Genomic DNA, 112,861 nt, shown 5'->3' with positions numbered 1-112,861 from the left:
TGATGCCCTTGCCGAACGGAGTGATCTTGATCTTCGCAAGACACATCGTTTGGTACAAGATGCGTTCGCTACAGCGATGGCGTCAGGCAAGCTCATCGCCGTGCCGATGATGCCAAAGCGTGTCGGGGCACAATCGATCGGTTTCGTAGCGGGCAGCCGATCTAATGCAGGGAACTAGGAGTCGTCAACAATGAACCTCCTGATCCTGAGTGACCTCCATCTTGAGTTCTCGTTGCTCAACATCGACACCACTGGTGTCGATGTCATCGTGCTTGCTGGCGATATTCACCTCGGTACCCGGGGCATCCCGTGGATCGAAGCTCAGAGCAAAGGCCTTCCCGTCATCTATGTGCCCGGCAACCATGAGTTCTACAAAGGCGAGCACAGTCGAGTGCTTCGCGACCTGCGTGTGGCATGCGCGGCGACGCCGAACGTTCATCTGCTCGACATGGACAAGATTACGATCGGGGATGTGGAGTTTCTAGGTGCGACACTTTGGACAGATTTCGCGCTGTACCGTGGCACAGAACAGAGCGTACTTTCGGCAGAGGGCTATGCCGCGAGGGGCATGAGTGACTTCACGGGTTCGATCCGCTTTGAGGCGCGTGGCGTGTTCCGAAAGCTCCAGCCGAGGGACACGATTCAGATGCATATCGCTGCGCGACAGTGGTTGAACAATGAACTGATGGCTCCTGCGCAGCGTAAGCGCGTTGTTATCACTCACCACGCGCCATCAAGGCAAAGCGTAGCGCCCCAGTACCAGGATGACCCTCTCACGCCAGCGTACGCCAGTCGTATGGAAAGCGTTGTCCAGCTAGCGAACCTATGGATCCATGGTCATATGCATGACAGTTTTGACTACACCGTGGGGGAATGTCGGGTCGTCTGCAACCCGAGAGGTTATGCCCCCAAAGGAAGGGGTGCTGAAAATCTCGAATTTGATGCGGGGCTTGTTCTGAATTTCTGAGGGGGTGAGTCTGTTCCCATGCCTAGTGGTGCAATGGCTTGCGCGGCGGCGCCCCATCACCACACGCTAGGGCGAGCAGATTCAGGCTATGCTTAACCTCAAAAATCAGTCCTAAAGGGGGGGGCATGTCGAAATCGAACCTGGTTGAGCTTACGTCGAAAAGGGCACCTCGCAACACAGGAGCATTTGATGACCAGAATGCGATAGACAAATCTCGCACCGCCGAGATTGTGATTGCTCTGTGTGGGCCAATGGGTACGCCGCTGCATGAGGTGGCAAAAACATTCGAGAAGCTACTCAAAGGTACGGATTACAACTACGAGCATGTCTCTATCATCCGCCTCAGCGACGAGATCAGAGAACTCGCTGGCCTTGAAAACCAGAACTGCTCAACAAGGCAACTAATCGAAGCAGGGAATGAGTTGCGAAAGAAGCATGGCAATGCATACCTTGCTCGGATCGCAATCAACCAGATCACTATCGCGCGCGAAGGTCTGAACGTAGACCACAGTAAGGAGCAAGCTAGTCTTTTCGACGAAACCGACTCCGATGAGGATCTGAGGCCCATTTTCTCCATCCCGAGTTGCCACATCATCGATTCCATCAAGAACGTTGACGAACTTCGACTTCTGCGATCGGTGTATGGCGACATGCTGCATGTTATTGGTGTCTACACACCTATTGAGATGCGTATCGAGAAGTTGTCGAAACGTACCAACAGGGGGGATCACGTCCACCAATTAATCGATCGTGATTCTGGAGAGGAGGTCGACTATGGGCAGCAAGTGGGAGACACGTTTCCTCAATCCGATTTCTTCCTTCGTGCCGACGCAGGTACAGACTCGCAGTTGCACGCCAGGGTCAAGCGCTTCCTTGATTTAATGCTTGGAACACGTATTGCAACGCCCACACCAAATGAGCGTGCGATGTACGCGGCGTACTCTGCGGCGCGCAACTCAGCATGCCTATCTCGCCAAGTGGGAGCAGCGCTCATCGGCGAGAAAGGAGAAGTCTTGTCTGTGGGTTGGAACGATGTTCCTCGCCCGTTTGGCGGCCTCTACGAAGCCCAAGATGTTGCTGACTCTGTTGATGGAGATCACCGATGCTGGAACATAGACGGAGGTCACTGCTTCAATGATGAGGAGAAGGACCTCATCGCGAGTGCCGTGGTGGATCGCATGGTCGTCGGCGGGATCATCGATGACGCCAAGCGAGAAGACGCCTTCAAAATAATTCGCCGGGACAGCCAACTGCGTGGGCTGATCGAATTTTCGAGGGCGGTCCATGCCGAGATGCACGCATTGCTCAACGCGGGCGCAGTACATGGTTCACAAGTGCGTGGCGGCAAGCTGTTTGTGACCACTTACCCATGCCACTCATGTGCGCGCCATATTGTCGCGGCCGGAATTACAGAGGTGTACTTCCTCGAACCATATCGAAAGAGCTTGGCGACCAAGTTGCATGCCGACGCGATCACGGAGCGTGAAGGCGACAGCACAAAAGTCCGGATCTTGCCCTTCGATGGCGTAGCGCCTTCTCGCTTTCTGAAATTTTTCTCCACGCATGATGGAGGGCGAAAGGACCCAGTTAGCGGAAAGATGAGGGTGCGAGCGGCGTATCCTGTAACCGCCATCACCCTCGAGGCGATTCCAACGCTTGAGGCTTTGGCGGTCCGTAGTCTACAATCCCGCCAGCCACAGGCCACTCCTGCTGTCGGCGCTAGCGCCGGCCAGAATGATGGCTCAGACGAAGATAAGTGAGCACTTGCGGGGTTAACATGGATCGAGATAAGCAACTGCCGCTCAATTTCGGACCACCTCAAGAGCCTGTTACGGTTGGGGCTCTTGGGCAACACTCTGCCGGTCAGCATCTGCCGAACGCCGTAAGGACTGCAGACATTCTGCATTTGCCAAGCGCCGCTGACCGGGAGCGAAAGAGAGCATCGGAGCGAGAGGCGGAATTACTGGAACGTGTGCTACGTCGCGCGTGGCAGTTCTAAGTTCGACGAATCGAGGTCACCAATGGGGTGACCTCGATTGCTTTTGTGCTCCTGAACGTGCGTGACGTGTTGAGATGGGGTAACCGTTCCGGTCGACCAGATATATCCGCTGTTACAACGAAAAGCGGATCAAGATTTCACTGGGCTCTCTGAGCCAGTCGAATACCGCAGGAGCCTGGGAATCTTTGCTTAACCAGTCCAAGATTTCTGCCGCACCCCCCAACAGCAAGGCACGGAGGGGCGGCCGATTGTAAGGGTCACGAGTTCAGGTGACCCCGGCGATTTTCTTTTCTTCGTCGGTCTCGGGCGATTTGAGGAAATGCACGGTCATTGCCTTCGGGGCGCGCACCGTTGGGTTGGCGAAGAACGCAATCTCTATCCGTGTGAAGTCGTCAATCGACATGATGGCGCGGTACTCGTGTACGAACCGTCGATAGTCGGCCTCGATCTGAGCGGAGTAGCACATGCCCCGCTCCCGTCGTTGCTACTTCGTTGATCCGTTCGAAGTTGTGGCGGCCACGATGCCTAACCCAATGTAGATGGCCCCCGTCACGTACTTTCCAGCGCTGCGCGTCCTGCGAGAGTTGGCGACCATCTTTCCAATCTTGCTGGCCGCTGCGGCGTAAAGGATGTCGCTGAGGCCGCCAATCACGATCAGGATGACGCCCAGAGAGAAGATTTGAAGGGGGATGTTTCGAGAGCCCGGATCAACAAACTGGGGCAGGAAAGCGGCGATGAAAAGGGCAGTCTTTGGGTTCAGCAAATTGACGAGGAACCCCTTCTTGATGGATTCGCCCAGGCCGAGAGAGGTTTGACGAACGGCATCGGTATCGGTGACCGTTTTGGTGATCGACTTGACCCCCAAATAGACGAGGTAAGAGGCCCCGAGCAATTTGGTCACGCCTAAGAGGGTTGGTGACGCCATCAGCAGCGCGGTGATGCCTACTGCGGCAAAGGACACATGAACGAGTGTTCCCAGCATGATGCCGAAGCACGACGCAAGACCAAACTTGAAGCCCTGGTTGGCGCTTGCCGTCGACACATAGATGGTATTGGGCCCAGGTATGGCGACAACCAGTGCCACCGTTAGCAAAAAATAAGGCAAGACGGCAAAGTTGATCATTGCAGGGCTCCTATGGCGCGGCCGCGCGTCTTTATAACGCCGGCGTTCAATTGCTGAGTTCTCGGGATTCGTGGGCGCTGTTAGGCATTGAAGCATAGACATGTGCAGTATGGCACCCGGTCTCCGCTCTAGGGAACTGCTATACCGACATCCGAGGCATGAATAGATATGCTTGCGCACTCTGGCGCAGACTTGGCTCAACGGCGCCAAGGTGCAGGACTGAAGGCCTGTTTCGCGGCTTCAAGAAATACGCGTTGACGGATCGTTAGCCCTTGGCGTGTAGGCGTCAGCGCCATAACGGGCGCGGGTTCCAAGTGCCACGCCGGTAGCACCTTGACCAGTTTTCCCTCCGCAATGAGCCGTGCGCAATCCCACTCCGATCGCGCTACGACGCCGAGCCCGTTGACCGCCCAGTCCCTCACTACAGTGCCGTCGTTCGACGACAGCGCGCTGTTCAATCGAACCGTTACCGCTTTGCTTAGGCGTTTGCCAGCCGCGTCGTGTTGAGTGAAACGCAGACGGGTCACGTCTTCGTCGTTCTCCCGCAACGTCAGGTAGTCGTGCCGCGTCAGTTCCGATGGATGCTTGAGCTTCGACAGACTGCGCGCCAGCGCAGGGCTCGCACAAAGAATACGGTCGTTGGGGGCCAGGAAGTGTCCCACCCAGGATGACCCTTTGACGTGCCCGATGGATACGACGGCATCGGCACCGGACGCTGCTGCAAGCGGGCTTTCGACCAGGATCAGGGAGATCGCGAGGTTGGGATGCGAGCGGTGCAAGTCACGGACGAGCGGCCCTATATATTCGCGACCGAATCCGAACGGTGCCACGACGCGCAAATGGCCACTGACGCCGCTGGACTCTCCGGACACGCGTGACGGAATGGATTCGATCCTCTCTAGGATATCGATCGCCTCCTGAACAAGACGCTGGCCTTCATCCGTTAGCGAAATGCCTCTCGCGGCCCGCGTGGCGAGGCGCAATCCCATGCGTTCTTCGATCCGCTGAAGGCGCACTGTGACCGCGGGCGGCGTCAGGTCCAGCAACCTCGCGGCCGCAGCGAGTGACTGTGACACCCCCAATGCGCGAAGCAACTGCATATCTTCCAGCTGCAGCATTAAGTCCTCATTAATGAAGTATTCATTGGATATTAAACACGACAAAAAGAAATTTTTCTATAGTTTGGCGCATGAGCTCGGCAGCAGCGCTCGATATCCAAGGCCCCCGGGGGCGGCTTGGCGGGGGACTGCAATTGGACGGTTCTCAGGCTTGCCGACGCAATTTGGCGACGGTCCCTCTACATCAAGGGTTTCCATGGATCAGCAAGACACTGGCGCTCAAGCGCGTCGGACAGTAAATCCTTCCGGAATGGCATCTCCCGGCGGCCACTACAGCCATGTTTCGATTGCCAATGGGCTGGTGTTCGTGTCGGGCCAACTGCCGATCGACGCAGCGGGTACAAAGCTCACGGACAAGCCGTTTGAGGTCCAGGTTGAGCAGGTGCTGTCAAATTTGGCGGCTGCACTCTCAGGTGCCGGCAGCGATGTAACGAAGCTCGTCCAAGTCCGTGTCTATATCGTCGATATTGGGCAATGGGCGACCTTCAACGAGATCTACGCACGCTGGGCCGGCGATACCAGGCCCGCTCGCGCAGTCGTGCCAGTTCCGGCACTCCACTTCGGTCTGCAAGTAGAGGTCGAAGCCATCGCATTGGCATAGAAATTCTGGCTCGATCCACGCCCCGCGTATAGCGGCTGCGCTGACTGGCGAGGCATAACATGGGTAGGCTCAATGAAACAGGAATGCTTTGTAAGGGCACCTTCTTCCGCGACGACTCTTCGATATCGAGTGTTCGCACGGTCCGATATACCTGCAGCCCATGCGCTTTCAAAGGCGTTCGGCTGGGCACATAGGCCGGAAGATTGGCAATTTTCCGTAGACTGCGCGACGGGCGTCGTCGCGGAAGAAGGTGGTGTTGTCGTTGGTACAGCGTTGTGCTGGAAGTTCGGAACGGACCGCGCGTCTATCGGCAACGTCATCGTGTCCCCAAACCACCATGGCAGAGGCATTGGCCGCAAGTTGGTGGAGATGCTCATCGGAGAGTTGGGATCACGAGAAATTTTTTTGCATGCGACACAGGCGGGCCGACCACTCTACGAAAAGTTGGGTTTCACCGAGTGCGGTTCGCTGGAGCAGTATCAGGGGACCGTCGTCAATGCGACGCCTGTCGTTTTGCCCGACGGTGAGCGGATTCGGCTGGCAACGCCTGAGGACTTCCCCCACCTTGCCGACATGGCTTCACGCGCCTCCGGCCTGGAGCGCCGTGCGATTTTGTGCGCCTTGTTCAAGCTTGGGGACAGCGTAGTACTCGAACGTGGTGGCGAGATTATTGGATTCTCGGTGCTCCGCCGCTTTGGCCGGGGTTACGTCATTGGCCCCGTGGTCGCGCCGCATTCGAATGAAGACGTTCGCGCCATGGCACTGATCAGTCATTGGCTTGCGGGACAAGCCGGGGAATTCATTCGTATCGACGTCCCTTCCGGAGCTACTTTTGGGGGCTGGCTCAGCGAACAAGGATTGCACCGAGTCGATGTTGTTCCAAAGATGGTCCGCAACGCCCCTGCCGATGCAACTAGTGGCCTACCCGATCGGGCTGGCCGGTATTACGCGGTTATCAGTCAAGCTATGTTTTAGGCTGGGTCCAATGAATCGTTGCGGGACACGGCTGCCGGTTATTACGACGAGTTCTTTCCGCTTGCGTGCTCGAGGCTTGTGATGCATCTCCGTTCTTACTGGCTTGATACGTCGGAGTCGTTCGTTAGCCATTCCACTGAGCTACCAAGCGGGAACTGCGATGTGGTTGTGGTCGGTGGCGGTATCACAGGCACGGCGGCCGCACTGGCGCTCAGTAAAAAAGGCGCACGCGTCGTTGTGTGCGAGGCGGGAACCGTAGGACAGGCCGCATCAGGGCGCAATGGTGGCATGTGCAACAACGGCTTCGCGCAGGACTACGCTTCGCTGTCGCAGCGTATTGGCACGGAGCTAGCCAACCGGTTGTATGTGGCGTTCGACGCGGGTGTCGACACGGTCGAGCGTCTGGTCAGGGAGGAGTCGATTGATTGCGATTTCGCCCGCCACGGAAAGATCAAGCTCGCCGCCAAGCCAGAGCACTTCGACAAGCTCGCACGAAGCCAGGCGTTGCTGGCGGCGAGCGTTGACCCCGACACACGCATTGTGACGAAGGCCGAGCTTCGAGATGAGATCGGCTCAGACCGTTATCACGGCGGACTGATTTTCGAGAAGAGTGCCGGAATGCATGTCGGTCGCTACGTGCGAGGTCTTGCCAACGCCGCGCAAGCGCGCGGGGCACACGTTCTCGAGCATACGCCGGTCCTGGCTTTAGAAAAGACGTCAGGCAACGCATACGTGGTGCGCACCCCGCGCGGGCAAATTCGCGCGCAACAGGTATTGCTGGCCAGCGGGGTTTCTCAAGTCGGGCCATTCGGTTGGATTCGACGCCGGATCGTGCCTGTCGGCGCTTTCATCATCGTCACGGAGCCTCTGCCGTATGACCAACTGGCCCGGTTGATGCCGGCCCGGCGCATGGCGACCGACACCAAGAATTTCGTCAACTTCTTTCGTGTCACGCCCGACCATCGGCTGCTGTTTGGTGGCCGCGCGCGGTTCGCAACATCCAATCCGACGTCGGACGAGAAGAGCGGTCTGATCCTGCGCCAGCAGATGGCCACGGTGTTTCCCGAACTGGCCCGTGTGCGCATCGACTACTGCTGGGGCGGCATGGTCGATATGACGGCCAACCGGCTGCCGCGCGCTGGTCAGCGGGAAGGCGTGTACTACTCGATGGGATATAGCGGTCACGGCACCCACATGGCCACGCTGATGGGCACGCTGATGGCTGAAATCATGGAAGGACATGCCGATCTGAATCCATGGAAGGACTTTGAGTGGCCTGCCATCCCTGGCCACTTTGGCAAGCCGTGGTTTTTGCCGTTCGTTGGCACGTGGTACCGACTTATGGACACACTGAGATGAGTTCACCTGTACGTCACCTGGCGCAAGCCGGAAGGTTGGATCGGTTCTTTATTGGCGGCAAATGGGTTGTGCCTCAGGGCAGTGATCGAATTGCTGTCATCTCGCCGTCTACCGAAACGGCGCTCTGCGAGATTCCGCTCGGCAACGCGCATGATGTCGATCGGGCGGTGCACGCCGCCCGCATCGCGTTCCAGACGTGGTCGGCGACCTCGCCGCAGGCGCGCGCAGCGCTACTGAACAACGTTCATGCCTTGCTGCTGGAGCGGGCCGAACTGTTCGCCACAGCGCTCGCAGCGGAAATGGGTGCACCGATCAGCTACGCGCGCGCCGCGCACGTGCCGTTGGCGGCGGAACATATCAGGGTGGCGCGCGACAACCTCGCGAGTTATCCGTTCCGGACCCAGCGCGGAACCACAGCGATCACGCGCGAACCCATTGGCGTGTGCGGACTTATTACGCCCTGGAACTGGCCGATCTATCAGATCACGGCGAAGGTCGGCCCAGCATTGGCCGCCGGCTGTACCGTCGTCCTGAAGCCGAGTGAGCTGTCGCCACTGAGCGCCTTGCTTTTCGCAGAGGTCATCGCGGATGCTGGCATTCCTGCCGGCGTTTTTAACCTCGTGAGTGGCAGCGGCGCGGAAGTCGGCGCATCACTCGCTTCGCACCCTGAAGTCGACATGGTGTCGATCACAGGTTCGACGCGCGCTGGCGTGCTGGTCGCACAGGCCGCCGCGCCGACCGTCAAGCGAGTGGCGCAGGAGTTGGGCGGCAAATCACCCAATATTGTGCTGCCTGATGCCGATCTGCCGCGTGCCGTCTCAATGGGCGTGGCCGGGGCGTTCCGGAACATGGGTCAGTCTTGCAGTGCGCCGACCCGCATGATCGTGCCGCGCGCGGCCTTGCACGAGGTGGAGGCGCTGGCCGTTGCAGCAACGGAGCAGATGGTTGTCGGAGACCCGTTCACCCAAACCACGACGCATGGTCCGCTCGCCAATCGTGCCCAGTTTGACCGGGTGCAGCACATGATCGAAGCGGGCATCGACGAGCAGGCAAAGCTACTCACGGGCGGCCCGGGCAGGCCATCGGGATTCGGCGCGGGCTTCTATGCGCGACCGACGATCTTCTCCGAAGTTCGCACCGATATGACGATCGCCCAGCAGGAGATCTTTGGGCCCGTTCTTGCCATCCTTCCTTACGACACGGTCGAAGAAGCCATCACCATTGCGAACGACACGGTCTACGGACTGGGTGCGCATGTGCAAGGCACGGACAAGGAGGTGATGCGTGCAGTAGCCGCGCGCATCCGGTCGGGGCAGGTGCATCTGAACTATCCGGCGTGGGATCCGCAGGCGCCGTTCGGCGGCTACAAGCAATCGGGCAACGGCCGCGAGTATGGCGTCGAGGGCATGGAAGAGTACATGGAAGTCAAGTCGATCCTCGGCTTCTACGATTAGAACAGCGGCCACGCCTGACGCTGTGACGGCGCAGACGTGAAGCAGCTTGCATGACACAGGTGTTGAGATTGGAAACCCCTACAACCCTTGAGCCGTTACTACGACAGCATCATTCGCACTGGGCGAAACTGCGACGCGACCTGCATGCCCATCCCGAGCTGCGCTTTGAAGAGCACCGAACGGCGGATGTCGTCGCGCGTGAGCTTGAGGATATCGGCTATAAGGTTGTGCGGGGCCTGGGTGGCACGGGCGTGGTAGCGAGCCTGCCGGGCGCTACACCGGAGCGAGGAATCGTCCTGCGGGCAGATCTGGATGCGTTGCCCATTCGCGAGGCCAATGCCTTTGCTCATGCATCCGTCCAGGAAGGTGTCATGCATGCCTGCGGGCATGACGGCCATACCGTGATGTTGCTGGGGGCGGCTCGTATCCTGAAGGAAATGCCACAACTGCCCGGCACGGTTCATTTTGTGTTTCAGCCCGGAGAAGAAGGCGGCGCAGGCGCGCGGAAGATGATCGACGATGGGCTGTTTGAGCGATGCCCGACGGAAGCGGTCTTCGGCATGCACAATTGGCCTGGCTTGCCGGCCGGGCAATTCGGATTGCGCACGGGCCCCATCATGGCCGCTGGCTCGCGATTCAGGATCACCGTCACGGGCAAGGGCGCCCACGCCGCACAGCCGCACCTGGGCCTCGACCCGATACCGCTGGCGTGTTCCATGGTGCTGCAATGTCAGACCATCGCTGCGCGGCAGAAGGATCCTGCAGATCCGGCCGTCATCTCGGTCTGCATGTTCAACGCGGGCGACACGGACAACGTCATACCCAGCCGCGCCGAGTTGCGGGGCACGATCCGCACGCTGTCGTCGGACTTGCTGCAACGGCTGCAAAGTGACATCGAGCAGATGTGCAATGGGCTGGCCGCTGCCTATGGCGCGCAGGTCGAAGTCACATTCTTCCAGTACTACCCCGCCACCATTAATACGCCGGACGAGACGGCGCTTTGCGAGGCGGTCATACGCGAGACGTTTGGCGGGGCACGCCTGCACCGCGACGTGCCGCCCAACATGACGTCCGAAGACTTCGGTTTCATGCTCGAGGAGCGACCGGGCACATACGTGCTGATCGGCAACGCCTCGAGGGGATGCGCTGCGCCGGGCCTACACCACCCGCAATACGACTTCAACGACGACATCATTCCTGCCGGTGTGCTGTATTGGGTTGCTCTGGCGCAGCGTTACTTCGGCACGCCGGGGCACCAAGGACTGCGCGAGGAATAGCGAAGGAAAACGTCCGTTCGCGACTGGACTGCCATGCACTGGAGCCCAGGCGCTCGGTGTCACATTTGCCCGTGAAGGGGCCTGCGTTTCCGGCAGGTCCCAGCGGGGTATTTGCAAAACCAATACACCACATAGGAGGAACAACATGACCAGAGCAATCGTGCTGCACCGTGCCGGAGGCGAGCCTTTTTCCACGTCCTTCAGCAAGGCAGCCTTTGGCGAAAATGACCCTTTCGCGCAGCAGCGCGAAATCGCGTGGAGCGGTGCCGATTCGATGGCCGCTGGCCGTATCAGCTTTGTGGGCGAGCTGGATGTACATAGCTTTCCTCACATTGAAACGATTGTTGTCGTAGAGGGGGAGCTGACGCTTGAAGTGGCTGGTGGTACCTCGCTGGTACTCGGTCCGCAAGGCGGGGCGGTCATCGGCGCAGGTACGGCGCTGCGCGTCAAGGCGCAGTCGCCTGCGCAGTTCGTATTCTGTGCGGCCGCCAGCAAGGGGCCAGCGCTGCCGGGTCTTTTTCCGCTTCGCGTCGATGCGGATTTCAAGCCGTCATCGTCACTACCAGCGGAGGTGCTTCTCGGTCCGGCGCCGCAATGCCGCAGCGACAACGTCTTCACCGATGAGGGTATGGAGTACCGTGCGGGTACGTGGGATTCGACGCCGTACCATCGGATCATTCGTCCACATCGTCAGAACGAGTTCATGCAACTTCTTGCCGGTGGTGTGCGGTTCGCCTCGCCTGACGGCAGCGTTCTGTCGCTGAGCGCTGGCGACGCGCTGTTCGTGCCGCAAGGTGCAGCGATCGGGTGGGAAAGCAGCGATCGCGTGGCCAAGTTCTACGTGACACAGAACGTCCAGGCCTTAATCGAGCGAGCATAATCATGTCCCCTCCGCTGCTCTTCATAGAGTCTTCCCCTACGCTGCCGACAGCCGCAGATGTGGTCGTGATCGGCGGGGGCATCATCGGCGTATTTGCTGCCTACTACATGGCCAAGCGAGGAGTCTCAGTCGCCTTGGTCGAAAAGGGACGCATCGGCGCCGAGCAGTCGAGTCGCAACTGGGGCTGGTGCCGGCAACAAAACCGCGATGCTCGCGAGTTGCCTCTGGCAAGCAAGAGCCTTGATCTGTGGGAACAGTTCTCCATCGAGTCTGGCGAAGACGCCGGGTTTCATCGCTGCGGGCTCCTGTATCTCAGCAACGATGACGAAGAGTTGGCACGTTGGGCGAGTTGGGGTGAGTTTGCAAAGACCGCAGGCGTGACAACATACATGCTCGACGGCCGGCAGGCTGCTGAAAGGGGTCGAGCGACCGGCAAGTCCTGGAAAGGCGGGGTCTTCTCGCCTACCGACGGAACAGCCGACCCGGGGAAGGCTGCGCCCGCTGTGGCAACGGCACTTATGAAGCTCGGCGGCAGCGTCAATCAGCAGTGTGCGGCCCGTGGCATCGAACTGCAGGGCGGGCACGTTAGCGGGGTGGTTACGGAAGCGGGGGTCATCAAGACCAAAACCGTTGTGCTTGCAGGTGGCGCCTGGGCGTCGGCGTTCTGCCGGCAACTCGGTGTCCGTTTCCCTCAGGCATCGATTCGCCAGTCCATCCTGAGCGTATCTCCTGTGGACGATCCCTTGCCGGACGCGCTGTTTACAGCGGGGATATCCGTTACACGCAGGAACGATGGCCGCTATGCCCTCGCCATCAGCGGCCGCGCGCGCGTGGACGTGACGCCGCAGTTTTTGCGGTTTGCACCCCAGTTCGTGCCGATGTTTGCCAAGCGGTGGCGGAGCCTCCTGCCCGGTGGGCTGGAAGGCGTCCGCGGCGGGCATGAGACGCTGAAGCGATGGCGGCTTGATGCGCCGACACCCATGGAGCAGGTGCGGATTCTTGATCCGAAGCCCGATCCGGCCACGATCCGGGAAACGCACCGGCGCGCTGTCAAGCTGCTACCCCAGCTCCGCGATGCGAAGGTCACTCATGCCTGGGCCGGTTTCGTCGATAGCACGCCCGATGGTGTTCCAGGCATTGGTGAAGTCCCCGGTATCCCGGGCTTGATTTTGGCAGCCGGATTCTCCGGTCACGGTTTTGGCATCGGTCCTGGCGCGGGTCACTTGGTTGCCGATCTTGCCACCGGTGCGAATCCGATCGTCGACCCGCGGCCGTATCAGCCCTCCAGATTCGGTAAATCCGCTTGGGGAAAGGTCGCCGATTTCTAAGCGATGCTTGCGCATTGAGCGCAGGCGTCATTCCGCAATAAAGGTACCCAACGGTGAGCTTTCTCCCTCACCGTTGACGCCTCCAGTTAGCGGCAGGATGTGCGGGGGGGCTGGCGACCCGTCGTTCCTTCGCCGATGAGAGGCAAGTTCACGATTGACTGTTGAGGAACCCATGAGCGATTTTCGCAGTGACACCGTCACCCTGCCCACTCCTGCTATGAAGCAGGCAATGATGGAAGCGCCGCTCGGTGACGACGTAGTAGGGGAGGATCCGACTGTCAACCTCCTACAGGAAACTGCTGCTGCGATGCTTGGCTTCGAAGCGGCACTGTTCGCGCCCAGCGGCACGCAAACTAACCTGATCGCGATGATGACGCATTGCCAACGCGGCGACGAAGCCATCGTAGGCCAGCAGTGGCATACCAATCGCTGGGAAGCCGGCGGTATGGCGGTGCTCGGCTCCATTCAGCCGCAGCCACTGGAGCACCAGCCCGACGGCACCATCGCCCTGCACGACATCGAAGCCGCCATCAAGCCTGACGACCCGCATTTCGCTCGCACGCGCCTCGTCGTGGTTGAAAACACGTTTGGCGGCAGAGTACTGCCCATGCAGTACATGCACGACGTCGCTGCCTTGGCGAAGCGTCACGGATTGCGTTCGCACATCGATGGGGCACGTCTCTGCAACGCCGCGGTGGCGCTCGCCGATGGCGGCGATCCGCTGCAGCGTGCGCGTGAACTCTGCGAAGGTTTCGACTCGGTATCGCTGTGCCTCTCAAAGGGACTCGGTGCGCCGGTGGGATCGCTGCTGCTGGGCTCGCACGATTTCGTCCGCCAGGCGACGCGCGTTCGCAAGATGCTGGGCGGCTCCATGCGTCAGGCCGGATTGCTCGCCGCGGCTGGCTTGCACGCGCTGCAGCACCACGTGCATCGCTTGGCCGACGACCATGCCAATGCGGCCATGCTGTCGCGCGGGCTGGCCGAAGCTGCAGAGGGCAATGCTCGATTGCGCGGCCGCTTCAGGGCGCATCCGGCGCAAACCAATATCCTGTTCACCGACATCGATCCGACTATCGCTGACGACTTTTTTGCTCATCTTGAAGCGAGCGACATCAAGGTGAAAAGCGGTGTCTATCGTGGTGAAGAAGGCGCCATGCGCCGCATCCGCTGGGTCACACACCTCGATGTGAGCAGCGCAGATGTCGAGCGCGCTATCAAGGCGACTGCATCGTTCTGATTGCGTCACCAACATGGTTCCATCGGAAATAAACCGATGGAGCCAGGCATCTTCTCAATTGGAGCAGAGCACCGCATCCGCTTGCCTGCGAATACAAAAAGGAAGCGCCGCCCTCTCGGCCTTTGTGCGAGAGGGCGGCGCAACGATCATGCCGATGCGTGGCTGTCAGAAGCGCGTGCGCATCCCCACTCCTACACCTGTCCGGTTGTTTGCCCCGCCAAACGTTCCCAGAGGACTGTTCGGATCGGTAATGGACGCAGCGCTCAGCCGGCTGTAGTCCGCCTCAACATACACATCCGTGCGTTTGGACAAGCTGTACATCGCCACCAGGTAACCCGTCTGCACGATGCCCGAATTGCCCTGCGCCACGCCCTCAACGTTGTCACGCATGTACGTGGCGATGAACCGCATCGCAGGTGTTGCCTGATACGTCACGCCCACCGCACCGAGCCGATCGTGGCGACGCGACGTTTGCGTGTTGGCACCCAAGACGGTATTGGCATTGCTGCCAATGCTGGTGTTGGCAAGCGGCGTTGAGGTTCCGCCCGCACCGATGGCAAAGCCCGCATCACGGCGCGAGTCGATGTAGTAACCGTGCAGCGTGATGCTGCCGAACGTATACTTCGCACCGGCTGTCCAGAGCACCAGGTCATTGCCGTTCGCGTCACGAGACTGTTGGCCAGCGCCACCGATCTTCAGACCGCCAACGTCGTACGTTGCCGCCAACTGCATCGTCCGGCCGCGACTCGCGTTGCCCGCTTGCTCCCCAAGCGAGTATTGCCCATTCACCTTGAAGCCACCCCACTGGTTCGAGTAGTCCAGCGTGTTGTCATAGCGTAGACCGGTCAGTCCGCTCTCCCAGCTGTCTTCGGAATAGTTGCCCACGCCGATCGGGTCGACATCGCTGACGAACGAGTAGGTCGCGCCATATTGCCGCCCGAGCTTGAGGGTGCCCAAGGTGCTGTTGGAAAGGCCGACCCAGGCCTGCCGGCCGAACAACTGACCTTGTTGACCGCTCTTGCCCGTATCGCTGGCGAAGCCGCTTTCGAGCGTGAAGATGGCCTTGTTTCCGGAGCCGAGGTCTTCTGCGCCGCGCAGGCCCCATCGCGGTCCATTGAAGGCGCCGTCGCTCAGCGCGATCTGGCTCCTTGGCCCGTTCGCGCTAGGCTGGTTGGTCGTGTAACGAATGGAAGTGTCGATGACCCCATAAAGCGTGACGGAGCTCTGCGCCAGGCTGCTCCCGGCGGCGCAAAGCAGCGTCGATGCAATTGCACACTGCGTGATTCTCATTTTGTGGCCCTTAATAGTTGTGGAATACAACTGGAAAGCGTGGCCCCTTTTTGTGGAGGCTCTGATTTCAGGGTGCGTGCTGGCCGGGATGTCGCCCGGGCATGGAGACACACAACCTCGAGGAGAACGAAATGCAGGGTCGCGGCTGATTGAAATCAGCCGAAAGCTGATGTGCTGCTTGCTTACCGGCAACGTCCGCCGGCATGGCTTCAGCCACCGGCGGATGGGCGAGGGCGTTTAGCGTAGGTACGTGACGTTGCGTGATGAGTCCGCCCCGTATCTGCCGGGCAACCGATGGTCGATGCTTGACCGACACATCGGCATCACGCAGTCACACCTTCGATATTGAAGATCGTATTGATCTGGGCTGACAGACGGCGATCGACAAACGCTTCCTGGAACAGTGCGCTGCCCACAGTGAAACCCCACGTGTTTGCTTGGATCATGGCCTTCACGCGGGCTTCGCGGTCGATACTGCCTGCGGCAATGACCGGTACGCCGACCGCCTGAACAACACGCTTGGTCAGTTCGGCCGGATCGCCTTCACCAGCAAAGCGATATGCGAGCAGGTCCAGGCCGTGTACGCCGGGCATTGATGCAATGCGGCGAGCGTCCTCGACGATCTCGTCCATCGTGCCCTGGAGCACAGTGGGATGGCCAACCGTGTGGCCGGCGAACGGAAAGTACTGAATTGCCGACCCGCGCAGCAGCGACAGCCCGTCTTCGACGTGCCGCCCACCCAGCAGGTAGTCCACGCCGATCTCGAGTGCGGCAGTGATCGATTCCAGCTCCGCCGCGCGGCTGGTTGCGACGACTTCCAGCATGACTTTGCGGCCATCCGCGCGGATTCGCTGCGCGAGTTCCTTCAGCGCGGTGATGGGCAAGCCGACGTCCTTGAAGCCGACGTAGTGTAGGGGGCTGTCGCGCAGGTTGTCGTAAGTGGCAATCGCGTCGCTGACGGTAGCGTCGTTTTCGGTCAGCATCAGGATGAAGTGGGACACATCAGGCTCCGGTAGAAAAAGTGTGGCCCGCTTGCGGGCGAACGAACTGGTGAGCGGTGCGCAAGGCAAGTTGCAGGCTGGCCGGGTCGGCAATGCCCTTTCCTGCTATATCGAAAGCGGTGCCATGGTCTGGGCTCGTGCGCACGAAGGGCAGACCGACAGTGATGTTCACGCCGTCCTCGACACCTGCAAGCTTGACGGGAATCAGACCCTGGTCGTGATACTGCGCAACCACGATGTCGAAGCGCCCACGGCTGGCGTTCATGAATACGGTGTCGCCGGGCCACGGCCCGCTGGCATCAATGCCTTCGGCTTGCGCGAGCCGGATCGCGGGGGCGATGATGTCGAGGTCTTCGCGGCCGAACAGGCCGCCTTCGCCCGCATGCGGATTCAATCCGGCGACCGCCACGCGTGGGCGTTCGATACCGAGATCGCGCATGGCTCGGTGTGCGAGGCGGATGATGCGTAGTTCACTCTCGACCGAGAGTTTTGCGATGGCGTCCAGCATTGAGCAGTGGACCGTCACGAGAATCGTGCGCAGCGTCGGATTGACGAGCATCATTGCGTAATCGCGGGTGCCCGACAGGTCCGCCAGCATTTCGGTGTGTCCGGGATACGGCACGTGTGCCGCCCCAAGTGCTTCCTTGTGAATTGGGGCCGTACAGATGCCTGCGATGTCGCCCCCGACCGCGAGCTCGATGGCCATACGGATTGCATTGAACGCGGCCTCTCCTGCAGCGGCACTGACAGCGCCAACGGCAAGGTCCTCTGGCAGTGCGGCCGCGCCAGGCACCTGCAAGACTTCCAGCACGCCGGGCTCTGGTGCGACCTCTGCTACCGAATTGACCTCGCGTATGGTGAGTTGGACGTCAAGTGCGGCGGCCTGTCGGCGTAACACACCTGCATCGCCGATCACGAATGAGGGCTGCTCAACGCAGAGCGCCGCATTGGCAAACGTCTTGACGATGATTTCCGGCCCGATGCCGGCCGCATCGCCCATCGTGACGGCGATCAGTTTCTGCTTCATGACTTTGTCCCGGCCAGTAAGTGGATGCAGGTCAGCAGGGCTTCGTCGTCTCCGAAGCCCCCTGCCTTTGTGATCATGGGGAATGTGCGGTCAGCGGTTTGGACCACGGCTAGGGGCACCCCAGGCATGACCTCGCGGCACACGTGCAACGATACGGCCGGCAACGCATCGATAATGCGGCGCGCGGTCTCGCCGCCGGTTACGACGAGCCCGTCGCATTGACCGCTGGTAATGCCATCCGCAACTTGCTGTACCAGCTCACGCAATGCAGCCTGTGGCGGAGTGCCGATAGGCAGACGGGCTTCGCTAGTTGTAAGCACGTGGACTTTGCACGCTGTTCGCGCGACGGCGAGTTGCCTGCGTGACCGCGGATTCATGCTTCCGACGACGAGCCACGGATGGCGTGCCGACGGCACATCTGACGCTCCTGCAGAGCTGCCGCTGTTGCGGCGATCGGCCGGTGTCCATCGCGAGTTGGGGAGGACGCGGGCAAGCCCGCGCAGCAAGCCTGTTGAACCGGCGAGGAGCACATCAGGTGCTCCCGCGAATCGAGCAACGATCGCATCCAGTTCCGCTTCAGTACGTGCATCCACGACCACAGCGTCATGCACGTCCAGCAGCGCCCGAGCATGCGCTGCGTCATTTGCGATCTGTACGTTGACGCCGTGCGCCTGGAACAGCACGGGGATGCTGGACTCGCGCACCGGCAGCGTGGGGTCACGCCCGAATGCGGTTTCGTGGACGGGCACGCCGTCCACCAGCACCCGTCCTGCTTCGAGCGTGCGTCCAGCGGAGGGGAAGGCGGGCGCGAGCAGAAGCTTGCGCCTGCCGGAAGCGGCAAGCGCGCGCACGCAGTCATGTGCCACGCGACCCCGCAGCGTCGAGTCGAATTGCAGCGTCAGCACCTCGGCATCGCGCCATGCCGTTGCTGCGCGCGTGACGCCGTCGTGGTCGCTCGAAAGAGGTGATTCGCGCGAATCGGTGTCAAGGCTGACGACCTCCGCACTATCGCAGCCGTCGGGTCGGACGAGGACTGCGGTGTTCCAGCCCCGCTCGGCAAAGCAAGCTGTTCCGTCCAGCGCGCTGGTGAAATCGTCAGTAATGATGCGGATGCGCATGGCGATCCCGTGTTATCTTTGGTTCATCAATTCTGACGATTTGTACAGAATTTTTAAGAACCAAAATCGGAGCAATTTGGCGCGTTTATGGTTGCAAATCACTCGTCGAGGCAGCCGCTGCCTGCGCTCGTCGCCCTCGAACTGGACCGGGTTTCAGGTGGGCCGGTTTCCCGCCAGATTGCACGGCAATTGCGCGAAAAGATCGCCAGCCATGTGGTGCCGGCAGGCACCCGGCTACCCCCGAGCCGCGACCTCGCGACCCAGCTGACGGTGGCCCGCAACTGCGTTGTCGATGCATACGACGAACTAATCGCCGAGGGCATCCTGGAGGGGCGCGGACGTCACGGCACCTTCGTTGCCACAAGCGTGTCTTCTGTCCCTGCCACGGCGATACAGCCGGCTTCGACTCCCTTACTGCTGGCACGAATAGGCGAGGTCCTGCGGAGGGAGCCTGAACCGCCGGAGGGTTCCGGGCATGACTGGCGGCCTGGACAGGCCAACGCGCGGACCCTGCCGCTTGAGGTATGGCGCAACGCCTGCCGTGAAGCCGGGCGCCATTTGCCGCCCCAGAGCTATGGCGATCCGCGCGGAGAACCGGGGCTTAGACGCGCGATCGCGGAATGGCTGGGCGAACACCGATCCGTCAACGTTGGGGCGGAACAGATTGTCGTGACGCATGGCACAGGTCATGCCCTGCAGCTTGCGGCGCATGCACTTCTCAAGCCGGGTGACCTGTGCGCGACTGAGGATCCAGGTTACGCCGGTTCGACGTCGGCCTTCCTTCGCTGCGGTGCATCGCTGCGCTACGTGCAAGTGGATGCTGAAGGCGTTCTGGTTGAGAGGATTGCGGGAGACGGCGCCGTGCCTGTCCTTGCCCACGTAACACCGGCGCATCAGTACCCGATGGGAGGGCGGCTGTCGGGGCCGAGGCGCAGAGCGCTCGTCGAACTTGCGCGTGCGCACCGGATGCTCATCCTGGAGAACGAATACGACTGCGAGTTCCATTACGCAGGAACGAACCATCCACCGATTTTCAGCCACGCGCCGGAAAGCACGCTGTTGCTGAACACATTCGCCAAGGCTGTCAGCCCCTCGCTACGGCTGGGCTTCATCGTCGCGCCTCCCGCCGCCGCCGCAGCGCTGGCTGGGCTTGTCGAACGGGAGCGTGCACATGTGTCGTGGCCGGTGCAGAAGGTCGTTGAAACCCTGCTGGTGTCTGGAGAGCTAGATCGACACCTACGCAGGGTGCGGCGGCACTATGGGGATATGCGGAATGCCATACGCGAGCGGCTGGCGCCCTACGCCGACGTGGTGACATTGGCTGGCGACGAGGGCGGGCTGCACGTGGTCATCTCGGGCCGAAACCCTGCGTGGGATCAGGTCTTGCGAGCCGCATTGCGCTCCCATGGCGTCGTCTTCAATGATGTTCGGGATTTCACCGCGCGTAGGTCAGACCCCGGCGGCTTTCTGCTTGGATACGGGCATATGGATAGCCAGGCACTGACGCAGTCGCTGGACGTGCTCGAGGCGTGCATCCAGGGAGTTGCACCCCTCAGACGTCGGCCGCGATGAGCACACCCGGCTCTTCATTCGAGATTGCCCTGGCACAGGTACTTGATCGACAGGTAATCATCGAGGCCGTACTTCGACCCTTCACGCCCGTAGCCGGACTCTTTCACACCGCCGAAGGGTGCCGCTTCGCTCGAAAGCACACCTTCGTTGATGCCGACCAGCCCCGCTTCCAGCAGACGAGCAATACGCTCTATACGGCGGAGATCCTGGCTGTAGAAATAGGTTGCCAGCCCGAACGGTGTGTCGTTGGCGGCGTGGATTGCCTGCGCTTCGTCATCGAAGCGGAACAGCGGAACCACCGGGCCGAAGGTTTCCTCGCAGCTCAACCGCATATTGGGCGTGGCGTCTGCTAGCACGGTGGGCGCGTAGTAGTTCTTGCCAAGCTCTGGTAACCGCTTGCCACCAGTGAGTACCCGGGCGCCGTGGTCTATTGCGTCCTTGACATGACTTTCGATCTTCTCGACGGCGCGCGCATTGATCATGGGCCCGATGAGTGCATTCGGATCGGTTGCTGGCGCAACCTTCAGCGCGGCAACGCGCGTTGCGAGGAGGTCGGCAAACTTCTCGTAGACCGGCGCTTGTACATAGACGCGATTCGGCGATACGCATGTCTGACCGCCGTTGCGGAACTTGGCCGCCATGAGCCCCGTCACCGCAGCTTCGAGGTCGGCATCCTCGAACACGATAAAAGGTGCATTGCCTCCCAGCTCGAGCGACAGCTTTTTTAACGTGCCAGCTGACTCCTGCGCGAGATATTTGCCCACCGGCGTCGAGCCGGTGAACGTGATCTTGCGTACGCGGCCGTCGTCCAACCACGCTTTGACCGAGCCGACTGCGTTGTCGCGCGACGCGCTGATGAGATTCAACACACCAGCAGGAACGCCGGCTTCGTGCGCCAGGAGCACCAACGCCAGCGCAGTGAGGGGAGTGTCTTCCGCGGGCTTGCCGACCACGGTGCAGCCGGCCGCGAGTGCCGGCGCGATCTTGCGCGCGATCATCGCGAGCGGAAAGTTCCACGGCGTGATTGCCGCGACAATCCCCACCGGCTCCTTGATGGCTGTCATGCGTTTGCCGCGCTGCTGCTGGGGGATGACATCGCCGTAGATGCGCGTGGCCTCATCAGCGAACCAAGCGACGTAGGATGCACCGTACATGACCTCACCGCGACCTTCTGCGAGCGGTTTACCCTGCTCTAGCGAGATGAGCCGAGCCAGCGAATCAGTGTGCTCGAGGATGAGGGCGTACCAGCGACGCAAAACAGTGGCACGGTCCTTCGGCAAGGTATCTCGCCAGCCAGGGAAGGCGCGCGCGGCGGCGTCAGTTGCGGCGCGGGCATCATCGGGGCCGCTGTCCGCGACTTCTGTGATGACCTTGCCCGTTGCGGGATCGGTCACGGGAAAGCGCTTGCCGCTCGCTGCAGGAACCCACTGGCCGTCGATGAAATTATCGGCACGAATCAGATCGCGCAGTGAATATGATTTTGTCATGGGATCAACGTTGGTTTCGTGTCAAAAAAGGAGATGAACAGCGGTGAAGACACAACACACGGAAGAAATGCTCCGGATTGTGTGCGTGGAGTAGTGTCGATTCGCGGGGGAAATGCAGATCCATTAGGCGCGAAAGCCAGAATCGCAAGGCTGCCGCTCGGAGCACGGCAGGCAAGTGGCGATGCTCCTGTGGAGTCAACGGCCGAACCACTTCGTAAGCCTTGACGAAGGCGTTGGCCGCCGCCGGCAGCAGTGCTCCAGATGGATGATCGATGCACCAGTCGTTTAGACACACTGCTACGTCGAAGATGAATGTGTCGGTTCCAGCAAAGTAGAAATCAAAGAAACCCGACAGCGTCTGTGCGCCAGCTTTGTCGTTCGACTTAGATCCATCGGCGAACAACACGTTGTCGCGAAACAAGTCGCCGTGGACTGGGCCACGAGGCAAGTTCTGGTACAGGTGATCGTTGGCCAGGGTCTGCTGGAACCGCAACTCGTCAAGGAGCGTTTCGCGTTTGCTGCCGTCGAGAAACGGCAGGATCTGATCTGCGGCGTGAAACCACCAACCGTAGCCGCGCGTTGGGAACTGCTCCAGCCCAAAATCCCGACCAGCCAAGTGCATGCGTGCAAGCATTGCTCCGACTTGCGCGCAATGGTGCGGCGTCGGTGCCGGGCAATGCTGTCCCTCCAGCCTCGTCACAAGGCAAGCCGGTTTCCCGTTCAGTCTGAAGACAATCTGCCCATTGCGATCGGTTTTGGGCTCCGGAACGGGTATTCCCTTTCCAGCTAGGTGGAGCATTAGCTTCAGGTAGAACGACAGTTCATCTTCGCGCAGCCGCTCGAAGAGGGTCAGCACGAATTCGCCAGCGGTGGTGGTAACGAAATAGTTGGTGTTTTCGATTCCGCTTGGTATGCCGCGCAGTGAGGTCAGCTTTCCCGGTGTCAGCGACGCGATGAAGCCGGCCGCTTGTTCCTCGGAGACAGGCGTGAACACAGCCATGTTGAGTCCCCCGGCAAGCTCAGCAATTGCAGTGCTGTGCGATGTATGCCATCACCTTGTCAGCGGAGGGCTCAATCACCCGGCAACGCCGCGGGCGCTGTTCCAGGTCGGCCACTGAAGGAGGGCGCGGGGCGTCTTGACCCGTCGCCTGGCGCACGATCTCGTCAAACTTTAGCGGCTGCGCAGTCTCCAGCACGATGGTGCGCGTGCCGGGGCGCAGGTGTTCGCGCGCCACCTTGACGCCATCCGCGGTGTGCGGATCGATCATCATGCGATGACGTTCCCACGTGTCGGAAATCGTCTGCAACCGGTCTGCGTGTGTGCTCTTGCCTGAGACAAAGCCATAGCTGGCGATCTGGGCGAACGCGTGTTCTTCAAGCGTGAACTGGCCGTACCGTGGAAGCTCCGTACCAAACATCTGCGCCACGCGCTGCGCATCGCGGCCAAGCAGGTCGAAGACAAAACGCTCGAAGTTCGATGCCTTCGAGATATCCATCGACGGGCTGGAGGTAATCATGGTCTCGCGGCTGGTGCGCACACGGTACCGCCCCGTCTTGAAGAACTCATTGAGAACATCGTTCTCATTGGTTGCCAGTACCAGGTTCTCGATCGGCAGCCCCATCATGCGGGCGACATGGCCGGCGCAGATGTTGCCGAAGTTGCCCGACGGAACGCAGAACGAGACGCGCTCGCTATTGTCAGTCGTCGCTTGGAAGTAGCCAGCGAAGTAATAAACCACCTGGGCCAGCAAACGTGCCCAGTTGATGGAGTTGACCGTGCCGATGCTGTATTGCCGCTTGAAACCCAGGTCAGCGGAGACAGCCTTGACGATGTCCTGACACGTGTCAAAGCTGCCTTCAACGGCAAGGTTGTGGATGTTTTCGTCCTGCAGGCTGAACATCTGCGCCTGCTGGAATGGACTCATGCGGCCATGCGGGCTCAACATGAAGACCTGGACATTCCGCTTGCCTCGCATGGCGTACTCTGCCGCACTGCCGGTATCGCCCGATGTGGCGCCAAGGATATTGAGCTGTAATCCCCGGCGCTCCAACTCCACTTCGAACAGATTGCCCAGGAGCTGCATGGCCATGTCCTTGAAGGCGAATGTGGGGCCATCGGACAGGTTGAGCAAACTGATCGAATCGTCGAGCTTTCTTAGTGGGGTAATCTGCGTCGATCCGAAGATTTCCGGTGTGTAGGTGTTCGCAATGATGGTGCGAAGCGCATCGGCAGGAATGTCGTCGATATACAGCGAGAGAATCTCGAACGCGAGCTCGGCGTACGATAGGCCGCGCCAGCGACGTAGCGTAGCGTCATCGATCTTGGGATAGGCGGTGGGCATATACAGACCACCGTCGGGCGCGAGTCCTTCCAGCAAAATCTCTGAGAACCGACGGTTAACACTGCCGCCCCGGGTCGAGACATACCTCATAACAACACTCCTGCTCATGACTTTGAATAAGGTGGGAACCGGTCACTGCGGAACACCATAGTCAATCGGTTGAGCGGCGCCATCCCGTCCGCTTCGGCGGTGCGGGGAGCGACGCGGTTCCTTCGAGAGCCGTACGCGTGATGGCGAACCTCGCCGTTACGCAGCGGACGCGTGGCGCAAGCTTTCGCTCAGACCACGCACGCCAACTTTGCTGTCACATCATTTCCGGCACCTTGATGGTGGTGCCGTCGCTGAAACGGCTCAGACGGTAAGGCGATATGTCCATCATGGGCTTCGCGCCCGTCACCATGTCTGCGACAAGCTCGCCGGCCGCCGGGCCCAACGCAAAGCCGTGGCCGCTGAATCCAGTCGCGACGTAGAACCCGGGAACTTGGGCGACATCAGAGATGATGGGAATGAGGTCCGGCGTCGTGTCGATTGCGCCGGCCCACGCGTGCACCACCTGCAGATCGGCCAACTGCGGAATCGCTCGTTTGACGTTCTCGAGGGCAACTTTGACGAAGTCGAGATCGGGGCGCGGGTCGAGCACACGGCACCGTTCGAATGGCGACACCTGATCGAATTGCCAGCTTGCCCCGGCCTCTGGACCTTCAAACCAGGGCGTTGAGAATCGGTACTTGAGTTTCTTTCCGATATCGTTTCGATAATTGCGGTAGTACCTCAAGGCGTGCTTCACACCGAGCGGCGCTAGGTCGATACGCCCGAAACCAGGCACCGCCAGCGTGTATGCACCATCCAGGCGGCGGCGAAGCGCGAACCCGGGGCCGCTGAAGCAGCCGTTGATGGCGGCAGGAGCGACGGACGTACGCATCACGGTGCCTACGACATTGACCGCCGGGAGGTCAATGCCGTGACGGTTGCAAAAACGTGAACTCCACGCGCCGCCGGCGCAGACCACTGTGCTCGCTTTGATCAGGCCGCGCTCAGTCCACACACCACTCACGCGTCCAGCGCTGAACTCGAGGCCACGTACAGCGCAGTTCTGGTAGAGCAGGGCGCCACGGCGCTTCGCGCCCTCCGCCAAGGCAGGTGCTGCGCGCGAAGGCTCAGCGCACCCATCGTCAGGAGACCAGACGCCCCCAGCATATTGGGGACCCCCAGCAGGGACACGACTGTTCACCTCCGCTGAAGTGAGCACGTGGCTGATGAATCCGATGTCGCGAGCACGCTTGCACCACGCCTCCCACCGGGCGATGCTCTTCGCGTCATTGGAGGCATACAGAATGCCGTCACGGCGAAAGCCCAGGTCGATCTGGAGTTCATCGCGCAATTCGCTCCAACGTCGAACGCTGCGCATGGCAAGCGGCAGTTCGAAGATGTCGCGGTTCTGCTGGCGGACCCAGCCCCAATTGCGCCCGGACTGCTCCGCGCCAACAATGCCTTTGTCGAGCAGAGCCACAGATACACCGCGCCGTGCTAATTCATAGGCCGCGGATGTCCCGATGATTCCCGCCCCAATCACGACAACATCCGCTTCACCCACAAATCCCGGCGTGTCGTATACCTCTTCAACTCTGAGCATTTCAAACTTCCATTGTTGGCTCGGAAAACAACCAAGACAGACTTAATAACCGCGGGACGTATCGACGACGCCCACCAATGCTTCTTTGGCGAAATGCCTTCGAAGGCTGGTCGCCACGAAGTCCGCACTGCCTTCGGCATCCGTAACGCTCGCGACGTGGGGCGTCAGAATGATCTTCGGGTGCGACCAAAACGGGTGATTAGCGGGCAGCGGTTCGGTAGACGTGACGTCCAGGATGGCGCAACGCAGCTTGTTCGATGCCAGGGCTCCAAGGAGATCTTTCTCAACCAGATGGCCTCCGCGGCCAACGTTGATCAAGCAGGAGTCGTTGGGCAGTGCGTCGAATGTCCTCGTATTGAGGATGCCGCGAGTATCTTCAGTTAGTGGGAGGAGGCAAACGAGGATGTCGGTCTGAGAGAGAAACCGCGCTAGTTCATCAGACCCGGTAAATGTTGTGACGCCTTCAATCTGCTTCGAAGAGCGGCTCCATCCGTGAAGCTTGAAGCCGAAGGGCTTCAGACTCTCGAGCAGTCCTGTTCCCAAGACGCCAAGGCCCATGACTCCAACCCTCCGATGCTTCGCCGCAACGGTGGGCAACTGCTTCCAAGCGCCAGCACGCTGAAGATCGAGGTAAGCAGGCAAATTCCGGTGTGCCGCCAATACAGCCAGCGTAGCGTATTCGTTCATCCCGGCCGCCAGGCCTGGTTCGGTCATGCGCAATAACTTCACGCCTGGCGGAAGAAGGTTAAGGTCGATCTGATCTACACCTGCGCCGACGGAGAACACCAATTCAAGGTTTGGGAAAGCTTCCCCCAGATCCGGGGGCGGAACCCAGCAGGCGATGTATTTGATTTCCGACGGATCGCCTACGTCTGGCCAAACACGGAAATCAAGGCTCGGGAACTCGCTCCGCAGGCGCTTGCGCCAAACCTCGCCCCGGCGAGTGTCAGACTTAAACAGGAATGCCATTGACGGACGCTCGCGTACTACGATGCGGGTTTCGCTCGACCTCGCCGCGCAGTAGGCGTTGGCGGATGATCCCAGTGAGGTTCCCAGCATCGAGTTCATTTTGGTCGTTCATGATTCTTTCTGGCGTATGCATCCCACAATCATGAATGGCTTCTTTAGCGTTCCGGTTTGCTACGCCCAGTGCTCGGAACGCCTTACCAGCCGTAGAAGCGAGGCCAGGTCTGTACGGTGCCGTCAGCGTCGACAGCTTGATAGGCGGGATGCTGCGCTCCTGTTGCACACGCATGGTTAGGCAGGATTCGCAGACGCGTTCCGATAGGAAGCCGTTGCTCGATCTCGTGGTCCGGTGCGCCTGACCGTGAAATGATGCCGTGCTCCTGGTTTGCTGCACTCATCACGTACCCGTTCAGAACCTCGCCGCTCTCGCGGCAGACGATGCCGTAGCCGAAATCGTGTTTTTGGTTCTGTGTGCCGCGGTCGCGGCTCATTGCCATCCAGCCCGCGTCGACAATGGCCCAGCCTTTCTCTCTCTGGTGTCCGATCACGGTTGTCAGTACGCTCAACGCGATCTCCGAGATGTCATTGACGCCCACGTTGTGCATGACGAGATCGAACATGACGTAGACGCCCGCGCGAACTTCCGTGACGCCTTCCAGGTGCTCGGCGGTCAGCGCAGTCGGCGTTGACCCGATGCTTACGGTCTCACACGGAAGCCCAGTGGAGCGCAGGCGTTCGGCCGCACGTACGCAGCCAGAGCGCTCCTGTTCGGCCACACGGACCAATGCATCGTGTGTGTCGTAGTCGTAACTGGAGCCTGCATGCGCGAGCACGCCGCCCAGATGCATGCCGCCGTCAGCCAGCGTTCTTCCAACATCCAGCAGCACGTTGTCGTCAGGCGCGATGCCCGAGCGATGCCCGTCCACGTCGATCTCGATCCAAACCTCGAATCGTTCCTGGTGTTCGTTGCCAAAGGCAACGATGGCTTCGGCGCAGGCGATGCTGTCGGCGACGATCTTGAGGTCGCAGCCTTGTCGCCTGAGCGCAAGTGCCTGCGGCAGCTTGGCCGGAGCCATGCCGACCGCATAGACGATGTCACGGGTTCCGCTTGCGAAGAACTGCTCGGCTTCCTTCAGCGTAGAGACCGTGATACCGCGAGCGCCTGCGGCAACCTGCGCCTTCACCACTTGTTGGCATTTCGTTGTCTTGACGTGCGGCCGAAACGTGACGCCAAGCGCGTTCATGCGGCGCTGCATCCGATCAATGTTGCGGTTCATGCGGGCGACATCGATTAATGCGGCCGGCGTGTTCAACGACTCCAAATTCATCTGCGGCTCCTTGCGGCACTTTGCGCGACCGGCCTTTTGTACCGTTCTTGCGCTTGAGGAAGCGCCACTATAGGAGTGAGCCGCGAACTTGTGCTTAATGGCCGATAAATTGATCGTTAAGCACTATCGAATGCCTGGGCAACTTCATGGGTAACGCCCTTGAGTACCTGGCCGGTAAGGACGAATGCACCGACGCCGCGCCAAGTCAGACCGTATGTAGCTGATGCTGTCGTTATGGGTTCGCCGGGCTCAAAGCTGCTCCCGGATTGCCGCCGCAGGCGCTCTTGCTATCGGCAAGAGCGCTCACCATGCGGACTCCATTGCATTGATAGCCTGAGCATTAACCAGAATTTAACGAACAATTTATTGGATGTTAAGCACCAAAAAAACATTCTTCTCTATAGTTTGCCGCATGAGGTTATGCGACTTCGTTGCGTTCGAGTCTGGTGGAGGGCATTGCAGGCGGAGTAAAGATGATGAGAGCTTTGCGGTGTCGACGAAGTTGTGATCGTCGTGGGTCTTCGGGCAGGGCTGTCGTCATGATGCGAACTACCGTCGACTTCCGGCGATGTGTTTCGCCGCTTTCTACAACTGATCCGGTTTGCACTTGTTTTGTTGTTGAGCAGGGCTGCTGTTGCCTGCTGATTCCCATCGCGGTTGGGGCTGATCAAGCATCGCCTGTGTGCTTTTTCCCGCGATTGTCTGAAGAACTTTCGTTAAGGATCTGTCATGTATCTCTATACGTCGCAACGGGGTGCCGGTACGCATGAAGGTTTCGCTAGGAGCATTCTTGTCACTGCTGCCGTTGCTATCTCAATGGCTCTTGGCGCGAGCCATGTACGGGCAGACACCGTCAAGATTTCTGCGGGAACGACGCCTTCCAGTATCCCGAATGCATTTCTTGATCTGAAGACGCACGAAATACAGGGCGTCATGCCTGATGTGATCCGGGAAATCGGCAAGCGCGAAGGGTTCGACGTTTCTTTTAACGTCATCCCATTCTCGGCACTGATCCAGTCAGTGGTCTCGGACAAGATCGACCTTATCGTGGCCGGCATGACACCCACACCCAAGCGGGCAGAAGTGATTGACTTCTCCCAACCCGTGGCGCAGTTCGGAAAAGGGATCATCGTCAACGCAACCGACAAGAACGCCTATCGGACGATCGACGATCTGAAGGGCACCATCGTGGGTGCGGGCGCTGGCGAAGAGACCTCGGACGAACTCGTCAAGCTCGGCATCTTCAAGGAAGTCAAGCTCTACAACAACGGCGCGGATATGGCTCGCGACGTTGCACTGGGCCGCATTACGGCAGCGTTCAACGACTACCCGGTCCTAAAGGCTCAGGAGGCCGCAGGACGATTGGATGGTGTTCGCGTCGTGGACGGTTTTCAGCCGCTGCGAAGGGTGCCGATTGCATTCGGTGTGAAGAAAGGGAACACCGCCTTGCTGTCCAAGATTAACAGCGGACTAGGCAAGATCAAGGCTGACGGCACGCTCGACAAGATACTCAAAAAGTGGAACTTCGGGGATTGAACGGGAGTGCCACGTAATGTATCGCAGGCACTTTTTTTCTTGATGAGTGCGGGCCGTCTTGAGTCGGTGGCCCCGCAGGGGAGGCGCGCAGGTTAGTACGTGGGAGCTTTGGAGGCAGGCGAGTTGCAGAACGTGCGGGCGAGGGAGCGAGGTGGTCGATCCCGGTCACTCCGGCGCATGTTTTGAGCCGCCATGAATAGAACTATTATTAGAAGGTAGATCATGCGTTGGAGTGACGTAGTTGAATTTGTCCCGATATTGCTCAAAGGAGCAGGGATTAGCGTTTTCATCACGATCAGCTGTTTGCTGCTGAGTACGGCGCTGGGCCTCGTGTGGGCGCTTCTGAAGATGTCGCGGTTTGCTGCGGTCCGGCGTGCTGTCGCAACGTTGATCAACGTTGTACGCGGCTTGCCGATGATCGTGCTTCTCTTCTATATCTATTTTGTTTTCCCGGATATTCACCTGCGGCTGGACGCCCTCGAGGCGAGCATCGTGGGCCTCGCGTTCGGCTATTCGACATACGTTGCCGAGATCATTCGATCGGGCATCGAGTCTGTCGACCCAGGTCAATACGAGGCGGCGCAATCGCTCGGAATGGGAAAGGTCAAGACGATGACGCGCGTCATCCTGCCCCAGGCCATCAAGGTTGCATTGCCACCGTATAGCAACACGTTGGTTTCCATGCTTAAGGATTCCTCTCTTGCGTCCACCATTACCGTTGCGGAAATGACGCGCGAAGGTTCACTCATTGCCGCCGCGACTTTCCAGAATCTGACCGTCTACACGCTTGTGGCCATTGGCTATCTGGCATTGAGTCTCCCATTGATGGGATTGACGAGGCATCTCGAGAGACGCTTTGGAAAACACAAGGTGAAGTGAGGTTGTCATGATCGAAATTAAAGATCTGCATAAGAGCTTTGGCGGTGTGCGCGTGCTCAACGGTATTTCGCTGAATGTTCAGCAAGGCGAAGTGGTGTGCCTGATTGGCGCCTCTGGCTCGGGAAAGTCCACGCTTCTGCGATGTATCAACGCTCTCGAGTCCTACGATGCGGGGGAGATCAAGCTGCTGGATCAGCTCGTGGAACAGCGGTGCCGAAACATCAATCAGCTTCGTACCCAGGTCGGCATGGTGTTTCAGCGTTTCAATCTTTTCCCGCACCGGACGGCTCTGGAAAACGTCATGGAAGGCCCCGTGCACGTCAAGCGAGAGCCGCCCGATCAGGCACGCACCGAGGCTATTGCCCTGCTCCATAAGGTCGGACTCGGCGAAAAGACGCATGCATATCCGCACCAGCTTTCGGGCGGGCAGCAACAGCGAGTCGCGATTGCTCGTTCGTTGGCAATGAAGCCGAAAGCCATTCTGTTCGATGAGCCAACTTCGGCACTCGATCCCGAACTCGTGGGCGAGGTGCTGAGCGTGATGCGCACGCTTGCGCGCGAAGGCATGACGATGCTGGTCGTCACGCATGAGATGGGCTTTGCCCGTGAAGTCGCAGATCGAGTGTGCTTCTTGCATGCGGGACGCATCATCGAGGAGGGCTGTGCGAAGGAGGTCCTCAGTGCCCCACGCGAGGCGCGGACGCGGGAGTTTCTGCGCCACGTGCTAACGCACCGTGTTGACGGCTCCGACCCGCTCACCGGCGGAGCAGGGGCGGTGGCATGACGCAACGATGCGGGCGTCCGGTGAAGGTGCGCCGATAAGAAGAGGGTTGGCCCTGATTTGGTGGGGCCCTTTTTTTTGCAACAGCAGCGCAATCTCGCAAAGCGATCCAATGACGCGGCCGTCCCGTGAAGGTCGGTGCCCCAGCGCGGACTTTGGATAACGCTTCTACATGCGCGACCGTACTCCTCACCCGGAACCGGTTCGCTGCATTCTGAGGTGGACTCGAATGCCCGCCACACACACCGCATAGGCAATACGATGCTGTCATCCATCCGCGCACGGGTCGTCTGCGCTTGCGTTTCGCTTGTAGCGTTCTCCGTCGTCTCAACCACCGTAGCGAACTACACGACTGCGAAGGCGAACGACGAGGCTGCAATCGCGCACGATCTCACCACCTACGCCGACGACCATGCCAAAGCGATCGGCGATTGGATCGCCGCAAAGACACTGATGGTGTCATCGCTGCAGGACGCTGCACTGACAACGAACCCCGACCCCATGCTCAAGCAGATCGCCGTCGCAGGTGGGTTCTTTGACGTAGGCGTCGGCTACCCTGATCGCACAGCAAAATTCACTGACTGGCCAAACATTCCGGCGAGCTACGATCCAACCAGCCGCCCCTGGTACAAGGGAGCCGCGCAGGCCGGTAAATCTGTAGCCATTCCGTACGTGAGCACCAGCGGGCAGTTGCTAGTCGCGTTGGCCGTTCCGGTGATTCGCGATGGCATATTGAAGGCGGTGTTGGTAGGCGATGTGGCACTGGACAGCGTCGTTGAAAGCGTCAAGTCGATTCATCCGACGCCGGCGAGTTTTGGTGTACTGGTGGACCAAAGCGGCCGCGTGATCGCGCATCCCGACCCAAAACTGCGATTTAAACCCGTTTCCGACATTGCGCCCGATCTTGCCAAGGTCACCACGACATCGGGCAGTACAGGCAAGGTGCCGCTGCAGCTAACGGTAGACGGAAAGGCCAAGCTCGTGCGCGCTCAGGCCGTCGCGGGCACGGACTGGCACGTTGTGGTCAGCCTTGACAAGTCGGAGGCGACTGCTGGAATCCGTTCGCTATTGACCGCTTCATTGATATCGCTGGTCATCATCGTAGGTATCGCGACCGTCGTCTGCTTCGCCATTACAACGACGGTATTTCGCCGCCTTGCAGAGGTCTGTCATGCAATGGCGGCGATCGGTTCGGGCACGGGCGACTTGACACAGCGTTTGCCAGAAGGTGGCAAGGATGAAGTGGCGAACATTGCACGCTCTTTCAACCAGTTCGTCGCCAAACTTCAGACGGTGATATTAGGGATTCGTGGAACGAGCGAACTAGTACGTGCCGCAGCAAACGAGATCGCAGCGGCAAGCTATGATCTATCTTGCCGAACGGAATCGGCTGCCGCGAACCTGCAACAGACGGCCGCGTCGATGGACGAGATATCGGGCACGGTCGTTCAGTCGGGAGCAGCCGCGCGCGAGGCCGATGACCGATCAGCGACCGCGACACAGATCGCCTTGCAAGGGGGCGAAGCGATGTCGAACGTGGTTGGCACAATGACAACGATCGAGGAAGCATCCGACAGAATCGGCACGATCATCGGCGTGATCGATGGCATCGCCTTCCAGACGAATATCCTCGCCCTAAACGCCGCTGTGGAGGCAGCGCGCGCCGGCGAGCAAGGTCGCGGCTTTGCCGTCGTTGCACAGGAGGTCCGTAGCCTTGCGCATCGTAGCGCTCAAGCAGCTCGCGAAATCAAGCAGTTGGTGGAGTCTACTGTTGCAAGCGTCGCGGCGGGCGCTGCCCAGGTGCGCCAGGCGGGCGCCACGATGAGCGAGATTGTGACCAATGTCGCCCATGTCCAATCCATCGTCTCCGATATCGCTCGTTCAGCAAGTGGGCAGATGGCAGGCATTCAGGAGGTCAACCGGGCTGTCGCCCAGCTCGATGGGATGGTGCAGCAGAATGCTGCACTTGTGGAGGAATCCGCCGCTGCAGCGAGCGCATTGCAAGGCCAGGCTGCTGCGTTGGTCTCGGCGATTGGGCAATTCAAAGTTGACTAGCGGTCGCCGTCTGTCCGTACGAGTTCAAGGTATGGCGAGAAATGGCGCGCATTCGGCCGGACAGGCCAAGCGAATGTTGATTTGCACGGAATCTTGACTCAGGGGAGGTGCGGACAAAATCTTGGACTACCTGGAGGTAGAGTTCATGTATTCGTACGAGGACAGGATTCGCGCGGTCGAGCTCTACATCAAGCTCGGCAAGCGCGTCAGGGCAACCATTCGTCAGTTGGGATACCCGACCTTGGCGACTCAGCGGTACCAATCCTGGGACTGGATGAGGTGGATAGAATCGGCGCAGGTGACCAATGGCTTAGAGGGTGGACAAGCAACTGATCGACGATTAGCGCAACTTGATGGCGCTCGGTTGTCGTGGCCATCTGGCCAGAGGTGGGGCAAACATGTTTGTAACGCCCCACCGTGGACTGGATCGAAACTGATGCTTCAGGACAAACTTGCGTAATTATGGTGTCCAGCGTAACGCATTGATTCCGCTGCATTTCGTAGGGCAGACATAATTGCAACTCATCAACAGAAAAGGCCGTCCTTCGGGGCGGCCTTTTTTCGTTGGTGTGTGCCTTGCCAGGCAAGGCATCGCTCCACCGTTGCCTCAAGTATACCGAGGCCCCTGGGGCTTGCGGGAAGCCCCGCCGGCCGCAGTAGCATCGCCACCCATCTTGAAACCGACCGAAAGGAGGGTGAGATATGCGTGTGATGCCATGGACGTTTGGAGCGCGGTGGAGTGCCGTAGCGCTGCCGGCCGGAGGTGCCAAATGAGCGGGCATGCGGTGGTGATTGCCGGCGGTGGACCGACGGGGCTCATGCTGGCCGCCGAACTGGCGCTGGCCGGCATTGACGTCGCCATTGTCGAGCGCCGCGCCAATCAGGACGTCGTGGGCGTGCGTGCACTGGGGCTGCATTCGCGCTCGATCGAGGTGCTCGACCAGCGCGGTGTGGCCGAGCGGTTTGTCTCGCAGGGCAAGACCTATCCCGTCGTGCATTTCGGCGAGAACCCGCTCGACATCAGCGACTTTCCCACCCGGCACAACTATGTGCTCGGCCTGTGGCAGCACCACACCGAGCGCCTCCTGGCGCAGTGGGTGGGCGAGCTTGGCGTGCCGTTCTATCGCGAGCGTGAAGTGACCGGCTTCTTGCAGGACGACACGGGTGTCGACGTCACCCTGTCTGACGGCTCGGTGCTGCGGGCGCAATACCTCGTTGGATGCGATGGCGGACGCAGCGCCGTTCGCAAGGCGGCCGGCATTGAGTTTGCCGGCTGGGACGCAGCGACGAGCTGGCTGATCGCCGAGATTCAAACCACGCAAACGCCCCCCTTTGGTTTCCAATACGACGCCATCGGCAGGCACGCCATCGCGCCCATGGAAGATGGCAAATGGGTCCGCGTGGTTCTAACCGAGCGGCAACTCGGCGGCGACAACGCGCCCACGCTGCGCGACGTGAGCGAGGCGCTGACCGCCGTCTATGGCACCGACTTTGGTGCTCATTGCTCGAACTGGGTCTCTCGGTTCTCCGATCTGGCCCGCCAGGCCGTGGCCTACCGCGACAAACGCGTGCTGCTGGCAGGCGACGCTGCGCACGTGCATCCGCCCATGGGCGGACAGGGCCTGAACATGGGCATGCAGGACGCCGTGAATCTGGGCTGGAAGCTGGCGGAGGTCATCAAACGGACGGCGCCCCCGAGCCTGCTCGACAGCTACCACGCGGAGCGCCATCCCATTGCCGCCCGCATGCTGCGCAATACGCTGGCGCAGGTGGTGTTGCTTCGCCAGGACGAGCGCTCCAAGGCGCTGGGTGAGATCACGTCGGAGCTGTTTCGCATGGACGAGCCGCGCAGACGGCTCGTTGGGATGGTCTCGGCGCTCGACATTCGCTACGACCTCGGCGAGGGCCACCCGCTGCTCGGACGCCGCATGCCTGATCTCGACCTGAGCACCGCCGATGGCCCGGTGCGCGTCTTCCATCTGCTGCACGAGGCCCGCCCGGTGCTGCTCAACTTGAGCCCGACTGACGCGTTGGACATTGCGCCATGGGCCGATCGCGTGCGACGGGTCGACGCCCGCTATGCAGGAACGTGGGCGCTGCCGGTCATCGGCCCGGTGCCCGCGCCCGCCGCGGTGCTGATCCGCCCCGACGGTCATGTGGCGTGGGTCGGTGACGGAACGGCCCAGGGGTTGCAGCAAGCATTGCAGCGCTGGTTCGGCCCGGCGGCCTGACAGGTGCCCGGCCGCCGACATGGCCGGGTGGAGGGCGGCGTCTATCCAGGTGTTTGAAGCGGCCGGGGGACTGCGGTGGCCGGTATGCTGCAGGGCACCTGAATCCCCGACCCTCTGGAGACCCCGGCATGTTCAACGTCCTCTGCAAGCTCGTCCTGCTCGCCGTGTATGGTGTTGCGCTGGCCAGCTATGCCACGCCACTGCCGCTGTCGGCCGACGCCATCGGCTGGCTGCGCATCGTGGCTTTGGCGCTGCTGGCCGTGCATCTGCTGGAGGTGGTGTTGTGTTTCCGTAAGGTGGCGCTGCACAAGGGCCCGTTGCTCGACAGCGTGCTGCTGACCTTGCTGTTCGGCTTTCTGCACTGGAAGCCGATGGCCGACGCCGTACAGCGGACCCGCTGAGCGCAAGCAGCGAGGCATCACTGGCCGCCATCGTCGTACCGGCCTACTCTAGTTCCAATCGTCCAGAGCGGACTTCCTGCTGCAATGCGGCATCGATCATGGACAGAGCTGAGCGGACGGCGTTCGTCTTTGCCGGTGGTGGCAGTCTCGGTGCCATTGAAGCTGGCATGCTGCGCGAGTTGGTAGCCTCGGGCGTGGTGCCGGATATGGTGGTCGGTGCCTCGGCAGGCGCCATCAATGCCGCATTTTTTGCGTGCAACCCGCACGCCAAGGGCACAGCGCAGCTTGAAGCCCTGTGGCGCAGTGTGCGGCGCGCCGACGTGATGCCATGGTCATGGAGGGCGATGCTGGGCATGCTGGGCGGGCGCAGGGCGCATCTGGTGGATGCTTCGGGCCTGCAGCGCCTGCTGACGCGGCATTTCGCGCAGACTCTGCTGGAGGCGGCCACGCTGCCACTGCACGTTGTGGCCACCGACATGCGCACTGGCGCCGAGGTGGTGCTGTCTTCCGGCGCCATCGTGCCGGGGGGGGGGGGGGGGGGGGGGGGGGGGGGTGGTGGGTGCGGGCGCGTGGGGGGCGGGGGGGCCCCCCCCCCCCGCCATTCCGGGCGTGTATCCACCGGTGCGCATTGGGGATCGCCTGTTGATCGACGGGGGTGTCGCCAACAACACGCCCCTCTCTGCAGCCATCCGGTTGGGCGCCACCCGTGTTGTCGTATTGCCGGCGGGGTTTGCGTGTGCAGACCGTCGCGCCCCGCGCAGCGCCATCGAGCACGCGCTGAACGCCTTGTCACTGCTGGTCGCGCGTCAGCTTGTGCAAGACCTGGAGCGCTGGGCTGGGCAGGTGCCCATTGCCGTGGTGCCGCCGCTGTGCCCGCTCGATATTTCACCTTACGACTACACCCGATGCGCGGAGCTGATCGACCGCGCGGCTGCCGCCACCGCGGTATGGCTGGCAGCCGATGGTCTGGCGGGCACGGGGATACCGGGCGCGCTGCGTGAGCACCATCACGATGCGGCCCACGCCAGTTGCAGTGCCGAGGTTTGATGCCGCGGCAAAAGGCAGCGGTGCGATAGGGCAAGGCAATGAGGGGCAGCGCACTTCTCAGCGTGGCGTTGGGCATCTGGTGCCTGACCGCTTACAACCCGCGATGCCCCACGCTGTGGGTGTTCGCAGCAAGCACCACCGATTGAGACACGCAAGACAAGAAGATCAGTGAATCGTTGTAGTGTTTCTTTTGCCTCTTCTGGCCGCCATCCAGGCGCCATCCAGGCGCCATCCAAATCGACGTGGCTTGAGCACGACGCGTTCCGGTTCACTTCTTGTCCTTATGCCCCGGAAACAACGTCGACAACACCTGCCGTGCTGTCCCGCGCAGCACACCGCTCGCGTCCGGGTCGCTGCTCGCAAGCGCCGTTGCAAAATTACGTGCCTGTTTCAGCGTGACGTGTGGCAGCAGCGCACCCAGCTTCTGTGCGCTGTCGCCATCGAGGTTGATCTCCATCGGATAGCGCAGCCCGAGCTTGCCGGGGTCCAGGTCGATCTGTGCGCCGCGCGCCTGGCCTTCCTTGGGCAGGAATTCTGCATCAGGAAAACCGGAGCCCAGATGCCGCACCTGCGCCGGCATGCTGGCCTGGTGCACGAACGCGCCGGCCACGTTGCAAGGCACCGAACATGCCGTTGATGCCATCCCCGGGGTACCCAAAGATGCGCCGCACACCCCCGCGGCCGACGAGGAAGTCGCAAACGGTGGCTTGCATGGTGTGTCCAGTAGCAGGTGGTGGGGCGGGTCAGGTGGCGGTCTCGGCCCGCAGTGCCTCCTTGCGTGCGGTCATGTGCTCCTGCAGCGGTGCCAGGTCGACATGCTGATGGATCAGCTTCGGAAAGAGTTCGGTCTCCTCTTCTTCCACGTGGTGCGAGACGTACTCGGCCAACACGGTGAACTTGGCCGCGAACAGATCGTCGCCCGCGCCCATGCCGCTCAACTGCTGAATCAGATCCTTTGCGGTGGCATGCTCGACCACGGCTTCGTCGACGAGGTCCTTGAATGCTTCGCCGCCGTTGTCCCGTACGAACGGGTAGAACACTTCTTCTTCAAGCTGCGTGTGCACGGCCAACTTTTCACACGCCTCGCGCACGAGCTGCTCGCGGGTGTCTTTGTCTTTCTCTTGCTGGAATGTCTTGAAGAGTTTTTTTACCTCCCGGTGATCGTCCAGGAGCATTGACAGCACGGCGCGTTGCGCCACAGGGATTTCGGCTTTGTTCATGAGGCTCTCCGGTAAGGGGGGTTCCTGTTTTGATACGCCCTACCGTCGAGCAAGCGCCGTGCCGCACGCGTGTCTTTCGGGGCGATGCGTCGCAGGCAAGCTTCGTGCTGACAGGTTGACTGCGTGCGACAGACGCCGCGCATATGCGTGGCCGCCGCACATCATCCTGAATGCCAATTGATGGGAGGTAACTGCTATGCAAACCACGACAACCGGCACCCCGCTCGGCACCGGCACTGGCACTGGTATAGGAACCACCGCTGGCGTACGCATGCGCATCATCGGGCGCGCCGATACCGATTCAGCCGGCCCCGGCCCCGAACTGATGGCTGCAGATACGCTGGAGGGCGATCGCGTCGTCAACCTCAACGGGGAGGACATCGGCAAGATCACCGACATCATGCTCGACGTGCAGCGCGGCCGGGTCGCCTATGCGGTGATGTCAGTGGGCGGCTTCCTGGGCATCGGCGACAAGCTCTTTGCCGTGCCGTGGAGCGCCCTGTCCCTGGACATTGACCGCAAGTGCTTCGTGCTCGATGCCAACAAGGACCGCCTCGAGGCCGCTCCCGGCTTCCACAAGGACCACTGGCCCAAGATGGCCGACCCGATCTGGGCCCAGGCCGTGCACGAGTACTACGGCTCGCGTCCGTATTGGGAAGAGTACTGACAGCGCACAGGCACGCCGTACGCTCGCGTGCCGTCAGCCAATGCTTGAAACAGGAGGGCGTTATGGAGAAGGGCAAGAAAGAGAAGCATCCGCACGCACACAAGCGTGAGGAGTTGGTGGAAAAGGCTGTGGAAGACAGCTTCCCGGCCAGTGATCCGCCCGCTACGGGCGGCATCACGCGCGTGGTCGACAAGGACAAAGACGCGAACGCACACCAGGATAAGCGCACCCACAACGGCAAGCACCGGTAGCCGGTAGCCGGTAGCCGGTCGCCGGCACTGCCGCGCCCGCATCGCCATTGGCATGCGGGCGTTTTTTTATGCGATGTTGGCGTGTTACCGGTGCGCCAGGATGTTGACCACGTTGCCAAACGGATCGCGCACGTAAAAGCGGCTGTGCCGTTAAGCATAAGGTGGCCATTTGGACAGGTTATGGTTGTTTACCCGTTGGGCCACATTATGTTTTATCGAAAAACGGTGCTAGCCTGACCGGTTTTCCCTGCTCGCAGGGGGAACGATGGACGCAAAAAAGCCGGCCACTTGGCCGGCTTTTTCTTTGGTTTGAGGTGGTCAATCTGCCTCGATACGCGCTCTTGCGCCCTGGACTAGGCTGATAACGTTTCGCACGCTCCCGAGGACTTCTGGGGGTACTCGTTCCTTCACCTCTCGGAGGTTGATTGCCTTGCCCTGACTGACGATGTCCTGGCAGGCGACTTCGATGGCCTCACGCGCATTCGCAATACTGTGCTCACCACGGCGCCGCGTATATTGCCGCCAGCGCTCGGCTAGGATACGAGCCTCCTTGTTGGCACTCTGATAGAGCAGGCGCACGTCGACATCGAGGCGTCTGGCAGCCTCGGCCACGCTCACGGGAACCAACAACTTCCCCATAGCTGTCAGCTCTGAGCCCGCTCGTCTTTACTGCATGCGCGTGCGCAGCAACTCCAAAAGTGCGTCAACGTCGTTCTCGTTGTTGAAGAGCCCGAATGACACGCGAATGCCATCTCTCTCAGGTGACACTCGAACGTTGTGCGCTTCGAAGTACGGCAGCCAGTCGCGCGGTATCTTCATCACGTAGATGTGAGCACGGTGCTTTCGCTCTCGTGGTCCGGCAATTCCAATGCCAAGCTCATCGAGCCCTGCCAAAAGCCTATCGCCTAAGCGTAGGACGTGAGCCTCGACATTGTCTGCACCAACTTCGTCAATCATCGAAAGCGACGCCCCCAGGGCATGGATGTCCGGCAGATTGAAGTTGCCCAGTTCAAATCGGCCCGCGCCAGAGCGCAGTGTCAAATCGTCCGGACGGGCAATGAAATCCGCCGGAGGGTGCGCCAAGCCAGCAGTGGCGAGATACGCCGGCTGCAGCGCATCGAGGTCCTTGTCTACATACAAGAACCCAAGCCCCTGTGGGACGAGGAGGCCCTTGTGACACCCCGCAGCCAGCATTGAAACGCCCATTGCTTTCACATCCACGGGCAGAACGCCAACAGACTGCATTGCATCAACAACAAGATACAGGCCATGGCTTTTGCATAGAGCGCCAATAGAGGCGATGTCGTGCCGCTGACCTGCATGAAACGTGACGTGTGAGAGCGAGATGACTCGTGTCCGGCTGTCAATGTGAGGTGTGAAGGTATCCGCCGATGCAATGTCCGTCTCGAGTTTGATAAACCTGACGTCAATACCCTTCCGTTTGAGGTTCAGCCAAGCGTACGCGTTGTTTGGGTGGTCACCCTCAATCATCAGAACGTTGTCACCAGCCTTTAGGTCAATAGCGTTCGCTGCGATGTTCAGCCCTTCCGACGTGTTCTTCGTGTACGCAATCTCATCTGCACCCGCACCGATGAAGCGCGCCAGCCGTCCTCGGACAACTTCTATGCGTTCGAGCCAGACGGGTTTCGGACCTGCGGTCTCGTAGCCTTCGTCGAAGAAATGCTCAAGCGCTGCGCGCACTCGCGCGCATAGCGGAGTTTGGTGCGCTGAGTCCAAGTAGAGCATCCGGCTTGCAGCGGGAAACTGGGAGCGAATGGCCGTGTTGTCAAAGATTTTCGTCATGGAATTTTGAAGCCGATAGGCGGGACGTCAAAGCAAACCTGCTTACAGAAGACGCGGTGACGTTGAGACGGCACACCAAAACTCAGGGACGGCCGGGATGGCCGTGTACTCAACGCTAGTGAAGCTTCACGCGAGGCATTCCGACTCTCCGCAAGCCGTGGACGAGACAGTCAAGCAGCATCCGTCGCATCCCGGCAACCGTGGCGATGTGCTTCCTATAGAGGGAGGCGTACATGATTCGGGCAACGAGGCCCTCAACCAGGATGCTCCCCCCGATGATGCCGCCCATCAGACTGCCGACCGCCGATGCACCGCCCAGCGATACAAGCGAACCATGGTCGGTGTACTTGAACGCAGGCAACGGATTCCCTTCGATTCGCGCGCGCAGTGTTTTGGCGAGGAATGCTGCTTGCTGATGCGCCGCTTGCGCACGGGGCGGCACGAACCGGTCGCCCTTCCAAGTGCAACTGGCGCAGTCACCAAGCGCGAAGACGTTTTCGTCCGACTCGCTTTGCAGACTGCGTGTCACCTTCACCTGGTTGATACGATTCACCGCAATACCGTCAAGATTTGCCAAAAGCTCGGGCGCCTTGATGCCCGCAGCCCAGATGGTGATGTCCGCCGGCAGCAGTCGCCCGCTCTGGGTCCGCACATCCGCTTCGCCTACGTTGGTGACGGGGTCGCCAACAGAGACTTGAATGCCCAGTTTGCGTAGCAGATTCGTCGTAGCGGTTGCCACACGAAGGGAAAGGGCCGGGAGCAAACGAGGGCCTGCTTCGAGCAAGATGATGCTGATGTCTCGGCCTTGATTTGGCGAGTGCAGTCCGAACTGCCGGAACACCTTCTCCATACGGCGCAGCTCAGCAGAAAGCTCCACGCCTGTCGCCCCACCGCCGATGATTGCAACGTGCACACCTTGGCGAGCGGTGGATGTCGCTGCCTTCCCTTTCCTGATGCACGTCTGCAGGAGGCGGCGGCGCAGCTTTTCCGCCTGCTCCAACGTGTCCAGCGGAATCGCATTCTCCTGCGCTCCCGGCACGCCAAAGAAATTGGTCTGGCTGCCGAGCGCAAGTACCAGCGTGTCATATGCCAAGTCCCGCAACGGAAGAATCTCGTCACCGGAGTCAGCGTCAACGACAGGCGCAAGACGCAGCGTTTTCGCATTGCGGTCAAGCCCGACAAGCTCACCCTGAGAAAACTCGAAATGATGCCAATGCGCCTGGGCAGCGTACTCGATTTGATGAGCACTCGTGTCAAGACTGCCGGCGGCAACTTCATGGAGAAGTGGCTTCCAGACATGCGTCGGGCACCGGTCAACAAGCGTTATCTGAGCACGCGAGGATTTTCCTAAAGTGTCGCCGAGCCGTGTTGCCAGTTCCAATCCACCGGCGCCACCGCCGATAATCACAATGCGATGAGTCGTAGCCATCTGGGCACCCACGATGCTAGTTGTAGCCCAGGATGGCAATACCAGAAACGTCTGGGCGCTCCATCACATTCCCCGCCAATGCAGCTACTGGCATTTGCTGCAGCAGCGCGTACGCAGAGTGCGGTTTTTGCTTGGCGGTCTTTGCTCCGAAAGGAGATGGCTGGACGGGCTGCGAGGGCGCCACGTGCCAATAGGGATTGTCAGCGAAAGTCATTTGAACACCGGTTGGATGATGGTCGCAATCAGTTGGACGACTGCCAGATGCGTCGCCTCAGGAATGCCATCAACGTTGCCGTCGACAATGTTCGCGACAGAGTTGATGAGGCCCACGTCGACGCCACGACGCAGCAGCGTCTGCTCGAGGGCAGGCGTATGAGCAAGACCGGGCTTACCGAGGCGGGCAGCGAACGCTCCCGCGATTGCATAGCAACCCCAGTTCGAGCAGGCAGCAGTGACGAGGACATCAGTCCCGGTAACCGCGCCGATGCCGCGGCTTCCGTCCGGACGCGCGTCGCCGAATTTCACGTACTTCTTGACCGCGTCTGCGACAACGCCCATGCCGATTTCGTTGCCGCCGTCACCAACTGCGACAGTTGGGATACCTTGTGCAAGCGCCTCATCGAACATGAAGTCGATGCGGGCGCGCCCCATCCCGTAGTCAATACCGCGCATGCTGCAGTAGATGCCATCAGCGTTGCGGCCGACTCGCTCAGTCGAAAAGAACAGCGCAGGCTGGTACTTCGCAATCAAGGCCTTCGACGCCTCTTTGGCTGCGGTATCTTCAATGGGGAACGGCTCGACGCAGACGACGGCCAGGCTGCCATCATCGCGGGCAATCTTCGCTTGCTCGTAGGGCAGCACGGTAAGGCCCGCCGACGTAAGGATTGCCGACGTCGATTCAATCAACGTTTCTTCGACGAACGCTATGCACAGCGCCTTCTTCGCGATTGATAGCGCGCGAACGATGACCGCCAGGCCGGCGGGCCCATCGTTCTCCCCGATAGTTGGGGAAATCCAGGCGCGAGAGACCGAGCCTGTGGTCACGAAAACATTCGCCTTCTCGGGAATGGAAGCCAGCGCATCTGCAGCTGCCCCCACCAAGGCTTGCCCCTGGCGCTCGCGAGCCGCCTTGTAAAGGCCCTCCACACCGCGACCACCCAAATCCAGAGAAATCAGCGCGTCCAGACGTTCGTCGAATGCGGCGAAGCTTGCTTGCGACATCGTCATTTCCCAGTGATGATTTGCGACATGGCAGCACGGTCGTCAATGACCTTGGCTACCTTTTGTAGGGATGCGATAACGGCGTTGACCACGGCGTCAAAGCCCCCAACACGGCCGAGTGCGTCGAGTGTTGGCTTGAGTCGCAGCGAGACACGAGCCCCAGGTTGGCCATGTGTGTTGACGGTCAATACCCCGTGGTCTTGTAGAAGAACCATGCCCAGTGCGGACGTCGCTTCACACGGCACCACCACAGGCTTCGTGTTTTCCTTTCCAGCAAGTTTCAGCAGCACGCGGAGGACTGAATCCTCATCAACCATGGGACCCAAGTCGCTTCGTTGGACCACGTCTTTGCCGAGCGTCCGCGCAAGGACGGTGGCGAGCTCCTGCCCGGCCTCCGCTTCTTTACGGAGGTCATCAGGCTCGTACTTTTTCAATGAGCGCAGCACCGCCGCAGAGATTGGGGCACGTGCCTCCATGCCGAACTCTGCCCCCTTGGCTGCCGCTGCGGTAACCAACTCAGGGCGCCCCACGAGGATGCCGGCGCGAGGACCAGACAGGCCTGCCTTATCGCAGTTGGTAATCGAGATTTCGGCACCCAATTGCAAGCTCAGTTGCCCGCCGTGAAGTACCGTTCGAAGGCGCGCGCCGTATGCCTCGTCCAGGAATACTTTTGCACCAAAGGTATGTGCAAAGTGAATGACCTCGGTCGTCACTCCATCTTGGAGACGCTCCAGGCTACTGGTCACCGTGGTAATCACGACAAGCAGCGGCCGATGAGTCTTGATGGCGGATTGCCAGTCTTTGTCGCCTTGAACCTCGACCAACGTGACACCGGCAATCTTCGCGCCGCGAACAACCGAGGCATGTGAGCGTCCGCCGGGAGGTACGACAGAAACGACCGGCGCACCATCTGCCAATGCGGCAATCGTGGCGATGATGCCTGCGCTCGTTCGGTTGAACGTTGCAACCGCGTCGTCGCTCTTGCCGCCCATGTGTCCAATGGCGACCTGGCGCAGCTCCTCGGCCGCAAGTCCAGGGCCGACCCACTCTTCGCAGAGCGTCGCGATGTCCTCGGGCAAGATGGGGAAGTCGCGTTGATTCCCGGTGAACACGCCAATGGACTCTGCGCCGAGCAGCCTCACGCGCTGAGCCGCGATTTCCTGTCCCCGTCGCAGACGAAGAGCTTCATCGATGCTCGAGCGAATAATCGTGCCACGCGCAAAACCCACGGTGGGGTCGATGGGGTTTCCGAAACTGTCCGTATTGACTGCGGGCGTCTGGCTTTGCTTTTCTGCTAGCTTGACGGAACTCATGACGTGTACCTGCTATTAGCGATGCTGCCGCGACCTGCGGCAGCGAAAGGACTTGAGGATTTAGCGAGCAACCGAGACGATTTGGTGCATCAGGCTGATGAACGCTGAGTGACCTTCCCAGTGGATGCCGTCGACGGCGTCTTCTGCTTTCGACGTGGCGCCATCGCGGGCGCCGGCTTTCACGGTTGCCTGGATGAGGTCTCGCTCCATCGATGGAGGGTGCAATAGCGAGGGCGTTCTTTCTTGCCACGCTAGAGCAGCTGCGACGCCGTAGGCGCCCCAGTTCGACACGGAGGCGCTCACCACCACGTCCGTCGCGGTTACCGTCACAACTCCTGACGGGTGTCCTGCGTGGGACTTGCCGCCGAACGGATGCACAGCAGTAATTTCATCGCGCACCGCCCCAAAGCCGACTTCATTGCCCCCATCACCGATACCTACGGTGAGTCCTCCCGCTTTTCGCGCAAGGTCAGCCAAGAGATACACGTGGCCGACATCTTCAGGATTTCGGCAATCGCCACGCACGCCGTGGAAGAAGCCCTCCTTATTCGGTCCATCGCGCTCGACAAAAATCACAGCGCGCGGGCGGTACTTCTCCATGAGAGCCTCCGCGAAGCTTTCCCCGTCCGGCAATCCCAGGGGAAAGCATTCCGTGCGAATGGGTGCGTAGCCGGTCAGCTCATCGTTGACAATCTGAGCCACCGCATTCACAGGCTCGACGTGCGCATCTTCCGTAACCATCACGACACGAGCACCCAAGCCAAGCATGATTGCGCGTGCAAGTACCGCCGCGCCGACCGGCCCATCCGTCTCGCCATACGGTAGCTTGGGAGGGGTTCCTGCGCCCGTCGCGATAAACACGACATCCCCTCGACTAATGGTTTCGCGCAGTCGTCGCGCCGCCAGGGAACTGAGAGGCTCGCCGTGATAAGCGCGGCAAACCGAATACATGGGAACAACATAGCCAGGCGGAAGGCCGCCGTTAAGAGGCCGAATCTCGACCGTCATGAGACGGTCAATGCGGTCTCCAGCAATTTGGTCAGGTATTGGAGTCACTTTTTATCTCGTTACTGGTCAATGCGAGCGCGGTAGGTTTCTTTGACCAGCAAGATGCAAATCAGCGAAATCGCTGCGGCAACAACTACGTACCAGGACACAGCGGACGAGCTACCGGTGCGTGCGACCAGCCATGCAGCAATCAGCGGTGTCGGGGCGCTCGATACAATCCCCGAGAGTTGGTATGCAGTCGACGAGCCGGAGAAGCGATAGCGCGTCGGGTACTGTTCAGCGTAGATAACGCCGTGCAGCGAGCCCGTTGCTGCATGGCCGATGCCGAGCCCAAGCGTGATGGCCAGGGTGATGAGTGCTGGATTGCCCGTGTCGAGCAGCCAGAACATCGGAAACGCGTACAAGGCGAAGAAGATGGTCCCGATGGCATACACAGCACGTCGGCCAATCTGGTCAGACAACCATCCGAAGACAGGTTGCATGAAGAGGTCAACTGCAGCAGCGACCAAGAGCGCAGTAGTCGCAACACTCCGCGGCAGATGAAGGGTGCTGGTGACGTACGTGAGCGCGTAGACCGTGATGAGGAAGTAGCCGACGTTAGCGACAGTCTGGAAGAAAACCATGATGAGCGTTTTCTTCTTCTCGTTGCGCCACACTTCGAGCAACGGTGCCCGAGAAACATTGCCTTCGCTTCGCACCTTCTCAAATGCGGGCGGCTCCGAGACTTGCAGGCGGATGTACATACCGACGGCCAGCAACGCCAGGCTGAGAATGAACGGGATACGCCATCCCCAAGCAAAGAACTGCTCGTCAGGCAACGTGGATACCAACGCAAATGCGCCGCTCGAAACAAGCAAGCCTGCCGGCACCCCCATTTGCATCGTGCTACCGAACAAGCCTCTGCGTCCTTCCGGAGCGTGCTCGACAGACATCAATGCTGCACCACCCCATTCGCCGCCAAGGGCGAAACCCTGGATGACTCGCAACAGGATGAGCAGAGCCGGGCTCCAGTGACCGATGCTGTTTTGGGTCGGAAGAAAGCCGATTGCCGCGGTACACAGCCCCATCATCAACAGTGTGAAGACGAGCATCTTTTTCCGGCCCATCTGGTCACCGAAATGGCCGATGACCATTCCTCCAAGGGGCCGAATGATGAATGCAACCGCAAAAGTTGCCATCGACGCCAGCGTTGCCATTTCCGGAGATAGGTCATTGAAGAAGACCTTCGGAAAGACCAGCGCTGCGGCGGTGCCATAAAGGAAGTAGTCGTACCATTCGACCGTCGTGCCGATGAATGAACTGAATGCAGCGCGACTGGACACTTTGTGCCCGCCTTCGGCATGCGCTGTTGCTGCGATGTTGAGATTTGCCGCCACGTGTTACCTCCTCTTGCCAAAGTCTCTCCAGCGGTCCGGGTCGTTGCCGGACCGCTTGGGTTCTCTTTTTCTTCTTTCGTCAGACGTTGATGGTCACGCTCTTGCGGGATGTGTAAGCCTCAAGTGCGCCTTCAATCGAATACTCGGCGCCAATGCCGCTTTGCTTGGCACCGCCGTACGACATGCCCGGAATCTGGCCGCCGGCGCGGTTCACTTGAAGCCAGCCTGCATCGATACGTTCGGTTGCACGCAATGCTGTGGTCAGGTCGTTCGTGAACACGTATGCCGCGAGACCGTAGACCGTGTCATTGGCCCAGTTCAGGACCTCTTCTTCGTCAGTCCAGGGGATGGCGACCAGCACAGGGCCGAACACTTCCTCGCGCGTAACGCGCCAGCTGTTGTCCACGCCGGAGAAAATGACCGGTGCAGGGAAGAAGCCCTTGGCATCTTCGACCTTCGGCGGCAGAGCGCCCGTCAGTACCGTTGCACCTTTGTTGATTGCCTCGTCGATGAATGCGCGGACTTCGGAGTAGCGTTCAGCGTTGATGATGGCGCCGATGTCGTTGGCTTCATCGAGGGCGTCACCAATCTTCATTTCTTGAACCTTCGCGACGACCTTCGCCATAACCGGCTCCCACACGCTCTTGTGAACGTACAAGCGGGAACCCGCGGTGCAAGACTGCCCTTGGCGAGCGAAGCGCATGGCATTGATGATGCCGGTGACTGTGGCGTCGATGTGCTCGGGCGTTGCCGCGTCCGGATACACGATGCACGGGCTTTTACCACCGAGCTCAAGCGTGGAGCGTGCAATACGGTCGGCGACAGCATGGCCAACGAGCTTGCCGACTTCGAGCGAACCTGTGAAGGACACCTTGGCCACGCTCGGATGTGCCGACAGCGGAGCGCCAGCTTCCAGACCCGTGCCGGTAACGACATTGAACACCCCGGCGGGGAACAGGTCAGCGGCAAGCTCGGCGATTTTGATGACCGCCAGCGGCGCGTCTTCTGCCGGCTTGAGCACCAGCGTATTGCCGGTACCCAGAGCCATGCCGATTTTCACAGCGGCCAGCACAACCGGCGAATTCCAGGGGATGATTGCGCCAACCACGCCAAGCGGCTCACGAGTCGAGTAGCTGAAGATGCCTGGGCCAAGCGGGAGCGTCTCGCCTTTCTGCTCCGCAATCACACCACCGTAGTAGCGCAGCACCTCAGCTGCGCCCAGGACTTCCGGACGGCTTTGTGTACGCAGTGCGTTACCGCTTTCGGCGGCGAGCACACGGGCAATCTCTTCCGCGTTGGCAGTGACGCGGTTGCCGAGCTCGGTCAGCAGAGCGCCACGTGCGCGAGACGCAAGACGACGCCACTTCGGGAACGCAGCACTTGCTGCAGCAACAGCAGCGTTGACGTCGTCTGCGTCGCTCGCACCAATCGTGGCGAGTTTGGTGCGGCGCGACGGGTTCTCGACATCCAGTGTCTTGCCCTTCGCGGGCGTGCGCCATTCGCCGTTAATCAGAAGACCAGTAATGCCTGCACTCGGAAGGACGACTTCAGCGGCAACATTGTCAGTGAGAGTGTTCACGTTGATTCCTTTTGATTTCTACCGGATTTACTGAGCCGAAGGCAGGCTGAGGCGCACGCCGAGCAGCTCTTCGTAGATTTCATTGACGCTGGTCGAATCCTTGCTACCCAGGCCCTTGGCGCGTGCAGCGTTGTAGGTCTGCAGCACCAGTTGACCCAGCGGCATCGGCAGATTGGAGAATTCGTCGAGGCACAACTTGATGTCCTTGTGCATCAAGTCGATGGCGAAGTTCGCCGGACGTTCCGCGGTAAAGAGCGTCTTCGGCAGATAGTCGAGCATCTTGCTGCCGGCCAAACCTGCGGTCAGCACTTCGCACAGAACTTCGAGGTTTGCGCCGGCCTTGACGCTGGCTGTGAGGACTTCGCCCAGGGCCACCGTGTTGATGGCCGTTAGCAGGTTGTGGCTGAGCTTGGTGAGCTGACCGGCACCGGTCGGGCCGCAATGGACCACGCGGCCGGCAAGGACTTCGAAAACCGGCTGCAGCTTCTTCAGCAAGTCTGCCGAACAACCGACCATCAGCACGAGCTTGCCGTTCTCCGCACCGGCGACACCGCCGCTGACGGGGGAGTCGACGAATTGAATACCTTGCTTAGCTGCGATTGCCGCGATTTCCTTGGTGGTGGCTGGGTCGACGGTGCTGAAGTCGACAACAATCGAACCATCGGTAGCCGTTTTCAGTACACCACTTTCGCCCAGTACGGCATCGCGCAGCGTCTTGGGGCTCGGAAGGCTGAGCAGGATGTACTCGGCACCTTGTGCGGCTTCTGCAGGGCTCTTGGATGCAATCGCACCTTTCGATGCGAGCGCATCGACCGCGGCCTGGCTCGGGTCGTACACGCGCACTTCGTACCCCGCAGCGACCAGACGAGCAGCCATTCGGCCCCCCATACGTCCCACACCGATGAATGCAACTTTCATTTCAACTATCTCCAACGAAGACCTGGTTATCTGGACCGATATGACGTGGGCGGTGTCGCGCGCCAACCTTCGCTCATCGAGGGCTTTCCCTGCGTCAGCGAGGGATACGTGTCGGTGGAGAGAACTATAGGGAGAGGTTTTTAGAAAAAAAAGACGACAGTTTTTGACGGTATGAGTAACTATTGCTTACCATTCACCTCGAGAATCCACATTGGCGGAGGCGTGGGATGCTTCATCTTGGGCGGTTAAGGCTGCTGCACGAACTTTCGGTGCTGGGGACAATTTCAGCAGTGGCCGAAGCTGTGCATCTGACCAGGCCAGCGGTGTCTCAGCAGCTGGCGCAACTTGAAGATGACCTGGACACGGTGCTCATAGAGCGCTCAGGCCGAGGTGTGCAGCTCACGCCGGCAGGCCGACGGCTAGTAGCACGCGCGACAGACCTGTTTGCGATGGCAGAGGAAATCGAAGCTGAAGTCGCCGCTGCGAATGTGGAGGTGACCGGTGAAGTGCGGCTGGCGGCGTTCGGCTCACTTGCAAGTACGGTTGTGCCGCGCGCGGTGTCTAGGTTGCTGGAACAGCACCCCATGCTGACCGTCTTGTTTATGGAGTTGGAGCCGTCAGAAGGGCTCCGAGCCGCCGCCGCAAAGCAAACAGACCTGGCCATCGTCGACGACCTCGTAAGCGCGGAAGCTCTGGCCGAAGCGCTCGAGTTCAGCCCCCTCTGCGTTGACCATTTCGACGCTGTTGTGGGTGCCGACCACAAGCTTGCTGGGCGCAAGTCGATTCAGTTATCCGATTTGGCTCACGAACGGTGGGCGCTGAATCAATCGGCATCCACCTATCACACGTTTCTGCTGAACGCTTGCTACGCTGCTGGTTTCACTCCCAAGGTGACCGCCAGCAGCCGGAATACCGCTGTAACGCTTGAGATGGTTCGAAGAGGTGGAGTAGTTGCCGTGCTCCCCCGATTGGCTCTCAAGCTGGTCGAAAATGACCCGGACTTCTCCATTATTCCTATTGCCCCAGTGCTCAATCGACGAGTCTTTGTTGCACTAGCGCGCGGTATTGCGAAACGCCCCGCCGTTGCTGCCGTACTCGACGCACTCCAGATGGCTGCTGTCGACGTAGCTTGAGTTGCGACAAGCCGGCCTGTCTCCTTGCCGGGCCGAATCACGACTCTCTCGTGTAGGGACATTCCCCAATCCGGCGGCCCAAGCTGTTGCGCCAGCTGGACCTGTTTCACGTCACGCTGCAGTAGCGCCGTCACGTAAGCCTTGAGCGAGAAAAGCGCCTGTAGCCTGGGTTCATGGGAAGCTGTCTCTCTTCACGGACCCCGTCGCTGGTCGCTGCGCATCCCCCCGATGGAAAGCTTTTCTTTCGTATTTGGAAAGAAACCGCCGCCTTTTTTTCTATTTTTCGCCAGCCTAGAGTGCCCTTACGCCCCATCGGGGTGTTCGTCAACATTGTCGGTCGCTGGCACCACAACTAGAAGGAGTGCGGGGTATGTTGCAACGATTTACTCAGGCGGCGCTGCTTGTCACGGCATGCGCATTCGCGTCTTTCACCAACGCAAATGCGGCAGACACGCTCGCGAAGATAAAGAACGCAGGTGAGATTCGCCTCGGCGTCCGGGATGCTTCTGTCCCGTTCTCGTTTCTCGACCAGAACCAGCATTACGTTGGGTTCTCCATCGACCTTTGTCAGAAGGTCGTGGACAAGGTGAAGCAGACGCTTGGTATGCCATCGCTCAAGGTGACGAATGTTCCCGTGACTTCAGCCAATCGCATTGCGTTGGTCAACAACGGCAACGTCGACATCGAGTGTGCCAGCACGGCGAATAGCCTGGAACGACAGAAGCAGGTCGGCTTCTCCGTTGCGACCTTTGTGAGCCACACGCGCTGGCTGGTGAAGGCCAACGCAGGCCTCAAGTCTGCCGCGGACCTGAAAGGCAAGACTGTCGTGTACACGCAAGGGTCCAATGCCCTGGGCTTCGCAAAGGAAATCAGCGAGAAGAACAACCTCAATCTCCAGTACATCCCCGCTCATGACCACAGCGAATCGATGCTCGTTCTGGAAAGTGGCCGCGCTGCAGCCTTCATTGAGGACGACATCCTTCTCGCCGCGAAGAAGGCTGACGCCAAGGACCCGAATGCGTACACGTTCCTTCCCGAGTCGTACAACTCGCTGTACTACGGCTTGATGATTGCGAAGGACGACCCAGCCTTCAAGAAGGTCGTCGACGATACGCTGAAATCGCTCATGGCGTCTGGCGAGTTCGAACAGATTTACAAGAAGTGGTTCGAAGGTGCGATTCCGCCGCGTGGCATCAAGCTGAACTTCCCGATGAGTCCGGACCTCAAGGAGCGCGTGAAGGCTCCGAGCGACAAAGTGCCGGCGTAACTGAAGTCAAATACGGGCAGCCTTCGGCTGCCCTCATCGAGCGTTTCAGTCATGCAATTGCTATTCGAAACAACTATCGACGGCGGGCGGTACATCGACTGGCTGCTGTCCGGCCTGAGATGGACGGTACTTCTCTGGGTTGGCGGAGCCGTAATCGCCACCGTCTTCGGAGTTGTAGTCGGCTGCGGTAGGACGGCACAGAGCGCGACCTTCCGCATTCTCGCTCGCACGTATGTGCAAGTCTTCCGCAACGTACCGCTCCTGGTTCAAGCGTTTCTCTGGTACTTCGTCATCCCGGAGATTCTGCCAACGCCCATCGGCAACGCCATCAAACAAATGCCGGCGATTTGGGGCAGCTTCTTGCCCGCGCTCGTCGCGGTTGGGCTGTACACGGGAGCACGCGTAGCTGAACAGGTGCGTGCGGGCATTCAGTCACTGCCGAAGGGCCAACGTGAGGCGGCATTCGCACTTGGGCTTTCCAGCTTCAACACCTATGCGTGCATCCTGGTTCCCCAGGCGCTGCGCACGATGGCACCGTCGCTCACCAGCGAGGCACTGGCGCTCCTGAAGAACACGTCTGTTGCCATGACGATTGGCCTGATGGAACTGTCCGCGCAGGCGCAACAGATGAACGAATTCACGTTCAGAACTTTCGAGTCGTTCAGCTACGTAACGCTGGTCTACTTCGCACTGTCGCTGCTTGTCTACGGCTGTGCCGAACTCGTTATCAGAGGCGTCGCAATTTCTCATAGGCGCGCAGGCCCGAAATCGACTCCGGAGAACGCATGATGTCTTTTGATTACGATGCTATCCGCGCGGCGCTTCCCTACTTGGGCATGGGCATGGTCTTCACGCTGCAGCTGACAGCTGTGGCGTTCATTGGTGGCCTGCTGATTGGCACGGTGCTCGCGGTGATACGCCACCTTCGAGTGCCCGTTCTCGACAAGACAGTCTGGGCGTACGTTACGGTGATGAGGTCTGTCCCCCTCATCATGGTGTTGTTCTGGTTCTTTTTCCTGGTACCTCTCGTCCTGCGAGCGATGTCTCCCAGCGGAATGTCGGTATCGGTGAGCCCGCAGCTGTCGGCATTCGTCACCTACACGCTGTTCGAAGCAGCCTACTTCTGCGAAATCATTCGCTCGGGTCTGCTGTCGGTACCTCGTGGGCAGTTTGAAGGTGCCAAGGCTCTCGGGTTCTCAACCTGGCAGACGTTCACCCTCATCATCATTCCTCAGGCGTTGAAGGCCATGGTGCCCGTCATGGTGACTCAGGCAGTCATCCTGTTCCAGGACACGTCGCTGGTTTATGTGCTCTCCCTTACCGACTTCGTCGGGGCAGCCTCCAAGGTTGCTCAGCGCGATGGAAAGCTCATTGAGTTCTACACGTTCGCGGCAGTGGTCTATCTCATCATCTGCTCGGCTGTAGCCGAGCTTGCGGACTACCTCCGCCATAGACGGCAGGCGCGAGGAACGTTGCGTGTCCCGTCCACAGTAGCGGCAAACGTCACTGCCTGAATAGCATTGGAAGCTAGGAGCTTGAATTGAACTCGACTCAGAATCCCGTCGTGGAGCTCGTTGCTCTGACGAAGAAATTCGGAGCACACACCGTGCTGCATGACATCAACTTGAAGGTCTACGCCGGGCAAAAGGTGGTGATTTGCGGACCATCAGGCTCTGGGAAATCGACACTTATCCGTTGCATCAACGGCCTCGAGGACATCGATGGCGGCGAAGTCATCGTACGCAGCCATCAAAGCGGCGAGCGCTACGCCAAGGCGTCCGATGTGCGTCGTCATGTCGGCATGGTGTTCCAAAGCTTCAATCTCTTTCCCAACTACAGCGTTCTGAAGAACTGCATGCTCGCTCCGGTAAAGGTGCGCGGTATGAGCGCGGCAGAGGCAGAGAAGACGGCAGTGGCTCTTCTCAACAAGGTGCGGGTCGGCAATCAAGCAGACAAGTTTCCTCCCCAGCTCTCAGGCGGACAGCAGCAGCGCGTGGCTATTGCTCGAGCCCTCTGTATGAACCCCTCGGTCATGCTGTTCGACGAACCGACCTCAGCTCTTGACCCGGAGATGGTGAAGGAAGTCCTGGATACGATGGTGACGCTCGCCGCGGAAGGGATGACGATGCTGTGCGTCACTCACGAGATGTCGTTCGCTCGGCGAGTTGCAGACCGCATCATCTTCATCGACGGCGGGAGGATTGTCGTGGACGCCCCGCCGGACGAATTCTTCGCCGACTCGGCACATCCACGAGTACGCGAGTTTTTGGGCCAGGTTTTGAGTACGGTGTAATGTCTCCGCGCCACATAGCCGTGCAAATAGCTTCGTCTAATGTGGGGCGACGCAGCTGCCGTTTGCACGGCAACCTTCAGGTTCTGCATATTTGCTGGCGGAACGCCGATATGTCCGCGAAAGCAGGTCGACTGCAAACGTAACATCGAGGAACTCGTACACTCTGATGCTCATTTCGGTACTATCGGTTCAATCTGTCTCAACGCACTTAGCACCTGCTAGCAGTCGTACCAAAGGGGCGAAAACACAAGCGGCTTCGCAATGGCACGGCTGACCGTGGTGGCCAACTCATCCAGGTCGCCCACGCCGTTCGCGCTACAAATCGTAAGTGTCTTAGTCTCCTGGCCAGCATAGTCACAGCGACAAAGCACACGCAGGGATGACCCACCCGGACCTTTTGCCGGTAGTACACGTTCGACCTGAAGCTGAATGACAGCCTCCATAGGGACAAAGTACAGCTCCCGGCCATAGAAGATGAATGCTGTTCGGTAGGCAGAACATCCTATCCACCCCTTGCAATGGTCGAAGCCTGGGTCAGGCGGTCGAATGAACTCTAACTCGTACTGCAGGCCAGACCGAGCGAAAGAAGGTACCGGCCCCAACCATTCCTCGCGAATTCTGGCCACCGGCTCGAAAGCCATGAGTTGAGCTATTTCTGTTTCGCTGACCCATGGACGAAATCCCGTCGTGATGCCAATCCAGCATCCCGCCTTGAGCCTGGGCTCCTTCTCGTAAATGGGATTGAGCGTTGGCCCTTGTTGCATTTCGGGCGGCCACACATGCAACTCAACGGACGCCAGACTGTAGACCCACCGGTGCCCAAGAGAGTTGGAACTCCTCAGTACCGTTCCCTCCCCGAGGAAAGGCTGCAACTGGTCAACAGTGCGTCGAAGATTCTCAGCAGCATCGTCATCGACGTACGATATCCCCGAAAATTCGGTAGCCGGCTCGTTGGGGGAAAACTGCGGGGAGACCTGAGCTGAAAGCGGCCAAAGCAAGCCTTTCACGAACGGGCGCGGAGTCTCAAACTCAATCACGTCCCAGTCATAGACAGCGTGCGGCCGGACGCCATATCGCTTAACAAGGAACGCACGGGGAAGGAGCCATTGCAGGCCAATCTCACTGAGATAAACCTGAATCGGGTTGGGGCCTGTCATGTGATGGGGCATCGGTTGCTTAAGTCAATCGGGTGACGAATAACGGCGCCACACTAGCGGCGGGTTTTCTTCAGCGCGCCGTGTCCAAGGACGTCTCCTGCCATCATGCGCACGATTGAGGGGTTCGCCTTCGATAAATGCTGGGGCTCCACGCGGTAGCCGTAAAGCCGATGCAGCGCAATGGCGACCGCGCACGAGCGCGAGAACCCACCCTCGCAGTGGACGACTATCGACGATATGTCGCCAGGCAGCGCTTCAACAAAAGAACGAATGGCTTGCCCATGCTCGTCGGTGAATGCGTGGGCGAGCTTGCCGCGTGCTTTGTCGGACAAGTCCGGATTGAGGAAGTCGACGTCGGCAAAGCTGAGGCGCAGCACGTGAGCGAAGTCACCGATGGTGGCCGGGGGACGCTCTGGCGCGGTGATGGAGATGACGGCTATCGATGGCAGTGGAGGTAGCCTTTCCGCGTCGGACCTCGATAACGCAAACACCTCGCGGCCCCCGTCAGCCGGCGGCCTGTACAGCTTCCCGAGAATGTCCTGCAGACGCTGCGTCATTTGTACCTACCAGCCAAGAAGCTGCCGCGCTCGTTTCATGACCCAATCCTGTTCCGCCTCTGAGAAATCCCACTCGCCACTCTGCACTTTCAGGGAGAACCCCTTACGCACGTTTGCAAGGCAGCGCTCTTGGGTCAATGCTGGATTCTCCGTAACCTTGCGCATGCAGTAGGGGGCGCACTGCTGCGCCAAATCCTCACAGCACTCATATCGCTCAGCCCATTCTTCGTCGGTGAGCCCCGAGACGTACTGGCCGTTGACCAGCCGCACCAAGAGTTTCGACTGAGCGCCTGGCACAGAGGCGATTGGGTTGCCGCGCGGGAAATCGGCAGGAATCGTTCGGTTCGACATTAGTCACCCCTCGTGCTGTCTCCGTGAATGCTGGACAGCCAGCCCCGAATGCGTCGCTGGGCTTCTTCATCACTGATGCCACGTGACGAGTCGAGAAGGACAAATCGGTCGGCAAACTCCCCTGGTGTACGGCCAAAATGAAAGGCCCCATACACCGAATCGTCTATCGCCATCCAGTTCTTCAGGCCCTTGCCATACACGTAGCTGGTGATGACGTAGGTTCGCTCGGAGCCGTTCAGGACGTAACTCAGTCGCGGCTTAATGCCGAGGGTTGTGCCCACAACCCGTCGACCTAGCTCTTGAGGTAGATACGAAACGACCTGGTCAAAAGGTAGCTTCTGCAGCCAGGAGGTCGTGAGGACGATTTCCACCTCGGGGTATGGCTCAAGCATTTCGGCTAGCAGCGGCGCGTACTCAAGCAATGGTCTGCCCGACTCAAGCGTCACTTCGCCAGTTGTCGTATCGAGCAGCGCGTGACCAGCGTGGAGCGTACCGTCGTAGTCGACGAACAGCGTTGGAGTGGCGGAGCGATGCTCCAGCGCAGGCTGTGGGGTGACGTTGAGCGTGTCTGCTGCGGTCAGCGAGGTTGCATGCCATTTCACGGCATGCCCAAGTGCACGGAGCGCTATATCTGCATCTGACCTCGGCAAAACCATCATGGCCAGACCCAGCGCTTCCAATACCTTGAAAAGTTGGTCTGTTCTGGACGGCTCTCCGTTCTCGAGGCGGGAGAGTGTCTCGGGTGCAATACCGCAATAGTCAGCCGTGTCGTCGACGGACAACTCGCTGCCCAGGCGCCGGCTGCGTACAAGCTGCCCCAATGTCTGGAGTTCTCTCGCCAGAGGGTTCTGGCCAGACTTCCGAGGCTCTTCTGACATGGTCTCAATGCGCCGCCATTGGTCGGCGGCACTTCCTCTTGAACACCATCCCATGCTAGCGCTAGGTACAGCGACCGAGACAAGAAAAATACTGGGTTGTTGCGCGAAGAGATTTTATTTTGGACAGGTTATGCCTTATTCCGTGCCGATAGGACAGGTTATGCTTTGCACACCCATCTACCGGCCGGAATAAGTCCCTGCGTTGTGGCCAGCTTATGCTTTATTCGCAGGCCACGAATCGCCTAACGGCACAGCGGCGCACGCCCCACGGCTCGTCAACGAGTGGGTAGACGATGTCCAAGCCCAGCGACACGGCCCGCGCATGCACGGCATCCACATCGTCGACTTCCACCGACAGCGCCGGCACCGGCGTATCGTTTCCGCCTTCACTGGCGATGCTGACCTGCGGCGTCATCGTGTGGGCCGGTTCGGCAAAGGTGATGATCCAGCCGTGGTCCATCACCGCTTCCAGATCGAGCAGTTCGGCATAGAACGCGCGGGCACGTGCCGGATCGGCAGCGTGCAGGTTCGGGACGATGCGTCGGACGGCCATGCGGTGCTCCTGTTGGTGCTCCTGTTAACCGGTTCGGTGGCGGCATTTTAGTCAGGGCTGTGACGTCGTGTTGGCATGCGCACCCGGCGCACATCACGTAAAGTGGCGGGCACTCGAACTACAGAGACACGCACGCCATGGAATTCCTGCAATCGCTGCTGGCACCCCGCCTGCAAAACGTTGAAACCTCCGCCATCCGCGAGCTGTTCAAGGTGCTCGGCAAGCCGGGCCTGATCTCGTTTGCCGGCGGCTTTCCTGATTCCGCCCTGTTTGACGTGGAAGGCCTGAAGGCCGCCGCCGACAGCGCACTCACCACCGACGCTGCCCGCGCGCTGCAATATGGCGCCACCGAGGGTTTCGAGCCGCTGCGTGAGGCCATCGTCACGCTGATGAAGGGGCGCGGCGCCCACGTCGCCAACACCGACATCCTCGTCACCACCGGTTCGCAGCAAGGGCTGGATCTGCTGGGCAAGGTACTGATCGGCGAAGGCGACACGGTGCTGACCGAAGCGCCCACCTTCCTCGCCGCCATTCAGGCGTTCAAGCTGTACGGCGCCAAGGTGGCCGGCGTGCCGACCGATGGCGACGGACTGGATGTCGACGCGCTGGAAAAAGTGCTTGCCACCGCGCGCCCCAAATTCCTCTACGTGATTCCCAACTTCGGCAACCCGAGCGGTGCGCTGATGAGCCTGGAGCGCCGCAAGCGCCTGCTGGACGTGGCGGTGCGCCACAACCTGCTGATTGTGGAAGACGACCCCTACGGCGATCTGTATTTCGACGCCCCTCCGCCGCCGTCGCTGTACGCGCTCTCGCAGCAGACCGACGGCGCACAGGGCCGTGTGGTCTACCTGGGCAGCCTGTCGAAGGTGATGGCCCCGGGCCTGCGCGTGGGCTGGATGATCGCCGCGCAGCCGTTGCTGGGCAACGCGGTGATGGTCAAGCAGTTTGCCGATGCGCACACCTCCACCTTTGCGCAGGCCACGGCCGCCGCATACCTGCGCAGCAATCGCCTGGACACGGTGCTGCCGCGCACGCGTGCCGCCTATGCCGAACGCGCCCACGCCATGGCCAACGGCCTGCGTGCGCTGCTGCCCGAAGCCGAGCTGACCTTCAACCGCCCGCGCGGCGGCATGTTCCTGTGGTGTGCGTTGCCGGGCCGCAATGCCGGTGATGTGGCCAAGGTGGCCATCGAGCGCGGCGTGGCCTTCGTGCCCGGTGCGGCGTTCTACCCCGTAGACCCGGATCGTTCGACGCTGCGCTTGTCGTACGCCACCTCGTCGCTTGCGCAGGTGGAAGAGGGCGTGCGCAAGCTCGCAGGCGCCATCGGCGAGTTCAAGCTGGACTGACCCCACTGGCGCAGGACGCGGTGGTACAGGCACACACAGACGCGCAGCAAGACCCCGCGCTACTGCGCCGCCTGCTTCGCGCCAAAGACCGCATGGACGCCGCCTCGCACGAGGCGTGGCCCGTCAAGCGGCTGGCCGAAGTGAGCGGCGTGTCGGAGGCGCATTTTGCGCGCTCGTTCAAGCAGGCGTTCGGCATTCCGCCGCACCGCTACCTGCTCACGCGCCGCATCGAGCAGGCTACCTCCCTGCTGCGCGACACCGACCTGCCCATCATTGAAATTGCCTACGCCACCGGCTGGGAAAGCCTCGGCACCTTCGGCCGCATCTTCCGCGACATCACCGGGCAGAGCCCGAGCGCCCTGCGCCGGCAGGCGCAGGCCAGCGCGCCGCTGCAACAACTCGACCGCGTGCCGGCCTGTGTGCTGAAGGCCGCGCAACGGCCCGACCTCGTCACAGCAGTTTCGGAGAAGCGCCGCCAGCTGGCGGACGGTACAAATCCGTCACCCACCAACAACAAGGAGCGGTGATGAGCCAAGGGATCAACGTCGTAGGGCTGTATGTGGACGACCAGGACGCGGCGCTGGCGTTCTATGTCGACAAGCTGGGGTTTCGCGTGCATACCGACGTGCGCAATGGCCCCTACCGGTGGCTGACGGTGCAGCATCCGGACCAGCCGTCGTTCCAGCTCGGCCTGTTCCAGCCCGGACCGCCTATTCACGACGAGGCCACCGCCCAGACGCTGCGCGCCATGGTCGCCAAGGGCGCGATGCCGCCGCTGGTGCTGACCGTTGCCGATTGCCGCGCGACCTATGCACAACTGCGCGAGCGCGGCGTGGAGTGCACGCAGGAGCCGGTCGAGCGCTTCGGCAGCGTGGATGCCGGTTTTCGTGACCCGGCCGGCAACGGCTGGAAGATGATCCAAGCTGCCGGAGGTGCCAAATGACCTCAATGCAGAACGCGCGCTCCGGAATCCGCCAGTTTCACCGCTGGGTGTCGATGGCCTTCACGCTCTCGGTCATTGCAAACTTTGTCGCCATGGGTGTGGGCAAGGGCGCCCAGCCGCCTGCGTGGATCACCTACGCGCCGCTGCTGCCGCTTGCGCTGCTGCTGTTCACGGGGCTCTATATGTTTGCGCTGCCGTACCTGGATCGGCGCGGCGCGCGCCGTTCGATCGATGATCGGGGCACGCCGACTGCCGCGATCTGAGCGCCGCACGTGGAGCGTTGAGCGCGGCGTGTGACGTTTTGCGGGCCAGATGCCCGTGTTCAATGGGCAACTGACGTAGTTGTCTGCTCGGCAGCTTGCGCCGGTGCATGCCGGCCGCCCAAGCGCCACACCACCACGGCCACCACATGGCACGCCGCTGCCGCCCAGCCGAGCATGCCGGGCCCGCCGTGGGCCAGCGCCAGCGCGCCCACGCTCGACCCCAGCGCAATCCCCACATACACCGCAGACGCATGCAGCGACAGCGTGATTGGCGACACCTCCGGCGCGAGGCGGATCAGCCTCGTGGCCTGTGCCGGGCCGAAGCCCCAGCCCGCCATGCCCCACAGCACGACCGCACCGATGGCGATGGCGCCCGCCGTGGCACCGTGCAGCACCTGCACTGACAGCGAGAGGAGCGAGAACGCCAGCACGATCCCTGCGCTGCTGACGGCCAGCACGCGTGCCACGCCAGCGCGGTCGGTCATGTGGCCGCCCAGGCCGGTGCCCAGCGCCGCAAAGCTGCCGACCAGGAACAGCACGATGCCCACGTGCTGTGGCGCGAACCCCAGCCCTTGCACAAAGAACGGCGCGACGTAGGTATAGAACGTAAAGCCACCCGCGGCCCACAGCGCGGACACCGCCAGCGCGCCCAGCATGCCGGGCCTGCGCGCCACGCTCAGGCGTTGCGCCAGCGTGGTCACGCTGTGCGGCAGAGCGCGCGGCAGGCCGAAGGCCAGGCCTGCCGTGGCCAGTGCCGACAACACACCGCATGCGATGAACGTCGAGCGCCAATCGCCCTGGGCGGCGATCCACGCACCCAGCGGCACGCCGAGCGCCACTGCCACTGTGCCACCACCCGTGATGATGGCGAGCGCCGAGCCGCTGCGCGCCGCCGGCACCAGCGAGGTCGCCACCGCGTTGGCCGTCGGCAGGAACACGCCGGCCGCCAGCGCGAGCAGCACGCGCGCCGCGATCAACTGCCCGAAGCCGTGCGCACTGGCGGCCAGCAGATTGCCCGCCGCAAAGATCGCCAGCGCGCCGATCAGCACGCGGCGCCGGTCGACATTGCCGAGCAGCGTCGCCATCACGGGCGAGCCCACGGCGTACGTGACAGCAAACACGGTGACGAGCTGGCCCGCTGCCGGCACGCTCACGCCCAGGTCTGCGGCCAGTACCGGCAGCAGGCCGGCGATCATGAATCCTTCGGTGCCGATGGCGAACGCGCCCAGGCACAACCACCACAGCGATGCCGGCATGGTCGGCTCCTGTCAGAAAAGGAAAAGCAAATGGAAGGGAGGCGGAGCGCCGAGGCTCCGCAAGAATCAACGCGCGGTGGCGCGTGCGGTCTGGCCGAACAGCACGCTGCGCTCGTCTTCCGAAATGTCTTCGCGGCGGCGCGAGTAGGCGCGCTCGACACCGGCATAAGCGCGCCGCGTGGCCGCACGTGCGCCAACGGCTTCGAACCAGCGCTGCAGGTGCGGGAAGGCGTTCAGGTCCTGGCCGTGCCCGGCGTGCGGCACGATCCACGGATAGGCCGCGATGTCGGCGATGGTGTAGTCGTTGCCGGCAATGTACGGGCGGTCGGCCAGGCGGCGGTCGAGCACGCCGTACAGGCGGTTGGTCTCTTTCGTGTAGCGGTCGATGGCGTAGGGCACGCGCTCCGGGGCATACACATTGAAGTGGCCGATTTGCCCGGCCATCGGGCCCAGACCCCCTACCTGCCAGAACAGCCACTTGAGCACTTCCATGCGGCCGTGCAGGTCAGCGGGCATCAGTTGCCCGGTTTTCTCGGCCAGGTAAAGCAGCATGGCGCCCGATTCGAACAGCACCACGGGGTCGGTCCCTTCGGCCGGGTCGTGGTCGACCATCGCCGGGATCTTGTTGTTGGGCGAGATGGCCAGGAATTCGGGCTTGAACTGGTCACCCCGGCTGATATCGACGGGGATGACGCGGTGCGGCAAGCCGGTTTCGGCAAAGAACAGCGCCATCTTCAGGCCGTTGGGCGTGGCGCAGTAATAGAGGTCGATCATGGTGGGGCCCTCGTGTTCTGTCATGTTGGTTGACAGATTAGGTGCGCGAGTGGCCTTTGGTAATGTCCAGAAACTGGAATTTTCAGGTGACCACTTATTGGCCGTGCGCCTGGGCGGGTTCCGCTGTCTCGCAGGAGCGTGCGTACCATTCCCACGCGGCGGTGCCGCACAGCACGCCTGTCGCCAGCGCGGACACGGCCAGCGCCGGCAGTTCAACCGCCGGCAGCCACGCGCCGCCCAGCACCACCAGGCCGACCACATGCGCCGGGCGCAACCGGCCGAAGATTGCCCACTTGAACAGCAGGTTGCCCAGCAGGTACAGCGCCGCGCTGCCCAGCACCGCCAACGCTGTCCCCGCATGGGCGTGGCCCACCGGATGCGCCAGCACGAACTCATCGGCCACCGCCCCGACGATGATGCCGGCCACCAGCACCACGTGGATGTAGGTGTAGGCCAGGCGTGCAAGCCGGCCCGGGTCGGCCGAATGCGACATGGTGTGCGCACCGCGCTCGGCAATCGTGTCGAAGTACAGCCACCACATCGCCAGGCTGCCGATGAACGACATCGCCATCGCTGCGATGTTTTCTGCGTTCCAGTCGAGCCCGGCGAACGTGGAGCCCGTTACCAGTACCGATTCGCCCAGCGCGATGATGATGAACAGCGAGCAGCGCTCGGCCATGTGGCCGCCTTCCACGTTCCAATCGTTGGTGGTGGAACGGCCCAGGCCCGGCGTGTAGAACCCCATCGAGGGCCCGAGCCATTCGATGGCCAGCGCGATGATCCAGCACGCCCAGCGCACGGAATCACCCGACAGGCCGCCCGCCAGCCACAGCACCGCCGAGACCCCGAGCCACGTGCCGATGCGCTGGAAGTTGCGCCGCATGGGCAGCGACTCGCCGCGCACGGCCCACAGAAAGAACAGCGTGCGCCCGAACTGCATGAACACATAGGCCAGCGCAAACGCCAGCCCGCGCGAGCCGAATGCCTGCGGCAGCGATGCCGAGAGCAGCAACCCCGCCGTCATCAGCACGAGCATCAGCATGCGGATGGCGAGTTTTTCGGGGTCGAGCCAGTTCGTCACCCACGACGTGAAGATCCACACCCACCACACGGCCAGCATCAGCAACAGCGCCTGCGCGCCGCCTTGCAGCGTGAAGTTGCTGATCAGCAGGTGCGAGAGCTGCGTCACCGCAAACACGAACACCAGATCGAAGAACAGTTCGATGTTGGTGACGCGGTGGTGGCCGTGAGCGCCGGCGGGCGCGGGGCGGAGGTAACTGCGGGGCATCGGGTGTCCTCGGTGCGGCTTGGACCGCGATCAGGCCGACTGCATGCCCAGCGTGAGCGTGCCCGCCCCCACCATCACCGCGCCGCCCGTGTAGCCGAAACGGCGTTGCGCAGCCACGCTGGTCAGGCGCTTGGCGAGCAGCTTGGCGGCCAGCGCGTACATCGATGCGTTGGCGGCGGCCAGGACGACGAAGGTCGGCAGCAGGATCACGCTCTGCGAGAGGAAGGTCTGATCGGCCGACATGAATTGCGGCACGAATGCGACGAAGAAGACGATGCTCTTCGGGTTCAGCGCGGTGACCGTCCAGGCGGACAGGAAGCGGCGGCCAGCGGACTTCTGCTGTACGGGGAGGGTGGCCTCGGGCGCGTCGTCGCGCAGGCGGCGGGCGCTGAGGATGGACTTGATGCCGAGATAGACGAGGTACGACCCGCCGATGAGCTTGAGCGCCGTGAAGGCCGCGGCCGAAGCGGCCAGCAGCGCGCCCGCACCGGCAAGGGAGACGGCCATGGCGGTCGTGTCGCCCGCCGCCACGCCGGCAACGGTGCTCCACGCCGAGCGGCCACGGTTTGCCAGCGAATCACCAATCACCAACAGGATGGTCGGGCCGGGGATGAGCAGGATGATGATGCTGGCGCCGATGAAGGCCAGCCAGGTTTGGAGGGTCATGGGGTGGCTCGCTGTGTTGTTGGGGGAGGGGACACAGTTATCCATGAAAAAATTGGGGCGTCAAATGGGGAGGAGCGGTTTTCTTTGTTCTTGGTTTTGGTGTGGGTGGTGCATCCCCTTTTCGTACCCTGCCGGGCGCGACTCACTTTTCTTTGTCTTGCCAAAGAAAAGTAAGCAAAAGAAAGGCGTGCCCGAGATGGCGAAAGATTCCTTGAATTTGCGTAACCGGGCGGAGGCGGGGAAAACTCGCTTCGCTCAGACAGTTCCCCACCTTTTTTCCGCCCGCTTACGAAAATTCAAGGCGCCATCAAGGGCCTAACGTCAAAAGAGAAAGGCCAACCCATCGCGCGGTTGGCCTTGTCGTTTGGGCCGGCGCCCCGAGGGTTTGGGTTTGTCCTTTGACTTTCCTGCCTCAGATGGCGCCTTGAATTTCTGTTGCAGGGAGGAAAATGAGGGGAGGCTGTCTGAGCGCAGCGAGTTTGCCTCTCCTCCCTCCCTGCGACATAAATTCAAGGAGGGGGTCGCCATCTCGGGCGCGCATTTCTTTGCTTACTTTCTTTGGGCAAGACCAAAGAAAGTGAGTCAGCCCCGGCAGGGGATGAAACAAGGGATGAATCACCAACAAAAAACCATCCGCAAAAAAAAACTACCCGTGCCTCCGCGCCGCCAACCCCACCCCACTCACCAACAAAACCGCAGCCGCCACCTCAAGCCCATGAGGCCATCGAGCCTCATAGATAAACCCGTACAACAACGCAAACACCGTCTCAAACACAATCAACTGCCCCGACAGCGTCAACGGCAACTTGCGGCTGGCCGCATTCCACAGGCTGTTCCCCAGCACGGACGCGCCCAGCGCCACACCCATATTCACCAGCCAGAACATTCCCCAGGCCGATGCGGGCTGTGCAGAAGCCGTCGCCATTCCGGGCATGAAAAACGCCGGTACGGCCAGTGCCAGTGACAACACCCCGGTCGCAACGCCAGTCAACAACGACCACTCCCGGCTCGTGAACTGCGGACGCGCGCGCAGGTACCTCGCATTGCACACCGCATACACCGTCCAGCACGCGAGCGCGCCCGCTGCCATCAGCAGACCGATGAAATAGGTTCTCCCGCCCGCGTCCGAATGTGCGTCGGGCGCATCCAGGTAGATGCACACCACGCCCGCGACGGCCATCAGCAGCGGCAGGGCCAACCGCCGCAGGGGCAGGCTGCCCCGTTCGGCCGCGCCGGCCAGCGTGACCGTCACCGGCAACAACCCGACGATGAGCGACACCGGCGCCACGCCCGCACGCTGCACTCCACCCGCCACGCACAGGTAGTACAGAATGTTGCCCGGCAGCGATAACAGCAGCAGCGCCGCCCAATCGCGCCGCGTCGTCTTGCGCCACAGCGTGCGCCACACCGGCAGCGCCAGCACCAGCGACAACACGCCATACAACACATACCGCGCCGCCGAAAGCGCCAGCGGCGAGAACTGCGGCAGCATCTTCGGCGCGACGAAGATGACGCCCCACAGCGCCCCGGCCGCGACGCCGTAGCCGATGCCCGTCAGATGGTCGCGCCGTGCATCGTGCTGGCCGTGATGAAGATGCGTTGCAGTCGAGGTGTCGCCAACAGCCATGGAGCGTCTGCCCGGGAAGAGGAATCGAACCGGCACTCTGCGCGTGCGTGCGCCGCGCGTCTTGGCGAAGACGGCTGCGCTTTGGCAAAAACGGAAATGGGCGGGGCTTAGCGCCGCACAGCAGCAGGCGTGATGCCGCGGGCGGCCTTGAGGTGGCGCGTGAGGGCGCTTTGGTCGTAGTAGCCGGTGCGCGCGGCAATCTCGGCGATAGGCAGGGCGGTGGTCTCCAGCAGCGTCAATGCATGGCGCAGCCGTACCTCGGCAAGATGCGCGTGCAGCGTGGTGCCGTATGCGGCACGGAACAGTGTGGCCAGACGGCGCGCGCTCACGCCCGCTTCTGCGGCGAGCGCATCGACGGTGAGCGGCTCAGCGTAGCGGTGTTCGATGGCATGCCAAACGCGCTCGGCACGCGCATCGGGGCGTGTGCGCATCTGCGCGGACTGGTTGGCCGGATGCGCGGCGAGTGTCGCCAGCGCGAGTGATGACCACGCATTGGCCAGCACGGTATCGACGATGGGCGCGTCTTGCAGCCACGTCGTCAGCGCGCGCAAGCCCGGCGTGAGCGGAAAGAACACGCGATCGGCCAGGCCGCCCAGGCTGGGGGCGTCCACGGTTTGCCCCGGAATGTCGAGCACGATGAAACGGTTGGCGCCCGTGGCTTCAAACGCATGCGTGGCGCCGGCGGGGATGAGTGCGGCGTGATGCGTGTCGACACGGCCGCCGCGGCCGTCCACGTCCATCTCCAGGATGCCGCGTGCGGGCATCACGACCTGCATGAAGTCGTGCGAGTGCGGGGGCGCGGCGAGGCCGTAAGTGCGGAAGTCCAGCATGATCGGTCGAGGATAGCACCGCGCTGGGGGCAAACGGGAGGCAAAAAAATGCCCGGCCACAGATCATTCTGCGCCGGGTCTTGGAACGTTCACGGAAAGAGGATCCGTGAGAAGAGGAACACGCATATCGTGCGCGGCTTGCATGACAGCGGCATGTCAGCCGCGCCTGCGCACTTACGCCTCCTGGATCGTCACCTTGTCCGGATAGAACGCGAGATAGCCCGCGACTTCGCGCGCGACGGGCTTGGGCTGTTCGTAAGTCCAGACGGCGTTTTCGGCGCGCACATCAGCGGCCACGATGGTGTAGTACGACGCCTCACCCTTGTATGGGCAATGGGTGTGATGCTGCGTGCGCTCCAGATTGTTCATCCGCACATCGTCGCGCGGGATGTACTGCACCGGCGGGTACGACGCCTCGCGCAGCGTGCGCGCCAGACGCGTGTCGGCAATGGTGAAACCGTTGAGGCTCACTGTCACACGGCGCGGGTTCGACTCCACGGTGATGGGATGATTCGGATCGATATCGGGCATGCGGCACTCCTGCAGTTGGCGGGGGGAACACCCCTTGACTGTAGCAAGCGCCGCGCGCGCCCTGCGTCGGCCCTTGCTTACCAGTGCGTTTCCGATTCCGGCGTGGACGAGACGCGATGGATGGCCAGGTCGGCGCCCATGAATTCGGCCTCACGATCCAGCCGCAGCCCCACGAACTTGCGCAGCGTGCCGTACACCACCGTGCCGCCGATCAGTGCAATGGCAATGCCACCTGCCGTGCCCGCCAACTGCGCCCAGAACGACACACCGCCCAGGCCGCCGAGTGCCTTCAGGCCGAAGATGCCGGCCGCAATGCCGCCCCACGCGCCGCACAACCCATGCAGCGGCCACACGCCCAGCACGTCGTCGATGCGCCAGACGTTCTGCACGCGCGTGAACATCCACACAAACAGCACGCCGGCAATGCCGCCAACGGCCAGCGCGCCCAGCGGGTGCATCACGTCGGAGCCGGCGCACACGGCCACCAGGCCGGCCAGCGGCCCGTTGTACGAGAAGCCCGGATCGTTCTTGCCCATCCACCACGCGGTGAGCGTGCCGCCCACCATCGCCATCAGCGAATTGATGGCGACGAGGCCACTCATCTTGTCCAGCGTCTGCGCGCTCATCACGTTAAAGCCGAACCAGCCCACCGCCAGCACCCACGCGCCGGCTGCCAGGAACGGGATGTTCGAGGGCGGATGCGCGGCAATGCGGCCGTCGTCCTTGTAACGGCCGTGGCGTGCGCCCAGCAGCAGCACGGCCGGCAGCGCGATCCAGCCGCCCACTGCGTGCACCACAACCGAACCCGCAAAGTCGTGGAACTCGGCGCCCGTCACGCTCTGCAGCCAGTGCTGGATGCCGAAGCGCTCGTTCCAGGCAATGCCTTCAAAGAACGGGTAGACGAAGCCCACCAGCACGAAGGTCGCCGCCAGTTGCGGCTCGAAGCGCGAGCGCTCGGCAATGCCGCCCGAGATGATGGCCGGGATGGCTGCCGCGAAGGTCAGCAGGAAGAAGAACTTCACCAGCTCGTAGCCGTTCTGCTGGGCGAGCACGTCGGCACCGGTAAAGAAGTTAACGCCGTACGCGATCGAATAGCCGATGAAGAAGTACGCGATGGTCGACACGGCAAAGTCGACCAGGATCTTGACCAGCGCATTGACCTGGTTCTTTTTGCGGACGGTGCCCAGCTCAAGGAACGCGAAGCCGGCATGCATGGCCAGCACCATGATCGCGCCCAGCAGGATGAAGAGCGCGTCGCCCCCGGTTTTGATGGAGTTCATTGCGGTTGTCGTGCGGGTTGAGGATCAGCGCCATCCGGGTGCAGTGTGTGCCCACAAATGACGCAAAAAGCGCCGACTGATGCAATTCCTGTTCCAACGCTGTGCAAAAAGGCGACATGGCGCACCATGGCCGTGCGCGCGGGGTCGCTACCGGACCGCGCGTTGGCCGCGGCCCAAAATCGGTGCGCAATGGCTTGTATTTGGTGCGTTCGGCGCGCCGGATGCGCCGTGATGGTGCTTTCCCGCTGGGGCGGGCTAGGGCTTGGCGCCCGACACGCTGAACGATGCGGCCACGGCGTTCCACAGCGGTTCGTACCGCCAGCGCACCGCACTGGCCTGCTCGGGCGACGTGGCGGGAGACTGCATGTGCAGCATCAGCAGCGCGCCGTCGGTCGGCACCATGAAGACGCGGCCGACCAGCGTGTTGCCGGTGGCGCGCGGGACATGCGGGCCGGGCGATTCACCGATGTAGCTGGCCCACACGCCGGTGCGCCCGCCGAACGGTTGCGTGCCCCAGCCGAGCAGCCGGCAGGGGCCTGCCACGGCTTGCTTGACGGCATCGCGCATCCAGCGCGGTTCCCGACTGTCGGGTACGGCTTCAAGGTCGCCTTCAGTGGGGCGCACGATCAGTTCAAGGCGCGACAGCCCCGAGCCGCCCTGGTTGGCCCACGCGCCGATTGCCACCCGCGCCGGGTCGGGTTTGCGCGGCGCCGTGGGCGGCACGCGTTCCCAGGAGAACGGCAGCCGCAGGTTCAAGCTCGCGCCGCGCGCATTCGGCCAGTCAGACAACGTCACGGCCTGGGTAAAGCGGCTGCCCAGCTCATCGGCGGGGCGGTCGTCGTAGACCACCGCCAGCAGTGTCTGCAGCGTGGCGCGATCCTGGCTGCCTTGCGCACGCGCAACCACGCGTTCGGCAAGGGCGTGGGCGGTCTGGGCAGTCTGGGTGGCGACACCCACGCTGGGCTGGTGAATGTCCAGCGCGCGCTCGATGAGCAGTTGGCGCTCGTCGTCGGACAGCGGGATGCCAGCGATCAGGCGGCGCGTGCGGGCCAGCGCCTGCGGGAAGGTGTTGTCGAACTGGGTACGGGCGCGTATCAGCTCTTCACGCTGGCCGGGAAAGCGCTGGATGGCGCGGTCGAGCGCCTGCGTCTGCACGGTCAGGAAACCAAGCACGCTGATCAGCCCCGGGATGGCGCCGGGCGTGTAGTCCCACGCCAAGGCGTGGCCGGACCACGCCAGCAAGGCGGTCAGACACCAGCGCATCGTTGCGCGGCTTGGCATTTGGAATATCTCCCCTGTGGCCGGACCCGTTGCCGACCAAAATCCGACTCTAACGATTTGTATCGATTGTGTGCAAGCTGGGTATTGCACCGAGGTCGGACCGTTCCGGTCCCTTGGTTTGCGCAAACCGGCCGGGGTGGCGGCGCGCTTATTTGGATTGAATGACTGCGCACCGGCGCCATGAAACCCGGCGCCCGTGCGGCCGGTCGACGCGCGCGTCAACCCCGAAAATACTGTCTCTTCGACCCGCCGACCGGCACGCCACGCCTTGTGCGTCGTACAACACATCCAACGCCGGCGCCCCACTTATCAAAGGTGGAGACATGACCGATCTTTCCGCCGCCCGCGCGGCCGATCCCACGCCTGCCAGCGAGCCCGCGCCGGTACGCAACAAGGTGCGCTTCGTGACGGCCGCATCGTTGTTCGATGGGCATGACGCGTCGATCAACATCATGCGGCGCATCCTGCAATCGATGGGCTGCGAGGTGATCCACCTCGGCCACAACCGCTCGGTGGACGAGGTGGTCAACGCGGCGTTGCAGGAAGACGTGCAGGGCATTGCTGTGTCCAGCTACCAAGGCGGTCACGTCGAATACTTCAAGTACATGATCGACGCGCTGCGCGCACGCGGCGGCGAGCACATCCAGGTGTTCGGCGGCGGCGGCGGGGTGATCGTGCCTGCGGAGATCCGCGAACTGCAGGACTACGGCATCGCGCGCATCTACAGCCCCGAAGACGGCCAGCGCATGGGGCTGGCCGGCATGATTGCCGACATGGTGCAGCGCTGCGACATCGATCTCTCTACGTATGCACCGGCCACGCTGGAGCCCGTTGCCAATGGCGACCGCCGCGCCCTGGCACAACTGATCACTGCACTGGAATCGGGCCGCATCGATCCGGCCTTGCGCGAGGCCGTACACGCGGCTGCGGTCGCCACGCCGACTCCGGTGCTCGGCATCACCGGCACAGGTGGCGCGGGCAAGTCGTCGCTGACCGACGAGCTGATCCGCCGGTTCCGGCTCGACCAGCAAGACGCGCTGCGCATCGCCGTCATCTCGATCGATCCGTCGCGGCGCAAGTCGGGTGGCGCGCTATTGGGCGACCGCATCCGCATGAACGCGATCAACCATCCGAACATCTTCGTACGATCGCTCGCCACGCGCGAGGCCAGCCGCGAGATCTCCGATGCGTTGCCCGACGTGATTGCCGCATGCCGCGCGGCCGGCTTCGACCTGATCATCGTCGAGACCTCCGGCATCGGGCAGGGCGATGCGGCCATCGTGCCGCATGTCGATCTGTCGCTGTACGTCATGACGCCCGAATTTGGTGCCGCCAGCCAGTTGGAGAAGATCGACATGCTCGACTTTGCCGATCTGGTGGCTATCAACAAGTTCGACCGCAAGGGCGCGCAGGACGCGTGGCGCGACGTCGCCAAGCAGGTACAGCGCAACCGCGAGCAATGGCACGCCCGGCCCGAAGACATGCCGGTGTTCGGCACACAGGCCTCGCACTTCAATGACGACGGCGTGACGGCGCTGTATCACACGCTGGCCGATCGGCTGACCGAGCGCGGCATGGCGCTGGCCGAGCGCAGGCTGCCGCGCCCGGGCGGCAAATGTTCCACGAGCCACCGCGCCATCGTGCCGCCCGCGCGCGTGCGCTACCTGGCGGAGCTGGCCGATGCCGTGCGCAGCTACCACCACCGCGTCGATGCGCAAAGCCGCCTCGCGCGGGAGCGTCAGCAATTGCAGGCCAGCCATCGCATGCTGGAGCAGGCCGGCGCCACCGTGCAGACGCTGTCCGCACTCGACAAGCAAGCGGCCGAGCGCGACGCGCAACTCGGCGCCACCGAACGCAAGCTGCTCGGCATGTGGCCCGACCTGCGCCGTGCGTATTCCGGTGACGAATACGTCGTCAGAATCCGCGACAAGGAAATCCGCACGCAGCTCACGCACATCACGCTCTCCGGTACCACCATCCGCAAGGTCGTGCTGCCGCCGTATGAAGACGACGGCGAAGTGCTGCGCTGGCTGATGCGCGAGAACGTGCCGGGCAGCTTTCCGTACACCGCCGGCGTATTCGCGTTCAAGCGTGAGAACGAAGACCCCACGCGCATGTTCGCGGGCGAGGGCGATGCCTTGCGCACCAATCGACGCTTCAAGCTGGTCTCGGAAGGCATGGATGCCAAGCGGCTGTCCACTGCGTTCGACTCCGTCACGCTCTACGGCGAAGACCCGGCGCTGCGCCCCGACATCTACGGCAAGGTCGGCAACTCGGGCGTGTCCATCGCCACGCTCGGCGACATGGAGGTGCTGTATGACGGCTTTGACCTGACCAGCCCTGCCACGTCGGTTTCCATGACGATCAACGGGCCGGCGCCGACGATCCTGGCGATGTTCATGAACACCGCCATCGACCAGAACCTCGCCAGGTTCCGCGCAGACAACCACCGCGAGCCGACGCAGGACGAAGAGGCGAAGATCCGCGCATGGGTGCTGCAGAACGTGCGCGGCACGGTGCAGGCCGACATCCTCAAGGAAGACCAGGGGCAGAACACCTGCATCTTTTCGACCGAGTTTTCGCTCAAGGTGATGGGCGATATCCAGGAATATTTCGTGCACCAGCAGGTACGCAATTTCTACTCGGTGTCGATCTCGGGGTACCACATTGCCGAGGCGGGGGCGAACCCGATCTCGCAACTCGCGTTCACGCTTGCCAACGGTTTCACGTATGTGGAGGCGTACCTCGCGCGCGGCATGCACATTGACGACTTCGCACCGAACCTGTCGTTCTTCTTCTCCAACGGCATGGACCCCGAGTACAGCGTGCTCGGCCGCGTCGCGCGCCGCATCTGGGCGGTGACCATGCGCGACAAGTACGGCGCGAATGAGCGCAGCCAGAAGCTGAAGTACCACGTGCAGACGTCGGGCCGCTCCTTGCACGCGCAGGAGATTGCCTTCAACGACATTCGCACGACACTGCAGGCGCTGATCGCCATCTACGACAACTGCAACAGCCTGCACACGAATGCCTACGACGAGGCGATCACCACGCCCACGGCCGAATCCGTGCGGCGCGCGCTGGCGATCCAGCTCATCATCAACCGCGAATGGGGCTTGGCCAAGTGCGAGAACCCGAACCAGGGCAGCTTCATCATCGACGAACTGACAGACCTGGTGGAAGAGGCCGTGCTGCAGGAGTTCGAGTGCATTGCCGAGCGCGGCGGCGTGCTGGGTGCGATGGAAACCGGCTACCAGCGCGGCAAGATTCAGGAAGAGTCAATGCTGTATGAGCAGCGCAAGCACGACGGCTCGCTGCCGATCATTGGTGTGAATACGTTCCGGAATCCGGATGCGGAGAGCGTGGTGCCGCCGCACATTGAACTGGCGCGGTCCAGCGAGGAGGAGAAGCGGAGTCAGCTCGCGCGCTTAGCGGCGTTTCATGCGCGGCATGCGGGGGAAGCGCCTGCCATGCTGCAGCGCCTGCAGCGGGCGGTGATGGAGGATGAGAACGTGTTTGCGGTGCTGATGGACGCGGTGCGCGTCTGCTCGCTCGGGCAGATTACGCATGCGCTGTTCGAGGTCGGGGGGCAGTACCGGCGCAACATGTAGCCGGCACCCGGTTCAAGCGTGCGCGGCGGGTTCAATCCATGCCGGCAGCACGCCATGCCCTCCGCGCGGGGCATGCCACACCTGGCGCGCTGCCGCTGTCACGCTATCGACGAGCGGTACGGGAACGTGGGGTTGCAGCCGCTGTGCGAGGCCGGCCAGCCCAGCGCCGCCCAGCACGATGGCGTCCACCGGCTGGCGGCGCAGGACGGTTGTGCAGGCGCCAATCAGGATCTGTTCGGCCGCATCCGGCGCGGCATAGAGCGCCGCCCCGTCGAGTTCGACGGTATGGATGTCGCGCACGGTGTGACCGTCTTCAAGCGTGGGCAGCAAGCGCTCCAGGATCGGCCCCCACGCATGGCCCCCCGTGATGACTGCGCACGTGCCGTACGCTGCGGCTTCCATCAACGCGGCTTCCGCCAGGCCGGTGACCGGGCACGGTGCCACCTCGCGCAGCGCGAAGAGCCCAGGGTCGCCAAAGCAGCCGATGATGGCGGCGTCGGGGGCGGGGTGTTGTGCCGTCGACCACGCATCGAGCGCGGCATGCGCGGCAACCGCGTAGCCAACTTCGGTGGCGATATAGGGCGCGCCAAAGCGTGCCGTGATGGACTCCACAATGACGTCGCCGGGCAACGCGGCCTGCACGAAGCGCGTGAGGGTCTGCGTCAGCGCGCCCGTGGTATTCGGGTTGATCAGCAGCAGCCGGCGCGGGCCGGCGGACTCCGTAGCGAGGGTCATCGGCGCGCGTTCAGTCAACACGCCCGGCGCTCTGGCGGCGGCGCAGTCGAACGATGGCCAGCATCGTCAGCCCCATGACAATGAGCGACACCACGGTGGTGAGCGTGCCCAGCGCATAGATGGCTGGCGTCGTGACGGTGGTGGTCAACCCTTGCAGCTCGAGTGGGAGCGTATTGACGTCGCCGATCGCCTGCGAGGTGCGTGCAATCTCGTCCCAACTGAGCGTGAAGCCGAACATGCCCACGCCGATGAGCGAGGGTGCGATCAACGGCAGCACGACATGGCGGAACGTCTGCCAGGGCGTGGCACCCAGGTCGCGAGCGGCTTCTTCGTAGGCGGGGTTGAAGCGGTTGAAGACCGCAAACATGATGAGCAGGCCGAAGGGCAGCGTCCACGTCAGGTGCGCGCCGAGCGCAGACGTCCACAGGCCGAGCGTGGTGCCGAAGCTGTCGCTCTGTTCGGTCGCGCCCAGTGCGGCCAGCAGCGCTTTGATTCCCGTGTCGACGAGCCGGAACTGCAGGCCGATGCCGAGCGACACCACGATCGACGGCATGATGAGGCTGGCCACCGTCACGTAGAACAGCGCGCCGCCACCGCGCAGCCGCTTGCGAAAGGCGAGCGCGGCCAGCAGCGAGAGCCCCATGGTCAGCGCCATCACGACTGCACCGAGCGCCAGCGAGCGCCGGAACGCCGCGCCGATGTCGACCACGCCCAGGCCCTCGGCAAGCTGCCGATACCAATGCAACGACAGCCCATTCATCGGAAACGTCAGCCCGCCTTCCGGACCCTGGAAACTGAGCGCGAAGATCGTCAGCATCGGCCCATACAGGAACAGCATAAACAACGCGAAGAGGCACGCCAGCGGCCAGAAGCCGGGGGCGCGGGGTTCACGAAAACGCGCTCGCATGTCAAAGCTCCTTGCGGATGTCGACCACGCGGGTCAGGCCCCAGATGATCATCAGCACTGTCAGCAGCAGTACCACGGCGTTGGCTGCTGCCAGCGGAAACTGCAGGTACGAGGTCTGCACCTGGATCATCTTGCCGACCGAGGCGATCTGCTGGCCGCCCATCACGCCTACAGTCACGAAATCGCCCATCACGATGGTCAGGATGAAGATGGAGCCGATCAGGATGCCGCTGCGCGACAGCGGCACGATCACGTGCCAGAGCGTTTGCCAGGCGCTCGCCCCCGCATCGCGCGCGGCCTCGAGCAACGCGCGGTCGATGCGCATCATCGAATTGAAGATCGGCACGATCATGAACATGGTGTAGAGGTGCACGTAGGCCAGCAGCACCGAGAAGTTCGAATACAGCAGCCAGTCCTGTGGCTGGTCGATCAGGTGCATGCCCTGCAGCGTCTGGTTGACGAGGCCATTGCGGCCCAGCAGCGGAATCCACGAAATCATGCGGATCACGTTGGAGGTCCAGAACGGCACCGTGCAGATCACGAACAGCAGCGTCTGCATCGTAGCCGAGCGCACGTGGAACGCCAGGAAATACGCCAGTGCAAAGCCCAGCACCAGCGTGAGCGCCCAGGTCGCCACGGCAAAGCGCAGCGTCGACAGGTAGGTCGACGCCGTCACGCACAAGTCACCGTATTCATTGAGATGGCCGCAGCCTTCCCACAGCTTGGCGTAGTTGCGCAAGGTGAAGGTCGGCAGCAGCGCGTACTCGTTGAAATCCCAGAAGCTGACCATTGCGACCAGCCCCAGCGGGATCAGAAAGAACACGACGAACACCGCCGCAAACGGCAGCGCCTGCAAGCCCGGCCCGGCTGGACGCGGGGCGCCGGCCGCGGGTGGAGTGGACGGTGTGGTGGGTGTCATGACGTTGGCGACGTGGTCAGGCGGCGACGAACTCGTTCCACTTGCGGACCATGTACTCGTTCTCGTCCATGACCGCGTTCCAGCAGGCGATGCCGCCCATGCGCTGTTCGTAGCTACCGCCGTCGCGCACGCTGCCGGCCTTGGCCAGCAGATCGCCGTGCGGGCTCTTGATGTCCTTCGCGGCGGGTTTGCCTTCCATCCAGTAGGCCCACTCGTACGGCTCCATCTTGGCCTTGGCCGTTTCCAGCACGGCGCTGTAGTAGCCCTGGCGGTTCAGGTACGCGCCGGCCCAGCCGTCGAGGAACCAGTTGATGAATTCGTACGCCGCATCAAGCTTCTTGCCTGACACCGTCTTGGGAATGCCAAAGCCGGCGGCCCACGCGCGATAGCCTTCCTTGAGCGGCTGGAACGTGCAGTCGATGCCCTTGCTGCGCACCGCCGTCACCGCCGGGCTCCACATCGACTGGATCACGACCTCGCCCGAAGACATCAGGTTCACGCTTTCGTTGAAGTCCTTCCACAGCGCGCGGAACTGCCCGGCCTTCTTGGCTTCGATCAGCGTCTTGATGGTCAGGTCGATCTCGGCGCGGGTCATGTTGCCCTTGTCGGCGTACTTGTGCAGGCCCTTGGCTTCCACCACCATCGCCGCGTCCATGATGCCGATGGACGGAATGTTCAGGATCGACGCACGCCCCTTGAATTCAGGGTTCAGCAATTCGGCCCACGAGCTGATGGGGCGCTTGATGAGATCGGGGCGGATGCCCAGCGTGTCGGCGTTGTAGACGGTCGGGATCAGCGTCATGAACTGCGTGGGCGAGGCCGCAAACGTGGTCGCATTGGCGCCCGGCAGGTACATGACCTTCTTGGGCGCGGTGCCCTGGTCGCCCACCTTCTTGCCGGCCACCTCGCCCTTGGTGAAGAGCGACGTGATCTTGTCGGCGTTCTTGATGCGGCGTGCATCGATGCCCAGCAGGTTACCGGTCGGCACGATCTTCTTGAGCGAGAAATATTCCGTGTCGATCAGGTCGAAGCTGCTCGGCGCAGTCACGGCGCGCTTCGTAATCTCATCGGTGGTGACGGCCACGTATTGCACGCGGATGCCGGTGTCGGCCTCGAATTTCTCGGCGATCAGCTTGTCCTGGTTGACCGCTGTGCCCAGGTAGCGCAGCGTCAGCTTTTCTTGTGCATGGATCGCGGGCACGACGCCGGTGGCCAGAATGGCGGCCATGCCCTTGAGTGCGGTGCGGCGGCCCGCCTTGAAGTCGTTGGAATCGTCAGACATGTTGCAACCCCTGATATGAAGGTGAAGGCATTGCCTGAAGCCGTCAGGCTGCGGATAGGAATGTCAGGTCTCGGGTGTCTAGGCAGGCGGCAGGCGATGCGCCTGTGCGGCATCCCAGGAGGCCCAGATGGGTTGATGCAGCGCCAGGTGCGCGATGGCGGCATCGGTTTCCGGCAGGCTCACCGTCACGCGTTGCGAGGGCGACAGCACCACGCCTTCCACGCTCACCAGCACGTGTGTGCCCTGGTATTCGATGTCGCAGATGCGGCCCCGCACGCGCGGGCGATCCCCTGCGGTGGCCTCATCGGCATGCAGCGCCATGCGGTCGATACGCACCGCAACGGGCCCATGTGCGTCTTCCAGCAGGTTGTGCCCGCCGATGAAGGTGGCCACAAACGCGCTGGCCGGCTGGTTGTAGACCTCGCGCGGGCTGCCGGCCTGTTCGATGCGGCCGTGGTTCATCACCACCATCTGGTCGGCCAGCGCCATCGCTTCTTCTTGCGAGTGCGTGACGTGCACGAAGGTCAGGCCCAGCTCCTGCTGCCAGCGCCGAAGTTCGGCGCGCATCTGCGTGCGCAGGAACGGGTCGAGCGCCGAGAGCGGTTCGTCCAGCAGCAGCACGCGCGGCTCCATGATCAGCGCGCGCGCCAGCGCCACGCGTTGCTGCTGGCCACCCGACAGTTCGCCCGGTCGGCGCTGCGCCAGGTGGCCCATTGCCACGCGCTCCAGCAGTGCCTGCGCGCGCTGGCGGCGTTCGCGCGTGCCGGTGCCGCGCATCTTCAGGCTGAAGGCCACGTTGTCGAGCGCGCTCAAGTGTGGAAACAGCGCGTAGCTCTGGAACATCATGGCCGTGCCGCGCGAGGCGGCCGGCAAGTTGGTGATGTTGCGATGGCCTAGCAGGATGTCGCCATCACTCACATGCTCGTGGCCGGCAATCATGCGCAGCGTCGACGATTTGCCGCAGCCCGATGGCCCCAGCAAGCAGCAATAGCTGCCCGCGGGAACGCGTAGGTTGATGGCGTCGACCGCCACGGCGTCGTGTGCGTAACGCTTGGTCAGCGCAACGAGTTCGAGGGAGTCGGCGGGGGCGGTGGGTGCGCGGGTCATGTCGGGTTGGTGCAATAGGTGTGCCTGTCTGCGCGCGGCAATTTCGGGGCGTGCGCGCTTGGCGTGCGTCGTTGTGGTGCGTGTGGCCGCATCTGCGGGCAGTGGCGCCACATACCGGGGCAGGTGGCGCGACTGGCTTCCCGTGGGTCAGAAGCTGTGACGCACGCCCAGCGCCACCGAGGTCTGGCTCGTGCCCGGCACGCCGCCACCGATGGCGCCCGACGTGGTATTGACCAGCGCTTCCGTCGCGCTCGACGAGTTCTTCAGGTACGCCACGTTTGCCACCAGCGTGGTGCGCTTGGACAGGCTGTACAGGCCCAGCAGCCGGTAGACCATCGAACTGTTCGACAGCGTCGAGTTACGGCGGTACAGCACGTCGGCCGAGCCGGTAAAGGCCGAGGTGAAGGCATAGTCGACGCCGCCTTCCACGGCGTAGGCCTTGCGCGCCGACATGCTCGGGATCGACTGGAACGCGCCCGTGCCGCCCACATCCGCGCGCGCCGCGCCCAGCCGCAGCTTGGTTGCGCCAAACGTATAGCTGCCGCCCACGGTGATGAGCTTGTAGAGCGATCCCGTGCCGCTGCCATCGCGCTCCTGGTCGTAGCTGGCGGCCAGGTACAGCGGGCCCGCGCTATAGCGCCCCGCCAGGTTGAACAGGGAACCCTGCGAGAGCGAGCCCGCGGCTTCGCCAAAGCCGTACATCGCGCCGAACTGCGCACCGCCCAGGGTCGGCGACACGTACTTGACCGTGTTGTTGTAGATCTCGCTCACGGCGTCGAACTCGCTGAACTTGAAGATCGAGCCCGAGTTGTAGCCGCCCTTGAAGATGCTGCCCACCAGCCAGTCGTCGTTGAAGTTCCACTGCTTGCCGGCCGTGAGCGTGCCCGATGACGAACTCAGCCCGACATACGAATTGCGGGAGAACAGCGTGCCGTTGGACGACATGCGCCCGTTGCTCGGATTGAAACCTGCCTGCAGGTTGAACAGCGCGCTTATGCCGCCGCCCAGGTCTTCCTTGCCGCTCAGCCCGAAGTTGGACACGCCCAGGATGCTGTCCGACACGCCGGTCAGACTTTGCGAGCCGTTGCCTGCGTGGTTGGTCCAGCTCACGCCGGTATCGATGATGCCCGACAGCGTCACGCTCGATTGCGCAGCGGCCACGCCGGACAGCCCGAATGCCAGGGCGGCAGCGCCCAGCTTGATGGTGGTGCTCATGACAGGTGTTCCCCTAAATGGATTGGCGCGACCGCGTTGCGTGGCCGCTCCCGGCATTGCGTTCTATGTTGGGTACAAGCTTGGTTTGGATTGTGCACAATCACGTGCGTACCTATGCAGTATCCATGCCAAGCAAAATGGCCTGTTTTCGCTTGTTTCTGGTGCAATAGCGCGGGGAGTGCGGGGATATTTCCTGAGGATGTCGCACCAACGTCGTCCAGGTTGGCCTCAGGGTTGTGCGCAATCCAAGCCTTGTTTGCTCGATTAGAATGGCGAGATGCCAGAGCCCACGACCACCACGCCACGCCGCAACAACGCCGAAGTCGACGCCCGCATTTCAGATGCGGTGTACGACGCCATCCTTGAGCAGAAGCTGCCGCCGGGCACGCGCCTGGTCGAGGCGCAGCTATGCAAAGCCTTCGGTATCACGCGGGGGACATTGCGCCGGGTGCTGGTGAAGCTGGCGCATGAGGGGGTGGTCGAGCTGCAGCCCAACCGCGGCGCGACGATCGCCGTGCACGACGCGACGGAAGCGCGCCAGGTCTTTGGTGCGCGGCTGATTCTGGAAACCGGCTCGGTGCGGGAATTGGCGCAGCACGCGACTGCGGAGCAACTCAGCGGATTGCGCGCGCTAGCGGCTGCCGAACATGCCAGCCGCGAATCCGGCAATTGGCGCGATTGGATCCGCCTCTCGGGCGATTTCCATATCCAACTGGCCGAGGCGAACGGCAACCCCATCATCACGGCGATGCTGCGCACGCTGGTGGCGCGCACCTCGCTGCTGATCGGGCTCTATGAATCCCCCGCACGCCCGAGTTGCGGCCACGACGAACACCTGGCCATTCTCGATGCGGTGGAGCGCCGCGACGGCGCGCGCGCCGCGCGGCTGATGGGCGAACACCTTGGCGAATACATCGCTGCACTGGAGCTTGAGCCCCGGCAGGTGGAGACGATCGATTTTTCCAAGCTGTTCCACCGCGTCAAGCTCTGACAGCGCGGCGGCCTAGTGCTGCTAGTGCTGCATGACGGCCAGGGCCACCAGAATGCCCACGGGCGGCAACACGCACCAAAAGGACAGCGTTGCAAACGCCAGCGCCCCCAGAATCGCCCCGGTCGCAAAGCCCGCAAGCGGTGGCACCATCTTGCGCAATCGCGTGCGCGCAACATCCTTCTGCGTAGCACCGGGCGATAGCAGTTCCACCACATCAATCACGATCTGCGTGGTGTTGCCCGTCATGATGGTGGTGGGTGCGTGCTCCGACAGCACGATGCGCGCCTTGGCGTTCTGCACCCCCATCGCCGCGACGCCGATCAGCCCGACAATGATCGTGGCCGGTGCATCGGCCGATTGAATCGGCAGCGCCAGCAACCCAGCCGCCATGAAGGCCAGCAGGAGTACGGCCTGCGCGAGTAGCAGCGGCCGCAGGGGCGCCACACCTCGCCGCGTGAGCGCCGTCACAGCCACCTTGGTCGATGCCACGGCCAACACGAACATCGGCAGCGCCAGCAGCTTGGCGAGCACGCCTTCTCCGGAGCCCGCCAGCTCCAGACCGATCATCACGAAGTTGCCCGTGACGTGCGCAGTGAACAGCCCGAACAACGCCGCGAAGCCGACCACATCCACATAGCCGGCGACGAACGCGAGCAGCGTTCCCTGCGCGATCAGGAAACGCGCCGACTGCGGCGCGGCCGCCGGAACCGCCACGGTTTCAGAAGGCAAAGCACGAACACCCGAAGGCGCCCCAGAAACCGCGGAAGTCGGTCGTGGGCACGTTGGCCGTGCGCGCTTTCTGGTGCGCATGGCCGTGCACGGAACATGAGCCAACGCAGTGGTGCACCTGCTGCTGCAATGGTGCAGCCGGCCGCCAGTGCCCCGGCACGCGCGACACGGGCGACCACTCCGGCAGCACCGGAATCGGCGGCGGGCCGAACTCGGTGAACTCAGCCGCCCCATAGACGGTGCGACCGCCCACCACCGTCAGCACCGATTCGATGGTCTTGATATCGGCCTCGGGCACGCTGAAGAAATCGGCCGACAACGCCGCCAGGTCGGCGAGTTGCCCGACCTTGATCTGCCCCTTGTTGCCCTGGTCCGCCGAGAACCACGCGCTGCCGTGCGTGTACAGCTCCAGCGCCACCTCGCGCGCAAGCCCTTCCGGATACAGCGCCATGCCGCCCACGGTGCGCCCGCTCGCCAGCCAGTACAGCGACGTCCACGGGTTGTAGCTCGACACGCGCGTGGCGTCGGTGCCGGCGCCCACCGGTACGCCTTCGGCCAGCATGCGCTTGATGGGCGGCGTGTGTTCGGCCGCGGCCGCGCCGTAGCGGTCGACAAAATATTCGCCCTGGAAGGCCATGCGATCCTGAATGGCGATGCCGCCGCCGAGTGCGCGCACGCGCTCGATGTTCTTGGGCGAAATCGTCTCGGCATGGTCGAAGAACCACGGCAGGCCGTCGAACGGAATGTCGCGGTTCACGCGCTCGAACACGTCGAGCATGCGCGAGATCGATTCGTCGTAGGTCGCGTGCAGCCGAAATGGCCAGCGCTGCGCGACGAGGTGGCGCACCACGGTTTCCAGCTCCTGCTCCATCGTCTCCGGCAGGTCGGGGCGCGGTTGCAGGAAGTCTTCAAAGTCTGCTGCGGAGAAGACCAGCATTTCGCCCGCGCCGTTGTGGCGGAAGAAGTCATCGCCCTGGCGGTATTGCACGCTGCCGGTCCAGTTCTTGAAGTCGGCCAGTTCCTCTTTCGGCTTCTGCGTGAAGAGGTTGTAGGCGATGCGGATGGTGAGCTGGTTCTGCGCCGAGAGTTCGCGGATGACCGCGTAGTCGTCCGGATAGTTCTGGAAGCCGCCGCCCGCGTCGATGGCACTCGTCACGCCCAGGCGGTTCAGCTCGCGCATGAACTGGCGCGTGGAGTTGACCTGGTATTCCGGCGGCAGCTTTGGCCCCTTGGCGAGCGTCGCGTACAGGATCATCGCGTTGGGCTTGGCGATCAGCATGCCGGTGGGCTCGCCGGAGGCATCGCGCTGGATCTCGCCGCCGGGCGGGTTCGGCGTGTCCTTCGTGTAGCCGACCTGGCGCAGCGCCGCGCGGTTGAGCAGCGCGCGGTCGTACAGGTGCAGCACGAACACGGGCGTGTCGGGCGCGGCCTGGTTCAGCTCTTCCAGCGTGGGCATGCGGCGCTCGGCAAACTGGAATTCCGTCCAGCCGCCCACCACGCGCACCCATTGCGGCGACGGCGTGCGCGCAGCCTGCTCCTTGAGCATGCGCATCGCGTCGGCCAGGGACGGCACGCCTTCCCAGCGCAGCTCCAGGTTGTAGTTCAGCCCGCCGCGGATCAGGTGCAGGTGTGAATCGTTCAGGCCGGGGATGACGGTGCGCCCGCGCAGGTCGATGACCTGGGTGGTGGCACCGCGCTGGGCCATGACGGTGGCATCGTCGCCCACGGCAACAAAGCGGCCGTCACGCACGGCAACGGCACTGGCGGAGGGGCGTTCGCGGTCGACCGTGTGGATGCGGCCGTTGTGCAGGATGAGGTCGGCGGTCATTGCGTCAGTATTTGGGGAAGATCGAAAAGCGTCCGGGTCCGGCAATCAGGACGGTGGTGAAGATGATCAGCAGCATCCATCCGAACTGGCCATCGGCAAGCGACCAGTCAGGATGCACCACCAGCATGGCCACCAGCAACGTGGCGACGATTGGCAGGCACGCCAGGCGCGTCAGCACGCCAAGCGCAATCAGCAGCGGGCATAGGGTTTCCGACAGGATCGCGAGCAGCAGGGTGGGGGCGGCGCCCATGTGGAATGGGTCTTCAATGCGTGTGAGTTCCTGGCTGTAGTGCAGCACCTTGGGCAGCCCATGCACGGCAATCAGCAGCGCGCTGCCGCTCAGGCGCAGGAACAGCAGGCCGGCATGAATGGCAACATTCGGGGCGGTGTCGGCGGGTACCGCTGCGCGCGAGGTTTCGAGCGACAGGCGTGTCATGGCATCAGCCCGGGTTGCGTGGTGCGGTGTTGCCGGATTCACCGGTGGCAGCAAGGTCCGCGGGTGGCGTCTGGGGTGGCACTGGGGCTGGCGCTCCGGTGATCTTCGGCACGCACTCGTGGCGGAACCACGCCATGGTGATCGGCTCGCCGGCCAGCAGGCGCTGCGCGGCCGGCACGATCTGTTCGCCGATCAACATGCCGAGCAGCCCGACCAGCGCGATCGCCGGCGGCGCGGGTGAGCGGACGTGCAGCAACGCATAGATCACGCCGACCAGCATGCCGACGCCTATGGAGATGAGGTAGGGCTTCACGAGGAGGGCTCCAGAATGCGAAGGGCGGCGCGCGCGAGGTGCGCCGCCCATGCAGGTCAGGCGGTGAGGAACGCGAGCAGATCCGCGTTGACCTTGTCCGCCTCGGTCACGCACATGCCGTGCGAGCCGCCCGGATAGACCTTGAGCGTCCCATCCTTCACCAACTCGACGCCCAGCTTGGCCGAATCGTCGATCGGAACGATCTGGTCATCGTCGCCATGCAGGAACAGCACCGGCACGTCGATCTTCTTCAGGTCTTCGGTGTAGTCGACCTCCGAGAACGCTTTGATGCACAGGTACTGGCCGTGAATGCCGCCGGTCATGCCCTGCGCCCAGAAGGCATCGATGGTGCCCTGCGAGACCTTCGCGCCCGGCCGGTTGAAGCCGAAGAACGGCGTGGCGAGATCGCGGTAGAACTGCGAGCGGTTGTCGGCCACCCCCTTGCGGATGCCGTCGAACACGTCCATCGGCAAGCCCTTCGGGTTGGATGCCGTCTTGAGCATGATGGGCGGCACCGCGCCGATCAGGACAGCGCGGGCGACCCGTTGGGTGCCATGTCGGCCGATGTAGTGCGCGACTTCGCCGCCGCCGGTGGAGTGGCCGACCAGCGTAGCGCCCTGGATGTCGAGCGCATTGAGCAGCGCCGCCAGGTCGTCGGCATAGGTGTCCATGTCGTTGCCCTGCGATGGCTGATCGGAACGGCCGTGGCCGCGCCGGTCATGCGCAATGACACGAAAACCCTTTTGCACGAGGAACAGCATCTGCGCGTCCCAGGCGTCGGCATTGAGCGGCCAGCCGTGCGAGAAGACGACGGGCTTGCCGCTGCCCCAGTCCTTGTAAAAGATGCGCGTACCGTCTTGGGTGGTGATCGTTTGCATGGGAATGAGGGAGAGGGTGATGGCTGATGGGATGGGCCAGTGCGCAACGCATGCGGCAGCCATTCGGCTGCGCATGCGTCGCCCGGCTGGAGCAGCGTCTTCTCTTCTTTTGTACGGCGCGATCAGTTGGCAGCCACGGCAGCCAGCGCCTCGTGCGGCGTGGCAGTGCGTTGCGGCGCCTTGTGGACCATCGTGTAGGCATAGTCCACGCCCATGCCGTAGGCGCCGGAGTGTTCCTTCACCAGCTTCATCACGGCGTCATACGTGTCGCGGTGGGCCCAGTCACGCTGCCACTCCAGCAACACCTGTTGCCACGTCACGGGCACCACGCCGGCTTGGACCATGCGCTGCATGGCGTAGTCGTGCGCGTCCTTGGACGTACCGCCCGAGGCGTCGGCGACCATGTAGATCTCGTAGTCGGCATCGTGCATGGCCGACAGCGCGAAGGTGCAGTTGCACACCTCCGTCCACAAGCCCGAGACGACCACCTTCTTGCGGCCGTTCTTTGCCAGGGCATCGCGGACCTTCTGGTCGTCCCAGGAGTTCATCGAGGTGCGTTCGAGCAGTTCCTGGTCCGGAAACACATCGAGCAGCTCCGGGTAGGTATAACCGGAGAAGCTCTGCGATTCGACGGTGGTAATGGTGGTGGGGATGTTGAAGATCTTCGCAGCCTTGGCAAGGCCGACGGTGTTGTTCTTCAGGACCTGGCGGTCGATCGACTGCACGCCGAAGGCCATTTGCGGCTGGTGGTCGATGAAGATGAGTTGACAGTTCTGGGGCGTGAGGACTTCGAGCTTCGGGTTCGTCATGGCCGTATCCAATGGGAGCGTGGTGCAAATGAGAGAGGGCCGCGGCATGAGTGCCGCTCCGAAGCGGCGGCAATCCATGGGGCCCAACCATCATAGGAACTTGCGCTCCGAGCACAACGGCAGAATCGGCAAGTGCAGTTTTTGCGATTGCCGAACAATCGATGCGACCTGCCGAAATATTTCACCGGTACCCTGCACTGCGCGCCGCTCGCCATGGGCGGGGATGTACCACCACCCTCAGCGCACCCAGCCGCGCTCGAGCAAGGGCGCGTCCCATGCCGGCTCGCCAGCGTGGTGGCTGGCCAGGCAGTCGATCAGTGCGCACACCTTGACCGCTTGACGCTGCGTGGCCGGATACACGGCAGAAAAGTGCAGCGGCGTCAGGTCGTAGTCGGCCAGCACCGGCACGAGGCGGCCAGCGACCAGATCGTCGCTGACGACGAGGGTGGGCAGGCAGGCAATGCCGGCGCCGGTCAGTGCGTAGTCGCGCAGCAGATGCACGGAGTTGGAGCGCACCTGCTCGGGCAGGTCCATCGCCGGGCCGGTTTCGCCGTTGTGCGAGAACACCCAGCGCTTGCGGGTCGGGTAGCCGGAGTACAGCGCCAGCGAATGCTGCAGCAGATCCGCCGGCTGCTGCGGCATGCCGTACTCCTCGACATACGCGGGTGTGGCGCAGAACATGCGCCGCAGCGGGAACAGGCGTCGCTCGATCAGCGAATCGTTGATCGGCGGAAAGATCTGGAACACCACGTCGAACCCTTCGGCAATCGGGTCGACCACGCTGTCGTCGACCACCACGTCGAGCTGGATATCGGGGTACTGCATACCGAACCTGGCCAGCGGCTCGGCAAAGTGGCTGAGCGCGTATCCGGGCAGCATGCGGATGCGCAGTTTGCCGGCGGGCGTAGCGCGCAGGCCGCGCATCTGGTCGGTGAGGTCCGTCAGCATGCAGACGGCTTCAGCGCATTGCTTGTAGTAGGTCTCACCCACTTCGGAAAGGCGCACGTGCCGCGTGCTGCGGTGAAACAGCGGCGCTTCGATAAAGCGCTCCAGTTGCTGCACGCGGTGGGTGACCACCGAGTTGGTCACGCCCAGTTGGCGCGCCGCCTCGGCAAAGCTGCGCGTTTCCGCCACGCGCACGAAGGCTTCAATACTGAGAAAACGGTCCATTTCCAACGCCCCGGCGCCTGAGTTGAAAGGGTGGCGCGACGCCAGCCATCATACGGCGATCGGGCGGAATGTGACGTTACCGTCGGCAAGGCTTTTCTGGGCATCGTCGCGTCGTTTATCCTCTGCAATCTGTTTCATTCCCCTATCGCAATCCAATACCAAGCGAGGAGCAGTTCATGGCAATTCAAGTCGTCGGCATCGTCGGTGCCGGAACAATGGGCAACGGCATTGCGCAAGCGTGCGCCGTGGTTGGGCTGGATGTGGTGATGGTGGACATCAGCGATGCTGCCGTGCAAAAGGGCATTGCCACCGTGGCAGGCAGCCTGGACCGCCTCATCAAGAAGGAAAAACTGACCGAAGCCGACAAGGCCGCCGCGCTCGCACGCATTCAGGGCTCCACTTCGTACGATGACCTCAAGCGCGCCGACCTCGTCATCGAAGCCGCCACCGAGAACTTCGACCTGAAGGTGAAGATCCTCAAGCAGCTCGAAGCTGTCGCTGCGCCGCACGCCATCGTAGCGTCGAACACGTCGTCCATCTCGATCACCAAGCTGGCCGCCGTGCTGCAGGACGCCAGCCGCTTCATCGGCATGCATTTCTTCAACCCGGTACCGATGATGGCACTGGTGGAAGTCATCCGCGGCTTGCAGACGAGCGATGCCACGCACGCGGCAGTGGAGGCGCTGGCGCATCAGCTGGGCAAGACGCCGATCACGGTCAAGAACAGCCCGGGCTTTGTCGTCAACCGCATCCTGTGCCCGATGATCAACGAGGCGTTCTGCGTGCTGGGCGAGGGCCTGGCCTCGCCGGAGGAGATCGATGAAGGCATGAAGCTCGGCTGCAACCACCCGATCGGGCCGCTGGCGCTGGCCGACATGATCGGCCTGGATACCATGCTGGCCGTGATGGAAGTGCTGTACACCGAATTCGGCGACCCGAAATACCGCCCGGCCATGCTGATGCGCGAAATGGTGGCTGCCGGTTACCTGGGCCGCAAGACTGGGCGTGGCGTGTACGACTATCGCAAGTAAGCCGCGATCCTGTGCGGCATTCGCGGTGTCCGCCAACTGTCAGGCCGGATTCGCGCGAACTGTCTGCAAGTGTGCATGGAGGCGGTGTGGGGGTGCGTTGATGATGACGCATCGCCACACCGTCTTTTTTCCTTCCCCCCACACTCCGGACACCACCATGCCGCGCTACGCCTTCCGCCTGCTCAACGTCTTTGCCGAATCCACCTTTGGCGGCAACCAGCTCGCCGTGTTTGAAGACGGGCGCGGCCTGGACGACGCCACCATGCAGGCCATCGGACGCCAGTTCAACCTGTCCGAGATCACCTTCATCTTCCCGGACGGTGCCGATGGGGCCACGGCGCGTTTCCGCATCTTCACGCCCGATTATGAGATGCCGTTTGCCGGCCACCCGTCGCTGGGGACTGCGCAGGTGGTGCGCGAGCTGTATGGCCCCGGCAATGAACTGACGCTGCGTTGCCAGTCGGGCATCGTGTCGCTGACGGCGCAGGACGAGGGGTGGTCGCTGGTGCCGCCGCGTTCTGGCGCGCTGAATACGCGCGAAGCCGATCCGGCCATTGCGAAGATGCTTGGGCTGGACGCGGATGCGCTGGCGGGCCCGCCCCTGTGGGTCGACGCAGGCATCGAGCAACTGATGGTGCCCGTCAAGACGCGCGCCGATGTGGAGCGCGCCCGGCCCGATCCGTCGGCGTTCGATGCGTGGCCGCGCAGCCGCAACGACGGGCGCAACGCCTACGTGTTCACCATGCCCGCGCCGGGCAGCAATGATCCGGTGATATCGCGTTTCTTCTTCGAATACGGCACCGGCCTGTGGGAAGACCCGGGCACCGGCTCGGCGTGTGCCAACCTGGGCGGCTGGCTGCGCGCGACGGGCCATGCGTTGCCGGCAAGCTACCGCATCGAACAGGGCGCTGCAGTGGGGCGGCCTTGCCACCTCACGCTGCGTGTGGATGCCGACGGCACGATCCACGTGGGTGGCCGCGTGATCGAAATCGGCCGCGGCACACTGACGATTTGACCAACTAGGCGGCGCTGACGGACGGCGTGAGCTGCTTGCAGAAGAACGTCGTCCCGCAGAATGCGCCGTCGGGCATCAGCGCGTAGTTGGGCACCACGCCCACGCGCTGCCAGCCGGCGCGTGCGTATAGCCGCTCGGCATCGCCGCCCGTCACCGTGTCGAGCACGAGCACCGTCTTGCCCTCGGCGCGCGCCTCGTCTTCGATGGCGGCCATCAGCCGTTGCGCCACGCCCTGGCGGCGCGCGCGGCGGTGCACGAGCATCTTGGCGATATCTGCGCGGTGCGGCTGGTTTTCCGGCTGCGCGAGCACCAGTTGCACGGTGCCATGGATGGCGCGGGCCTCATCTTCGGCAATCAGCAGCGCACGCTCGCCCCGCGCCACGCCATCTGCCACACCGCGCCAGAATGCCCGCGCCTTGTCACGCGACAACGGCGCCATGAAGCTGACCGACGCGCCGCCCTCCACGCAATCGATCAGCACATCGGCCAACGCATCAACGCACGCGCTTGCCTCGTTGGCGCCCACGCGCCGAATGGTCAGGGTGTCGATCATCAGGGTCTCCAGTGGGCAGCGGATACGGTTGTCAGCGCGACGAGGTAGCGGGCGGGTCGCCGCGTGGGGTTGTGATAGACGATCGGGCAGTCCAGCCGCATGGTCAGGCAATCGCCTGTATTGAGGCGCCAGTGCGCGTCGCCCACGGTCATTTCCATCGTGCCTTCGATCACCCACACCTGCTGGTGGATTTCGGCATCGCGCGCGCCGGTGTCGTAGGCCACGCGCTCGCCGGGCGGAAAGTGCACCTCAACAAGCTGCAGGGGCGAACGCGCCGCCGGCGACAGGTTGCGGCGCACGTAGCCGGAGGCGGGGTCGGTCCACTCGGGCTGCTTTGCCGCGCGTGATACGGGCGAAGGTTCCACGGCCGGCGCAGGACTCTCCTCGAACAGCGAGGCAAGCGTCACGCCCAGCGCGGAGCTGAGCCGATCGAGCACCGCAGCGGTCGGGCTGCTCTGGCCGCGCTCGATCAGGGAAATGGCCGAACGGCTGACCTGGCTGCGTTCTGCCAGCGCGTCGAGCGAGAGGCCCTGGGCGTCGCGCAGTTCGCGCAGGCGTTGGGCGATACGTTGGTGGATGTTCATGTAATCCAGTTTAGTGGAAATTCCTATCTAGTAAACTGGAATTTGAGGTGCCGCCGGATTGGCCTTGCCATGGGTAGTGCCTTGCCGAGGCGCCGGCCGAACGTCGCGATTGCCGCTAGATTGCCCAGCCATGCAAATGCTTTTCGCTGTTTTGTAAACGATCGGTCTACAGGAGCTTGCCAAGCTCAAAGGCGCACGTGTGGTCGGCATTGCGGGCGGCGCTGACAAATGCCGCTACGCCGTCGACACGCTCGGCTTTGATGCTTGCCTGGACCGCCGCCGACCCGACCCCGCGAAGCGCCTGGCGCACGCCTGCCCAGACGGCATCGACGTGTACTTCGAAAACGTGGGCGGCGAGGTGTTCGACGCGGTGCTGCCGTTGCTGAACATCGGTGCGCGCGTCCCGGTGTGCGGCTTCATTTCGCACTACAGCGACGAGGCCGCTGCCGGGCCCGACCGCCTGCCGAAGGTGACGGCGACCGTACTGCAGAAGCGCGTGCGCATGCAGGGCTTCATCATCCTCGACCACTACGCCAGTCGCTACGACGCCTTCCAGCGTGACATGACGGCGTGGGTGGCCGCCGGCAAGCTCGTAGTGCGCGTGGCCGAGGCTTGATCGCGGGGGCGGGCCCTCCGGCTTGTTGGCCTGTTGGCCTATTGGCCTATTGGGTCGCGGCGTCCCGGCGCTGTAAGGCGGGCGGCAGCCACGACGCGTCGAGTGCCGCTTCCTTGGGCCAGGTCAACTGCAGGCGCAACAGGAACGGGCCGGGAGGCGGTGGCAGCCAATTGTTGCGCATGCCCTTGGGCGGCGCGCGCTGGATCAGGATGTCGAGCGAGCCGTCGCGGTTCAGGCGCGGGTGGTCAGCCTCGCTCAGCACGTTGCGCAGGCCCGGGGGTTCGGCCGCGCGGCGGGGCTGCCCGACAGTGGATAGGGCAGCGACGGCCCAGCCGGCATTCTCGGGCGGGAGCTGGTTGCGCTCGAAATGCAATACGTAGCGGTGCGTGCTGTCCAGCGCCATGCCGTTGGCGTCGGTCGTGGCGGTGGCGATGAGCATGTCCTGCGGCAGGTCGGTGCCGCCGCCGTTCCACGCCACGATGGCGCGCTGCGCATAGTCCAGCCCATAGGCGCCGATCATGCGCGGGATGAACCAGCCGTTCTGCGTGATGGGCGGCTGCTTGACGGCCAGCGCCAGTGTCTCGCGCGCGGCCGCCACCCCGCCATCCATCACCTTCAGGTTGGCGGCGCTCACGGTCTTGGCGTCGAACGGCGCACCGGGCACGATGCCCAGGTCACGCAGCGATTGCAGCATCGTGGAATCGGCCGCGTGCGGCGGATTGTCCTTGAGCAGCTCGGCAAACCGTGTGAAGTAGCTGTTCGCGTCCAGCGCGGTGACGCGGCGGCGCGCAGCATCGAGGCTGACGTCTAGATCGGTGGCCTTGTCAGTGTTCACCTTGGTTTCGGCTTCAGCCTCGCGCAGGGTGGTTTTTCCGAAGGCGTCCAGCGGGGTGATGCGGTAGCGGTCCTGCACACGGCGTGCGGTGACCAGGTCGCGCGCGCCGGCCACCTGCGTGCGGGCCACCACCCAGAAGAGGTTCGTCGGCGCGGCCATCTGCTTGACGCCGGCCGGCAGCGTGCCTTCCCAGCCCGGCGGCGTGATGGCGTAGTGCGCTGCGCGGGCCCCGGTTGTGCGGTTGCCGAGCGATTCGAACACGTCGTTCCACCCGTCGTGCAGTGCCACCCAGATGTGGCGGCGCCCCGCGTCGGGCAGACTCAGGACGACCGGGCCGTTACGCAAATCGACGAAGGCGCTGCTGGCGAGCACGTCCACGCGTGCGCGCACACCGGTGGGCAGGGCTTCGTCTTCCAGCGTGCGCTGGTGCATGAACGTGCCGGCGGGCGCCAGCGCAGACGTGGTCTGCAGCAGCGCGTCCGTCATCATCAACGGAAAAGCGTAGACATAGGCCGAGCGCACGAGCGCTTCGTTCGGCTTCGGCAGACGTTGTTCGATGGGGGCCGTGGTCGCGGCGTTCTGGGTGGCGCAGCCGGTCAGGCCCAGGGTGATCGCCGAGGCCACCACGCTCAGCGCCACGGCCACCAGCTTGGGAAGCGGGCGCGCCGGCGCAGGGCAGTGCGTCATCTTGTTCTCCTTTTGTCGTCGGTGCGCGCAACAGGAAAGCAGACGCCTGTCGAACATCCCCCCAAGGATGCTTGCGCATACGGTTGCGCGGTGGCCGATCCCATGGCGCCGCGCATGTCGTATCTTGAATCTTTGGAATGTAGAAGCGCCGCCAACGCAAGTCAATTGAAGTGCGGCGGGGCATGCACGCATGGCTCGCCGCAGGCAGGCTTAGAGGCGCAGGTGCAGCGCGAGGCGCAACTTGGCCGCGTCGTATTCGGCCTTCAAGCGCGCCACGATTTCGGCGGCGGGCGGCAGGTCGGCAATCTGCCCGACACCCTGGCCCGCGCCCCAGATGTCTTTCCAGGCCTTGGCGCGCGAGCTGCCATCGCCAAAATTCATCTTCGATTTATCGGCCTCGGGCAGGGCGGCGGGGTCCAGGCCCGCCAATTCGATGCTCTCGCGGATGTAGTTGCCGTGCACGCCTGTAAAGAGGTTGGTGTAGATGATGTCCGACGCGGCCGCGCGCACGATGGCGGTCTTGTAGCTCTCGGCAGCGTGGGCTTCCTGGCTGGCGATGAAGCGCGTGCCGATATAGGCGAGGTCCGCGCCCATGGCCTGCGCGGCCAGGATGGCGTCGCCCGTGGCAATCGCACCTGAGAGTGCGATCGGCCCGTCGAAGATGCGCCGCACCTCGCCGACCAGCGCAAACGGCGACAGCGTGCCGGCATGGCCGCCCGCACCCGCCGCCACCAGGATCAGCCCGTCCACGCCGGCTTCAAGCGCCTTTTCCGCATGACGCAGATTGATCACGTCGTGCAGCACGATGCCGCCATAGCTGTGCACCGCATCCAGGATCTCCTTGACCGGTGCGCGCAGCGAGGTGATGAAGATCGGTACCTTGTGCTTGACGCAGGTGGCCACGTCTTGCTCCAGCCGCGCGTTTGAGTGGTGCACGATTTGATTGACCGCGATGGGCCCCATCACCTCGTGCGGATGCGCGGCGCGATAGGCCGCCAGGTCCGCGTTCATCTGCGTGAGCCATTCGTCCAGCGCTTCGGCCGGGCGCGCATTGAGGGCCGGAAACGCCCCGACAATGCCGGCCTTGCATTGCGCCAACACCAGTTCCGGATAGCTGACGATGAACATCGGCGAACCGATCACGGGCAGCGTCAGGTGCTGCAGCACGGGCGGCAGGTGCTTGGCGGCGGGCATGGCGTCTCCTGGTTTGGCAAACCGGCACAACAGGGGCAGAACCTGTCGTTCGATTATAGGAACGATCCGGCACCCCGCCCTGTGCGGCCCAAGCGGCCCAAGCGGCCCAAGCGGCTCATGCGGCCCATGCGGCCTACCCACCGGGCTCAGGCATGGGCATGCCGCACCACCAGTTCGATGAAGGCGCGATTGAAGGCGGCTAGGTCATCGGGTTTGCGGCTGCTGACCCAGTTGCGGTCGGTCACCACCTCGCGGTCCACCCACATGCCGCCGGCATTGCGGATGTCGTCCTGCAGCGTCGGCCAACTGGTCAGCGTGCGCCCGCGCACCAGCCCGGCAGACACCATCAGCCACGGCCCGTGGCAGATCACGGCGATCGGCTTTTGCGCGCGCTCGAACGCTTTTACAAAGGCCTGCGCAGCGGGCACGACGCGCAGCGCATCGGCGTTGAACACGCCGCCGGGCAGCACCAGGCCATCGAAGTCGTCAGCCTTGGCCTGATCCAGGGTCAGGTCCACCTTGAAGGTATCGCCCGGGGTGGCGTGGTGCAGGCCGGTCACGCTGGGGCCTTTCGGCGCGATGATGCTGACGTTGGCACCGGCGCCTTCCAGCGCCTGCTTGGGGCTGGCCAGCTCGGCCTGCTCGAACAAGTCCTGGACGAGGATGGCGATGTGCATGTCATGCAGTGGGGTCATGGCGAACTCCTTGTGAGGGGACATCGAAAGAAGAGAACGGCAGTGGATCGCTCCGCAACGCGCATGCCCGCTCTGCGCTAGCATGCGGAGCATTCGCCACGCATCACTTCACCCATCACTGACCACCCGGAGACTCGCATGACCACGCCGCTTTCCATCGATGCCGCCACCGCTGCCGCAGACGCCGCGCTGTTTCCGGGCTTTCGTCCGTTTCGCCAGGTGGCCAACGGGGTGGAGATCGCGGGGGTGATCGGCGGGAGCGGCCCGCCGCTGCTGTTGCTGCACGGCCATCCGCAAAGCCATGTGATCTGGCACAAGGTCGCGCATGCATTGGCGCGCGATTACACGGTCGTCGCGACCGATCTGCGCGGCTATGGCGCTTCGTCCAAACCGGCCGGCAGCGCCAGGCACGCGGAATACAGCAAGCGCACCATGGCACAGGACCAGGTGGAGGTGATGCGCGCACTCGGTTTCGGCCGCTTCCGGCTGTGTGCGCATGACCGCGGTGCGCGTGTGGCACATCGCCTGTGTGTCGACCACCCCGTACACGTGGAGCGCGCCATGCTGCTCGACATCGCCCCCACGCTGGCGATGTACGAGAACACCGACATGGCGTTTGCATCCGCGTACTGGCATTGGTTCTTCCTGATCCAGCCGTCGCCGTTTCCCGAGACGCTCATCAACGCCACGCCGGATTTCTACATCAGCAAGCTGATGGGCCTGCGCCACGCGGGTCTCGAACCGTTCGCCCCGGAAGCGATGGCGACCTACGCTGCCGCCATGCGCGATCCCGCCTGCGTGCATGCCATGTGCGAGGACTACCGCGCCGCCGCCACCATCGACCTCGAACACGATCGCGCCGACCGCGCTGCCGGCAAGCGCGTGAGCGTGCCGCTTCGTGTGCTGTGGGGCGAGCACGGCGTGATCCAACGCTGCTTCAATCCCCTGGAGCTGTGGAGTGCCGTGGCGCACGAGGTGAGCGGAGGCACGGTGCCGTGTGGGCACTACGTGCCGGAGGAGGCACCGGAGGCGCTGCTTGAAGACATGCGGGCGTACTTCGCCTGAGGCGCTGGCCTACGCTTGCGGCCACTCGCGCAGCAGGTTTGATGCGTCCCCATCAACGCAAGGACGGATCGTCCTCCCCCCGCAGCCGCTGCAGTTCCGTATCCATCTGGAACAGCAGCGCGCGACTGTGCGGCGGCGTACCGGCGTCGCCTGACGGCGCCGCGGCGACGTGCTGTGTCAGTCGCGGTTGTGAAGGAGACCGTGCTCGACCGTTGCCGCTCCCGCCTTGACGAGGGCGGAGATGGCCGCATCAAGCATCTGCGCGAGCGACGCGTTGGGAAAGAATCGCGCTTGCAAACGCGGCATCAGTGTCGTCTGCGTGAACCACGCGGCCAGCGCGTCATGGGTGAGGGCCTGCTGTTCCAGCAGCTTGAACTTCACCAGCACGCGAATGGCGTGCAGCGCGTTGCGCTCCGGGTCTGCGCGCAGATAGGCCAGCCGGCTGAGCGACGCGTCAACGGCGGCGTTGACTTGCGTGAAAGGCCGGCCATGTCCCGGAATCACCACGCGCGCATCGAGCTGCGCGATGCGCTCAAGAATGGCCTGCTGCTCGGCAAAGCCACTCTCGCCTTCCAGCTCGGGAAAGATCACGCCAAAGCCGCGCTCCCACAGGGCATCGGCAGATATCAGCACGCGCGTGTCGGGGCTGAAGAGGATGACCGCGTGCGGGTCATGTCCCGGCGCACTGATGACCTGCCAGTCGAGACCGCCCAGCCGTGCAGTCATGCCGTCCGCCAGCCCTGCGTCGGCATCGCTGTCGGGCAACGAGAAGCGTGCGCATTCCTGGCCCGTGGGGCCGTAGCTCAGGGCGTCGATGTCCCAGCGGCGCACGTCGTCGATTTGCGCTGCCGGCACGCGCGTGTGGCTGCCGTGCAGTGCCTGCAGCGCTGCGTTGCCGCCGCAGTGATCGGAGTGCAGGTGCGTGTTCAGCAGACGGCGCAGCGGCCTGCCTTGCAGTGCGTGCTGCACAAGCGCCACAGTTTGCGGGGCGTGCGTGAGATAGCCGGTGTCCACCAGCGCGCAACCGCCATGCGCTTCGTCATCGAAGAAGAGGATGTTGTTGGACGACAGCCAACCGCGCTCGAACACGCGCATCGAATCGGGAAGGGTGACGATGTCGTGTTCGGCCATGGTGAGCGGCGGTCAGGCGCAGGGCGTCTCGTTGAGCCAGGCGCAGGCGCGCTCGGACAAGGTCTTCCACACGGCCAGGCGTGCCGCGTCGTTCATGGTCGACCACGCGGCAATCTCGTCGATGGTACGCAGGCAGCCGATGCACAGGCCCCGCGCGTCGTCCATCTTGCACACGCTGATGCACGGCGACGACACCGGCTGGGCGCGTTCGGCCTGCGCGCGGCTGTTGCGCAGCTTGCCAAGCGAGCGCTTTAGTTGCGCGCGGGTGCAGGCGTCCATGCGTGTTCGATCAGTCGCGCTGGGCGATGTCGGCCACGGGCGCGCCGGTCATGGCTTCCAGCTCGGCGGGCGTGAGGTTGAACACGGCGTGCGGGTGGCCGGCAGCGGCCCATACGCTGTCGTACTGGAACAGGTCCTGGTCGAGCAGCATCACAGGCTTGACCGCATGGCCCACCGGGCAGACGCCGCCGATGGCGTAGCCGGTTTTCTCGCGCACGAACTTGGCATCGGCCTTGGCGAGTGCGCCCACGTGCGCGGAAACCTTTGCCTCGTCGACACGATTGGTGCCGCTGGCGATCACCAGCACCGGCACATCGTCTTTCGCACGGCGGAAGATGATCGACTTGGCGATCTCCGCCACCGAGCAGCCCAGGCCGGCAGCCGCTTCGGCAGACGTTTTACCGGTGGCCGGCAGCATCACGATGGCTTTTTCGTAGCCGAGCGTGCGCAGGTGGTCGGCCACGCGTTGAGCAGATTCAGGCAGGGGTGCGTTCGTATCGGTTGCGGTCATCGTCGTTGTTCTGGGTGGAGAATCAGATACAGGCCTGGGCGATCTGGTCCTGCAGCTTGAGCAGCAGCGCGCGGCCCGCACGCGAAGCGGTGGGGCGGCCGATGGCTTGCGAGATGAAGTCACCTGCGAGCACCACCTTGTCCAGGTCGATGCCGGTGCGGATGCCCAGGCCGTGCAGCAGGTACAGCACGTCTTCGGTCGCCACGTTGCCGGTCGCGCCCTTGGCATACGGGCAGCCGCCCAGCCCCGCCACCGAGGCGTGGAAGATGTGGATGCCGACTTCCAGGCTGGCGAGGATGTTCGCCAGTGCCTGGCCGTACGTGTCATGGAAATGGCCGGAAAGCCGGTCGATCGGGAACGTTGCCGCAGCGGCTTCCATCACGGCTTTCACTTGGCCGGCGGTGCCCACGCCGATGGTGTCGGCAATGTCGATTTCGTCGCACCCCAGATCGGCCATGCGCTGGATCACATCCACCACCGACGACACCGGCACCTCACCCTGATACGGGCAGCCCAGCGAACACGAGATCGACCCGCGCACGCGAATGCCCGCATCCTTGGCGGCCTTGGCCACCGGCACAAAGCGTTCGATCGACTCCGCAATCGAGCAGTTGATGTTCTTCTGCGCAAAGGCCTCGCTGGCGGCACTGAAGATCACGATCTCATCGGCGCCCGCTGCAGCGGCGCCTTCGAAGCCCTTCATGTTGGGCGTGAGGACGGAGTACAGCGTGCCCGCCCGGCGCTGGATGCGCGCCATCACGTCGGCGCCATCGGCCATCGCCGGCACCCACTTGGGCGACACGAACGACGCGGCTTCCACGTTCACGAAGCCGGCCTCGGAAAGCCGGTTCACCAGTTCGACCTTGGTGTCCGTCGAGACCGGCGCCTTCTCGTTCTGAAGACCGTCGCGCGGGCCGACCTCGACCACCTTCACAAAATGCGGAGTGCTCATCTCAGTAACCTCGTTGCAGATCGACGATGCCGACAATCGGCTCGCCAGCTTCCAGCGCGCGAATCTTGCGCGCGATCTGGGCAATGCTGACCTCGCGCAGCGTCAACGCCGAAATGTGCGGCGTGATGTGGATGCGCGGTTCGGTCCAGAAGGGGTGGTCGGCAGGCAGGGGCTCGGTGCGGAACACGTCGAGCGCGGCGCCGGCAATGTGCCCGCTGCGCACGGCGGCCAGCAAGTCGTCTTCCACCACATGCTTGCCGCGCGCTACGTTGATGATGAACGCGCCCGGTGTGAGCTGGTCGAGCAGCTTGGCGTCGATCACGTTTTCGGTGTCGGCGGTCAGCGGCAGCACGTTCACCAGCACGCGCGTGCCGGCAAGGAAGCCGGACAGCGCCTCGCTGCCCGCGCGGCAATCGACGCCGTCGACGTGCTTGGCAGAGCGGCTCCAGCCGCGCACCGGAAAGCCGAAGCCTGCCAGCGTCCTGGCGATGTGCGTGCCGAGCACGCCCAGGCCCAGCACGCCGACGACGAACTCGTCGCGGTTGAATGGCTTGAGAAAGCGCCACATCTTGGCTTGCTGCTGGCGCTCGTATTCATCAAGGCGTCGGAAGAAACGCAGCACGGCATGCGTGACGTACTCGCCCATCTGCGCGGCCATGCCGGCGTCGTCCAGACGCACGATCGGTAGGCCTTCGGGAATGGCATCGGGCGATTGCGCGCGCAGCCCGAGGATGGCATCGACGCCCGCGCCCAGGTTGAACACCGCGCGCAAGTCGCGGCGATTGCGGAGCATGTCGGCGGGCGGTTGCCAGACCACGGCGTAGTCTGCGTCCTGCGCCGCACCTTGCTCCCACACCGACAGCCGCGCTTCGGGCAGCGCCTGCGCAAAACCATCGAGCCAGGGTTGGGGCTTGCCGTCGGGCGTGTAGATCTGGATGTGCATGTGGGGCGACTTCAAGATGCGTGGTTGAGGCTCGGTTGACGCTTGGTTGACGTATACGTCAAGCAGTGTAGCAGGGGCCGCCGACGCGCGTGGCGGCCCGCTTGGGCGTCATTCAGCCATCATTCCGCCGGCTTGAACGCCAGCAACTGCACGCCTTCCGTCACCTGGTCGCCCACGCCATACAGCACGGATTCGACGATGCCATCGGCAGGTGCGGTCAGCGTGTGCTCCATCTTCATGGCTTCCATGACGACGAGCGGTGCGCCCTTGGTAACGGTCTGTCCGGGTGCGGCCAGCACGGCGATGACCTTGCCGGGCATCGGCGCCGTGAGCTTGCCGCCTTCGTCGTCGGCCTCGCCGGCGTGGGCGAGCGGGTCGTGGCGTTCCAGCGCCCAGTGCGCGCCACCGGTGAAGACGTGGAAGGCATCGCCGTCGGCATGCACCTGACCCGTAGCCTTGTGCGACCCCAGCATGACGGTGAAGGTTTCGGCGTGGCGCTGCGTGGTGAAGGGCGCCTCGTGGCCGTTGGCTTTCAAGCGCGAGCCGTCGCGCCCGTACACGAGCGTGGCGTCGACGGACTGATCGCCATGCGTGAAGCGCAGCGTGCGTTCGGCCGCGCCGTTCAGGCGCCAGCCGCTGCCGCGTGCCCACGGCGAATGCGGATCGCGCGTGTCGGTGCGCAGGCTGCGTGCCTCGCGCGCGAGCAGCGCAGCCACGGCCAGGGCGATGGCGTCTTGCGGCACTTCCGGAGCAGCCGGAAACAGCGTGTCCTGGTTGCGCGCGATCAGGCCGGTATCCAGATCGGCGGTGGCAAACGGCTTCGACGCCACGAGGCGGCGCAGGAACGCCACGTTGGACGACAACCCGACAAGGTGGAAGCTGCCCAGCGCCTGCAGCATGCGCGCGAGCGCTTCTTCACGGTCACGGCCCCAGACGATCAGCTTGGCGATCATCGGGTCGTAGTAGGGGCTGATGGCGTCGCCCTCGCGCACACCAGCGTCGATGCGCACGCCAGCGGGTTCGCCATTGACTTGCGCGCCCACGGTGAACTCCACCGCCGCCGGCGTACGCAGCACCTTCAGTGTGCCGATGGAGGGCAGGAAATCGCGCTCGGGGTTCTCGGCATAGATGCGCGCTTCGAGCGCATGGCCGTGGATATGCAGCTCGTCCTGCGTGCGCGGCAGCGGCTCGCCGGATGCGACGCGCAATTGCCATTCGACCAGGTCTTCGCCCGTGATCATTTCGGTAACGGGGTGTTCCACCTGCAGGCGCGTGTTCATCTCCATGAAGTAGAACGTGCCGTCTTCATCGACGATGAACTCGACCGTGCCGGCACCCACGTAGCCCACGGCGCGCGCGGCGGCCACAGCGGCTTCGCCCATCGCGCGGCGACGGTCCAGCGTCATGCCCGGCGCCGGGGCTTCTTCCAATACCTTCTGGTGACGGCGCTGCACCGAGCAGTCGCGCTCGAACAGGTAGACGGCGCCGCCGAAGCTGTCGGCGAACACCTGGATCTCGATGTGGCGCGGACGCGTGAGGTACTTCTCGATCAGCACGCGGTCGTCGCCGAAGCTGGAAGAGGCCTCGCGCTTGACGGATGCCAGCGAGGCTTCGAACGCGTCGCCCGATTCCACCACGCGCATGCCCTTGCCGCCGCCGCCGGCGCTGGCCTTGATGAGTACGGGGTAGCCGATGCGATCGGCCTGCGTGCGCAGGAAGGCAGCGTCCTGGTTGTCGCCGTGGTAGCCGGGCACGAGCGGCACACCGGCTTTCTCCATCAGTGCCTTGGCCGCGCTCTTGCTGCCCATCGCCTCGATGGCCGAGGCCGGCGGGCCGACGAAGATAATGCCGGCATCGGCGCACGCCTTGGCGAAGGCTTCGTTCTCCGACAGGAAGCCGTAGCCGGGGTGGATGGCCTGGGCGCCGGTGGCGCGTGCGGCTTCGAGGATGCGGTCGGCGCGCAGGTAGCTGTCGCGGGCGGCGGGTTCACCGATGTGGATGGCTTCGTCGCAGGCCGCGACGTGGCGGGCGTTGGCGTCGGCATCGGAGTAGACCGCGACCGTGCGGATGCCGAGCTTGCGGCAGGTGGCGGCGACCCGGCAGGCGATTTCGCCTCGGTTGGCGATGAGGAGCTTGGTGATCATGGTGTTGTTACGTCTCCTGTGTTTGTTTTTGCACTTGTGGTGCATCCTTTGTTTCATCCCCTGCCGGGGCTGAGTCACTTTCTTTGTCTTGCCAAAGAAAGTAACCAAAGAAAGGCGCGCCCGAGATGGCGACACCCTCCTTGAATTTGTGTAACCGGGCGGAGAGGGAGGCAAACTCGCTTCGCTCAGACAAGCCTCCCTCTTTTTTCCGCCCGCTTACACAAATTCAAGGCGCCATCTAGGGCAGGAACGTCAACGGCCAAACCGTTGGCGGGCATGCTCTGTCAGGCTCTTGCTTGTTGCTTGTTGCTTGTTGCTTGTTGCTTGTTGCTTGTTGCTTGTTGCTTGTTGCTTGTTGCTGTATTGCCGTTTGCTTCGCTCCGCGTCTTGCCGCGTACCTACCACTGCGTTTGCACTGCGATGGTGTGGCCGTTGATGCCCTAGATGGCGCCTTGAATTTCTGTTGCAGGGAGGAAAAAGAGGGGAGGCTGTTTGAGCGAAGCGAGTTTGCCTCTCCTCCCTCCCTGCGACATAAATTCAAGGAGTCTTTCGCCATCTCGGGCGCGCCTTTCTTTTGCTTACTTTTCTTTGGCAAGACAAAGAAAAGTGAGTCAGCCCCGGCAGGGGATGAAACTGGGGATGGACCACCAACAAAAAACCATCCCCAAAACTAAAAGCATCAGTCCGCCGGCGTAATGTCGATATGACAATGCGAAGACTGCACCCCCGCATGCGATTCATGGTGCATGTGATCCTGCATCTCCACCCGCATCCCCAGCCGCGCCAGCAGCTTCCGATCCGCATCCGCCTCCGGGTTATCTGTCGTCAGCAGCTTCTCGCCATAGAAGATCGAGTTGGCACCCGCCATGAAGCACAGCGCCTGCAACGCATCGTCCATCGCCTCGCGGCCGGCGGAGAGCCGCACCATCGCCTTGGGCATCGTGATCCGTGCTACCGCAATCGTGCGCACAAAATCAAACGGATCCAGTTCCTCGTTACCCGCCAACGGTGTGCCTTCCACCTTCACGAGGTTGTTGATCGGCACCGAATCCGGGTACGGCTCCATGTTCGCCAGCTCGGCGATCAGGCCCGCACGCTCGTGCACCGATTCCCCCAGCCCGACGATGCCACCGCAGCACACGTTGATGCCTGCATCACGCACGTGCTCGAGTGTGTCGAGCCGGTCCTGGTACGTGCGCGTGGTGATGATCTCGCCGTAGAACTCGGGCGCGGTGTCGAGGTTGTGGTTGTAGTAGTCCAGGCCCGCCTCTTTCAGTTGCGTAGCCTGTTCCTGCTTGAGCATGCCCAGCGTCACGCACGTCTCCAGCCCCATCGCTTTCACGCCGCGCACCATGTCGGCCACGGCATCGAGCTGATGGGGTTTCGGGTTGCGCCACGCGGCACCCATGCAGAAGCGGCTCGCACCGTTCTGCTTGGCGCGCGATGCGGCTTCCAGTACGGCGTCGATCGGCATCAGCTTTTCCGCCTCAACACCGGTGTCGTAGCGTGCCGATTGCGGGCAGTACGAGCAATCCTCGGGGCAGCCGCCGGTCTTGATGGACAGCAGCGTCGAGAGCTGCACGGCGTTCGCATCAAAGTTGGCGCGGTGCACCTGCTGTGCCTGGAACAGCAGATCGTTGAACGGCAGCGCGAACAGCGCTTCGATGGCTTCGCGGCTCCAGCGCGCGTCGGGCGCCCGGCCCGGGGTGACAGGCGCTTTGGCGGCGTTCGGAACGAAATTGAGCGGGGTGGATTGCATGAGGACTTCCTTCAAGTGATGCGTTGTTTCGTTGTTATGCGGGTCAGGCCTGCAGCAGCCAGTTCGGCTTGCGCTTGCCCAGAAAACTCTGCACGCCTTCGCGGCCCTCTTCCGAGGCGCGGATGGCGGCGATGCGTTCAGCGGTATCCGCCAGCAATGCGTCGGTGATGGCGGCGCCAGACACCTCGCGCACGAGGCGCTTGCTCTCGCGCACGGCGTTGGGGCTGTTGGCGACGAGTGCGGCGGTGATGTCGTCCACCTTGGCGTCGAGGGCGTCTGCGTTCACCAGTTCATGCACGAGGCCCAAGCGATGCGCCTGCGCCGCGGAGAAACGCTCGGCGGTGACGAAGTAGCGGCGCGAAGCCTGCTCGCCCAGTGCGCGGATCACGTACGGGCTGATGGTGGCCGGAATCAGTCCGAGCTTGGCTTCCGACAGGCAGAAATTGGCCGTGTCGACGGCGACGACGATGTCGCACGCGGCGACCAGGCCAACGCCGCCGGCATACGTGTCGCCCTGCACGCGCGCGATCACGGGCTTGGGGCAGGTGTAGATGGTGCGCAGCATTTCGGCCAGGCGCAGGGCGTCGGCGCGGTTCTCGTCATCCGAGTAGCCGGCCATCTTTTTCATCCAGTTCAGGTCGGCGCCCGCACAGAAGGCCGGGCCGTTGCCGGACAGGACGATGGCGCGCACGCCGGGCGCATCGGCCAGCGCGCGGAACGCACCGGTCAGCTCGGCGATGACGGTCTCGTTGAAGGCATTGCGTACGTCAGGCCGGTTCAGCGTGAGGGTAGCGACGGCGCCGTGCTGTGCGAAGGCGAGGGTCTCGAAGGCGTTCATTCGGGGTCCTTGTTGGTGTCGGACTTGGGGTCGTCTGCGCCGGAGGCTTCGGCGGCGGGGCTGACGGGGCCCGCGGGCAAGCCGAGTTCGCGCAGGAAGGCATCCACCTGCGGCAGCCAGATGCTCAACCCTGCATGGCTGGCAAACATGCCGTGGGAGTCGCTCTTGAAGTTGCCGAAATCCACCAGCCTGCCTTTCCCGCCGGCACTGGTGTAGGCCGCGAACATCTTGTCGGGCATCGGCTTGGGCCAGTAACTGTCGTTGTCGCCATAAAACCAGAGCGAGGGGTAGCGTGACTGGCGGCCGTACGTTTCAAAGGCGCGCACGAGGTTGCCCTCCCAATCGACGCAGGTGTCGTTGCGCAGGCCGCCGGCAAAGTTCACCAACCCGCGTACGCCGGGGTAGGCGATGGTGCCGAAGGCCAGCGTGGTCAGCCCGCCATGCGACTGGCCCATGACGACGATGCGGTTGCGGTCCACGTACGGCTGCGCGGTCATGTAGTCGAGCGCGGCCACCACGTCTTCGGCCTGGAGGATGCCGTTGGCTTCCACGTTGCAACCACTGCCGATGTACGCGCCGCCCGATTTGGAAAACCCTTGCCGCATCGGGATGGCCACCACGTAGCCGCGCGCGACCAGCGCCGCTGCCTGCTCGCTGTAACGGGCACGCGATTGGAATGCCGCCTTGCCGCGCGCCTTGCCGTGATTGAGCACGATAAGCGGGAAGGGGCCGTCGCCGGCCGGCTTGTAGACGGTGGTCTCCAGCTTGAGGGTGAAGATGCCCGCAGACTTGGGCACGTCCACTATGGTCTCGCTGACGTCAGCCGGCGCGGTCTCGCTCGCATGCGCGCCCGCAAGCAGCAGCGCGCAGCCAACGGCTGCCCAGGCGCTGCGCCACGTTCGCGCGGTGTTGCTGTCCACTGCAAAGTCCCTGTTCGATGGGCGGCCCGCTTACATGCGGAACACGCCGAAGTTCATGTCGCCAATCGGCGCGTTCAGGCTGGCCGACAACCCGAGGCCCAGCACGCTGCGCGTGTCGGCCGGGTCGATCACGCCATCGTCCCACAGGCGGGCGCTGGCGTAGTACGGATGGCCCTGGCGTTCGTATTGGTCGCGGATCGGCGCCTTGAAGGCGGCTTCCTCATCCGCGCTCCACTGGCCGCCCTTGGCCTCGATGCCGTCGCGGCGCACGGTGGCGAGCACGCTTGCGGCCTGCTCCCCGCCCATCACCGAGATGCGCGCATTCGGCCACATCCACAGGAAGCGCGGCGAATACGCGCGCCCGCACATGCCGTAGTTGCCCGCGCCAAACGAGCCGCCGATGATGACCGTGAACTTGGGCACCTGCGCCGTCGCCACGGCGGTCACCATCTTTGCACCGTTCTTGGCGATGCCTTCGTTTTCATACTTGCGGCCGACCATGAAGCCGGTGATGTTCTGCAGGAACACCAGCGGGATCTTGCGCTGGCAGCACAGCTCGATGAAGTGCGCGCCTTTCAACGCCGCTTCCGAGAACAGGATGCCGTTGTTGGCGATGATGCCGACCGGGTAACCCCAGATGCGCGCAAAGCCGCAGACCAGCGTCGTGCCATAGCGCGCCTTGAATTCATCGAAGGCGGAATCGTCGACGATGCGGGCAATGACTTCGCGCACGTCGAACGGCTTGCGCGTATCGGTCGGGATCACGCCATAGAGTTCTTCAGCGGGAAAGCGCGGCTCGACGGGCGCATGGATCTGTACCTGGTCCGGCTTGCGGCGGTTCAGGTGCGCGACGATGCTGCGGGCTTGTGCCAGCGCGTGCGAATCGTTGTTGGCAAAGTAGTCGGCCACGCCCGACAGGCGCGTGTGCACATCGGCACCGCCCAGGTCTTCGGCGCTCACCACTTCACCCGTGGCCGCCTTCACCAGCGGCGGGCCCGCCAGAAAGATCGTGCCCTGTTCCTTGACGATGATCGATTCGTCGCTCATGGCCGGCACATACGCGCCGCCTGCCGTGCACGAGCCCATCACCACCGCAATCTGCGGGATGCCTTTCGACGACAGATTGGCCTGGTTGTAGAAGATACGGCCGAAGTGATCCCGATCGGGGAAGACATCGTCCTGATTCGGCAGGTTCGCGCCGCCAGAATCGACGAGGTACACACAGGGCAGGTGGTTCTGCTCGGCAATTTCCTGCGCGCGCAGGTGCTTCTTCACCGTCATCGGGTAATACGTCCCGCCCTTGACCGTGGCGTCGTTGCAGACGATCACACACTCCTGCCCCGAGATGCGGCCGATGCCGGTGATGATGCCGGCGCCCGGTGCCGCGTCGTCGTACATGCCGTACGCCGCCAGTTGTGAGAACTCCAGGAATGGCGTGCCGGGGTCGAGCAGTTGCTGCACGCGGTCGCGCGGCAGCAGCTTGCCACGTGCGAGGTGCTTGGCGCGGGCGTCTTCACCGCCACCCTGGGCGATGCGCGCAACCTTGTCGCGCAAGTCGGCGACGAGCGCGCGCATGGCATCGGCGTTGGCCTTGAAGTCTTCGGCGCGGGGGTTCAGCTTGGTCTCTAGCGTCGGCATGGCAGCAGTGCAAGAAGGTCGGTGCGGTTCAGTCAGGGAAAGTGCCGTCGAGGTACAGCCAACGGCCATCGGCGGATTCAGCGCCGCTGGCGTCCTGGCGGACGAAGCGGCTGGTTTCATGCAGGCGATGCGCGCGGCCGCCCACCTTGTAGCGCGCGACGAATTCCACCGTCGCATGCGTGGCGTCTTGCGGTGTGTGGCGCTTGACGTCCAGGCCGAGCCAGCGCGTGGCGGCGGCATCTGCTTCGCTGGTTTCCAGGTCGGCAGGGCAGGTGGACGGATGCCACGTACGGCGCAGGTATGCCGTGTCGCTCAGCACATAGGCGCTGTAGCGCGAGCGCATGAGTTGCTCGGCCGTGACCGGCACGGCCTCGCCTGCGTGGAACGGGCCGCAGCAGCGCCCATAAGCGCCGTTGCCGCAAGGGCAGGCGTCGGCCGGGCCGATGGGCTTGGTTTGTGCGGCAGGCATCAGGCCAGCAGCTCCGGCAGTTCACGCATGTCGGTGAAGGTGCGGGTGGCACCAGCCGAGATCAGCGGGCCCGGCGCATTGCGGCCGGCATACGCCAGCACCGTCATGCCGGCGGCGTGCCCCGCGGTGACGCCCGTGGGGCTGTCTTCGATCACCAGGCAACGTGATGGGGATACCCCCAGGCTGCTGGCTGCCAGCAGGTACACGTCGGGCGCGGGCTTGCTGCGTGCGACCTCGGTGGCCGAAAAGATACGGATGTCCGTCGGCTGGAAGTGCTCGATCAGCCCGGTGCGGTTGAGTTGCAGCTCGACCTTCGTGCGATCGGCGCCGGAGGCCACGGCCATCGGCAGGCCAAGCCTGGAGAGCACGTCAATGGCGTGCGCGATATGCGGCACCGCTTCCACCTCGGCTTCGAGCAGCTCGTTGCGGCGCGCGTGGAAGGTAGACAGCCAGTTCGGCGGCAGCGGTGCGCCGCGCATCTCGGCAATGGCATCCAGCTCTTCGCGGATGGCCTTGCCGAGGAAGCGCTTGATGGAATCTTCCTGGCTGATGTTGATGCCAAGCTCGGTCAGCATCTGCCAGATCAGTCGGTTGACGATGGGTTCGCTGTCGACCAGCACGCCGTCGCAATCGAAGAGGATCGCGTCAAAGCGCGGGTGGTTCGATACAGAGGAGGTCACTGCAGTCATGCTCTCTTCGTTGGTGGTTCGTCAGCGGCGGCTCTGACATCCGCCGCCCTTATGGAGGTGGCCTTATATGCGTCCGTCGCGCAGCAACGCTTCAATCTGGTCAAAGCGGTCGAAGCCCCAGAACGCTTCGCCGTCGACGATCACGTAGGGCGAGCCGAACACGCCGCGCGACATTGCCAGGTCGATCTCGGCCTTGAGCTGATCCTTGATCTGCTGGCTGCTTGCGCCGGCGTTGAGTGCGGCACCGTCGATGCCCATGGCGTCGGCAATCTTCATCACCTCGCTTGGCTCGCCGATGTTGATGTCATCGACAAACAGTGCGCGGTAGACCGCGCGCGCAAAGTCGATGGCGCGGTCGCCGCCGTGGTGGTCATGCACGCACAACGTGGCGCGCGCGGCGTATTGGGTGGGCAGCGGGAAGTGCGTGGGCTTGCGGTATTCGATGCCATTGAAGCGCGCGGTGCGCTCGAAATCGCGCCACGCGTAGTCGCCTTTGAGCGGCACCTGCGGCAGTGGGGCGCCGCCGGTGGTCTTGAAGACCACCCCCAGCAGGATCGGATGCCATGCCGTCGCCCGGTTGTACCGCTGGGCGAGTTCTTCCACGCGCGTGCTGGCGAAGTAGCCGTACGGCGATGAGAAGTCGAAGTAGAAATCGATAGCCCCGTTCATGATGTGCACCCCGTGTCGCGCTGCGCCTTCCCTAAACATGCCTACGCCAGGGCGCGGGCGATCAAGATCTTCTGGATATCGCTGGTGCCTTCGTAGATCTGGCATACGCGCACGTCGCGGTAGATGCGTTCCACCGGGAAGTCGCTGACGTAGCCGTAACCGCCGAAGACCTGGATGGCATCGGAGCACACGCGCTCAGCCATCTCGCTGGCGTTGAGCTTGGCCATGGCCGCCTCTTTCAGGCACGGCCGCCCGGCGTCTTTCAGGCTGGCGGCATGCCAGACCATCTGTCGCGCCACATCCACGCGCATGGCCATCTCGGCCAGCCGAAACTGCACGGCCTGGTGGGCAAACAGCGGCTGGCCGAAGCTCTCGCGCTCCTTGGCATACACCAGCGCTGCTTCAAAGGCCGCGCGCGCCATCCCTACGCTCTGCGCGGCAATGCCGATGCGCCCGCCTTCCAGCCCCGACAGCGCCATCTTGTAGCCCGCGCCTTCGTCACCCAGCAGGCAATCGCCGGGGATGCGGCAGTCTTCGAACACGATCTGCGCCGTGTCGGAAGAATGCTGGCCGAGCTTGTCTTCCAGCCGCGCGACGATGTAGCCGGGCGTGTTGGTGGGCACCAGGAACGCGCTGATGCCGCGCTTGCCTGCGGCCTTGTCCGTCACGGCCATGACGATGGCCACGTCGGCATGCTTGCCGCTGGTGATGAACTGCTTCACGCCGTTGAGCACCCAGTGGTCGCCGTCTCGCGTGGCCGTGGTGCGCAGCGCCGAAGCGTCGGAGCCGACGTGCGGCTCGGTCAGGCAGAACGCGCCAAGCATCTCGCCGCGCGCCAGCGGCACAAGCCACCGCTGCTTCTGTGCATCATTCGCAAACGCCATCAGCATGCTGCACACGGGGCAGTTGTTCACGCTGATGACGGTGGAGGTGCCACCGTCCCCGGCAGCAATTTCCTCCAGGATCAGCGCGAGCGACAGGTAGTCGAGCCCCGCGCCGCCCAGTTCTTCCGGCACGGCCACGCCATAGGCGCCCAGCTCGCCGAGCTGGCGGTGCACGTCTTTCGGGAACGTCCCGTCGCGGTCCCACGCGGCCGCGTGCGGTGTGATCGCCTCGCGCACGAACGTGCGGATGGCGTCGCGAATCATCTCTTGTTCTTGGGTCAGCAGCATGGTTCTGGCCTCACCATTCAATGACGCTGCCGTCGTAGTTGCGGAACCCGCCGTTGTCGGCGCGCGTGGCGCCGGCGATGACGCGGCGGATGCCGGCCACGCTCTCCTGCGGCGTGATGGCCGCGCCCGCACCGCCCATGTCGGTCTGTACCCAGCCGGGGTGGAGGGTCAGGCACGTGGCGTTCTTCGCGTCGATCGACACGCCGCGCAGCACGGCATTCACCGCCGCCTTGCTGGCGCGGTACAGCCAGCCCCCGTTGCCGGACATGTCGCCAATGCTGCCCATGCGGCTGGAGATGACGGCCAGCACGCCGCCGGACTCGTCCGCGCCCCCAGCACCATGATGGCCGGCTTCCACCAGCGGCAGCACGGCGGGCAGCACGCCCATCGGCGCCCACACGTTCGTGTGCATCACGGCATCGAAGTCCGCCTGGCTGACCGGTACCGCGCCCTGCGTGCGCGGGCCGTAGATGCCCGCCACGTAGATCGCCACGTCCAGCGCTTCGCCGTCGAGCTTCCAAGCAAGGCCGGCGACGGCGTTGGCGTCGGTCAGGTCCAGCACGTGCGTTTCCGCGCCCAGCGCCTGCAATTCTTCTGCGGCATTTTGCGAGCGGACGGTGGCGATGACGCGCCAGCCATCGGCACGGTACTGCTTGACGGTTTCCAGGCCGATGCCGCGCGATGCGCCCAGGATGAGCGCGGTGCGCGCGCGGCGGGACGTTGCGTTCGTCATGCGCGTGCCTTAGTAGAGTTCGATGCCCACAGCCGTGGCCTCGCCGCCGCCGATGCACAGGCTCGCCACGCCGCGCTTGCCGCCACGGTGTTGCAGCGCGCCCAGCAGCGTCGCGATCACGCGCGCACCCGATGCACCGATGGGGTGGCCCAGCGCACACGCGCCGCCGTTCACGTTCACCTTCTCGTGCGGGATGTGCAGGTCGTGCATCGCGGCCATCGGCACCACGGCAAACGCCTCGTTGATCTCGAACAGATCGACGTTGGCCGCGCTCCAGTTGAGCTTCTTGAACAGCTTGTCGATGGCCGTGACCGGCGCCGTGGTGAACCAGCCCGGTGCCTGCGCGTGCGTGGTGTGGCCCAGCATCACTGCGAGCGGCGTGATGCCGAGCTGCTTGGCAGTCGACTCGCGCATCATCACCAGCGCAGCCGCACCATCGTTGATCGACGAAGACGACGCGGCCGTCACCGTGCCGTCTTTCTTGAACGCGGGCTTGAGCGAGGGGATCTTGTCGACCTTGATGCGGCGCGGGCCCTCATCGGTGTCGATGACGGTATCGCCAGCTTTGCTCGACACGGTGACGGGCGTGATCTCCCAGCGGAACGCGCCGGATTCGGTGGCCTCTTGCGCGCGGCGCACGGAGGTCATTGCGAAGTGGTCCTGGGCCTCGCGCGTGAAGCCGTACTTCTCGGCGCAGTCTTCGCCGAAGGTGCCCATGGCGCGGCCTTTGTCGTAGGCGTCTTCCAGGCCATCGAGCATCATGTGGTCGTAGATCATGCCGTGGCCGATGCGGTAGCCACTGCGGCCCTTCGGGATCAGGTACGGCGCGTTGGTCATGCTTTCCATGCCGCCTGCGACGACCACGTCCACCGAGCCGGCCAGCAACGCGTCGAAAGCGTTCATGGCCGCGCGCATGCCCGAGCCGCACATCTTGTTGACCGTGGTGCAGCCGACCGACAGCGGCAGGCCGGCGCCGAGGGCTGCCTGACGCGCCGGGGCCTGGCCCTGGCCGGCGGGCAGCACGCAACCCATGATGACTTCCTCGATCTGCTCAGGCTTCAGGCCGGCGCGCTCGACGGCCGCGCGGATGGCAGCGGCGCCGAGTTGCGGGGCGGTCAGGCTAGCGAGTTCGCCCTGGAAGGCGCCCATCGGCGTGCGGGCGGCGGAGGCGATGATGATGCGGTCGGACATTGCAATCTCCTGGTGTGCTTCGACATGTTTCTGCACTTGTGGTGCAGGGGGTATGTGTCTCTTGCGTTTGGGTGGGCCTTGTTGGTCCATCTCCGTTTCGTCCCCTGCCGGGGCCGACTCACTTTCTTTGTCTTGCCAAAGAAAGTCAGCAAAAGAAAGGCGCGCCCGAGATGGCGACCCCTTCCTTGAATTTGTGTAACCGGGCGGAGACGGGAAAAACTCGCTTCGCTCAGACAGTTTCCCGTCTTGTTTCCGCCCGCTTACAAAAATTCAAGGCGCTATCAAGGGCAGGAACGTCAACGGCCGAACCGTTGGTGTGCATGCTCTGTCAGGCCCTTGCGTGTTGCGTGTTGCGTGTTGCGTGTTGCGTGTTGCGTGTTGTGTGTTGTGTGTTGTGTGTTGCCGTTTGCTTCGCTCCGCGTCTTGCCGCGTACCCACTACTGCGTTTGTACTGCGATGGTGTAGCCGTTGATGCCCTAGATGGCGCCTTGAATTTCTGTTGCAGAGAGGAAAAAGGAAGGGGAACTGTCTGAGCGAAGCGAGTTTTCCCCTTCCCCTCTCTGCGACATAAATTCAAGGGGAAGTCGCCATCTCGGGCGCGCCTTTCTTTGCTGACTTTCTTTGGCAAGACAAAGAAAGTGAGTCAGCCCCGGCAGGGGATGAAACAGGGGTGAACCACAATCCAAAAATCCAAAACAAAAAATCAGAACCCCACCGGACTAGGCGTACTCCCTTCCTTCCCATAATTCAGCCAAGCTTCACCAAGCTGAGCATGCAGTTCCTCATTGGAACTCGCCGCCATCCCCAGATTGCGCAACATCCCGTCCTTCACGCCGTAGATCCAACCGTGAACAGTCAACGGCTGCCCACGATCCCAGGCGTCCTGCACGATCGTCGTCAGGCACACGTTGTTGACCTGGTGGATCACGTTCAGCTCACACAGCCGGTCATGCTGATCCTGCTCGCGGATCACCGTGCCGAGATACGTTTCGTGCTGCTCGGCCACGTCACGCACGTGACGAATCCAGTTGTCCGCCAGCCCGAAACGTTGCTTGGTCAGCGCGGCCTTCACACCCGAACAGCCGTAGTGACCGACCACCGTGATGTGGCGGATCTTCAGCACTTCCACCGCAAACTGCAGCACCGACAGGCAGTTCAAGTCCGAGTGCACCACCACGTTGGCGATGTTGCGATGGACGAACACCTCGCCCGGCGGCAGACCGATGATCTGGTTGGCTGGCACGCGCGAATCCGAGCAGCCGATCCACAGGTATTCAGGGTTCTGCTGGTTGGCCAGGTTGGAGAAGAAAGCCGGGTCTTCAGCGTTGACGCGCTCGACCCACTTGCGGTTGTTCTCGAAAAGTTCCTTGATGCGATGTGGCATGGTTTCCCGTCGTGTTGAGAGAGTTAAGCGGCGGCGCGCTGCAGCGTCGTGTTGTCTTGCGCTGCGTTGTCGTTGTCGGGTGCGCTCGCCCCATAGCGATTGACGAAGCGCTCGGCCGCGTCATACGCGTAGAAATCGTGCATCTGCCCGGAGAGCAGGCGCT

Annotated in this window: 109 protein-coding genes and 2 pseudogenes (2 of these 111 running past the window's edge); 36 read left to right on the top strand and 75 right to left on the bottom strand. The window is 62.8% G+C overall.

Annotation, left to right across the window (positions count from 1 at the left end):
- The 3 genes from R2N16_RS03270 to R2N16_RS03260 all read left to right on the top strand — a co-directional run.
- Positions 1 to 178: the end of an AAA family ATPase gene (locus R2N16_RS03270; RefSeq protein WP_102064269.1), read on the top strand. 1,043 nt of this gene lie to the left of the window's left edge; only the last 178 of its 1,221 coding nucleotides appear in the window; its start codon lies beyond the left edge, outside the window; it ends in the stop codon at positions 176 to 178.
- Between the two features lie 12 nt (positions 179 to 190).
- Positions 191 to 967, top strand: a complete 777-nt coding sequence (locus R2N16_RS03265; RefSeq protein ID WP_102064270.1) for a metallophosphoesterase — start codon at positions 191 to 193, stop codon at positions 965 to 967.
- A 125-nt stretch (positions 968 to 1,092) separates the two neighbouring features.
- Positions 1,093 to 2,727 carry an anti-phage dCTP deaminase gene (locus R2N16_RS03260; RefSeq protein WP_316664133.1) on the top strand — a complete coding sequence of 545 codons (1,635 nt, stop codon included), beginning with the start codon at positions 1,093 to 1,095 and terminating at the stop codon, positions 2,725 to 2,727.
- 504 nt (positions 2,728 to 3,231) lie between these two features.
- Here the strand turns inward: R2N16_RS03260 and R2N16_RS03255 are convergent.
- From R2N16_RS03255 to R2N16_RS03245, 3 genes are all read right to left on the bottom strand, one after another.
- Entirely contained in the window at positions 3,232 to 3,432 is a 201-nt protein-coding gene (locus R2N16_RS03255; protein ID WP_257878095.1) for a hypothetical protein, read from the bottom strand.
- A gap of 18 nt (positions 3,433 to 3,450) precedes the next feature.
- Complete coding sequence (locus R2N16_RS03250) at positions 3,451 to 4,089, bottom strand: LysE family translocator (protein ID WP_180815150.1); 639 nt, start codon at positions 4,087 to 4,089, stop codon at positions 3,451 to 3,453.
- A gap of 197 nt (positions 4,090 to 4,286) precedes the next feature.
- Positions 4,287 to 5,207 carry a LysR substrate-binding domain-containing protein gene (locus R2N16_RS03245; protein ID WP_102064273.1) on the bottom strand — a complete coding sequence of 307 codons (921 nt, stop codon included), beginning with the start codon at positions 5,205 to 5,207 and terminating at the stop codon, positions 4,287 to 4,289.
- 196 nt (positions 5,208 to 5,403) lie between these two features.
- On the opposite strand from R2N16_RS03245, the gene R2N16_RS03240 reads away from it, so the two are divergent.
- The 8 genes from R2N16_RS03240 to ltaE all read left to right on the top strand — a co-directional run bounded on the left by R2N16_RS03240 (position 5,404) and on the right by ltaE (position 14,318).
- Entirely contained in the window at positions 5,404 to 5,808 is a 405-nt protein-coding gene (locus R2N16_RS03240; RefSeq protein WP_027678548.1) for a RidA family protein, read from the top strand.
- A gap of 72 nt (positions 5,809 to 5,880) precedes the next feature.
- Positions 5,881 to 6,783, top strand: a complete 903-nt coding sequence (locus R2N16_RS03235) for a GNAT family N-acetyltransferase (protein WP_102064274.1) — start codon at positions 5,881 to 5,883, stop codon at positions 6,781 to 6,783.
- An 81-nt stretch (positions 6,784 to 6,864) separates the two neighbouring features.
- Positions 6,865 to 8,142, top strand: coding sequence for an NAD(P)/FAD-dependent oxidoreductase (locus R2N16_RS03230; protein WP_102065118.1), 1,278 nt, complete (start codon positions 6,865 to 6,867; stop codon positions 8,140 to 8,142).
- Positions 8,139 to 9,596, top strand: a complete 1,458-nt coding sequence (locus R2N16_RS03225) for an aldehyde dehydrogenase family protein (protein WP_102064275.1) — start codon at positions 8,139 to 8,141, stop codon at positions 9,594 to 9,596. The genes R2N16_RS03230 and R2N16_RS03225 overlap by 4 nt, the downstream gene beginning before the upstream one ends.
- Positions 9,597 to 9,646: 50 nt before the next feature.
- Positions 9,647 to 10,873 (top strand): M20 aminoacylase family protein, encoded by a 1,227-nt coding sequence (locus R2N16_RS03220; protein ID WP_102064276.1) that lies wholly within the window; start codon positions 9,647 to 9,649, stop codon positions 10,871 to 10,873.
- A 145-nt stretch (positions 10,874 to 11,018) separates the two neighbouring features.
- A complete protein-coding gene (locus tag R2N16_RS03215) occupies positions 11,019 to 11,753 on the top strand; it encodes a cupin domain-containing protein (RefSeq protein WP_102064277.1) in 735 nt (244 codons plus the stop codon).
- Between the two features lie 2 nt (positions 11,754 to 11,755).
- Positions 11,756 to 13,081: an NAD(P)/FAD-dependent oxidoreductase gene (locus R2N16_RS03210; RefSeq protein WP_102064278.1), complete on the top strand. Its 1,326-nt coding sequence runs from the start codon at positions 11,756 to 11,758 to the stop codon at positions 13,079 to 13,081.
- 172 nt (positions 13,082 to 13,253) lie between these two features.
- Positions 13,254 to 14,318, top strand: a complete 1,065-nt coding sequence (gene ltaE / locus R2N16_RS03205; protein WP_102064279.1) for a low-specificity L-threonine aldolase — start codon at positions 13,254 to 13,256, stop codon at positions 14,316 to 14,318.
- A gap of 165 nt (positions 14,319 to 14,483) precedes the next feature.
- On the opposite strand, the gene R2N16_RS03200 is transcribed toward ltaE, so the two are convergent.
- From R2N16_RS03200 to R2N16_RS03185, 4 genes are all read right to left on the bottom strand, one after another.
- Positions 14,484 to 15,608: a porin gene (locus R2N16_RS03200; protein WP_316664131.1), complete on the bottom strand. Its 1,125-nt coding sequence runs from the start codon at positions 15,606 to 15,608 to the stop codon at positions 14,484 to 14,486.
- A gap of 323 nt (positions 15,609 to 15,931) precedes the next feature.
- On the bottom strand, positions 15,932 to 16,609 hold the full coding sequence (locus R2N16_RS03195; RefSeq protein ID WP_180815151.1) for a 4-hydroxythreonine-4-phosphate dehydrogenase: 678 nt from the start codon (positions 16,607 to 16,609) through the stop codon (positions 15,932 to 15,934).
- A gap of 1 nt (position 16,610) precedes the next feature.
- Complete coding sequence (gene pdxA, locus R2N16_RS03190; RefSeq protein ID WP_316664129.1) at positions 16,611 to 17,609, bottom strand: 4-hydroxythreonine-4-phosphate dehydrogenase PdxA; 999 nt, start codon at positions 17,607 to 17,609, stop codon at positions 16,611 to 16,613.
- A gap of 23 nt (positions 17,610 to 17,632) precedes the next feature.
- The gene (locus R2N16_RS03185) at positions 17,633 to 18,754 is read right to left on the bottom strand and encodes a four-carbon acid sugar kinase family protein (protein WP_102064281.1); all 1,122 of its coding nucleotides are present in this window, start codon (positions 18,752 to 18,754) and stop codon (positions 17,633 to 17,635) included.
- 87 nt (positions 18,755 to 18,841) lie between these two features.
- Between R2N16_RS03185 and pdxR the strand changes: the two genes are divergently transcribed.
- On the top strand, positions 18,842 to 20,326 hold the full coding sequence (gene pdxR, locus R2N16_RS03180; protein WP_316664128.1) for a MocR-like pyridoxine biosynthesis transcription factor PdxR: 1,485 nt from the start codon (positions 18,842 to 18,844) through the stop codon (positions 20,324 to 20,326).
- A gap of 14 nt (positions 20,327 to 20,340) precedes the next feature.
- On the opposite strand, the gene R2N16_RS03175 is transcribed toward pdxR, so the two are convergent.
- From R2N16_RS03175 to R2N16_RS03150, 6 genes are all read right to left on the bottom strand, one after another.
- Positions 20,341 to 21,813: an NAD-dependent succinate-semialdehyde dehydrogenase gene (locus R2N16_RS03175; RefSeq protein ID WP_027678536.1), complete on the bottom strand. Its 1,473-nt coding sequence runs from the start codon at positions 21,811 to 21,813 to the stop codon at positions 20,341 to 20,343.
- 4 nt (positions 21,814 to 21,817) lie between these two features.
- The gene (locus R2N16_RS03170) at positions 21,818 to 22,813 is read right to left on the bottom strand and encodes a homoserine kinase (protein ID WP_102064283.1); all 996 of its coding nucleotides are present in this window, start codon (positions 22,811 to 22,813) and stop codon (positions 21,818 to 21,820) included.
- 19 nt (positions 22,814 to 22,832) lie between these two features.
- Positions 22,833 to 24,245 (bottom strand): threonine synthase, encoded by a 1,413-nt coding sequence (gene thrC, locus R2N16_RS03165; protein WP_102064284.1) that lies wholly within the window; start codon positions 24,243 to 24,245, stop codon positions 22,833 to 22,835.
- Between the two features lie 214 nt (positions 24,246 to 24,459).
- A complete protein-coding gene (locus tag R2N16_RS03160) occupies positions 24,460 to 25,788 on the bottom strand; it encodes an NAD(P)/FAD-dependent oxidoreductase (protein WP_102064285.1) in 1,329 nt (442 codons plus the stop codon).
- A gap of 42 nt (positions 25,789 to 25,830) precedes the next feature.
- The gene (locus R2N16_RS03155; protein ID WP_102064286.1) at positions 25,831 to 26,757 is read right to left on the bottom strand and encodes a 2-hydroxyacid dehydrogenase; all 927 of its coding nucleotides are present in this window, start codon (positions 26,755 to 26,757) and stop codon (positions 25,831 to 25,833) included.
- A 194-nt stretch (positions 26,758 to 26,951) separates the two neighbouring features.
- A complete protein-coding gene (locus R2N16_RS03150; RefSeq protein ID WP_316664127.1) occupies positions 26,952 to 28,082 on the bottom strand; it encodes a DSD1 family PLP-dependent enzyme in 1,131 nt (376 codons plus the stop codon).
- A 729-nt stretch (positions 28,083 to 28,811) separates the two neighbouring features.
- On the opposite strand from R2N16_RS03150, the gene R2N16_RS03145 reads away from it, so the two are divergent.
- The 7 genes and pseudogenes from R2N16_RS03145 to R2N16_RS03115 all read left to right on the top strand — a co-directional run bounded on the left by R2N16_RS03145 (position 28,812) and on the right by R2N16_RS03115 (position 37,012).
- Positions 28,812 to 29,618, top strand: coding sequence for an ABC transporter substrate-binding protein (locus tag R2N16_RS03145; RefSeq protein ID WP_316664126.1), 807 nt, complete (start codon positions 28,812 to 28,814; stop codon positions 29,616 to 29,618).
- 222 nt (positions 29,619 to 29,840) lie between these two features.
- Complete coding sequence (locus tag R2N16_RS03140) at positions 29,841 to 30,497, top strand: amino acid ABC transporter permease (protein WP_027678529.1); 657 nt, start codon at positions 29,841 to 29,843, stop codon at positions 30,495 to 30,497.
- 7 nt (positions 30,498 to 30,504) lie between these two features.
- Positions 30,505 to 31,281, top strand: coding sequence for an amino acid ABC transporter ATP-binding protein (locus tag R2N16_RS03135; protein WP_102064289.1), 777 nt, complete (start codon positions 30,505 to 30,507; stop codon positions 31,279 to 31,281).
- A 258-nt stretch (positions 31,282 to 31,539) separates the two neighbouring features.
- A complete protein-coding gene (locus tag R2N16_RS03130) occupies positions 31,540 to 33,333 on the top strand; it encodes a methyl-accepting chemotaxis protein (protein ID WP_102064290.1) in 1,794 nt (597 codons plus the stop codon).
- 770 nt (positions 33,334 to 34,103) lie between these two features.
- On the top strand, positions 34,104 to 35,564 hold the full coding sequence (locus R2N16_RS03125; protein ID WP_316664125.1) for an FAD-dependent monooxygenase: 1,461 nt from the start codon (positions 34,104 to 34,106) through the stop codon (positions 35,562 to 35,564).
- A 128-nt stretch (positions 35,565 to 35,692) separates the two neighbouring features.
- Positions 35,693 to 35,965: a DUF1145 domain-containing protein gene (locus R2N16_RS03120; protein ID WP_316664124.1), complete on the top strand. Its 273-nt coding sequence runs from the start codon at positions 35,693 to 35,695 to the stop codon at positions 35,963 to 35,965.
- A 98-nt stretch (positions 35,966 to 36,063) separates the two neighbouring features.
- A pseudogene (locus R2N16_RS03115) lies at positions 36,064 to 37,012 on the top strand (patatin-like phospholipase family protein).
- Between the two features lie 268 nt (positions 37,013 to 37,280).
- Here R2N16_RS03115 and R2N16_RS03110 read toward each other — a convergent pair.
- Together R2N16_RS03110 and R2N16_RS03105 are read right to left on the bottom strand one after the other, a co-directional pair.
- Positions 37,281 to 37,634, bottom strand: coding sequence for a hypothetical protein (locus R2N16_RS03110; protein WP_316664220.1), 354 nt, complete (start codon positions 37,632 to 37,634; stop codon positions 37,281 to 37,283).
- 121 nt (positions 37,635 to 37,755) lie between these two features.
- Entirely contained in the window at positions 37,756 to 38,232 is a 477-nt protein-coding gene (locus R2N16_RS03105) for a hemerythrin domain-containing protein (protein ID WP_316664123.1), read from the bottom strand.
- Positions 38,233 to 38,428: 196 nt separating this feature from the next.
- On the opposite strand from R2N16_RS03105, the gene R2N16_RS03100 reads away from it, so the two are divergent.
- Both R2N16_RS03100 and R2N16_RS03095 read left to right on the top strand, forming a co-directional pair.
- On the top strand, positions 38,429 to 38,899 hold the full coding sequence (locus tag R2N16_RS03100) for a PRC-barrel domain-containing protein (protein WP_316664122.1): 471 nt from the start codon (positions 38,429 to 38,431) through the stop codon (positions 38,897 to 38,899).
- A gap of 62 nt (positions 38,900 to 38,961) precedes the next feature.
- Positions 38,962 to 39,150 carry a hypothetical protein gene (locus tag R2N16_RS03095; protein ID WP_316664121.1) on the top strand — a complete coding sequence of 63 codons (189 nt, stop codon included), beginning with the start codon at positions 38,962 to 38,964 and terminating at the stop codon, positions 39,148 to 39,150.
- Positions 39,151 to 39,468: 318 nt separating this feature from the next.
- On the opposite strand, the gene R2N16_RS03090 is transcribed toward R2N16_RS03095, so the two are convergent.
- The 10 genes from R2N16_RS03090 to R2N16_RS03045 form a co-directional block, all read right to left on the bottom strand.
- Positions 39,469 to 39,789 (bottom strand): hypothetical protein, encoded by a 321-nt coding sequence (locus tag R2N16_RS03090; protein WP_316664120.1) that lies wholly within the window; start codon positions 39,787 to 39,789, stop codon positions 39,469 to 39,471.
- Positions 39,790 to 39,816: 27 nt separating this feature from the next.
- Positions 39,817 to 40,953, bottom strand: coding sequence for an aminotransferase class V-fold PLP-dependent enzyme (locus R2N16_RS03085; protein ID WP_316664119.1), 1,137 nt, complete (start codon positions 40,951 to 40,953; stop codon positions 39,817 to 39,819).
- A 115-nt stretch (positions 40,954 to 41,068) separates the two neighbouring features.
- Positions 41,069 to 42,382, bottom strand: coding sequence for an NAD(P)/FAD-dependent oxidoreductase (locus R2N16_RS03080; protein ID WP_316664118.1), 1,314 nt, complete (start codon positions 42,380 to 42,382; stop codon positions 41,069 to 41,071).
- A 16-nt stretch (positions 42,383 to 42,398) separates the two neighbouring features.
- A complete protein-coding gene (locus tag R2N16_RS03075) occupies positions 42,399 to 42,596 on the bottom strand; it encodes a hypothetical protein (protein WP_316664117.1) in 198 nt (65 codons plus the stop codon).
- Positions 42,593 to 43,603: a glutamate cyclase domain-containing protein gene (locus tag R2N16_RS03070; RefSeq protein WP_316664116.1), complete on the bottom strand. Its 1,011-nt coding sequence runs from the start codon at positions 43,601 to 43,603 to the stop codon at positions 42,593 to 42,595. The genes R2N16_RS03075 and R2N16_RS03070 overlap by 4 nt, the downstream gene beginning before the upstream one ends.
- 2 nt (positions 43,604 to 43,605) lie before the next feature.
- Positions 43,606 to 44,916: a PLP-dependent aminotransferase family protein gene (locus R2N16_RS03065; protein ID WP_316664114.1), complete on the bottom strand. Its 1,311-nt coding sequence runs from the start codon at positions 44,914 to 44,916 to the stop codon at positions 43,606 to 43,608.
- A gap of 60 nt (positions 44,917 to 44,976) precedes the next feature.
- On the bottom strand, positions 44,977 to 45,924 hold the full coding sequence (locus tag R2N16_RS03060; protein WP_316664113.1) for a glutamate cyclase domain-containing protein: 948 nt from the start codon (positions 45,922 to 45,924) through the stop codon (positions 44,977 to 44,979).
- Between the two features lie 59 nt (positions 45,925 to 45,983).
- Positions 45,984 to 47,300 (bottom strand): MFS transporter, encoded by a 1,317-nt coding sequence (locus R2N16_RS03055; RefSeq protein WP_316664112.1) that lies wholly within the window; start codon positions 47,298 to 47,300, stop codon positions 45,984 to 45,986.
- Between the two features lie 79 nt (positions 47,301 to 47,379).
- Positions 47,380 to 48,879, bottom strand: a complete 1,500-nt coding sequence (locus R2N16_RS03050; RefSeq protein ID WP_316664111.1) for an aldehyde dehydrogenase family protein — start codon at positions 48,877 to 48,879, stop codon at positions 47,380 to 47,382.
- Between the two features lie 27 nt (positions 48,880 to 48,906).
- Positions 48,907 to 49,863: an NAD(P)-dependent oxidoreductase gene (locus tag R2N16_RS03045; protein ID WP_316664110.1), complete on the bottom strand. Its 957-nt coding sequence runs from the start codon at positions 49,861 to 49,863 to the stop codon at positions 48,907 to 48,909.
- A gap of 161 nt (positions 49,864 to 50,024) precedes the next feature.
- Between R2N16_RS03045 and R2N16_RS03040 the strand changes: the two genes are divergently transcribed.
- From R2N16_RS03040 to R2N16_RS03020, 5 genes are all read left to right on the top strand, one after another.
- Positions 50,025 to 50,930 (top strand): LysR family transcriptional regulator, encoded by a 906-nt coding sequence (locus R2N16_RS03040; protein WP_316664109.1) that lies wholly within the window; start codon positions 50,025 to 50,027, stop codon positions 50,928 to 50,930.
- 370 nt (positions 50,931 to 51,300) lie between these two features.
- Entirely contained in the window at positions 51,301 to 52,197 is an 897-nt protein-coding gene (locus tag R2N16_RS03035; RefSeq protein WP_316664108.1) for an amino acid ABC transporter substrate-binding protein, read from the top strand.
- 51 nt (positions 52,198 to 52,248) lie between these two features.
- Complete coding sequence (locus R2N16_RS03030) at positions 52,249 to 52,986, top strand: amino acid ABC transporter permease (RefSeq protein ID WP_316664107.1); 738 nt, start codon at positions 52,249 to 52,251, stop codon at positions 52,984 to 52,986.
- A complete protein-coding gene (locus R2N16_RS03025; protein ID WP_316664106.1) occupies positions 52,983 to 53,711 on the top strand; it encodes an amino acid ABC transporter permease in 729 nt (242 codons plus the stop codon). Before R2N16_RS03030 ends, R2N16_RS03025 begins: the two co-directional genes overlap by 4 nt.
- A gap of 26 nt (positions 53,712 to 53,737) precedes the next feature.
- Complete coding sequence (locus R2N16_RS03020) at positions 53,738 to 54,490, top strand: amino acid ABC transporter ATP-binding protein (protein ID WP_316664105.1); 753 nt, start codon at positions 53,738 to 53,740, stop codon at positions 54,488 to 54,490.
- Positions 54,491 to 54,708: 218 nt separating this feature from the next.
- Here the strand turns inward: R2N16_RS03020 and R2N16_RS03015 are convergent, their stop codons facing one another.
- The 5 genes from R2N16_RS03015 to R2N16_RS02995 form a co-directional block, all read right to left on the bottom strand.
- A complete protein-coding gene (locus tag R2N16_RS03015) occupies positions 54,709 to 55,647 on the bottom strand; it encodes a hypothetical protein (protein ID WP_316664104.1) in 939 nt (312 codons plus the stop codon).
- Positions 55,648 to 55,700: 53 nt separating this feature from the next.
- Entirely contained in the window at positions 55,701 to 56,204 is a 504-nt protein-coding gene (locus R2N16_RS03010; RefSeq protein ID WP_316664103.1) for a hypothetical protein, read from the bottom strand.
- A gap of 6 nt (positions 56,205 to 56,210) precedes the next feature.
- Positions 56,211 to 56,555 carry a hypothetical protein gene (locus R2N16_RS03005; protein ID WP_316664102.1) on the bottom strand — a complete coding sequence of 115 codons (345 nt, stop codon included), beginning with the start codon at positions 56,553 to 56,555 and terminating at the stop codon, positions 56,211 to 56,213.
- The gene (locus tag R2N16_RS03000) at positions 56,555 to 57,376 is read right to left on the bottom strand and encodes an HAD domain-containing protein (protein WP_316664216.1); all 822 of its coding nucleotides are present in this window, start codon (positions 57,374 to 57,376) and stop codon (positions 56,555 to 56,557) included. Before R2N16_RS03000 ends, R2N16_RS03005 begins: the two co-directional genes overlap by 1 nt.
- A gap of 277 nt (positions 57,377 to 57,653) precedes the next feature.
- Positions 57,654 to 57,986, bottom strand: a complete 333-nt coding sequence (locus tag R2N16_RS02995; protein ID WP_316664101.1) for a VOC family protein — start codon at positions 57,984 to 57,986, stop codon at positions 57,654 to 57,656.
- Positions 57,987 to 58,123: 137 nt separating this feature from the next.
- Between R2N16_RS02995 and R2N16_RS02990 the strand changes: the two genes are divergently transcribed.
- The 4 genes from R2N16_RS02990 to R2N16_RS02975 are packed head-to-tail and all read left to right on the top strand — an operon-like array spanning position 58,124 to position 60,538.
- On the top strand, positions 58,124 to 59,332 hold the full coding sequence (locus R2N16_RS02990; protein ID WP_316664100.1) for an aminotransferase-like domain-containing protein: 1,209 nt from the start codon (positions 58,124 to 58,126) through the stop codon (positions 59,330 to 59,332).
- 20 nt (positions 59,333 to 59,352) lie between these two features.
- Positions 59,353 to 59,859 (top strand): helix-turn-helix domain-containing protein, encoded by a 507-nt coding sequence (locus R2N16_RS02985; RefSeq protein ID WP_316664099.1) that lies wholly within the window; start codon positions 59,353 to 59,355, stop codon positions 59,857 to 59,859.
- Positions 59,859 to 60,275 (top strand): VOC family protein, encoded by a 417-nt coding sequence (locus tag R2N16_RS02980; RefSeq protein WP_316664098.1) that lies wholly within the window; start codon positions 59,859 to 59,861, stop codon positions 60,273 to 60,275. Before R2N16_RS02985 ends, R2N16_RS02980 begins: the two co-directional genes overlap by 1 nt.
- A complete protein-coding gene (locus R2N16_RS02975; protein ID WP_316664097.1) occupies positions 60,272 to 60,538 on the top strand; it encodes a hypothetical protein in 267 nt (88 codons plus the stop codon). The genes R2N16_RS02980 and R2N16_RS02975 overlap by 4 nt, the downstream gene beginning before the upstream one ends.
- A gap of 59 nt (positions 60,539 to 60,597) precedes the next feature.
- On the opposite strand, the gene R2N16_RS02970 is transcribed toward R2N16_RS02975, so the two are convergent.
- The 9 genes from R2N16_RS02970 to R2N16_RS02930 form a co-directional block, all read right to left on the bottom strand.
- Complete coding sequence (locus tag R2N16_RS02970) at positions 60,598 to 61,794, bottom strand: MFS transporter (protein ID WP_316664096.1); 1,197 nt, start codon at positions 61,792 to 61,794, stop codon at positions 60,598 to 60,600.
- 66 nt (positions 61,795 to 61,860) lie between these two features.
- Complete coding sequence (locus R2N16_RS02965; RefSeq protein WP_316664095.1) at positions 61,861 to 62,568, bottom strand: glutathione binding-like protein; 708 nt, start codon at positions 62,566 to 62,568, stop codon at positions 61,861 to 61,863.
- 94 nt (positions 62,569 to 62,662) lie between these two features.
- A complete protein-coding gene (locus tag R2N16_RS02960; RefSeq protein ID WP_316664094.1) occupies positions 62,663 to 63,856 on the bottom strand; it encodes a low temperature requirement protein A in 1,194 nt (397 codons plus the stop codon).
- Positions 63,857 to 63,886: 30 nt separating this feature from the next.
- A complete protein-coding gene (locus tag R2N16_RS02955; RefSeq protein ID WP_316664093.1) occupies positions 63,887 to 64,522 on the bottom strand; it encodes a LysE family translocator in 636 nt (211 codons plus the stop codon).
- Positions 64,523 to 65,168: 646 nt separating this feature from the next.
- Positions 65,169 to 66,149: a DMT family transporter gene (locus R2N16_RS02950; protein ID WP_316664092.1), complete on the bottom strand. Its 981-nt coding sequence runs from the start codon at positions 66,147 to 66,149 to the stop codon at positions 65,169 to 65,171.
- 107 nt (positions 66,150 to 66,256) lie between these two features.
- Positions 66,257 to 66,979 (bottom strand): AraC family transcriptional regulator, encoded by a 723-nt coding sequence (locus R2N16_RS02945; protein ID WP_316664091.1) that lies wholly within the window; start codon positions 66,977 to 66,979, stop codon positions 66,257 to 66,259.
- A gap of 174 nt (positions 66,980 to 67,153) precedes the next feature.
- A complete protein-coding gene (locus R2N16_RS02940; RefSeq protein ID WP_316664090.1) occupies positions 67,154 to 67,510 on the bottom strand; it encodes a DUF427 domain-containing protein in 357 nt (118 codons plus the stop codon).
- 77 nt (positions 67,511 to 67,587) lie between these two features.
- A complete protein-coding gene (locus tag R2N16_RS02935; protein WP_316664089.1) occupies positions 67,588 to 68,790 on the bottom strand; it encodes an ammonium transporter in 1,203 nt (400 codons plus the stop codon).
- A gap of 255 nt (positions 68,791 to 69,045) precedes the next feature.
- Positions 69,046 to 70,071, bottom strand: a complete 1,026-nt coding sequence (locus R2N16_RS02930; RefSeq protein WP_316664088.1) for a hypothetical protein — start codon at positions 70,069 to 70,071, stop codon at positions 69,046 to 69,048.
- 323 nt (positions 70,072 to 70,394) lie between these two features.
- Between R2N16_RS02930 and icmF the strand changes: the two genes are divergently transcribed.
- The gene (icmF, locus tag R2N16_RS02925; protein WP_316664087.1) at positions 70,395 to 73,682 is read left to right on the top strand and encodes a fused isobutyryl-CoA mutase/GTPase IcmF; all 3,288 of its coding nucleotides are present in this window, start codon (positions 70,395 to 70,397) and stop codon (positions 73,680 to 73,682) included.
- A gap of 12 nt (positions 73,683 to 73,694) precedes the next feature.
- Here the strand turns inward: icmF and R2N16_RS02920 are convergent, their stop codons facing one another.
- From R2N16_RS02920 to R2N16_RS02895, 6 genes are all read right to left on the bottom strand, one after another.
- The gene (locus R2N16_RS02920) at positions 73,695 to 74,417 is read right to left on the bottom strand and encodes an aspartate/glutamate racemase family protein (protein ID WP_316664086.1); all 723 of its coding nucleotides are present in this window, start codon (positions 74,415 to 74,417) and stop codon (positions 73,695 to 73,697) included.
- Between the two features lie 10 nt (positions 74,418 to 74,427).
- Positions 74,428 to 75,324 (bottom strand): ABC transporter permease, encoded by an 897-nt coding sequence (locus R2N16_RS02915; RefSeq protein ID WP_316664085.1) that lies wholly within the window; start codon positions 75,322 to 75,324, stop codon positions 74,428 to 74,430.
- 1 nt (position 75,325) lies between these two features.
- Positions 75,326 to 76,243, bottom strand: a complete 918-nt coding sequence (locus R2N16_RS02910) for an ABC transporter permease (RefSeq protein ID WP_316664084.1) — start codon at positions 76,241 to 76,243, stop codon at positions 75,326 to 75,328.
- A 16-nt stretch (positions 76,244 to 76,259) separates the two neighbouring features.
- Positions 76,260 to 77,525, bottom strand: a complete 1,266-nt coding sequence (locus tag R2N16_RS02905; protein WP_316664083.1) for an ABC transporter substrate-binding protein — start codon at positions 77,523 to 77,525, stop codon at positions 76,260 to 76,262.
- A 78-nt stretch (positions 77,526 to 77,603) separates the two neighbouring features.
- Positions 77,604 to 78,632 (bottom strand): ABC transporter ATP-binding protein, encoded by a 1,029-nt coding sequence (locus tag R2N16_RS02900; RefSeq protein WP_316664082.1) that lies wholly within the window; start codon positions 78,630 to 78,632, stop codon positions 77,604 to 77,606.
- Between the two features lie 147 nt (positions 78,633 to 78,779).
- Entirely contained in the window at positions 78,780 to 79,847 is a 1,068-nt protein-coding gene (locus R2N16_RS02895) for a porin (RefSeq protein ID WP_316664081.1), read from the bottom strand.
- A gap of 277 nt (positions 79,848 to 80,124) precedes the next feature.
- On the opposite strand from R2N16_RS02895, the gene R2N16_RS02890 reads away from it, so the two are divergent.
- Positions 80,125 to 80,838, top strand: coding sequence for a GntR family transcriptional regulator (locus R2N16_RS02890; protein ID WP_316664080.1), 714 nt, complete (start codon positions 80,125 to 80,127; stop codon positions 80,836 to 80,838).
- Positions 80,839 to 80,859: 21 nt separating this feature from the next.
- Here the strand turns inward: R2N16_RS02890 and R2N16_RS02885 are convergent, their stop codons facing one another.
- The 7 genes from R2N16_RS02885 to R2N16_RS02855 form a co-directional block, all read right to left on the bottom strand.
- Positions 80,860 to 81,567 (bottom strand): YoaK family protein, encoded by a 708-nt coding sequence (locus tag R2N16_RS02885; protein ID WP_316664079.1) that lies wholly within the window; start codon positions 81,565 to 81,567, stop codon positions 80,860 to 80,862.
- Entirely contained in the window at positions 81,557 to 83,395 is a 1,839-nt protein-coding gene (locus R2N16_RS02880; protein ID WP_316664078.1) for an amidohydrolase, read from the bottom strand. Before R2N16_RS02880 ends, R2N16_RS02885 begins: the two co-directional genes overlap by 11 nt.
- Before the next feature lie 4 nt (positions 83,396 to 83,399).
- Positions 83,400 to 83,831 (bottom strand): DoxX family protein, encoded by a 432-nt coding sequence (locus R2N16_RS02875; RefSeq protein ID WP_316664077.1) that lies wholly within the window; start codon positions 83,829 to 83,831, stop codon positions 83,400 to 83,402.
- 4 nt (positions 83,832 to 83,835) lie between these two features.
- A complete protein-coding gene (locus R2N16_RS02870; RefSeq protein WP_316664076.1) occupies positions 83,836 to 84,144 on the bottom strand; it encodes a XapX domain-containing protein in 309 nt (102 codons plus the stop codon).
- A gap of 56 nt (positions 84,145 to 84,200) precedes the next feature.
- On the bottom strand, positions 84,201 to 85,022 hold the full coding sequence (locus R2N16_RS02865) for an alpha/beta fold hydrolase (protein WP_316664075.1): 822 nt from the start codon (positions 85,020 to 85,022) through the stop codon (positions 84,201 to 84,203).
- 122 nt (positions 85,023 to 85,144) lie between these two features.
- A complete protein-coding gene (locus R2N16_RS02860) occupies positions 85,145 to 85,831 on the bottom strand; it encodes a hydrolase (protein ID WP_316664074.1) in 687 nt (228 codons plus the stop codon).
- Positions 85,832 to 86,068: 237 nt separating this feature from the next.
- Positions 86,069 to 87,001 (bottom strand): LysR family transcriptional regulator, encoded by a 933-nt coding sequence (locus tag R2N16_RS02855; protein ID WP_316664073.1) that lies wholly within the window; start codon positions 86,999 to 87,001, stop codon positions 86,069 to 86,071.
- A gap of 176 nt (positions 87,002 to 87,177) precedes the next feature.
- Between R2N16_RS02855 and R2N16_RS02850 the strand changes: the two genes are divergently transcribed.
- Both R2N16_RS02850 and R2N16_RS02845 read left to right on the top strand, forming a co-directional pair.
- Positions 87,178 to 88,032: a 3-hydroxybutyryl-CoA dehydrogenase gene (locus R2N16_RS02850; RefSeq protein ID WP_316664072.1), complete on the top strand. Its 855-nt coding sequence runs from the start codon at positions 87,178 to 87,180 to the stop codon at positions 88,030 to 88,032.
- A 157-nt stretch (positions 88,033 to 88,189) separates the two neighbouring features.
- Entirely contained in the window at positions 88,190 to 89,047 is an 858-nt protein-coding gene (locus R2N16_RS02845) for a PhzF family phenazine biosynthesis protein (protein WP_316664071.1), read from the top strand.
- Positions 89,048 to 89,051: 4 nt separating this feature from the next.
- On the opposite strand, the gene R2N16_RS02840 is transcribed toward R2N16_RS02845, so the two are convergent.
- Together R2N16_RS02840 and R2N16_RS02835 are read right to left on the bottom strand one after the other, a co-directional pair.
- On the bottom strand, positions 89,052 to 89,600 hold the full coding sequence (locus R2N16_RS02840) for a GNAT family N-acetyltransferase (RefSeq protein WP_316664070.1): 549 nt from the start codon (positions 89,598 to 89,600) through the stop codon (positions 89,052 to 89,054).
- Entirely contained in the window at positions 89,600 to 90,184 is a 585-nt protein-coding gene (locus R2N16_RS02835) for a helix-turn-helix domain-containing protein (RefSeq protein ID WP_316664069.1), read from the bottom strand. Before R2N16_RS02835 ends, R2N16_RS02840 begins: the two co-directional genes overlap by 1 nt.
- Positions 90,185 to 90,356: 172 nt before the next feature.
- Here R2N16_RS02835 and R2N16_RS02830 point away from each other — a divergent pair.
- A pseudogene (locus R2N16_RS02830) lies at positions 90,357 to 90,785 on the top strand (zinc-binding dehydrogenase); the annotation flags it as partial.
- 61 nt (positions 90,786 to 90,846) lie between these two features.
- On the opposite strand, the gene R2N16_RS02825 reads toward R2N16_RS02830, so the two are convergent.
- The 3 genes from R2N16_RS02825 to R2N16_RS02815 form a co-directional block, all read right to left on the bottom strand.
- The gene (locus R2N16_RS02825; RefSeq protein WP_316664068.1) at positions 90,847 to 92,322 is read right to left on the bottom strand and encodes a DUF1254 domain-containing protein; all 1,476 of its coding nucleotides are present in this window, start codon (positions 92,320 to 92,322) and stop codon (positions 90,847 to 90,849) included.
- 210 nt (positions 92,323 to 92,532) lie between these two features.
- A complete protein-coding gene (locus tag R2N16_RS02820; protein WP_316664067.1) occupies positions 92,533 to 93,516 on the bottom strand; it encodes an NAD(P)H-dependent flavin oxidoreductase in 984 nt (327 codons plus the stop codon).
- Positions 93,517 to 93,662: 146 nt separating this feature from the next.
- The gene (locus tag R2N16_RS02815; protein WP_316664066.1) at positions 93,663 to 94,211 is read right to left on the bottom strand and encodes a type 1 glutamine amidotransferase domain-containing protein; all 549 of its coding nucleotides are present in this window, start codon (positions 94,209 to 94,211) and stop codon (positions 93,663 to 93,665) included.
- A 138-nt stretch (positions 94,212 to 94,349) separates the two neighbouring features.
- Here R2N16_RS02815 and R2N16_RS02810 point away from each other — a divergent pair, with 138 nt between their 5' ends.
- Entirely contained in the window at positions 94,350 to 95,276 is a 927-nt protein-coding gene (locus R2N16_RS02810; protein ID WP_316664065.1) for an alpha/beta fold hydrolase, read from the top strand.
- 177 nt (positions 95,277 to 95,453) lie between these two features.
- Here R2N16_RS02810 and R2N16_RS02805 read toward each other — a convergent pair whose 3' ends face one another.
- The 18 genes from R2N16_RS02805 to aceK all read right to left on the bottom strand — a co-directional run.
- Positions 95,454 to 96,407 carry an MBL fold metallo-hydrolase gene (locus tag R2N16_RS02805; protein ID WP_316664064.1) on the bottom strand — a complete coding sequence of 318 codons (954 nt, stop codon included), beginning with the start codon at positions 96,405 to 96,407 and terminating at the stop codon, positions 95,454 to 95,456.
- A gap of 12 nt (positions 96,408 to 96,419) precedes the next feature.
- Positions 96,420 to 96,686 carry a DUF1289 domain-containing protein gene (locus tag R2N16_RS02800; protein WP_316664063.1) on the bottom strand — a complete coding sequence of 89 codons (267 nt, stop codon included), beginning with the start codon at positions 96,684 to 96,686 and terminating at the stop codon, positions 96,420 to 96,422.
- Between the two features lie 10 nt (positions 96,687 to 96,696).
- Positions 96,697 to 97,197 (bottom strand): YbaK/EbsC family protein, encoded by a 501-nt coding sequence (locus R2N16_RS02795; RefSeq protein WP_316664062.1) that lies wholly within the window; start codon positions 97,195 to 97,197, stop codon positions 96,697 to 96,699.
- A gap of 22 nt (positions 97,198 to 97,219) precedes the next feature.
- Positions 97,220 to 98,149 carry a hydroxymethylglutaryl-CoA lyase gene (locus tag R2N16_RS02790; RefSeq protein WP_316664061.1) on the bottom strand — a complete coding sequence of 310 codons (930 nt, stop codon included), beginning with the start codon at positions 98,147 to 98,149 and terminating at the stop codon, positions 97,220 to 97,222.
- A gap of 1 nt (position 98,150) precedes the next feature.
- Positions 98,151 to 99,092 carry a 2-hydroxyacid dehydrogenase gene (locus tag R2N16_RS02785; protein WP_316664060.1) on the bottom strand — a complete coding sequence of 314 codons (942 nt, stop codon included), beginning with the start codon at positions 99,090 to 99,092 and terminating at the stop codon, positions 98,151 to 98,153.
- Between the two features lie 119 nt (positions 99,093 to 99,211).
- Complete coding sequence (locus R2N16_RS02780; protein WP_316664059.1) at positions 99,212 to 101,236, bottom strand: acetyl/propionyl/methylcrotonyl-CoA carboxylase subunit alpha; 2,025 nt, start codon at positions 101,234 to 101,236, stop codon at positions 99,212 to 99,214.
- 679 nt (positions 101,237 to 101,915) lie between these two features.
- Positions 101,916 to 102,995 carry a biotin synthase BioB gene (gene bioB, locus R2N16_RS02775; RefSeq protein WP_316664058.1) on the bottom strand — a complete coding sequence of 360 codons (1,080 nt, stop codon included), beginning with the start codon at positions 102,993 to 102,995 and terminating at the stop codon, positions 101,916 to 101,918.
- A gap of 43 nt (positions 102,996 to 103,038) precedes the next feature.
- The gene (locus tag R2N16_RS02770) at positions 103,039 to 103,833 is read right to left on the bottom strand and encodes an enoyl-CoA hydratase/isomerase family protein (protein WP_316664057.1); all 795 of its coding nucleotides are present in this window, start codon (positions 103,831 to 103,833) and stop codon (positions 103,039 to 103,041) included.
- Positions 103,830 to 104,753 carry a dienelactone hydrolase family protein gene (locus R2N16_RS02765; RefSeq protein ID WP_316664056.1) on the bottom strand — a complete coding sequence of 308 codons (924 nt, stop codon included), beginning with the start codon at positions 104,751 to 104,753 and terminating at the stop codon, positions 103,830 to 103,832. The genes R2N16_RS02770 and R2N16_RS02765 overlap by 4 nt, the downstream gene beginning before the upstream one ends.
- A 30-nt stretch (positions 104,754 to 104,783) precedes the next feature.
- Positions 104,784 to 106,391: a carboxyl transferase domain-containing protein gene (locus R2N16_RS02760; RefSeq protein WP_316664055.1), complete on the bottom strand. Its 1,608-nt coding sequence runs from the start codon at positions 106,389 to 106,391 to the stop codon at positions 104,784 to 104,786.
- Positions 106,392 to 106,419: 28 nt separating this feature from the next.
- A complete protein-coding gene (locus R2N16_RS02755; RefSeq protein WP_316664054.1) occupies positions 106,420 to 106,860 on the bottom strand; it encodes a YchJ family protein in 441 nt (146 codons plus the stop codon).
- On the bottom strand, positions 106,860 to 107,549 hold the full coding sequence (locus R2N16_RS02750) for an HAD family hydrolase (protein WP_316664053.1): 690 nt from the start codon (positions 107,547 to 107,549) through the stop codon (positions 106,860 to 106,862). Before R2N16_RS02750 ends, R2N16_RS02755 begins: the two co-directional genes overlap by 1 nt.
- Positions 107,550 to 107,612: 63 nt before the next feature.
- The gene (locus R2N16_RS02745) at positions 107,613 to 108,218 is read right to left on the bottom strand and encodes a 2-hydroxychromene-2-carboxylate isomerase (protein ID WP_316664052.1); all 606 of its coding nucleotides are present in this window, start codon (positions 108,216 to 108,218) and stop codon (positions 107,613 to 107,615) included.
- A gap of 41 nt (positions 108,219 to 108,259) precedes the next feature.
- On the bottom strand, positions 108,260 to 109,390 hold the full coding sequence (locus R2N16_RS02740; RefSeq protein ID WP_316664051.1) for an acyl-CoA dehydrogenase family protein: 1,131 nt from the start codon (positions 109,388 to 109,390) through the stop codon (positions 108,260 to 108,262).
- Between the two features lie 10 nt (positions 109,391 to 109,400).
- On the bottom strand, positions 109,401 to 110,123 hold the full coding sequence (locus R2N16_RS02735) for an SDR family oxidoreductase (RefSeq protein WP_316664050.1): 723 nt from the start codon (positions 110,121 to 110,123) through the stop codon (positions 109,401 to 109,403).
- Between the two features lie 9 nt (positions 110,124 to 110,132).
- Positions 110,133 to 111,314, bottom strand: a complete 1,182-nt coding sequence (locus R2N16_RS02730; RefSeq protein WP_316664049.1) for an acetyl-CoA C-acetyltransferase — start codon at positions 111,312 to 111,314, stop codon at positions 110,133 to 110,135.
- A 703-nt stretch (positions 111,315 to 112,017) separates the two neighbouring features.
- The gene (can, locus tag R2N16_RS02725; RefSeq protein ID WP_316664048.1) at positions 112,018 to 112,698 is read right to left on the bottom strand and encodes a carbonate dehydratase; all 681 of its coding nucleotides are present in this window, start codon (positions 112,696 to 112,698) and stop codon (positions 112,018 to 112,020) included.
- Positions 112,699 to 112,721: 23 nt separating this feature from the next.
- A protein-coding gene (aceK, locus tag R2N16_RS02720) for a bifunctional isocitrate dehydrogenase kinase/phosphatase (RefSeq protein WP_316664047.1) crosses the window boundary here: on the bottom strand, positions 112,722 to 112,861 show its final stretch. 1,702 nt of this gene lie beyond the right edge of the window; the window shows 140 of its 1,842 coding nt (coding positions 1,703-1,842); its start codon lies beyond the right edge, outside the window; the stop codon is at positions 112,722 to 112,724.

Origin of the sequence: Ralstonia psammae, assembly GCF_958405935.1 — a bacterium.
In the GTDB taxonomy this organism is placed as follows: Bacteria; Pseudomonadota; Gammaproteobacteria; order Burkholderiales; family Burkholderiaceae; genus Ralstonia; species Ralstonia psammae.
Note: the sequence above shows the minus strand (reverse complement) of the source record. Positions and strands in the feature narration are given on the sequence as shown.

Excerpts from the sequence above, each read along its gene's own strand:
- R2N16_RS03265 (WP_102064270.1), top strand. The coding sequence starts at position 191 with ATGAACCTCCTGATCCTGAGTGACCTCCATCTTGAGTTCTCGTTGCTC.
- R2N16_RS03260 (WP_316664133.1), top strand. The coding sequence starts at position 1,093 with ATGTCGAAATCGAACCTGGTTGAGCTTACGTCGAAAAGGGCACCTCGC.
- R2N16_RS03255 (WP_257878095.1), bottom strand. The coding sequence starts at position 3,432 with ATGTGCTACTCCGCTCAGATCGAGGCCGACTATCGACGGTTCGTACAC.
- R2N16_RS03250 (WP_180815150.1), bottom strand. The coding sequence starts at position 4,089 with ATGATCAACTTTGCCGTCTTGCCTTATTTTTTGCTAACGGTGGCACTG.
- R2N16_RS03245 (WP_102064273.1), bottom strand. The coding sequence starts at position 5,207 with ATGCTGCAGCTGGAAGATATGCAGTTGCTTCGCGCATTGGGGGTGTCA.
- R2N16_RS03240 (WP_027678548.1), top strand. The coding sequence starts at position 5,404 with ATGGATCAGCAAGACACTGGCGCTCAAGCGCGTCGGACAGTAAATCCT.
- R2N16_RS03235 (WP_102064274.1), top strand. The coding sequence starts at position 5,881 with ATGAAACAGGAATGCTTTGTAAGGGCACCTTCTTCCGCGACGACTCTT.
- R2N16_RS03230 (WP_102065118.1), top strand. The coding sequence starts at position 6,865 with ATGCATCTCCGTTCTTACTGGCTTGATACGTCGGAGTCGTTCGTTAGC.
- R2N16_RS03225 (WP_102064275.1), top strand. The coding sequence starts at position 8,139 with ATGAGTTCACCTGTACGTCACCTGGCGCAAGCCGGAAGGTTGGATCGG.
- R2N16_RS03220 (WP_102064276.1), top strand. The coding sequence starts at position 9,647 with ATGACACAGGTGTTGAGATTGGAAACCCCTACAACCCTTGAGCCGTTA.
- R2N16_RS03215 (WP_102064277.1), top strand. The coding sequence starts at position 11,019 with ATGACCAGAGCAATCGTGCTGCACCGTGCCGGAGGCGAGCCTTTTTCC.
- R2N16_RS03210 (WP_102064278.1), top strand. The coding sequence starts at position 11,756 with ATGTCCCCTCCGCTGCTCTTCATAGAGTCTTCCCCTACGCTGCCGACA.
- ltaE (WP_102064279.1), top strand. The coding sequence starts at position 13,254 with ATGAGCGATTTTCGCAGTGACACCGTCACCCTGCCCACTCCTGCTATG.
- R2N16_RS03200 (WP_316664131.1), bottom strand. The coding sequence starts at position 15,608 with ATGAGAATCACGCAGTGTGCAATTGCATCGACGCTGCTTTGCGCCGCC.
- pdxA (WP_316664129.1), bottom strand. The coding sequence starts at position 17,609 with ATGGGCGATGCGGCCGGCATCGGGCCGGAAATCATCGTCAAGACGTTT.
- R2N16_RS03185 (WP_102064281.1), bottom strand. The coding sequence starts at position 18,754 with ATGCGCATCCGCATCATTACTGACGATTTCACCAGCGCGCTGGACGGA.
- pdxR (WP_316664128.1), top strand. The coding sequence starts at position 18,842 with ATGGTTGCAAATCACTCGTCGAGGCAGCCGCTGCCTGCGCTCGTCGCC.
- R2N16_RS03175 (WP_027678536.1), bottom strand. The coding sequence starts at position 21,813 with ATGACAAAATCATATTCACTGCGCGATCTGATTCGTGCCGATAATTTC.
- R2N16_RS03170 (WP_102064283.1), bottom strand. The coding sequence starts at position 22,813 with ATGGCTGTGTTCACGCCTGTCTCCGAGGAACAAGCGGCCGGCTTCATC.
- thrC (WP_102064284.1), bottom strand. The coding sequence starts at position 24,245 with ATGAGGTATGTCTCGACCCGGGGCGGCAGTGTTAACCGTCGGTTCTCA.
- R2N16_RS03160 (WP_102064285.1), bottom strand. The coding sequence starts at position 25,788 with ATGCTCAGAGTTGAAGAGGTATACGACACGCCGGGATTTGTGGGTGAA.
- R2N16_RS03155 (WP_102064286.1), bottom strand. The coding sequence starts at position 26,757 with ATGGCATTCCTGTTTAAGTCTGACACTCGCCGGGGCGAGGTTTGGCGC.
- R2N16_RS03150 (WP_316664127.1), bottom strand. The coding sequence starts at position 28,082 with ATGAATTTGGAGTCGTTGAACACGCCGGCCGCATTAATCGATGTCGCC.
- R2N16_RS03145 (WP_316664126.1), top strand. The coding sequence starts at position 28,812 with ATGTATCTCTATACGTCGCAACGGGGTGCCGGTACGCATGAAGGTTTC.
- R2N16_RS03140 (WP_027678529.1), top strand. The coding sequence starts at position 29,841 with ATGCGTTGGAGTGACGTAGTTGAATTTGTCCCGATATTGCTCAAAGGA.
- R2N16_RS03135 (WP_102064289.1), top strand. The coding sequence starts at position 30,505 with ATGATCGAAATTAAAGATCTGCATAAGAGCTTTGGCGGTGTGCGCGTG.
- R2N16_RS03130 (WP_102064290.1), top strand. The coding sequence starts at position 31,540 with ATGCTGTCATCCATCCGCGCACGGGTCGTCTGCGCTTGCGTTTCGCTT.
- R2N16_RS03125 (WP_316664125.1), top strand. The coding sequence starts at position 34,104 with ATGAGCGGGCATGCGGTGGTGATTGCCGGCGGTGGACCGACGGGGCTC.
- R2N16_RS03120 (WP_316664124.1), top strand. The coding sequence starts at position 35,693 with ATGTTCAACGTCCTCTGCAAGCTCGTCCTGCTCGCCGTGTATGGTGTT.
- R2N16_RS03105 (WP_316664123.1), bottom strand. The coding sequence starts at position 38,232 with ATGAACAAAGCCGAAATCCCTGTGGCGCAACGCGCCGTGCTGTCAATG.
- R2N16_RS03100 (WP_316664122.1), top strand. The coding sequence starts at position 38,429 with ATGCAAACCACGACAACCGGCACCCCGCTCGGCACCGGCACTGGCACT.
- R2N16_RS03095 (WP_316664121.1), top strand. The coding sequence starts at position 38,962 with ATGGAGAAGGGCAAGAAAGAGAAGCATCCGCACGCACACAAGCGTGAG.
- R2N16_RS03090 (WP_316664120.1), bottom strand. The coding sequence starts at position 39,789 with ATGGGGAAGTTGTTGGTTCCCGTGAGCGTGGCCGAGGCTGCCAGACGC.
- R2N16_RS03085 (WP_316664119.1), bottom strand. The coding sequence starts at position 40,953 with ATGACGAAAATCTTTGACAACACGGCCATTCGCTCCCAGTTTCCCGCT.
- R2N16_RS03080 (WP_316664118.1), bottom strand. The coding sequence starts at position 42,382 with ATGGCTACGACTCATCGCATTGTGATTATCGGCGGTGGCGCCGGTGGA.
- R2N16_RS03075 (WP_316664117.1), bottom strand. The coding sequence starts at position 42,596 with ATGACTTTCGCTGACAATCCCTATTGGCACGTGGCGCCCTCGCAGCCC.
- R2N16_RS03070 (WP_316664116.1), bottom strand. The coding sequence starts at position 43,603 with ATGTCGCAAGCAAGCTTCGCCGCATTCGACGAACGTCTGGACGCGCTG.
- R2N16_RS03065 (WP_316664114.1), bottom strand. The coding sequence starts at position 44,916 with ATGAGTTCCGTCAAGCTAGCAGAAAAGCAAAGCCAGACGCCCGCAGTC.
- R2N16_RS03060 (WP_316664113.1), bottom strand. The coding sequence starts at position 45,924 with ATGACGGTCGAGATTCGGCCTCTTAACGGCGGCCTTCCGCCTGGCTAT.
- R2N16_RS03040 (WP_316664109.1), top strand. The coding sequence starts at position 50,025 with ATGCTTCATCTTGGGCGGTTAAGGCTGCTGCACGAACTTTCGGTGCTG.
- R2N16_RS03035 (WP_316664108.1), top strand. The coding sequence starts at position 51,301 with ATGTTGCAACGATTTACTCAGGCGGCGCTGCTTGTCACGGCATGCGCA.
- R2N16_RS03030 (WP_316664107.1), top strand. The coding sequence starts at position 52,249 with ATGCAATTGCTATTCGAAACAACTATCGACGGCGGGCGGTACATCGAC.
- R2N16_RS03025 (WP_316664106.1), top strand. The coding sequence starts at position 52,983 with ATGATGTCTTTTGATTACGATGCTATCCGCGCGGCGCTTCCCTACTTG.
- R2N16_RS03015 (WP_316664104.1), bottom strand. The coding sequence starts at position 55,647 with ATGACAGGCCCCAACCCGATTCAGGTTTATCTCAGTGAGATTGGCCTG.
- R2N16_RS03010 (WP_316664103.1), bottom strand. The coding sequence starts at position 56,204 with ATGACGCAGCGTCTGCAGGACATTCTCGGGAAGCTGTACAGGCCGCCG.
- R2N16_RS03005 (WP_316664102.1), bottom strand. The coding sequence starts at position 56,555 with ATGTCGAACCGAACGATTCCTGCCGATTTCCCGCGCGGCAACCCAATC.
- R2N16_RS02995 (WP_316664101.1), bottom strand. The coding sequence starts at position 57,986 with ATGGCCGTCCGACGCATCGTCCCGAACCTGCACGCTGCCGATCCGGCA.
- R2N16_RS02990 (WP_316664100.1), top strand. The coding sequence starts at position 58,124 with ATGGAATTCCTGCAATCGCTGCTGGCACCCCGCCTGCAAAACGTTGAA.
- R2N16_RS02980 (WP_316664098.1), top strand. The coding sequence starts at position 59,859 with ATGAGCCAAGGGATCAACGTCGTAGGGCTGTATGTGGACGACCAGGAC.
- R2N16_RS02975 (WP_316664097.1), top strand. The coding sequence starts at position 60,272 with ATGACCTCAATGCAGAACGCGCGCTCCGGAATCCGCCAGTTTCACCGC.
- R2N16_RS02970 (WP_316664096.1), bottom strand. The coding sequence starts at position 61,794 with ATGCCGGCATCGCTGTGGTGGTTGTGCCTGGGCGCGTTCGCCATCGGC.
- R2N16_RS02965 (WP_316664095.1), bottom strand. The coding sequence starts at position 62,568 with ATGATCGACCTCTATTACTGCGCCACGCCCAACGGCCTGAAGATGGCG.
- R2N16_RS02960 (WP_316664094.1), bottom strand. The coding sequence starts at position 63,856 with ATGCCCCGCAGTTACCTCCGCCCCGCGCCCGCCGGCGCTCACGGCCAC.
- R2N16_RS02955 (WP_316664093.1), bottom strand. The coding sequence starts at position 64,522 with ATGACCCTCCAAACCTGGCTGGCCTTCATCGGCGCCAGCATCATCATC.
- R2N16_RS02950 (WP_316664092.1), bottom strand. The coding sequence starts at position 66,149 with ATGGCTGTTGGCGACACCTCGACTGCAACGCATCTTCATCACGGCCAG.
- R2N16_RS02945 (WP_316664091.1), bottom strand. The coding sequence starts at position 66,979 with ATGCTGGACTTCCGCACTTACGGCCTCGCCGCGCCCCCGCACTCGCAC.
- R2N16_RS02940 (WP_316664090.1), bottom strand. The coding sequence starts at position 67,510 with ATGCCCGATATCGATCCGAATCATCCCATCACCGTGGAGTCGAACCCG.
- R2N16_RS02935 (WP_316664089.1), bottom strand. The coding sequence starts at position 68,790 with ATGAACTCCATCAAAACCGGGGGCGACGCGCTCTTCATCCTGCTGGGC.
- R2N16_RS02930 (WP_316664088.1), bottom strand. The coding sequence starts at position 70,071 with ATGCCAAGCCGCGCAACGATGCGCTGGTGTCTGACCGCCTTGCTGGCG.
- icmF (WP_316664087.1), top strand. The coding sequence starts at position 70,395 with ATGACCGATCTTTCCGCCGCCCGCGCGGCCGATCCCACGCCTGCCAGC.
- R2N16_RS02920 (WP_316664086.1), bottom strand. The coding sequence starts at position 74,417 with ATGACCCTCGCTACGGAGTCCGCCGGCCCGCGCCGGCTGCTGCTGATC.
- R2N16_RS02915 (WP_316664085.1), bottom strand. The coding sequence starts at position 75,324 with ATGCGAGCGCGTTTTCGTGAACCCCGCGCCCCCGGCTTCTGGCCGCTG.
- R2N16_RS02910 (WP_316664084.1), bottom strand. The coding sequence starts at position 76,243 with ATGACACCCACCACACCGTCCACTCCACCCGCGGCCGGCGCCCCGCGT.
- R2N16_RS02905 (WP_316664083.1), bottom strand. The coding sequence starts at position 77,525 with ATGTCTGACGATTCCAACGACTTCAAGGCGGGCCGCCGCACCGCACTC.
- R2N16_RS02900 (WP_316664082.1), bottom strand. The coding sequence starts at position 78,632 with ATGACCCGCGCACCCACCGCCCCCGCCGACTCCCTCGAACTCGTTGCG.
- R2N16_RS02895 (WP_316664081.1), bottom strand. The coding sequence starts at position 79,847 with ATGAGCACCACCATCAAGCTGGGCGCTGCCGCCCTGGCATTCGGGCTG.
- R2N16_RS02890 (WP_316664080.1), top strand. The coding sequence starts at position 80,125 with ATGCCAGAGCCCACGACCACCACGCCACGCCGCAACAACGCCGAAGTC.
- R2N16_RS02880 (WP_316664078.1), bottom strand. The coding sequence starts at position 83,395 with ATGACCGCCGACCTCATCCTGCACAACGGCCGCATCCACACGGTCGAC.
- R2N16_RS02875 (WP_316664077.1), bottom strand. The coding sequence starts at position 83,831 with ATGACACGCCTGTCGCTCGAAACCTCGCGCGCAGCGGTACCCGCCGAC.
- R2N16_RS02865 (WP_316664075.1), bottom strand. The coding sequence starts at position 85,022 with ATGCAAACGATCACCACCCAAGACGGTACGCGCATCTTTTACAAGGAC.
- R2N16_RS02860 (WP_316664074.1), bottom strand. The coding sequence starts at position 85,831 with ATGACGAACCCGAAGCTCGAAGTCCTCACGCCCCAGAACTGTCAACTC.
- R2N16_RS02855 (WP_316664073.1), bottom strand. The coding sequence starts at position 87,001 with ATGGACCGTTTTCTCAGTATTGAAGCCTTCGTGCGCGTGGCGGAAACG.
- R2N16_RS02850 (WP_316664072.1), top strand. The coding sequence starts at position 87,178 with ATGGCAATTCAAGTCGTCGGCATCGTCGGTGCCGGAACAATGGGCAAC.
- R2N16_RS02845 (WP_316664071.1), top strand. The coding sequence starts at position 88,190 with ATGCCGCGCTACGCCTTCCGCCTGCTCAACGTCTTTGCCGAATCCACC.
- R2N16_RS02840 (WP_316664070.1), bottom strand. The coding sequence starts at position 89,600 with ATGATCGACACCCTGACCATTCGGCGCGTGGGCGCCAACGAGGCAAGC.
- R2N16_RS02835 (WP_316664069.1), bottom strand. The coding sequence starts at position 90,184 with ATGAACATCCACCAACGTATCGCCCAACGCCTGCGCGAACTGCGCGAC.
- R2N16_RS02825 (WP_316664068.1), bottom strand. The coding sequence starts at position 92,322 with ATGACGCACTGCCCTGCGCCGGCGCGCCCGCTTCCCAAGCTGGTGGCC.
- R2N16_RS02820 (WP_316664067.1), bottom strand. The coding sequence starts at position 93,516 with ATGCCCGCCGCCAAGCACCTGCCGCCCGTGCTGCAGCACCTGACGCTG.
- R2N16_RS02815 (WP_316664066.1), bottom strand. The coding sequence starts at position 94,211 with ATGACCCCACTGCATGACATGCACATCGCCATCCTCGTCCAGGACTTG.
- R2N16_RS02810 (WP_316664065.1), top strand. The coding sequence starts at position 94,350 with ATGACCACGCCGCTTTCCATCGATGCCGCCACCGCTGCCGCAGACGCC.
- R2N16_RS02805 (WP_316664064.1), bottom strand. The coding sequence starts at position 96,407 with ATGGCCGAACACGACATCGTCACCCTTCCCGATTCGATGCGCGTGTTC.
- R2N16_RS02800 (WP_316664063.1), bottom strand. The coding sequence starts at position 96,686 with ATGGACGCCTGCACCCGCGCGCAACTAAAGCGCTCGCTTGGCAAGCTG.
- R2N16_RS02795 (WP_316664062.1), bottom strand. The coding sequence starts at position 97,197 with ATGACCGCAACCGATACGAACGCACCCCTGCCTGAATCTGCTCAACGC.
- R2N16_RS02790 (WP_316664061.1), bottom strand. The coding sequence starts at position 98,149 with ATGAGCACTCCGCATTTTGTGAAGGTGGTCGAGGTCGGCCCGCGCGAC.
- R2N16_RS02785 (WP_316664060.1), bottom strand. The coding sequence starts at position 99,092 with ATGCACATCCAGATCTACACGCCCGACGGCAAGCCCCAACCCTGGCTC.
- R2N16_RS02780 (WP_316664059.1), bottom strand. The coding sequence starts at position 101,236 with ATGATCACCAAGCTCCTCATCGCCAACCGAGGCGAAATCGCCTGCCGG.
- bioB (WP_316664058.1), bottom strand. The coding sequence starts at position 102,995 with ATGCAATCCACCCCGCTCAATTTCGTTCCGAACGCCGCCAAAGCGCCT.
- R2N16_RS02770 (WP_316664057.1), bottom strand. The coding sequence starts at position 103,833 with ATGAACGCCTTCGAGACCCTCGCCTTCGCACAGCACGGCGCCGTCGCT.
- R2N16_RS02760 (WP_316664055.1), bottom strand. The coding sequence starts at position 106,391 with ATGCCGACGCTAGAGACCAAGCTGAACCCCCGCGCCGAAGACTTCAAG.
- R2N16_RS02755 (WP_316664054.1), bottom strand. The coding sequence starts at position 106,860 with ATGCCTGCCGCACAAACCAAGCCCATCGGCCCGGCCGACGCCTGCCCT.
- R2N16_RS02750 (WP_316664053.1), bottom strand. The coding sequence starts at position 107,549 with ATGACTGCAGTGACCTCCTCTGTATCGAACCACCCGCGCTTTGACGCG.
- R2N16_RS02745 (WP_316664052.1), bottom strand. The coding sequence starts at position 108,218 with ATGAACGGGGCTATCGATTTCTACTTCGACTTCTCATCGCCGTACGGC.
- R2N16_RS02740 (WP_316664051.1), bottom strand. The coding sequence starts at position 109,390 with ATGCTGCTGACCCAAGAACAAGAGATGATTCGCGACGCCATCCGCACG.
- R2N16_RS02735 (WP_316664050.1), bottom strand. The coding sequence starts at position 110,123 with ATGACGAACGCAACGTCCCGCCGCGCGCGCACCGCGCTCATCCTGGGC.
- R2N16_RS02730 (WP_316664049.1), bottom strand. The coding sequence starts at position 111,314 with ATGTCCGACCGCATCATCATCGCCTCCGCCGCCCGCACGCCGATGGGC.
- can (WP_316664048.1), bottom strand. The coding sequence starts at position 112,698 with ATGCCACATCGCATCAAGGAACTTTTCGAGAACAACCGCAAGTGGGTC.